The organism is Micromonospora sp. CPCC 206061 (genome assembly GCF_036906915.1).
Lineage (GTDB): Bacteria > Actinomycetota > Actinomycetes > Mycobacteriales > Micromonosporaceae > Phytohabitans.
The window spans coordinates 1-90785 of the sequence record NZ_JBAKHX010000027.1 but is presented as its reverse complement, the minus strand read 5'-3'; the positions used below and the strand labels follow the sequence as shown (position 1 = coordinate 90785).

Genomic DNA, 90785 nt, shown 5'->3' with positions numbered 1-90785 from the left:
GCGGCGTGGGCTGGTGACGGTTCGCACCGTCCGCCGATGATGCAGCGGGCCAACCAGATCCCGCCGTTCGACTCGGTTCGGGTCAACGTCCGATAACGACAGTGGCAGTGGCAAGACGTACGTACAGGGAGCACGGGCCGGTCAGCCCGTGCTCCCTGGCGTGGCTAGAACACCCCAAAAGGAGCTCTCCATGGTGGTTCGCAACCGGCGCCTCGCGGTAGTCGCGCTCGGCGCCGCCATATTCGGCGCGCTCGCGTTTGCGTCGCCCGCCGCGGCCGACATCACCACCACACCGTCCGAAGTGGTACGCGGTGGTGGCGTCAAGGTGTCGTTCCAGATCCCTGAGGACCGCCCCGGTGCGCACACCACCAAGGTGGAACTGGTGACACCGCGAGACACCGTGATCGGCGAGGTGTACCCGATGTCGAGCAACGACTGGGCGCCCCAGATCACCACCCGGCGGCTCGACGCCCCGGTGGCGGGACTCCACGGTGGACCCATGAGCGACGTAACCGACCGGATCACCTGGATCCGCGTCGCCGGCACCCCGGTGGCCGAACAGCCATCTACGCTGGTGGTCTCGATGGGCCCGATGCCGGTCCAGGGCGACCAGGTCGTGTTCCAAGTGGTGCAGACGTACTCGGACGGCACGGTCGTCGACCACCCCGGCACCGTCATCAAGCTGACCGGCCAGGCGGTGGAGGGCGGCGGACACCACGGCGGCGCCGCTCCCGCCAAGGAGGAAACTGCGGCGGCGGTGCCTGCGGCGTCCACTCAGGACACCGGCGGCTCGTACGGCATCCTGATCGCCGGCCTGCTCGCCGGTCTGGGCCTGGGAGCGGCGGGCTGCTGGCTCGCCTTCCGCCGCCGCGGCGTCTCGTCGCTCGCGACTCCACCCGCCGTGGAGGCCGACAAGCCCAAGGCCGCGGCCACCCACTAACGCCGCCGCCAGGGCCTAGGAGGGGCGGGTGGCGGCCAGGGTCAAGGCGCGGTGTAGCAGGCGGGCATCGCCCAACAGGCCGCGGAGTCGGCGTTCCAGGCCCGCGATCGGTATCAGGTTTTGCGGCGCGCGCGGATCCTTGTACGCCGTCGAGGCGAACCGGGGCAGTGTCACCACGGACAGGTGCGCCAGCTCGACCGCCTGCGGCACCGTCAGATCCGGGGAGCACTCGACGCGCACGATGCCGGCCCACGGGGCACCACCGGCGCCCGGCAGGCGCAGGTACCAGGAGTAGCCGCCCCACGCGGTGCCGAGGCGGAACACCGGCGACCGCTGCCCGGGGCGCAGCGCGGTCACGATGCCGGCGAGCGCGGGCGGCAGGTACTGGCTGTGCTGCGTCTTGATGTATCCGATGGTGCGCGGCAGTTGGCGCCGGTTGCGCAGTGGCCCGTCGACGACCAGCAGGTCGCCATCGGTGCGGGCGCCGCCGGACACCTCCACCTCCAGTGCGGTCAGCGGGCCCTGTACCGCCGCGGGCAGCTTGCTCAGCTCACCCGAGCCGCTCACCTTGCGCAGCTCGTACCTGATCTGCCCGGCCACCATGTCGCCGGCCGACGGGCTGGCCGTGAACAGCCCGCGGGCGACGCGTGAGCCGGCCAGTTCGGCGGCGCCTCGGCGCAGGTCGCACCGGACGACGCCGGCGGCGTACGAGGCGGCGAGGCCGGGGTACGAGGAGCCGTCGGGCTCTTCGGTCCACAAGCCGGCGTCGATGCGGCGTACCCCGTCGACGAGGAGCACCACATCGGGCGCGGCCAGGCCGGGCGGTGGGGTCAACGGGCGCCACTCGGCGGCGTCCAGCTCGACGGAAGGGTCGACCTGCGCGCTGCTGGGCGAAGCGGGACCACCATCGTCTGCCGCGAAGGACGCACCATACGACGGATCCCACATGTCGACAAAGACCCGTGTCACAGCACCCCTTCTGGCTCGCTCGGTCACAGTGCCTTCTGGTCGCTCGGTCGCGCGGCGCTGAAGCCGACGCCTTCCCTCGTCGCTTCGCTTCTCAGTCCAGGCGCCGGCGCGCCAGCTCGCTCGCTCATAGGCCCACTCGTTCTACGCGGGCGGAGCGGGCGTCTTTTCGGACCTCGAAGCGGACCGGCACGCGCTCGGCGAGCGCGCTGACGTGGGTGACCACGCCGACCATGCGGTCGCCGCGGGCGGCCAGGTTTTCCAGGGTGGCCGCGACCGTGTCGAGGGTGGCGGCGTCGAGCGTGCCGAACCCCTCGTCCAGCACGATCGACTCCAGGCTGGCCGCGGTGGTGGACATGCCGGCGAGCTGCTCGGAAAGGGCGAGCGCGAGGGCCAGCGACGCCTGGAACGTCTCGCCGCCCGACAGGGTGCGCACGCCTCTGCGCAGTCCCGCGTCGTGGTGGTCGACGACGTAGAAGTCGCCCTTGTCGTGCACCAGCTCGTACTGCCCGCTGGACAGCTCGCGCAGGATGCCGGAGGCGCCGTCGACGAGCAGGTCGAGCGCCTCTTCGAGCAGCCAGCGTTCGAAGTTGTTGGCGCGCAGGTGCCCGGCCAGGGTCTTGGCGACCTGGGAGGTGCGCTCGTGCCCGGCGCGTTGCTCTCGCAGCTCCGAAGCCTGCGCGTGCCGCTCGGCGAGCCGCTGGTGTGCCCCCTCGGCCCGCTCGACGGCCACGGCGGCGGCCCGCAGAAAGTCGGCGCTGCCGGTGCCGGGCACGGTCAGGCCAGCATCCACGAAAAGACCCGCGATCCGCGCCGCCAGCGCGCCGACGGTATCCTGCGCCTCCTGTGCCCCAGCCAGCGCGCCGTCGCGACGCTGGCGCTGCTCCGAGGCCAGCTCGGAGGCCCACGCCGCCAGAGTGGCCCACGCGGCCACCACGTCGTCGCGGTCGGCGGCCGGCGGGGCGAGGGCGGCGACCTGGTCACGCGCCCGGTCGAACTCGCGCCACGCGGCCCGTACCCGCTCGTCGGCCGCGTCGGCGCCGGCCTGCGCCCGTCGCTGCGCCTCGCGGGCGGCGCGCACCGCGGTGCCCGCCTCGTCGAGCCGCGCCTGCATGGCGGCCAGCGCCTTGAGCTCGCGGCGCAGCGCGTCTGGGCCGGGCGACTCGGTGAGCCGCGCGGCCAGCTCGGCGAGACGGCCGGTGAGCTGGTCGTGCTGCGCGCGGGCCCGCTCGAGCGTGCGGTCGAGCTCGCGCAGCGCCTTGTCACGGCTCGCGACCTGCCGCTGCGCGGCCTCGGCCGCGGCGCGGGCGGCCTTGCCCGCGGCCTCGGCGGCGGTCACCGCCGAACCGGCCGGCATCGGCGGAACGACCGGCACCGGCTGGGCGCACACCGGGCACTCGTCGCCGGCTTCCAGGTGGGCGCGCAGGGCGGCGGCGCGGTCGGCGGTCTGCGCGTCCTGGTATGCCCGGCGAGCCTGCTCCAGGTGCTCGATGGCGTGCGCCTCGACCTCGCGCGCCTGCTCCAGTGCCCGGAGCGCGGCGGCGTGCTCCCGCCCCGCACCGGACACCGCATCGGCCAACGCGGACGCCTGCCCGCTCAGCTTGTCGTGCTCGGCGTGCGCCTCCAGCAGGAGGCGCAGCGCGGCGGCGTCGGACGCGCCGGCCAGCTCGCCGCGCACCTTTTCCTCGCGCTCCTCGGCCTCGGCCACGGCGGCCACCGCGCCGGCAAGCGCCGTGCGTGCGGTCGCCACCGCGCCGGCGACGCCGGCGAGGTCGCCGGGCGGCGCCAGCCCGGCGAGGCGCTTCAGGTCGGTGTCGATGTCGGCGAGGGACGCACGCGCGGCGTCCGCGTCGCGCTGGGCTTCGAGCAGCTCGGGTACTGCCGCGTCGACCGCCTTCGCCAGATCGCGGGCCGCCTCGAGGCGCTCGGCCGCCGCGCTGACCGCCTCGTCGTCGGCGTCGGCGAGCCCCTTGAGCACCTGGTCGACCGTGCCCAGCCTGGCCTCGGCCTGCGTCGCCCGCGTGGAGGCCTGCTTCTGGATCGTCTCGTAGACATCGAGCCCGAGCAGGTTGACCAGGATCTGCTGCCGGGTGGCCGGCTTGGCGTGCAGGAAGTCGGCGAACTGCCCCTGCGGCAGCACCACGCAGCTCGTGAACTGCTCGTACGGCAGCCCGACCGCCTCCAGTACCGCCTGGTCCATCTCGGCGGGCGTGCCTGCCAGCACCTCGCCGAGGTCGTCGGGGGTCATGCCGGTGTCGAGCTTGGTGGGGTCGAACCCGGCCGGCATCAGCTGGAGCCCGGCCCCGCTCGTGGACACCCGGCCCTTCCCGTCGCGCCGCACCACCCGGGTGGCCACGTATCGCGCCCCGGCCGACTCGAACACCAGCCGCACCCGCGCCTCGGACGCCGACGGCGCGAGCGCGTTGGCGATGCCGCGGCTGGTGCCCCAGCGCGGCACCTGGCCGTACAGCGCGAAGCAGATCGCGTCGAGCACGGTGGACTTGCCGGAGCCGGTCGGCCCGATCAGGGCGAAGAAGTCGGTGTCGGTGAAGTCGATCGTGGTTTCGTCGCGGAAGACGGTGAAGCCCGCCATGTCGAGCCGGACCGGCCTCATGAGGACACCTCCTCGTAGAGCTCGTCGAACAGCTCCTTGACGCCTTCGTCGGCGTGACCCCGGCTCTCCAGGTAGTCGGCGAACAGCTCGCGCGGTGACCGACCGGCCCGCTGCGCGGCGCGCGCGCCGGGGTTTTCGGCCAGCTCGCGCAGCAGGTCGGGATCGATGCGCACTTCGAGCGCCCGGGGCAGCAACGCCTGTACCTCTTCGCGCAGCCCCGCCCGCGGCGCCTCCCGGACGAACACGCGCAACCACCCGTCGCCAGGGTCCACTTCGGACAGCTCGGCGAGGGTGCCACGCACCGTGCGCAGCGGTGTGGCCGCGGTGACCGGCACTTCCCGTACCCGGGGAGCGGTGTCGGCGGTGACCTCGACGATCGTGACCGAGGGCGTGTTGTCTTCCTCGCCGAAGTCGATGGCGAGCGGGCTGCCGCTGTATCGCACGTGGCTGGAGGCCACCACCTGCTGTGCGCGGTGCAGGTGGCCCAGCGCCACGTAGTGCGCGGTGCTGGGGAACACGGTGGACGGCACCGCGTATCCGAGCACGGTGTGCGCCTCGCGCTCGCCGCCGCCCATCGCGGCGCCGACCACGGTCAGGTGTGCGGTGACGAGGTTGACGGTGCCCGAGCCGAAGCCGGCGCAGAGCGCGGACAGCAACCGTCCGATGTGGTCGGCGTAGGTCTGCGAAGCCTCGGCCGCGGTCAGCTCGTACATCTCGGCGGCGCGTATGGCGTACCGCTGCGAGAGGAACGGCAGCGCGACCAGCCGCCAGCGCTCTCCGCCGGTGGTTTCGCCCTCGATGTGGTGCTCGGCGGCCGAGTCGCGGACGGTGCCCCGTAGCGACACCCCGGCGGCCTCGGCCCACGGGCGCAGCGCGTCGAGCGTGGGCCCGTTGTCGTGGTTGCCGCCGATGGCGACGACCTGGGCGCCGGTGCCGCGCAGCGCGGAGAGCGCCCGCGTGACCAGCTTGGTGGCGTCCGGTGACGGCGCCGCGGTGTCGTACAGGTCGCCCGCCACGATGACCAGGTCGGGCCGCTCGTCGCGGGCGATCTCGACCACCTGGGCCAGCACCGCGATGTGCTCGTCGACTCTGGACTGTCCTTTGAGGACCTTGCCGACGTGCCAGTCGGACGTGTGCAGGATCTTCACGCTGACCCCCCGAGAATCAGAACGGGATCTCGTCGTCGGACCGTCCACCCACGACGGCGAACGGGTCGGCGGACTGGACGATCGAGCGGAGCGTGGCCGACGGCGCCTGGCCCGCCTCGGAGACGCGGGTCGCCCACGCGGGGAAGGGGAACTCCAGGCACAGCGGCACGGGGATGTCGGGCTGGTTGACGAACATGGTGCCCGGCTTGGCGAGCAGCGCCCGCTGGCGCTGGGCGGGTGGTAGGAAGCCGTATTCGGGCCGGGACGCCTCGGCGGGATCGAGCCGCCCGACGACCCGGATCGCCGAGTTGGTGACGATGCGCCGCTCGACCTCGCTGGCGGTCTGCTGCGCGCCGATCAGGATCACGCCAAGCGACCGGCCGCGCTCGGCGATGTCGAGCAGCACCTCCTTGATCGGCGACGAGCCCTCTCGCGGCGCGTACTTGTTGAGCTCGTCGAGCACGACGAAGAGCAGCGGTTTCGCGGTGCCCGCCTTTTCCTTGCGCTCGAACTCGGTCTTGAGCGTCACGCCGACCACGAAGCGCTGCGCCCGGTCGGGCAGGTTATGCAGGTCGACGACCGTGACCTGGGCGCTCTCGGCGGTGTTGACCGCATGCGGGCGGCGGGTCGCGAGGTCGCCGCGGATGAGCCGGGCCAGGTCTTTCTTGCTGGCGATCAGCCGCCGGGCGAACGCGTTGACGGTGCCGATGTTGATGGCGCTGCCGGCCCACGTGTTGCGCGTCTCGTCGTCGGTGAGCTGCTCGACGATGTGGTCGACGAGGTCGGGGTACGAGTGCAGGCTGGTGCCCTCGACGACCACGCCGCCGTCGGTGGACTGGGCGGCGCGCGCGAGGTGGGCGGTCACCGAGTGCACGACCATCGTGTACTGCTGGCGCTCGTCGTCGGCGTCGGCGAAGACGTACGGCAGCAGGCGCTTCTCGCAGAACTCGCCGAGCGTCCAGTAGAAGCTGTCGACGCCGGCGAGGCGGCTGCTCACGTCGGGCGCGCCGGACGAGTCGCCGGCCCGTGGCGGCGCGTAGACCCGCACGTCGGGGAAGGCGGTGGCGGGCAGGCCGAGCTTGGCGTACGCGGCGGTGGTGGCATCGTCGAGCCGCGAGTTGGGGTGGTCGAGGAACAGCAGGTCTTCGCCTTTGACGTTGAAGATGAGCGCCTTGGCGTTGACCGCGTCGCCGCCGAGGACGCCGGAGCGGAAGACCGAGTACAGCAGGAACGTCGCGAAGCTCGTCTTGGTGGCCACGCCGGAGATGCCGGAGATCGACACGTGCGCGCCTCGGCTGCCGTCGAGGAAGTCGGCGTTGAGGTAGACCGGGATGCCGTCGCGCCCAGTGCCCATCGGGATGCGCTTTTCCATGCGGTCGAAGTGCAGCGCGGCCGCGCGCGCGTCGCCCTGCGCCCGGTGTACGACGGCTCCGGGGGAGGGCGGCACGTACAGCTCCGGGTCGACCCGCGTGGTGGTGATCTCGGCGGCCTCCTGCACCAGCGCGGGCAGGGTGCCGTCGGCGATCGCGAACACGTCGGAGTCGAACTGCGCACCCTCGTGCCGCGCCCGCACCTGCGTCACCACGCCGGCGATCGTGACCGGCTCGCGGTCGGGCAGCTCACGCTTGGTTACCACCACGTCGTCGAGTTGCAGGTAGCGCCCCGGCGTGACCGCCGTCCAGAACTGCAGGGGAGTGGCGTCGGCCGTGCCGAGCACCCGGCCGACCGGCTCACCGGGCGCTTGTGTCTCGCTGTCTGCCACGGATCTCATCGTGCCTCACGGGTACGACGCCGTCCCGTGCGACTCACCTGTACCGGTGTGCCACCTTCACCGATCGAGGCCGTACCGCGCCAGCAGTGCGCCGTCCGCTGTCAACAGGTGACGGAGGGTGAAGTTTTTCGGTGGCGTGGGGGCGCCGGCCACGATGCGTCCCGCGCCGGGTCCGGTCACGAGCGGCGAGATCGTCAGGCACACGTCGTCGACGAGGTCTTCGGCCAGCAGGGCGCCGAACAGGTGCGGGCCGCCTTCCGAGAGCAGGTGCGCGAGCCCGCGTTCGCGCAGCCTGGTGAGGGCGGCCGCGAGGTCGACGCGGTCGTCACCGGCCGCGAGCACGTCGGCGACGGGTTCGAGCGCCGCGCGCCGGTCGGCCGGCGCGCGGCCGTGCGTGACCACGATCGGGCGTACCGGCGCGTCGGCGAACGCCGCCTGTGCCGGATTGAGTTCCAAGGCGCCCGAGACGACCACGAGCGTCGGGTACTCGGACAGCCCGCGGGCGGTTCGCCAGGCGCGCCGCTTCTCGTCCAGCCGGAGCGCCCGGTACCCCTCGTGGCGCAGCGTGCCCGCGCCGACCACGAGCGCGTCGCAGAGCATCCGCAGCAGGCCGAAGACACGCTTGTCAGGGCTGTTCGAGCCGCCCGACAGCCCTTCGGAGAAGCCCTCCAGCTCGACCGCGCCGTCCACGCTGGTGACGAAGTTGACGCGCAGGTCGGGCTGGGCGCGGTGGGCGTACAGCTCGGTGAGCGTCGCGTCGTCGAGCGGCGACGTGTCGGGGTCCGGCCAGAGCCGGGCGATCAAGCTCATTCGCCGGCCGGACCAGTGACCGGTGGGGTCGGTCGCGGGGTACGGTGCTGGCAGTCACACCAGCTCCGCCCCCGGCACTCCTCGTGGCGCTTGGCCCGGCAGGCCCGGCAGATCATGGGGAAACCCTACGGAACGGGAGACCACGAAGGCCATGCCGCGCCAGATCTACCAGCTGAAGGTGACGCTCGCCGACGTCCGGCCGGCGGTGTGGCGGCGGGTCCTCGTTCCCGGCGGCTACACGCTCGACCGTCTGCACCGGGTGATCCAGTACGCGATGGGCTGGCAGGACTACCACCTGCACTCGTTCGATGTCGACGGTGTCCAGTACGGCGAGCCGGACCCGGATGGCGAGCTGGCGGTGCTCGACGAGCTCGACGTCCGGCTCGACGCGGTCGCGTCGAAGGGGACGCGGGTCGGCTACACCTACGACTTCGGCGACTGGTGGGAGCACGAGGTCGTGGTCGAGGACGTGTTCGGCGCGGAGCCCGACGAGCGGTACCCGGCCTGTGTGGGCGGCGCGCGGGCGTGCCCGCCGGAAGATGTCGGCGGCGCGTTCGGGTACGCGGAGTTCCTGGCGGCGGTCCGCGACCCCGCACATCCCGAACACGAATCGATGCGTCTCTGGATCGGCCGTGCCTTCGAGCCGGCGTACTTCGACGCCGAGCGGGCCAGCACGCTGCTGCGCCGCTTGGCGTAAGCGACTTTTCGTGTTAATAGATCGTTTTCGCGCGGGTATTTGACCCGCTTCATGGGCAATTTTTAGGCCCACTTCACCCCTTCTGTACCCTAATTCCGACTTCGCCCATACGGCGAGTAACGAAATGGGAACGCTCCCACTTGGGTCTTGACACCCCAGAAACGTGCCGGCAATCTCATGGGAGCGCTCCCGGCGGTGGTGTGGTCAGAACCACACCGGGCACCGCGTGGCGCCAGGCACGCCGTCCTTCGCGGCTGCGTGCCGCACTTTTCGTGCGGCCGCGACGTGGCGGCGGGCACCGGGCACGGCACACCCCCACCACAAACATGACGACCTGAGAGGGGTCAGGGATGAGCGTTACGACGCGCCGGCAGTTTGCGGCGGTCGCGCTCGCTTCGGTCGCGGTTCTCGCCGTGACCACCGCGTGCGGCGATGACGGCGATGAGGGCGGTTCCAACGGCGGGCAGATTACTCTGACCGTCGATGTCTTTGGTGAGCAGGGCTTCGGTTACGAGAAGCTCTACGAGCAGTACATGAAGGACCACCCGAACATCAAGATCGAAGAGCGTGGCAAGGGCATGGGGCTCGGTGACTACAACACCCGCCTCACGCAGTGGATGGCTTCCAGTGCCGGCGCCGGCGACATCGTGGCGCTCGAAGAGGGCACGATCGTCCAGTTCAAGGCCCAGAAGCAGAACTTCGTGAACCTCGCCGACCACGGCGCCGCGTCGCTGGAGAGCAACTTCCTGGCTTGGAAGTGGAACGACGGCAAGGCCGGCGACCAGATCCTGGGCCTCGGCACCGACGTCGGCAGCATGGCGATCTGCTACCGCAAGGACCTCTTCGAGAAGGCGGGCCTGCCCACCGAGCGCGAAGCGGTGGCGGCGCAGTGGCCGACCTGGGACGCGTTCATCGAGACCGGCAAGAAGTTCCAGGCGAAGAGCGGCAAGGTCAAGTTCGTCGACGCCGCCACGAACACGTTCAACTCGATCCTGATGCAGACCGCCGGCAACGGCACCGGATACACGTACTACGACAAGTCCGACAAGTTCGTGCTCAGCTCGAACCCGGACGTCAAGTCCGCGTGGGACCTGACCGTCAAGGCGATCGAGGCCAAGCTCTCCGCCGGCCTCCAGACCTTCTCGGACCCATGGGCCACCGGCTTCAAGCAGGACCAGTTCGCCATCGTCACCTGCCCCGCCTGGATGACCGGTGTCATCAAGGGCAACGCGGGCGACGCGGCCGCCGGTAAGTGGGACATCGCCAAGGCGCCCGGCAACGGCGGCAACTGGGGCGGTTCCTTCCTAGCGGTGCCCAAGCAGAGCAAGCACCCCAAGGAGGCCGCTGAGCTGGCCAAGTTCCTGACCACCCCCGAGGCGCAGCTTGAGGCGTTCAAGGCGCTGGGCAACCTGCCCTCGTCGCCGAAGGCCCTCGAGGACCCGACGCTGCTGGCCAGCAAGAACGACTACTTCAGCAACGCGCCTACCGGCGAGATCTTCGGCGCCGGCGCCAAGGACTTCAAGCCGGTTTACCTCGGCCCGAAGAACCAGGCGGTGCGTGACGCGGTGGAGAACGCTCTGCGCAGCATCGAGCAGGGGCAGCGCACGCCGGCCCAGGCATGGGACGACGCGCTCAAGGCCGGTGAAGCAGCCTCCAAGTAAACGGAGGTCGTGGACTCGCGACCGGCCGTGGTCATAGCGAGAAAGCAGCGAGGGTGGCGCCGGAACTCACCGGCGCCACCCCGCCGCGCGACCCGACCGGCCCGGATCGGAAGGAAGCCCCGATGACACCCAACACCGCGGACCGTACGCGCCGTGGCCGGCCCGCGCACCGCCACGCACAACCCCCACCACCTCGCAAGGCCCGCGGTACCTTCGGCACCCGGCTCGACCTCAAGACGTCGCCGTACCTGTACGTCGCGCCGTTCTTCGTGATCTTCCTGATCTTCCAGCTCTACCCGCTCGTCTACACGTTCTGGGTATCGCTGCACAACCAGCCGCTCGGCGGCGAGGGCGAGTTCGTCGGCGCGGACAACTTCACCGCCCTGATGAAGGACGAGCAGTTCTGGAACTCGGTCTACAACACGCTCGGCATCTTCGTCGTCTCGACGGTCCCGCAGCTGCTCCTCGGCCTGTACCTGGCCAACGCGCTCAACCGCAAGCTGCGCGGGCGCGGGTTCTTCCGGATGACCATGGCGGTGCCGATCATCACCTCCACCGCCGCTGTAGCGATCATTTTCGGCCAGATCTACAACCGCGACTTCGGCCTCGCCAACTGGGTGCTCGGCTGGTTCGGCGTGGAGAACATCGACTGGCGAGCTACCAAGTGGGCCTCCTGGATCGCGATCTCCACCATGGTCGACTGGCGCTGGACCGGATACAACACGCTCATCTACCTGGCCTCCATGCAGTCGATCCCCAAGGACCTGTACGAGTCGGCAGCGCTCGACGGCGCCTCGGCCCGCCGCCAGTTCTGGCAGATCACGGTGCCGATGCTGCGCCCGACGATCATCTTCACGGTGATCATCTCGACGATCGGTGGCTTGCAGCTCTTCGCCGAGCCGTTGATGTTCTCGTCCGGCTCCGGCAACTACACCGGCGGCACGCTGCGGCAGTACCAGACGGTGACGATGTACCTCTTCGAGAACATGTTCACCCGGTTCAACCTCGGGTACGCCGCGACCGTCGCCTGGGCGCTCTTCCTGCTGATCGTGATCGTCGCGTTCATCAACTACCTGCTGACCCGTCGCATCGGCTCGGCGAAGTGAAGGGAGGCCGGTGATGCCACGCAACAACGCGGACACCGCCGTGATCACCCCGGTGGCCCCGGGCGCCATCTCGGGCCGGCCCCGCAAGCCGAAGGCCGAGGGTGCGGCGTCGCGACTCTGGAAGGCCAGCCCGCTGACCTTCGTGACGCTGATCGCGGCCGCGATCGTGTCGTTCTTCCCGTTCTACTGGATGGTGGTCATCGCGTCCCGCACCAACGACGCGATCGGGAGCGTGCCGCCGCCGCTCACCCCGGGCGGCAACCTCATCGACAACGCCAAGCGGGTCCTCGACAACGAGAACGCCGCGTTCCTCACCGGCCTGACGAACTCGCTGATCATCTCGACCGTGGTCACGGTCGCCGTCGTGTTCTTCTCGTCGCTGGCCGGGTTCGCGTTCGCCAAGTTGCGCTTCCGCGGCCAGAACGCGATGCTGTTGATCATCTTGGCGACCATGATGGTGCCGGTGCAGCTCGGCCTCATCCCGCTATACCAGATGATGGTCAAGTTCGGCTGGCAGAACCAGCTCCAGGCGGTCATCGTGCCGTCGCTGGTCAGCGCGTGGGGCGTGTTCATGATGCGCCAGTACGTGAGCCAGACCGTGCCCGACGAGCTGATCGAGGCGTCCCGGGTCGACGGCGCATCCACCTGGCGGATCTACTGGAGCATCGTCATGCCGGCGCTCCGGCCGGCCGCCGCGGTGCTGGGGCTGTTCATCTTCATGCAGACCTGGAACGACTTCCTGTGGCCGCTGACCGTGCTCCAGGACCCCGCCAACCCCACCGTGCAGATCTCGTTGCGTAGCCTGAACCAGGCCTACTACACGGACTACTCGCAGGTCTTCGCTGGTACGGCGCTCGCGACGGTGCCACTGGCTATCGTGTTCATCCTGTTCGGCCGTCAGATCATCAGCGGCATCATGGAAGGTGCGGTCAAAGCGTGACGAACGACCAGTCCGAGCTCACAGATCCGACTTTCCCGGCGGACTTCCTCTGGGGCGCGGCCACCGCCGCGTACCAGATCGAGGGGTCCGCCGCGGAAGACGGACGCACACCGTCGATCTGGGACACGTTCAGCCGCACTCCGGGCAAGGTCCGGAACGGCGACACCGGCGATGTGGCATGCGACCACTACCGCCGGGCCCCGGAAGACGTGAAGCTCATGGCGGAGCTCGGGCTGCGCTCGTACCGGTTCTCGCTGTCCTGGCCGCGCATCCAGCCCGGCGGTTCCGGACCGGCCAACGAGGCTGGCCTGGACTTCTACCGCCGGCTGGTCGACGACCTGCTCGGGCACGGCATCGAGCCGTGGGTCACGCTCTACCACTGGGACCTGCCGCAGGCCCTGGAAGACGCCGGCGGCTGGCCGGCGCGCGACACCGCCGCCAGGTTCGCCGAGTACGCCGAGCTGGCCGTCGCCGCGCTCGGCGACCGGGTGAGGTACTGGACCACCCTCAACGAGCCGTGGTGCTCGGCGTTCCTCGGCTACGGCTCCGGCGTGCACGCCCCGGGCCGCAGCGACGGCGCCGACGCGGTGCGGGCGGGGCACCACCTGATGCTCGGCCACGGGCTCGCGGCGCAGGCCATGCGGGCCAGCCGGGCCGACGCCGAGGTCGGTGTCACGCTCAACCTGTACGCGATCTCACCACTGACCGGCTCGCCCGCCGATGCGGACGCCGCACGCCGCATCGACGGGCTGGCCAACCGCTTCTTCCTCGACCCGATCCTGCGCGGCGAGTACCCCGCCGACGTGGTCGCCGACCTGCGCGAGGTCACCGACTTCGGGCACGTCCGCGACGAGGACCTCGCGGTGATCTCCACACCGCTGTCCGTGCTGGGTGTCAACTACTACAGCCGGTACGTCGTGGGCGCGCCGCCCGAGGGGGAGGAGCCCGGCCCGCACTGGCGAAAGCCGTCGACCTGGCCGGGCAGCGAGCACGTCATGTTCGGCGACCGGGGCCTGCCGGTCACTGACATGAACTGGGAGATCGACGCCCCCGGAATGGTCGAGGTGTTGACCCGGCTGCACCGCGAGTACCCGGAGCTTCCGCTCTACGTCACGGAAAACGGTTCGGCGTTCATCGACGAGGTGGTCGACGGCGAGGTGCACGACGCCGATCGGCTGGCGTACTTCGATGCCCACCTGCGGGCCTGCCATGAGGCGATAGCGGCTGGCGTGCCGCTACGCGGCTATTTCGCATGGTCACTCATGGACAACTTTGAATGGGCTTGGGGATATTCGAAGCGCTTCGGCATGGTCTATGTCGACTACGAGACTCAGGCCCGAATCCCGAAGTCGAGCGCCAAATGGTACGCCGCGGTGATCCGAAACAACGGTTTGGCCGCACAATAGTTGTGGTCAGCCACTATGGAGGGGCCGGGGCAACGGACCCTACCTGGTTCCGGCACCGGCCCGCCCGCCGTCCGAGGAGCACACGATGACTACGCAGCGCACGCGGTCGCTCGGCCGTCCCACCCTTGATGCGGTGGCTGCCCGCGCCGGGGTTGGTCGGGGGACCGTGTCCCGCGTCGTCAACGGCTCGCCGCAGGTCAGCCCGGAGGCGCGGGCGGCGGTGCAGCAGGCGATCGACGAACTGGGGTACGTGCCGAACAGGGCGGCGCGCGCCCTCGTCACGCAGCGAACCGACTCGGTGGCCCTGGTCATCTCCGAGTCGGGCGAGAGGCTGTTCGGTGAGCCGTTCTTCGCCGGCATCGTCCGGGGCATCCACGCGGGACTGCTCGACACGCCGATGCAGCTGTGGCTCGCGCTGGCCCAGTCCCCGGCCGAGCGGGAGAAGGTCGAGCACCACCTGACCAGCCAGCACGTCGACGGCGTACTGCTGCTCTCGCTGCACGACGCCGACCCGCTGCCGACGCTGCTGCAGCAGCGCGGCCTGCCCACCGTGCTCGGCGGCCGCCCGGCGAGGATGCTCGCGCCGGACGCCCAGCACGCCAACTTCGTCGACGTCGACAACGCCGGTGGCGCCCGGCAGGCGGTCGAGTTCCTGATCAACAAGGGGCACCGCCGGGTCGCCACGATCACCGGTTCGCAAGACATGGGCGTGGGCATCAACCGGCTCGCCGGATACAAGGAGGCGATCCGGGCGCACGGCGGCTCGGTGACCGAAAACCTCATCGCGTACGGCGATTTCAGCGAGGCCAGCGGCACGGCGGCGATGCGCCGGCTGCTGGACGTGAGCCCCGACCTCGACGCGGTGTTCGTGGCGTCCGACCTCATGGCGTTGGGCGCGCTCCGGGCGCTCCGAGAGGCGGGCCGCCGGGTGCCGGACGACGTCGCGGTCGTCGGGTTCGAAGACAACGAGTTCGCCCGGCAGTCCGACCCGCCGCTCACCACCGTGTTCCAGCCGGTGGAGGAGATGGGACGGCAGATGGCGCACCTCCTGCTGTCGCTCATCCGGCGCGATGAGCTCGACCTGCCGTACGTGCTCCTGGACACGCACATGGTGGAGCGGGCCTCTGCCTGATATACAGGTATCGATCCCGCTCGTCGTTTGTCGCGGCCGAGTCACCGCGCCGCAACAGGGACGAAATGGTCATCGGGCATCCTGACTGGTAACCGGCGCGGGAGCGTCGGCGTGCCGACGGGAGGCTTGTCATGTTGCTGCGGGTTCGGGTGACTTTGCCTGACCGGCCCGGTGCGCTGGGGCAGGTCGCCCGCACGCTCGGCGTCGCCGGTGCCGACATCGTCCAGGTGGTGGTGCTGGAGCGGCTCGGTGGCCGGGCCGTCGACGACTTCACGGTCGTGTGGCCGGGCGCCTCGCGCGTCGAGCGGCTGCTCGCCGGCCTCGCGGCGATCCCAGGAGTCCACGTCGACGGCATCTGGCGGGCGATCGGTGCGCCCGTCTCCGGCGGTCACGACGCCGAACTGCTCGCCCAGGTCGCTGGCAACCCGGTCGACGGCCTGTCCACCCTCGTCGACGCGGTGCCCGGCCTGCTGGCCGCGGACTGGGCCGCCGCGGCCGTCGTGCCGGCAGACTGGGCCGCGCGCAGTGGCGCGCGCACGCCCGACTCGCCGGTGCCCACCGGAGGCGAGCCCGCGGTGGCGTACGCGAGCTGGCGCGCGCCCGCCCCGCTGCGACTGCCCGAGGTGACCCCGCTGCGGGCCCGCCCGCTGACCGGTCCCGACGGCGCCCGGTACGCGGTCGCGCCGCTCGGCCGCGCCGGCCTCGTGCTGATGGTGGCCCGGGTCGACACAGACGACCTGCCCGCGGCCGCGTTCCACGTGACCGAGGTCGACCGCATCGCGCAGCTCGTCCGCGCGGCCGCCGTGATCCTCGGCGACCGGCTCGATCTGGTCACCGCACCACCGCTGGCCGCTCGACCATAAGAGGGGCTTCGAAGTCATGGCGCTGTGGCGAATCAGAGCGACGGTGGACGACCGGCCGGGATACCTGTCGGTGCTTACCGCCAGCCTGGCACTCAAGTCGGTCAACATCCTCGCGGTACAGGTACACACCACCGAGGCGGGAGCCGTCGACGACTTCCTCGTCGACGCGCCGGACGCGCTCACCGAGGCCGAACTGGTGGCCGCCGTCGAGAGGGGCCGGGGCCGCGACGCCTGGGTCAGCCGTACCGAGGCACGTGACCTCGCCGACCAGCCCACCCGGGCGCTCGGCCTCGCAAGCCGGCTGGTGCGCGACCCCGACTCGCTTGGCGACGCGCTGTCCGCGCTGCTCGGTGCCGACGCGGTGATCTGGCGCCCCGCGCCGGGCCACAACCGGTACGGCGCGGACCGGGGCGCGATGCGGCTCGTCGACCCCACCGGCGGCGCGTACGAGATCAGCCGGCCGGCGCCGGCGTTCACCCCGGCGGAGTACGCCCGCGCGCAGGCGCTCGTCGACCTCGCCGCGACCGTGGTGCGGCAGGCCGCCGACCAGGTCACGCTGGTGCTACCCGACGCCACCGAGGTGCGGGTGCGCCCAGCCGTTGGGGAGGACCTGGCCGCCGTCCGCGCCATGCACGATCGTTGCTCACCAGGCAGCCGCTACCGCCGCTACCTGGCCGTCACTCCGGGTCCCTCGCAGGCGCAGCTCGCCCGGCTCATCGACCCGGCGCGGGGGGTGACGCTGGTGGCGCTCGCCGACGACGGGCGGCTGGTCGCCATGGCCAACCTGATCGCCGAGGGCGACCTCGGCGAGGTAGCGGTCCTGGTCGAAGACGCCTGGCAGCGGCGCGGCCTCGGCACCGCGCTGCTGCGCAGGCTGGTCGCGCACGGCACGCGGGCGGGGTACGCCGCGCTGGTGGCGCACACGCACGTCGACAACCGGCCGATGTTGACGGCGTTGCGGCGGGTGGGCCGGTCCGGCCCGCTCGATCGCGACGGCTCCCTCCTGACGGTGACGCTGCCACTGGCGGCAGCCGCCGACCACGCGGCTGCCGCCACCGGTTAGGTAGCCGGGATACAGGGTGTCCTAGGGGAAGTCGCCGTGCTTCACAAAAGAGAAACAGTGTGGGAACATTGTTGCTCATATATGGGAGCGCTCCCATTTTGACTCGGACCCGACCCCGTGCGCCCGGACGTGACGAGAGGCGGATGCGCCCACATCCGCCCCTCGATGTCCCCTCCACTACGCGTGGTCGCGCGCGGCTCCACGGACAGGAGCGATTCTAGTGGCAAATAGGACCAGGTGGTATCGACGAACAGTAGCGGCCGCGGCGGCCGCGATACTCGCCGCGGGAGCCGCGATCTGGGCCGCGCCCCAGTCGGGCGCCGCCGCGGGCCCGTACAACTACGGTGAGGTACTCCAGAAATCCATCCTCTTCTACGAGGCCCAGGTATCCGGCCGGAAACCGGCGTGGAACAGGGTCTCCTGGCGGGCCGACTCGGCACTGACCGACGGCGCGGATGTTGGGCTCGACCTGACAGGTGGCTGGTACGACGCCGGCGACCACGTGAAGTTCGGCTTCCCGATGGCGTTCACCACGACGATGCTGGCGTGGGGCGCGGTGGAGTACCGCGACGCCTACGACGCGTCGGGACAGCTCACGCACCTGCTCAACAACCTGCGGGTGCCCAACGACTACTTCATCAAGGCGCACCCCTCCGCCAACGTCCTCTATGGACAGGTGGGCAAGGGCGACGACGACCACAAGTGGTGGGGGCCGGCAGAGGTGATGCCGATGGCGCGGCCCGCGTACAAGATAGACGCGAGCTGTGGCGGCGCGGACCTGGCGGCCGAGACGGCGGCCGCGATGGCAGCCTCCTCCATGGTCTTCCGGCCGACGGACGCCGCCTACGCCAACACCCTGCTCAGCCACGCGCGGCAGCTCTACACGTTCGCCGAGACGGTCAAGCGGATGTACCACGAGTGCATCACCGACGTGACGAGCTTCTACCGGTCCTGGAGCGGTTACGCGGACGAGCTCGTCTGGGGCGCCATCTGGCTCTACCGCGCCACCGGCGAAGCGACCTACCTCGCCAAGGCCGAGGCCGGCTACGACGCGCAGGGCAACGAAAACCAGACCAGCACCAAGATGTACAAATGGACGATCTCGTGGGACAACAAGCAGTACGGCAACTACGTGCTGCTGGCCAACCTCACGGGCAAGCAGAAGTACATCGACGACGCCAACCGGTGGCTCGACTGGTTCACCGTCGGGGTCAACGGGGAGAAGGTGCGCACCTCGCCCGGCGGCATGGTCGTCGTGGACAGCTGGGGCGCGCTGCGATACGCGGCCAACACCGCCTTCGTCGCGCTTGTCTACAGTGACAAGACGTCCGACGCCGCGCGCAAGACGCGATACCACGACTTCGCGGTGCGCCAGATCAACTACGCGCTCGGTGACAATCCCCGCAGCTCAAGCTACGTCATCGGGTTCGGCGCCAACCATCCGAAGAACCCCCACCACCGCACCGCGCACGGCTCGTGGTGGGACAACATGACGGTGCCCACCAACACGCGGCACGTCCTCTATGGAGCGTTGGTCGGTGGCCCGTCGTCGCCGGACGACGCGTACAAGGACGAGCGCAACGACTACGTCATGAACGAGGTCGCCACCGACTACAACGCCGGCTTCACGTCGGCGGTGGCCCGGCTCTACAAGGAGTACGGCGGCACCCCGCTCGCCAGCTTCCCGCAGCCGGAAACGCCGGACATCGACGAGTTCACCGTGGAGACCACGGTGATGCAGAACGAGCCGCGCGCCACCGGCCTCAAGGCCATCATCTACAACAAGTCCGCGTTTCCGGCCAAGGCGCTGACCAAGTCGGTGTTCCGGTACTACTTCACCCGTGAGGGCACGGCCGCGCCGGTGGTGACCCCCGGGTACACGCAGGGCTGCCCGTCGCCGACCGCAGCGCAGCAGTACTCCGGTGACATCTGGTACGTCGAGGTGAACTGCACCGGATACACGATCGCGCCCGCCGGGCAGTCGCAGCACCGGATGGAGGTGCAGTTCAAGATCGGCGTACCCGAGGGCGGCACCTGGAATTCGGCCAACGACCCGTCTTACCAGGCGGCGACCGGGCCGAACCGCACCGTGCCGCTCTGGGAGAACGGCGTGAAGCTCTGGGGTGACGTGCCCGGCAGCGTGACCCCTGGGCCCACGACGCCCGGGCCGACCACCCCGGGCCCGACCACCCCGGCTCCGACGACGCCCGCGCCTACCACCCCGGCTCCGACAACCCCCGCGCCTGGTGGGCCTTGCTCTGTCACATACAGCACCAATGACTGGTCGACCGGGTTCACGGGCAGCGTCACCATCCGGAACACGAGCGCGACGGCGTGGCAGTCGTGGACGCTCGCCTTCACCTTCCCGAGCGGCCAGCGGATCGGCCAGGGCTGGAGTGCGCGCTGGACGCAGACCGGCGCGGCGGTCACGGCCGTGAACGAGTCGTACAACGGTGCGGTGGCGGCAGGCGGGACGGTGAGCGCGGGCTTCAACGGCACGCACACCGGGACAAACCAGCGACCAACCTCGTTCACGATCAACGGCGCGACCTGCACGGTCGCATAGCAAGGGCCGGACACACCCCGCCTCCACTGCGGGTCGCCTGTCGGCGACACCGCGTTGCGGGTACGGTATTCGGCGTCACATTCGTCGAGACCGGACCGTGGGGCGGAGGTGGGGTGTGCCGGTCACAGGGCAGCGCGTCGTCAGGCGGACGCTAGGTCGGCGCTTGACCCGGCTGCGCACCGGCGCCGGGATGAGCCGCCGCGAGGTGGCCGAGGCGCGGTTGGGCATCTCCGAGCCGACGCTGCATCGGATCGAGACCGGCAAGGTCCCGGTCACGGCGGCCAACGTGCGCGCGCTCTGCTGGCTGTACGGCGCCGACCAGAGCGTCACCGACGCCCTGGCCGAGCTGGCGCTCGGCACCTCGCAGGCGGAGTGGTGGGACGCCAGCCCGGTCATCCCGGAGTGGTTCAAGCTGTACGTCGGGCTGGAGGCGTCGGCTTCGCGGATGTTCAGCTACGACGGCGAGGTCGTGCCGGGCGAGTTGCAGACCACGGAGTACGCCCGTGCCGTCTTCGGTGCCGAGCAGCCGCACGAGTCCGAGCCGGCCGAGCGCCACATCAAGCTGCGCATACAGCGACAGAAGACGCTCTTCGGCCGTACGCCGCCGCCCCGACTGGTCACTGTGCTCGGTGAGGGCGTGCTGGTCCGCCCGGTGGGCGGCGAAGAGGTGCTCAAGGCCCAGATCGAGCACCTGCGCCGGCTGTGCCAAGAAGACAATGTAGACATCCGGGTGCTGCCGTTCGCGGTGGGGGCGCATGCGGCGATGGCTGGGGCGTTCCGCATACTGGAGTTCGACGACCCCGACGATCCGGATGTGGTCTACCTGGAGTCCCATGTGGGCGCCCTGTACCTGGAAGAGCAGGCCGAGGTAGACGAGTACCGCCGGATCTTCGACTTGATCAGCAAAGACGCTGTGCCGGTGGAGGAGTACCGATGACCGGGATACCGGGCGCCAACCAGAAGCCCGCGACCGCTGCGCGCATCTACGACTACTTCCTGGGCGGCATCCACAACTTCACCGCTGACCAGGAGGCGGCGAAGGCGATCATGGGCAGGGCGCCGTCGATTCAGGCCATCGCGCGTACCAACAGGGCCTTCCTCGCCCGTGCGGTGCGATACCTGACCAGCGTTGGCGTGAAGCAGTTCCTCGACGTCGGCTCGGGGATTCCCACCGTGGGCAACGTTCACGAGGTGGCCCAGGCCGAGATTCCCGACGCCCGAGTGGTCTATGTGGACATCGACCCGGTTGCCGTGGCCGAGAGCCTGGAACTGCTTGAGGGCAACCAGTGGGCCACCGCCGTCCGCGGTGACCTGCGCGACGCGCGTGCCCTGCTCGACGCGCCTCAGATCCGCAAGCTGCTCGACTTCGACCAGCCGATCGGCCTGCTGCTGGTTGGCGTGCTCTATTTCGTGCCCGACAACGCCGAGGCGTACGCCGCGGTCGCCGACCTGCTCGCCCCGCTCGCGTCCGGCAGCCACCTCGTGCTGTCACACGGCACGCTTGAGGGCAAGGCGTTCAGCGAGGGCGATCTCAAGTCCACTCAGGACGTGTATCGGCGGCAGACCGCGACGCCGCTGGAGATGCGTACGCGCGAGGAGATCGCGCGGTTCTTCGACGGTCTCGACCTGGTCGAGCCCGGGCTCGTGTGGCAGCCGGAGTGGCGGCCCGACCCCGCTGAGCAGGGAGATTTCGACGCCGAGCCGGAGCGTTCCCGGATGCTGGCGGGCGTCGGGCGCCTCCCGTAAGGGCGGCGCTCTCAGTCCGCTAGCAGGCCGTCGAACTCGCCGCGCTTGGCGCCGTAGAGGAACGAGTCCCACTCCTCGGTCGTGAACCGCACGGTGCCGGCCTCCGGCGCCTTGCTGTTGCGGACTTCGACGTGTCCCTCGTGCCGGCGCGCTTCGACGCAACTGCCGCCGTTGCCGGTTGACCGGCTAGACATGATCCAGCTCGACTTGCTGTTCATCGAGGTACTCCCTTGTACGTCTGGCTACCTTGCTGTCTGTAGTCGGGCTGGCCTGAGCCATTGCCAGGCGCATGATCCCGTTGCACCGTGGGAGGCAAACACGTCTGCCGTCACCCTCAGCGTTTCTTTCACCGCGAAAGTTTGACGCACCTAGCGTAGCCGAAACCGACCGGCATGCACGATCTCGTTTTGACAGTTGTCGCCGTGAAATCTTGCACGCCCCCTGGCGTTGCTGTCATGATTCAGATGTGCTGAGGGGCAACCCTCGGCACCGGCTACCACCCGGTTCGCCGTAGTCACGAGGGGATGGCTGATGGAAGTCCTCCACCCCACCGCCGCGGCAGACGCCGCACGTCTACAGGCACGGGTGGACCAGCTCGAGGCGCACGTGGCCCGGCTGGAAAGTGAGCGAGCCGCCCTACGGTGGATGGCCGGGCACGACGCGCTCACAGGTCTCGCCAATCGGCGGCTCTTTCACGCACTCGCGCCGACCCTGCTGAGCGGCAACCGCCACGCCACCGTGCTCATCCTCGACCTCGACGGCTTCAAGCCGATCAACGACACCTACGGCCACGAGATCGGCGACATGGTGCTCTGCGTCATCGGCGGGCGGCTCGCCTCCTGCCTCGGCGCCGACAGCCTCGTCGCCCGGTTCGGCGGCGACGAGTTCGCGGCGCTGCTCACCGGCCGGGCCGCCGACTGCGAGGCGGCCGCCGTCACGCTGTGTGCCGCCATCGCGCCACCGATGACCGTGGCCGGACACACCCTCAGCGTGAGTGCCTCGATCGGTTTGGTCCCGGCCGGCCGCTCCACCGACGTCGCCGACCTACTACGCCGTGCCGACCAAGCCATGTACCAGGCCAAGCGGCGTACCAGGAGCACGGGCCGCCCCGGCACCGCGTGGAAGGTTGCGGTCGACGGGGGCTCGTCGGCGCCGGGCGGCCCGTACCGGCGTGGCGACGCGGTGTGGGTCAACCGCAGCGGCGTACGGCGCGCCGGCATCGTCGAGAGCGCCTCCGACTGGGCCGCTCTCGTGCGGTTCCGCTGCTCGGACGCGTCCGGCACGGTCGTCGACACGATCCCGGTCGGCTGGCTGGGCGTACGCGACGAGGCCGACCCGCACTTGGACCGCGCCCCCGCGGCCTGAATCGCCCCACCCCTCGGCCGCGCGCGGCACCCCCCGGCCGCGCGCGGCCACCCCTCACGCTTGGCCGCGGAGGGTGCCGTGCTCCACACAGGCGGCGGACCAGCCCGCGGGCAGCACCTGGACCTTCATACGGCGGCGGCACACCGGGCAGAAGCGGGGCGGCTCCAGGCGCCGGGCGGCCTCGCACGCGGCGTGGTCACCCTCGGACAGCGGGCCGCCGCAGCGGTCGCACCAGGTGTTCATAGCGTCGAAGACAGCGCCTTGACCGGCATCTTCAGGTCGTCGAGCAGTGCCAGATCCTCCTCGGCCGGCCGTCCCAACGTCGTCAGGTAGTTGCCGACGATCACGGCGTTGATGCCGCCGAGCAGCCCGTCCCGGGTACCCAGGTCACCAAGGGTGATCTCGCGCCCGCCCGCGTACCGGAGAATCGTGCGCGGCATGGCGAGCCTGAACGCGGCGATGGCCCGCAGCGCGTCGCGGCCATCCACGACCGGACGGTCGCCGAGCGGCGTGCCTGGCCGGGGGTTGAGGAAGTTGAGCGGCACCTCGTGCGGGTCGAGCGCGGCGAGCTGCGCGGCGAACTCCGCGCGCTGCTCGACCGTCTCGCCGAGCCCCAGGATGCCGCCGCAGCACACCTCCATGCCGGAGTCGCGCACCATGCGCAGGGTGTCCCAGCGCTCCTCCCACGTGTGGGTGGTGACCACGTTCGGGAAGTAGGAGCGGCAGGTCTCCAGATTGTGGTTGTACCGGTGCACGCCCATCTCGACCAGCTCGTCGACCTGCGCCTGGCTCAGCATGCCAAGCGACGCGGCGACCTGGATGTCGACCGCGGCCTTGATTGCGGCGACGCCCTCCCGCATCTGCTTCATGAGGCGGTCGTCAGGGCCCCGCACGGCGGCCACGATGCAGAACTCGGTGGCCCCGGTGGCAGCCGTCTGCTTCGCCGCCTCGACGAGCGAGGGGATGTCGAGCCACACCGAACGCACCGGCGAGGTGAACAGGCCGGACTGGGAGCAGAAGTGGCAGTCTTCCGGGCAGCCGCCGGTCTTGAGCGACACGATGCCCTCGACCTCGACCTCCGGCCCGCACCAGCGCATCCGGACCTCGTGGGCGAGCTGGAGCGCGTCGGAGATGTGCTCGTCAGGCAGCCGTAGCACGGCGAGCACGCCGGCTTCGTCGAGGCCGACGCCCCGCTCCAGTACCTGGTTCCGGGCGAGGTCGAGGATCTCTGGCATGGTCGTACCCTACAAGGCGCAAAACCTATAGCACGCGCGGCGACAGCGAGTGAGCATCGCAGGGCCGGCCACGGCCCGAGGAGCGGAACGAGCGCGGAGCCGCGCCCAGAAAGCAGAGTGTGAGATGGATGGCTGGCTGGCGGCGTTGAAGCGCCGCGCCGAGCTGCGCGCGAAGGCCGGCCTGGCGCGCGAGCTGCGCCCGCGCGGCCCGGCGGGCGGCGTGGTCGACCTCGCGGGCAACGACTACCTGGGCCTGTCCGTTCACCCGGAAGTGATCGCGGCGGCGCAAAGGGCACTGACCGAGTACGGGTTGGGTGCGACCGGATCGCGGCTGGTGCGCGGTTCGACCGACGCGCACCACGAGCTGGAGAAGGAGCTCGCCGCCTGGATGGGTGCCGAGGCCGCGCTGGTGTACTCGTCCGGGTACCTCGCCAACCTCGGCGCGGTGCGGGCGCTGGTCCAGCCGCGCACGGTGTTGATCTCCGATGCGCACAACCACGCCTCGCTCATCGACGGCTGTCGCATATCCGGCGCCGAGACGGTGGTGACGCCGCACGGCGACGTCTCCGCGGTGGCTGACGCACTGGCCGCGGCCGGCGGACGCCAAGCGGTCGTCGTCACCGAGTCGATCTTCTCGGTAGATGGTGACCTGGCGCCGCTCCCCGCCCTGCACGCGGTCGCCCGCCAGTACGGTGCGCTGCTGCTGGTCGACGACGCGCACGCGCTCGGCGTGCTCGGTCCCGACGGCGCGGGCGGGGTCGCGGCCGCCGGCCTCACGGGCGAGCCCGACGTGGTCGTCACGGCCACCCTGTCCAAGTCGCTTGGCGCGGCCGGCGGGGTGGTGGCCGGCCCAGCGGCGCTCGCCCGGCACCTCGTCGACACCGGGCGGACGTTCATCTTCGACACCGCGCCACCGCCGGCCGTCGTCGCCGGCGCGCTGTCCGCACTGCGGCTGGCACGCGCCGCCGACCCGCTGCGGTCCGAGCTGCGCCAGCGCGCGGACGATGCGGTACGCCGGTTGCGCGCCACCGGGTTCGAGGTGTCCACCCCGGATGGCGCCGTCATCTCCGTGACCGCCCCCGGCCCCGAGGAGGCCGTCGCGTGGGCAGCGGCGTGCCGGGAACGCGGCGTGGCCGTAGGCTGCTTCCGTCCGCCATCCACTCCGGACAGTCGGGCCCGGTTGCGCCTCACCCTCAACGCTGGCGTGCCGCGGGTCGACTTCGACCGGGCCCTCGACGTGATCGTGGAGTGCGCACCATGAGTTCGGAATGGCGCGGTCCCGTGCTGGTGACCGGCACCGACACCGACGTGGGCAAGACGGTCGTCACGGCCGCCATCGCCGCGTCGGCACAGGCCGCCGGGCTGCGGGTCGCCGTCATCAAACCAGGACAAGCGGGTGCCGGTCCGGGCGGGCTCTCCGACATCGACGTCGTCAACCGGCTGGCCGCCCCGGCGACCGCGCGCACCCTGGCCGCGTACCCCGACCCGCTGGCACCGCTCGCCGCCGCCCGGGTGGCCGAGCTGCCGCCGTTGGAGCTGTACGCGGTGGTCGACGAGGTGCGCGCCGAGGTCGAAAAGCACGACCTGGTGCTGGTCGAGGGCGCCGGTGGCCTGCTCGTGCCCATGGGGTTGCGGCCCTCCGGCTCACCGTGGACAGTGGCCGACCTGGCCGTGTCGCTCGACGCCCAGGCCGTGGTGGTGGCGCGCGCAGGCCTGGGCACGCTCAACCACACCGCGCTGACGCTGGAGGCGCTCGACCGGCGCAGCGTGTCGGCGGGCGTGGTACTGGGCGCGTGGCCACCGGAGCCAGAGCTGGTCCACTGGGAAAACCTGAGCGAACTGCTCCCCACGATGGTCGGCGCCCTGCCCGACGGGGCCGGCTCGATGGATCCGGGCGTCTTTCAGCGCTCCGCCCCCGGCTGGCTGACCCCACCCCTGTACGGCGTCCTGGACGACTGGCGCACCTGGGCCGAAGAGGTCTCCTAACCTGCTGCCCTCGCCCCTCGGCCGCCCCTGTGCGGCCGGGCGCTCTGTGCGGGCGGCGCGGAGGTGTGGTGGCGAAGTGTCAGGGTGTCGGGCATGCGGAAGGAGAGGTTGTCGGGGGTCCAAGGGGCGCGGACTACCTCTGCCGATCGCAGAAGAAGGGCCGTTTCGGTTACGACCACCTCGGACTCCATGCGGGCCAGGTGGGCGCCGACGCAGCGGTGGGCGCCGGCACCGAACGCCAGCTGGCGGCGGGAGCCGCGCTGGCCGGGGCGGAAAGCGTCGGGGTCGGGCACGATCGACGGGTCGCGGCCGGCTCTCGCGAGCCAAAGGACGATGCTCTGGCCGCGCATCACCGGCGTGCCGCCCAGCACAGTGTCGCGGGCGGCCACCCGGCGCCAGGTCACGATCGGGGGTTCCAGGCGCAGGCCCTCTTCGACGACGTCGGCGGGGGCGATGGTGCCGGCGGTCAGGCCGTCCAGCACTTCCGGCTCGCTGGCCAGGCGGTGCAGGAGCAGGGTCAGGAACTGCGACGTGGTCTCCTGACCGGCCACCAGGAGGAAGAACAGCGCGCCGACGGTCACGTCCAGGTCGCCGGAGTGCTCGCGCAGCCGCGCCGGCAGTCCCGGGGCGCCGGAAGCGAACTCGCGCAGTACACCGTGGAAGCGGCCGACCGTCTCGGCGAGCGCGAGTTGGCGGTCGAGGTCGACGGGTGCCCAGAAGAGTTCCAGTGCCGCCCGCGCGAACTCCTTCACCACGTCGACCTTAGCGTCGGGCAGCTCGACGAGCCGGGCCAGGACGAGCAGCGGTAGGTCGGCCGCCAGGTCGGCGTACACGTCGATGGTCTCGCCCCTGTGGAGCGCGGCGGCGAGCCAGCCGACCCGCTCGCGCACGACGGCGGTCAGCCATGGGCGCTGCGCTTCGACGCGGTGCGGGTGCAGCGCGTCCGCGACGATCGCGCGGATGGCGGGGTGGCTGGGGCCGCCGTTGTTGGCGAGGGTGGGCGGCAGCCGGAAGCCGTACCGGGTGAGCACGCGCAGCGCCGCGACCGGGATGGGCGTGACGGCGTCGAGCGCGTTGTCGGGCGGGTAGGTGTGCGGGTCGGCGAGCACCTCGCGGACCAGCGCGTGCCGGGTCACGACGAGGTGCTCGGCGCCGGTGTGGTCGGCGACGGTGAGGACGTCGGGTCGGTCGCCGGTGTCCAGCCAGGTCCGGAAGAGCACGCTGGTCAGGCTACCGGTGCCGCCTCCGCCACCGGCCCTAACCTGACCTCCCACACCGTCGTGCGTTTCACAGCGGCGTCCTCCAGCGTCGCGACGACCGGTACCTCGTAGACGGCGACCTCTCGCAGGTCGGCCTTGGGCAGGTAGGCGCGACCGGGGTCACCGGCCAGCGTGCGGGCGCCGCCCTCGGCGGCCCGGCGCAGATACGCGAGCATGCGGCCAGCCATCTCGCGGCTGTAGAAGACGTCGCCCGCGAGGATGACGTCGTCGGTGGGGGCGGTGTCGAGCACATCGGCGAGGGACGCGGTGATGATGACGCCGTTGGCCGCGGCGTTGACGGCGATGGCGGCGATCGCGAGCGGGTCGATCTCCACGGCGGTGACGCGCGCGGCACCGGCCCGGGCGGCCGCTATCGCGACCAGCCCGGATCCGGCGGCCAGGTCGAGTACGCGCCGGCCCGCCACGAGGTCCGGGTTGTCCAGCACGTACCGGGCGACAGCCTGCCCGCCGGCCCAGGCGAACGCCCAGAACGGCGGCGGCTGCGTGCCTGCCGCCTCGCCCTCGGTCTCCTCCCACAGGGCGATGGGTTCCTCGGCCTGGTAGAGGTGGATTTCGGGGACGAAGGGCGCCGGTGCGAGCCGGGTGTGTTTCCGGATGAACGATTCCGGGTCGGTCACGCGTGGAATCTTATTATTGACCGTTTTGCTGACCACTGTCCGACTCAATCGGCCAGCCGCTACCGGCACGATCGAACCATCCTGGGGAACGCTCTGCTTGACTGAGTCATCAGTCAGTAAAGAGGCGACATGTCTTTTCTGGAAGTCATCTGGACCGACGACGTCAGCGGCCGCCGCGGCTACCTGGTGATCGACCGGCTGGTACGCGGAGCGGCGAGCGGCGGTGTGCGGATGCGTGACGGCTGCACGCTCGACGAGGTACGCGATCTGGCGCGCGGGATGACGCTGAAAGAGGCGGTGGTCTACTCGCCGCACGACGCGTACGTGCCGTTCGGGGGCGGCAAGGGCGGCATCGACTGCCCGCCCAACGACCCGGACGCGCGGGGCGTTCTCGCCCGGTACGTGGCCGCGATGAAGCCGCTGCTCAAGGAGTACTGGTCGGCGGGGGAGGACCTCGGCGTGCGGCAGAGCGTGCTGGAGGAGGTGGCTGCCGAGGCGGGGCTCAGCTCGACGATCGAGGCGGCCCTGCGCCTGGTACCCGAGCCGCGTGCCGCGCTGGGCAGGGTGCGCGCGGGCTTCGCCGTACAGGTCGACGGGATCAGCCTGGCCGATCTGGTGGGCGGGTACGGGGTGGCGGAGACCGCGCTCGCCGCCGCGCAGCACGTCGGGTTGTCGCTTCACGGTGTACGGGCGATGGTGCAGGGCTTCGGGTCGATGGGCGGTGCCACGGCACGGTTCCTGGCGCGGGCGGGCGTGACGGTGGTCGGGATCGCCGACGCCGACGGCGTGGTGTGGCATCCGGACGGGCTCGACGTGGAGGCGCTGCTGCGCGCGCGTGACGAGTACGGGCGGGTGGACCGGTCGGCGCTGCGCCCCGGTGACCGGCAACTGCCGCGCCACGAGTGGCTTTCCGTCGACGCCGAGATCCTGGTGCCGGCCGCACTGTCCTACGTCCTCAACGAGTCCAATGTGGATCAGGTGCGCGCGAGCCTCGTCGTGGAGGCGGCGAACGCCCCGACGACGGCCGCCGCCGAGGCGGCGCTCACCGCCCGGGGCGTACCCGTGATCCCGGACTTCGTGGCCAACGTGGCCACGAACGCCTGGTGGTGGTGGACGCTGTTCGGCGACATCCCGCCGACGGCGGACGCGGCGTTCCGAAAGATCTCCACGACGCTGCGCGGCCTGGTCGTGGAGATGCTGGAGCGTGCGGCGCCAGCGGCCGGTGCTCCGCGCGCCGCCGCCCTCGCCATGGCACAGGAGCGTGCTGTCGCGGCGCGCTCTTGACACCCTTCGCAAGGTGCCGCAGCGGGGCGACGCCTCGTCGTGGGGTGACCGGCTGGGCGTGGCGTGGCAGAACTCCGGGTACAACCAGCCGCCGCACACCTCGTACCACCTCGGTGGCGGCATGGCCGCGCCGCCCGCGCCCGATGCCCGGACCGGGCCGGCGCAGGCGGCCTCGGCGACGCTGCTGGGTGAGTCGCTCGCGGTGGTCGAGCTGCCGGTCGGCGCGGCGCAGGTGGCGGTGGCGGTGGAGACCGTGCGCCTCTTCGCGGACGGGGAGCTGATCGCGGCCCGGCCCGGCCTGTCGGCGGCGGTCGGCGACCGCCTGTGGCTGGTCTTCGACCGCGACGCGGTGGAGGCGGCGCTGGACGGCTACCGAGGCCGGGTCGAGCTGACCCTGACCGGCCACCTGCTCGATGGCCGCTCCTTCCAAGCCCGCATCGAGATCAAGACGTGAGGTGGGGCGCTGCGCCTACCGCACGAAGGCGCAGCGCCCCGGGTCTCCGCGAGCACCCCGAGCCGCGAAGACCCCGTCAGCGTAACCGGCGTTCGGCCGCGCGCCACGCCGCCTCCGCCCCCGGCGTTGCCTGGAAGACATCGATTTTCTGGGTGCGGCGCAGCAGCGCGCGCATCTCGCCGAGCCCTCCGCTGACCACGCCGAGGGCTCTGGCCTGCACAAGTGCGTTGCCGAGGGCGGTTGCCTCGACGGGGCCCGCGACCACGGGGAGGCCGCAGGCATCGGCGGTGAGCTGGCACAGCAGCGTGTTTTGGGCGCCTCCGCCGACGATGTGCACCGCGTCGACTGAGTGACCACTCAGCTCCTGGGCCTGGCGCACGGCGCGGCGGTGGGCGAGCGCCAGGCTGTCCAGGATGCAGCGGGTGAACGCGGCGGGCGACTCGGGGACCGGCTGGCCGGTGGCGGCGCAAGCGGCGGCGATCCGGGCGGGCATGTCGCCGGGCGGGAGGAAGGCCGGGTCGTCGACGTCGACGATCACGCGGAGCGGCGGCAACTCGGCCGCCTCCCCGAGGAGGGTGGGCAGGTCGGCACCCGGCCAGGCGCGCAGGCACTCCGCCAGCGGCCACAACCCCATCACGTTCCGCAGGTACCGCACGGTGCCGTCGACGCCGGCCTCGTTGGTGAAGTTGGCCTCGCGGCTGGCCGGGGTGAGCACGGGCTCGGGCAGCTCCACGCCGACGAGCGACCACGTGCCGCAGGAGATGTACGCGAACCGGTCGCCGTCGGCCGGCACCGCCACGACGGCCGACGCGGTGTCGTGGGAGCCGACCACGGTCACCGGCACCGGGCGGTCGAGCACCTCGGGGACCACTGTGCCAGCAGGGTCGCCGGGCCGCCGAAGGTCGCCGAAGACCCGCGCGGGCAGGCCCGCGCGGGCGATCAGATCAAGAGACCATTCCCGGGTACGCACGTCGAGCAGCTGGGTCGTGGAGGCGTTGGTGACCTCGGTACCCGCGACGCCGGTCAGCCAGTACGACATCAGATCGGGAATCAGCAGCATGCGTTCGGCTGCCGCCAGTGCGGCTGTGTCGGCAGCCGCGACGAGCTGGAAGAGCGTGTTGAACGGCAGCAGCTGCAGTCCGGTCGTGTCGTACAGCGACTCGGCGCCGAGCTTGCCGACCACTGTGGACATCACGCCGTCGGTGCGGGAGTCGCGGTAGTGCACCGGGTTGCCGAGCAGCGCGCCGTCGCGGTCGAGCAGGCCGTAGTCCACCGCCCACGAGTCGATGCCGACGCTGGCCAGGTCGGGCCGCCGGGCGGCGGCGGCGCGCAGCCCGGCCACGATCTCGCCGTACAGTCGCAGCGCGTCCCAGTGCAGCGTGCCGAGCAGGCTGACGGGGCCGTTGTCGAACCGGTGCACCTCGTCGAGGGTCACCGCGTCGGGCGAGACACTGGCGAGCATCACCCGCCCGCTCGACGCACCGAGGTCGACCGCCGCGACCGGTGTGCTGTGGGAGGCTTTCATCGCAGGAAGGCCGCCGCCACGCCGGCGTCGACCGGCACGTGCAGCCCGGTCGTGTGTGACAGCTCGCCTGCCGTCAGCGCGAACACCGCGTTCGCCACGTGCTCGGGCAGGACCTCCCGCTTCAGCAGCGTGCGCTTGGCGTAGTAGGCGCCGAGCTCCTCCTCCGGTACGCCGTAGACCGCCGCCCGCTTCGCGCCCCAGCCGCCGGCGAAGATGCCCGAGCCCCGCACCACGCCGTCGGGGTTGACGCCGTTGACCCGGATGCCATGCTCGCCGAGCTCGGCGGCGAGCAGGCGTACCTGATGGGCCTGATCCGCTTTGGCGGCGCCGTAGGCGACGTTGTTGGGGCCGGCGAAAACCGAGTTCTTGCTGGAGATGTAGACGATGTCGCCGCCCATGCCCTGCGCCACCATCGCCCGCGCGGCCGCCTTGGCCACCAGGAACGAACCCTTCGCCATCACGTCGTGCTGCAGGTCCCAGTCGGCCTCGGTGGTCTCCAGCAGCGGCTTGGAGATGGACAGGCCGGCGTTGTTGACGACCAGGTCGACGCCGCCGAAGGCGAGCGCGGTCGCGTCGACCGCCGCTTGGACGGCCGCCTCGTCAGTCACGTCCACAGTGCACGGCACGGCCACGTCGGTGCCGCCGATCTCGGTCGCCACGGTCGCCGCCGACGAGGCGTCGCGGTCGGCGACCACGACGCAGGCGCCCTCGGCGGCCAGCCGGAGCGCGATGGCCCGCCCGATGCCCGAGCCCGCCCCGGTGACCAGCGCGACCCGGGTGGCGAGCGGCTTCGGCTTGGGCATGCGGCGCAGCTTGGCCTCTTCGAGCTCCCAGTACTCGATGCGGAACTTCTCCGACTCGTCGATCGGCGCGTAGCTGGAGATGGCCTCTGCGCCGCGCATCACGTTGATGGCGTTGACGTAGAACTCGCCAGCCACCCGGGCGGTCTGCTTGTTGGCGCCGAACGAGAACATGCCGACGCCCGGCACGAGCACGATCGCCGGGTCGGCGCCGCGCATGGGCGGCGAATCGGGGCTGGCGAACCGCTCGTAGTAGGCGCGGTAGTCGTCGCGGTAGGCGGCGTGCAGGTCCTTCAGCCGGGCCACCGCCTCGTCGAGAGGCGCGGTGGGTGGCAGGTCGAGCACCAGCGGGCGGACCTTGGTGCGCAGGAAGTGGTCGGGGCACGAGGTGCCGAGCGCGGCCAGCCGGGTGTGCTCCGCACGGGACACGAAGTCGAGCACCGGGTCGCTGTCGGTGAAGTGGCCGACCTGCGGCCGGTCGGTGGAGGCCAGGCCGCGGATCACCGGTGCCAGCGCCGCCGCGCGCGCTCGCCGCTCGTCGGCCGGCAGCGGGGCGTACCCGTCGACGACCCGCCCGAACGGCTCGGAGCGGCCGCGCTCGTCGATGAACGCCTGCGCGGTGCGGATGATCTCCAGCGAGTTGGCCTCGCACTCCTCGCTCGTGGCACCCCACGCTGTGATGCCGTGCCCGCCGAGGATCACGCCGATCGCGCGCGGGTTGGCGGCCTTGACGGCGGCGATGTCGAGCCCGAGCTGAAAGCCGGGGCGGCGCCACGGCACCCATACGACCCGGTCGCCGAAGCACTCCTTCGTCAGCGCCTCGCCGTCGGCGGCGGTCGCGAACGCGATGCCCGCGTCGGGGTGCAGGTGGTCGACGTGCGGGGCGTCGACCAGGCCGTGCATGGCGGTGTCGATCGACGGCGCTGCCCCGCCCCGCCCGTGCAGGCAGTAGTCGAAAAGAGGAACCATGAGGTCTTCGCGCGCCGGATCCGCCCTGTCGGCAGAGCCGACGATACCGGGGTACACCTCGGTCAGCGCGCGGAGCCGGTCGAGGCGCAGCACGGCCAGCCCGGCGGCAGTGAGCGTGCCGAGGTCGCCGCCGGAACCCTTGACCCACACCAGATCGACCGGCTGGCCGGTCACCGGGTCCACATCGGACCCCTTGGCGGAGGTGTTGCCACCGGCGTAGTTGGTGTTGCGGGGATCGGCGCCCAGCCGGTTGGAGCGGGCGATCAGCTCTTCGACCGTGGACATCAGGCACCCCACCCGGCTTGCTGGCCGCCGACCCGCTCGGCCACGATCTTCTCCGCGTACCCGGACCGGGCGTACGCCGCCATCGGGTCCGGGGAAAGGCCCATCTCCGCGCGCACCTCGGCGAGCAGCGGCCGGACGTCCGTGTTGTACGCGTCCATCAGCACCGCGTTCGCGCCCAGCACGTCGCCGGCCTGCTGCGCGGCGCCGAGTGCCGCCGCGTCGACGATCAACGCCTTGGCGGTGGCCTCCTGCACGTTCATCACCGAGCGGATCTGGCCGGGGATCTTCGGCTCGATGTTGTGGCACTGGTCGAGCATGAAGTTGATCCCCGAGTCAGCGCGCAACGCGTCCGCCTGGACGATCTCGTGCATGATCCGGAACAGCTGGAACGGGTCCGCCGCGCCCACCATCAGGTCGTCGTCGGCGTAGAAGCGGGAGTTGAAGTCGAAGGCGCCCAGCTTTCCCTCGCGGAGCAGGAACGCGACGATGAACTCGATGTTCGTGCCCGGCGCGTGGTGACCGGTGTCGATGACCACCTGCGCCTTCGGGCCCAGCCGGATGCAGTGCGCGTAAGCGGTGCCCCAGTCGGGCACGTCCATGGTGTAGAAGGCCGGCTCGAACAGCTTGTACTCCAGCAGCATGCGCTGGTGGTCGCCCAGCCGCTCGTACACCGCGCTCAGCGCCTCGGCGAGGCGGTCCTGGCGGGCCCGGATCGAGTCTTGCCCGGGATAGTTGGTGCCGTCGGAGAACCACAGCTTCACATCGCGCGACCCGGTGGCGTCCATGATGTCGACGCACTCCAGCAGGTGGTCGAGCGCCTTGCGCCGCACCCGCGGGTCCGGGTTCGTCACGCTGCCGAGCATGTAGTCGTCGTCCTGGAAGACGTTGGCGTTGATGCCGCCGATCCGCACCCCGAGATCGCCCGCGTACTTGGCCAGCGCTTCGTAGTCGTCGACCTTGTCCCAGGGGATGTGCAGCGACACGATGGGGGAGACGCCGGTGTACTTGTGCACCTGCGCGGCGTCCGCGATCTTCTCCTGCGGGTTGCGCGGGACGCCCTTCTGGGCGAACACCTTGAACCGGGTGCCCGAGTTCCCGTACGCCCACGAGGGCACCTCGATCTGCTGGGCCCGCAGCGCCGCCCGTACGTGGTCAGTCATTGAGGGCCTCCGTGTGAGGGGGTTGGGGGGCGGAGAGTGATGAGGCAAGCTGGTCGTCAAGGTTGAAGATCTCTTCCAGGACGACGAAGCCCTCGTCGGGCCGCCGTCCGTCAAGGTTTTCGAAGAAGGGCGCCATCTCCGCCTGCCAGCGCGCGTTGACGTCGGTGCGCTCCATCCCGGCGAGCGAGGCGGCCAGGTCCTCGGTCAGGAAGTACCCCACGAGGAGGCCGTCGTCGTGCAGGAAGAGGGAGTAGTCGTGCCACCCGGTGTCGCGCAGGGCGGCCAGCATCTCGGGCCAGACGGCAGCGTGCCGCTCCCGGTACTCCGCCAGCCGGTCCGGCTTGACCCGCAATATGAAGCAGACGCGCCGCATGCCGCCTCCGAAACGTGCCGCTATCAGTAACGAACCCTGATCAGTAATGAACCGTTTCAACGATTACAACATACGAGCGTTACTCGGAGCGTGTCAAGAAAGAGTCAGCCGGCGCTACGGACGAACTGGCTGGATTCGCGCACGACCAGCTCCGGCTCGAAGATCACCTGCTGGTGCCGGTGGGTTTCAGGGCTGTTGGCCTCTTCGAGTAGCAGGGTCGCGGCGGTCTGCCCGAGGCGCTGCCGCGGCTGGCGTACCGACGACAGCGGCACCGCCGCGGCGGCCGCGAAGTCGATGTCGTCGTATCCGACTAGCGCGATGTCGTCCGGCACCCGCACCTTCTGTCGGGTCAGGCCCTGGAGCACGCCGAGCGCCAGCAGGTCGTTGGCGCAGAACACCGCCGTGGCGCGCGCCGAGCGCGGCATGCCGAGAATGCGGGCGGCGGCGTCGCGGCCGGCGGCGACCGTGGTGCCCGGGGTGTCGAACCGGCGCAGGACTTCCGCGTCGAGGTCGGCCGCGGCGAGCGCCTGCATCGCGCCCTCGTACCGGTCGCGCACCTGCTCCAGCCGGTGCGGGCCGCCGACGAACGCGACGCGCCGGTGCCCGTTTTCGATCAGGTGGCGCATCGCCAGCTCGCCGCCCAGCCGGTCGTCGACCGACACCGAGCACAGGTCAGGGCGCGGCGAGCGGCGGTCGAGAAGCACCACCAGCACGCCCCGGTCGCGCAGCCGGACCAGCCGGGTGTTGGCGTCGTCGATCGGCGTGATGAGCACTCCCTGGACCCGCTGCTCCTCCAGCAGGTCGAGATAGGCGCTTTCCTTGTTGGGGTCGCCGTCGCTGTTGCAGAAGATGACGGCCATGCCGGCCGCGCCGGTGGTGTCTTCGACACCCTTGGCCACGTCGGTGAAGAACGGGTTGGCGACATCGAGCACGACCAGACCGAGCGTGCGGCCCCGGCCGCGGCGCAGCTGCCGGGCGGCGTCGTTGGGCACGAAACCCAGCTCGCTGATCGCCGCGAGCACGCGGGATCGGGTGGTGGGCGCGACGATGTCGGGCCGGTTGAGCACATTGGACACCGTGCCCACGGACACGCCCGCGTGATGCGCCACGTCGCGGATGCTCACCGCTGGTCCCGGCACTGCCACCACCTTCCGAAAGCAGCAGCGTACCTGAGCCGAAGTACGCTGTCCGGATGACTGAGCTGGTGGTGGCCGGACAGACGGTGGCCAAGTACGTGTTGGAGCCCGACATCGACCCCACGCTGTCGCCCCGGCCGTACCTGCACCCCGTCCGGACGCTCGGCGGCGTGACCGTCACCGACGTGTTTCCCGAAGACCACCGCTGGCATCTCGGCGTCAGCCTCGCCGTGCAGGACGTGTCGGGCACCAACATCTGGGGCGGCCGCACCTATGTGCGGGACGCCGGATACACGTGGCTCGAGGACCACGGGCGCATCACGCACGACGCGTGGATCGAGCGCACCGACTCGAAGCTGGCACACCGGCTGCGGTGGGTCGACCCGGCCGGGGAGACGCTGCTGACCGAGGAACGCGTCATCGAGGCGCTTCCGGACCCGCAGGGCTGGACGCTGGATTTTGGGTTCACGCTCACCGCCCCGGAAGGGCGCGACATCGAGCTCGGCAGCCCAGCCACCAACGGTCGCCCCGGAAACGCGGGCTATGGCGGTTTCTTCTGGCGGCTTCCGTCGGGTACACCTGAGGTCTTCACAGCCACAGTGGACGGTGAGGAGAAGGCGCACGGCAGCGTCGAGCCATGGGTGGCGGTGCGCGGTTCCGAGTACACGCTGGTCTTTTCTGGAATCGCGGACGACGACCACTGGTTCGTCCGGGTAGGCGGCTACCCGGGCGTCTGCGCGGCGCTCGCGTGGGAGCAGCCGCTGGCCGTCCCGGCAGGAACGGCCCTGCGGCGCCGCTACCGGGTGCTGGTCGCCGACGGCACTTTGGAGCCTGAAACCATTCAATGACCCGTCGTGGGTGAACAATCCGCTTATGGAGCTGCTGGCGATCTACCGGCGCAGCCTCGCGGAGTTCACGGGCCGGGTGTCGCAGGTCCGCGACGACCAGTGGAAGGCGCCGACCCCGTGTGAGGATTGGGACGTGCGCACGCTCGTCAACCACGTCGTGTACGAGGACCGGTGGGCGCTGCCGCTCTTCCAGGGCGCGACCATCGCCGAGGTCGGCGACCGCTTCGAGGGCGACGTGCTCGGCGCCGACCCCGCCGGCAACGCGCGCGAGGCGGCGGACGAGGCGGTACGCGAGCTGGCCACACCCGGCGCGCTGGACCGGACCGTGCACCTGTCGTTCGGCGACGCGCCGATCTCGGAGTACGTCAACCAGCTCGTCGCCGAGCACATCGTGCACGGCTGGGACCTGGCGACCGCGATCGGCGCCGACACCCGCACGGACGCCGACGTGGTGCGGGCGTGCGCGCAGTGGTTCGCGAGCCAGGAGGAGGCGTACCGCGAATCCGGCATGATCGCCCCACGCGTCGACCTGGGGAGCGGCGCCGGGGAACTTGAGCGTTTGGTGGCCGCTTTCGGCCGCGACCCCGCCTGGCACCCGCCGTCGTAACCGGGGGCGCGGGGGACCTAAGCTTTGGGCATGCGCCAGGAGTGGCATCAGGTACGTAACCCGGGGCTTGAGATCGGACGGCCCACCGACGACTCCGCCGAGGTCAGGGCCCTTGGGCTGGACCATTGGCGTGACCTGCCGCGCGCCCAGACGCCGCCGTGGCCGGACCCGTCGGTCGTCGGTGAGGTGTGCGCCGTCCTCGACAGCGTGCCTCCCGTCGTAGCGCCCTACGAGGTCGAACGGCTGCGGGAGCGGCTGGCGCTCGTGTGCGCGGGCGAGGCTTTCCTACTACAGGGCGGCGACTGCGCCGAGACGTTCGCCGACAACACCGACAGCCACCTCTCCGCGAACGCGCGCACCCTCCTGCAAATGGCGGTCGTGCTTACCTACGGCGCGTCGCTGCCGGTGGTCAAGGTCGCCCGGGTAGCCGGGCAGTACACGAAGCCGCGCTCGGCGCCGACTGACGCGCTGGGGCTGCCGGCCTACCGCGGCGACATGATCAACTCGCTCGACGCGACGCCCGAGGCGCGGGTGGCCGACCCGCAGCGCATGATCCGGGCGTACGCGAACTCGGCGGCCGCGATGAACATGCTCCGGGCGTACCTCGGCGGAGGCCTCGCCGACCTGCACGCCGTCCACGACTGGAACAAGGACTTCGTCCGGCGGTCGGCGGCCGGCGAGCGGTACGAGGCGATCGCCCGCGAGATCGACCGGGCCCTCGCGTTCATCCAGGCCTGCGGCATGCAGGACGAAGAGGCCCTGCGCACGGTCACGCTGTACTGCTCACACGAGGCGCTGGCGCTGGAGTACGACCGGGCGCTGACCCGGGTGGCGAGCGGCAAGGCGTACGGGCTGTCGGGCCACTTCCTGTGGGTGGGCGAACGCACCCGGCAGATCGACGGGGCGCACATCGACTTCGTGTCGCGGATCGCCAACCCGATCGGCGTCAAGCTCGGCCCGACCACCACGCCGGAGCAGGCCATCGAGCTGTGCGAGAAGCTCAACCCGGACAACGTGCCGGGCCGGCTCACGCTGGTGGCGCGGATGGGCAACCACAAGGTGCGCGACTCGCTGCCGCCGATCGTGGAGAAGGTGCACGCCAGCGGCGCCAAGGTGGTCTGGCAGTGCGACCCCATGCACGGCAACACGATCGAGTCGTCGAACGGGTACAAGACGCGGCACTTCGACCGGATCGTCGACGAGGTGCTCGGGTACTTCGAAGTGCATCGCAACCTGGGCACGCACCCCGGTGGCATGCACATCGAGCTGACCGGTGAAGACGTCACCGAGTGCCTGGGCGGTGCGCAGGCGATCGAAGACGTGCACCTGCCCGACCGGTACGAGACGGCGTGCGACCCGCGGCTCAACACCCAGCAGTCACTGGAGCTGGCGTTCCTGGTCGCGGAGATGCTCCGGGGATGATCGATCTCCGGTCCGACACGGTCACCAGGCCGACGGCTGGCATGCGGCAGGCCATCGCCGAGGCCGAGGTCGGCGACGACGTGTACGGCGAGGACCCGACCGTCAACGCGCTCGAAGCCGAGGTGGCGGAGCTCTTCGGCCACGAGGCGGCGCTGTTCACGCCCACGGGCTCGATGGCCAACCAGATCGCCCTCCAGCTGGTCGCCCCGCGCGGCACCGAGCTGCTGTGCGACGCCGACGCGCACGTGGTGACCTACGAGACCGGAGCCGCCGCGGCGCTGGGCGGGATCTCGACGCGCACCTGGCCGGCGGTCGGCGCCGCGATCGACGCCGACCAGGTGGCCGCGATGGTGCGACCCGACGGATACCACGCGGTGCCCACCACGGCGATCGCGGTCGAGCAGACACACAACCGGGGCGGCGGCGGGGTGATCCCGCTGGCCACGCTGCGCGAGCTGCGCCGGATCGCCGACGGTGCCGGCCTGCGGCTGCACTGCGACGGTGCCCGGATCTGGCACGCGCACGCGGCAGACGGGGTGCCGCTCAAGGAGTACGGCGCGCTCTTCGACACGCTGTCGGTGTGCCTGTCCAAGGGGCTGGGCGCGCCGGTGGGGTCGCTGGTGATCGGCTCGGCGGAGCGGATCGCCGCCGGGCGCGTGATCCGCAAGCGGCTCGGCGGCGGGATGCGGCAGGCCGGGGTGCTGGCGGCGGCCGGCCGGTACGCGCTGAAGCATCACCTGGGGCGGCTCGCCGACGACCACGCTCGGGCAGCGCGGCTGGCCGAGGAGCTGGCACCGTTCGGGGTGGTCGCCGGGGCGGTGCGCACCAACATCGTGCCGCTCGACCTCACGAAGGCGCCTTACGACGCGCCCACCATCGCGGCCGCGGCCCGGAAGGACGGCGTACTCGTATCCGTGCTGGGTCCTCGGACCGCACGCCTGGTCACGCACCTGGACCTCGACGACTCCGCTGTCGACCGCGCGATCGAGGTCCTTACGCGGGTAGCGCGCGGCGCATGACGACGCGCCGCCCGGTTTTCGGGCGGCGGTGCTGCTTGAAGCCCGCCCGGGTGAAGAGCGGGATCGTGCCGGTATAGAGGTCCGCCGGCGGCGGCATCTTCGAGGCCGTGTCGACGGGGTAGCCCTCCAGAGCGGTGGCGCCCTGGGCGCGGGCGTGCGCGACGGCCGCCGCGAGCAGCGCGCCGGCGACGCCGGCGCGGCGCCGGTCGCGGCGGATGAAGAAGCACGGCACGGACCAGACCGCGTGGTCGGCCGGATCGTCCGGCTTCAGCGCGGGGGAGCGCAGGATTCTCGGGTACGCCGTCCGCGGCGCCACGGCGGCGGAGTACGCGCCGGATGGACCGAAGAGTTCGACCAGGTCAGCCCACCGGCCGGCGTCGACCGGGTGCACCTCGACGCCACCCATGCCGCGAATCTACAGCGGCTACCCCGCCTCGGGGTGCTCCGTGACGTTCTGGAGGTACAGGGCCTCGCCGAGCTTTTCGATCAGGCCGAGCTGGGTCTCCAGGTAGTCGACGTGGTGCTCCTCGTCGGCGAGGATGTCTTCGAAGATCCGGGCCGACGTCACGTCGCCGATCGAGCGCATGTACTCGATGCCGCGGCGGAGGCGGTCGACCGCCTCCACTTCGATCTTCATGTCGCACTCGAACTGCTCTTTGACGGTCTCGCCGATGCGCAGAGCGAACAGCTTCTGGTAATTCGGCAGGCCTTCGAGGAAGAGGATTCGGTCGGTCAGGACCTCGGCGTGGCGCATCTCGTCGATCGACTCGTGCTTGGTGTGCTTCGCGAGCTTGGTGTAGCCCCAGTTTTCCTGCATCTTGGCGTGCAGGAAGTACTGGTTGATCGCGGTCAGCTCAGCCGTGAGCTGCTCGTTCAGAAATTCGATGACGCGAGCGTCGCCTTGCATGCCGAAGACCCCCACATGAGTTCGTGTGGGGGTGAGCCTACGCCCTGAGCTAGTCAGGCAGCCATTGGCAGCAGCGTGTCGGCGGTGCTCTCCTCGTCGATCAGGTCACAGATGCGGTCCAGGCAGGTGCCACAGCCGGTGCCGGCGCCGCACGCGTCTCCGACGGACTCCTCGTTACGCGCGCCGCAGCGGATCGCGGCGCGAACTTCGCCCTCGCGAACCCGGGCGCAGATGCAGACGTACATGAGGAAACCCTTACTGTGGTTAGCCTGGCCTGAGTAAGGGTGCCCTAAAGAGTCGGGTCAGCGCAAGCGCTTCAGGAGTGTGATGTCGGCATCGTGCCCGACAAAACCCTCGGTGGGCGTTTCCACCACGACCGGCACGCCATCAGTGGCCGGATGCGTCATGAGCTCGGCAAACGCGGCCTCGCCGATCATGCCCTTGCCGATCGTCTCGTGCCGGTCGCGGGTCGAGCCGCAGGCGTCACGGGAGTCGTTGGCGTGTACGAGCCCGAGCCGGTCCGGGCCGACGGCGGTCACCAGCGCCTCCAGCGTCGCCGACATCCCGCCCGGTGTGGCGAGGTCGTGGCCGGCGGCCCAGGCGTGGCAGGTGTCCAGGCACACGCCGATCCACGGGTGCCAGTCGACCGCTTCCAGGTACGGCGTCAGGTGCTCGACCCGTGCGGCGAGCGAGCGGCCGCCGCCCGCGCTGGGTTCCACGAGCAGCTTCGGGCCGCTGCTGGCGGCCGCCTTGTCCAGCAGCGGCAGCAGCGCCTCGCGCACCTGGCGCAGCGCGGCCGCCGCGTGCCCCTCGTTCACCGCGCTGCCGGCGTGGAACACGACTCCCGCCGCGCCCAGCACCGCGCCCCGGTCCAGGGCGTGCGCCAGCGTCGCCGCCGACCTCTCGACCGTCGCCGGGGTCGGCGAGCCGAGGTTGACCAGCAGCGACGCGTGGATGTAGACGGGCACGTCACGCTCGGCGCAGCCGGCGATGAACGCCTCGTCCTGCGCCGGGTCGCCGGGAGACAGCGCCCAGCCGCGCGGGTTCGACACGTAGATCTGCGCGACCTCCGAGCCGGCGCCGTCGACGTACGGCAGTGCCGCCCTTGCCAGACCGCCAGCCGTTGGAGTGTGCGAGCCGACGCGTCTCAGAAACATCCCAGTACGACTTCGGTGCCGGGCGCGACCTGGTTGTTTTCACCCGGGTTCTGGAACCGGACGATGCCGTTCGGGTTGCCTTCCACCCGCGACGCGAGCTGCTGCTGCTGGAGCACCTGCTGGGCCTGCGCGCACGGCAGGTCGACCACGCGCGGCACGATGATCGCGGGCGGGCCCTTGCTGACCTCGAGCTTGATCTCGGCGTTGCGCTCGACGCCCGCACCGTCGCTCGGGCTCTGCCCGATCACCTCGTCTTTGGCGCGCTCCGAGTCCTTGTACTGCTCGACCACCGTGAGGCCGAGCTGCTGGAGCATGGTGCGGGCCTCGTTGATGTTCTTACCGATCACGTTCGGCACGGTGATCGGCGCCTTGCCCTTGCTCACCGTCACCGTGACCGTGGCGCCCGGCTTGACATCGGTGCCAGGTTTCGGGTCGACCGCGATCACGATGCCCTCGGGCAGCGTGTCGTTGAACTTCTTCGGGCCCTCTTTGACGACCAGCTTCGCCTGCTCCAGGTCGACCTTCGCCTGGTTGATGTCGGTGCCCACCACGTCGGGCACCTTGTAGCGCTCCGGGCCGAGCGAGAGCACCAACGTGATCGTGCCGCCCTTGACGATCCGGGCGGCGGCCGGCGGGTCCTGCGAGATCACCATGTCCTTGGCGACCTGCTCGTCGTACCGGCCGTCGGCGTATTTGATCGTGAAGCCACCCTTGACCGCCTGAGCGTCCGCCTCGGCCTTCGCCATGCCGGTGAGCTGCGGCGCCACCGTGTATCGGCCCATGCCGAACCACCAGCCGCCCAGCACGGCCAGCAGGCCGAGCACGACGATGGCGGCCGTGACCGCCGTGCGGCCGCGGCGCTGCGCCATGAGCTGGTCGCGAAGCGCCCGCGCCTTCGCGCCGAAGCCCTGCGGCGTCTCCGCGCGGCGCCGTCCGGGCTTCTGCTCCGGAAGGCGCGTCCACGGCGGGCGCTCCGCGACCACCGACGAGATCACCTGGGTGGGTGCGGACACCTGGCGCAGGATCGCGGTGCTTGCGTTCGACGAGGTGCCGAGGTCGTCGCGCACCTGCTGCACCTCGGCGAGCAGGGCACCGGCGTCGGTCGGGCGGGCGCCCGGATCGCGGCGGGTGGCCCGGGCCACCAGGTCGTCGAGCACGACCGGCAGGCCGGGGACCAGCGCGGACGGCGGTGGCACGTCGCGGTCGACATGCTGCCAGGCCACCTGCACCGGCTGGTCGCCGTCGTACGGCACGCGCCCGGTCAGCATCTCGAAGAGCACGATCCCGGCCGAGTACACGTCGGTGCGCGCGTCGGCGTGACCGTTGGTGACCAGCTCCGGTGCCACGTACGCCACGGTGGCCATCAGGTGGCCGGTTTCGTCGTCGGCGCTCGCCTCGACCGCCCTGGCCAGGCCGAAGTCGGCGACCTTGACCACGCTGTCGATCAGGTTGCTGGCGCCGCCGCTCGGCGCCTCGGCGACCAGCACGTTTTCCGGCTTGACGTCGCGGTGCACCAGGCCCGCCCGGTGGGCCGCCGCGATCGCCGAGAGCATCTGCTCCATGATCGCGAGCGCCTCGCCCGGGTTGAGCCGGCCGCGCTCGGCGAGCACGTCGCGCAGCGTGCGGCCGCGCACGTACTCCATCACCAGATAAGGCAGGCCGCCGTGGGTGCCCTGGTCGTAGACCGCCACCACGTTCGGGTGAGTGAGGCGGGCGATGGTCTTGGCCTCGTCGGTGAAGCGCTCGACGAACCGGGCCTCACGCACCTGGGCCGGGTTTATGATCTTGAGGGCGACGGTGCGCTCCAGGCGCTCGTCGACACCCATGTACACGGTCGCCATGCCGCCCCGGGCCACGCGACCGCGGATGCGGTAGCGCCCGTCGACTAGTGTGCCCAAGAGGGTGTCGGCGACCTGTATCTCCATCGGCAGGCAGTCTATGTGTCCGCCGGCCGTTTGTGTCAGCCGGCTGCGTCCAGTGGCAGGTTGTGTCAACCAGCCGGGGGTGGGTCGGCTGGTGCCGTCGTGGGGTCGGGGCTAGGTGCCGGCGACTCCGGGGCCGCCGTCGTGGGAGCCGGTTCCGGTGTGTTCACGACCGGCGGCGGCGACGTCGGCCGTGGGACCGGCGGGGTCACACAGGCGCACGTTGGGCTGGGTGCCGGCGGTGCCACACCGCCCGGTCCGGGCCTCACCGGCCGAGGGCTCGGCTTGCGCGGGCTGGTCGTCGTGCCGCCCTGCGCGGTCGGTGCGGTCGGCGACGGCGTGTTGCCCGCCGCCGGCTGCTGCGGCGTGGCCCCGGGTATCGACGGCGCGACTGCCGGAAGAGCGTTCGGCTGGCCGGCCGGCTCCTCGGCGGGCAGCGCCCCGAGCCCGGTCACGACCGCGAAGTAGGTGCCCGCGGCGCCGGCCAGTGACAGCACCCCGAACGTCGTCGCGGCAAGCAGCTTGCGCCGTGGGCGCTCGCTCGCCTCGTACTCGGGATAGAGCACGTCGGTCGTCACGTCCTCGGGCGTCGGCTCCGGCCGCCGCGCCATGTCGTACTGCAGCGAACGCCACGCGCCCGCCACCTCGCGGCCAACTCTCCTCACGGTCTCTCCTGTCGTAACGGCGCACCCGGTGAGGGGTGCTGGTGCCGGCCTCACCCGGCGTGGCAGGGTGAGCGGGTGAGCGAACCCTTGCCGCCATCGGACTGGCTGACCCTGCCCGAGGTCGCCGAGCGCCTCGACCTGACGATCAGCAAGGTCAACCAGATGGTCCGGGATCACGCGATGCTCGCGATACGTCGCGACGGCGTGCTGCGAGTGCCCGCTGAGCTGGTGGCCAACCACACCGTGCTCAAGCACCTCCCCGGCGTCCTCACGTTGCTGCGCGACGCTGGGTACAACGACGAAGAGGCGCTGCGGTGGCTGTATGAAGCCGATGACACGCTTCCGGGCGTACCGGCCGAGGCGCTCGGTACCGGTCGCGCCACAGAGGTGAAACGGCGCGCGCAGGCGCTCGGATTCTGACGTGCGCCACCTGACGTACCTGGCTGTCCTCGCCGGCTGCCTGGGCGCCGCGCTGTGGTTGGAGCCGGTGCTGCGGGTGGGAGTACTGCGCCAGTGGCGCCGCCTGCTGCTGACGCTGCTGCCGGTGGTCGTGATCTTCGTGGCGTGGGACCTGGCCGCGATCGCCGCCGGCCACTGGACCTTCGACCCGGCGCAAACCACCGGGGTGGTCCTGCCCGGCGGACTACCCGTCGACGAGCTGCTGTTCTTCGTCGTGGTGCCGGTATGCGCGGTCCTCGGGTTCGAGGCGGTGCGGAAGGTGCTGCGCGAGGAGTGACATACACGGTGGCGGCGCTGCTCGGGGTCGCCGGTGCGCTGGTCGTCGACCTGTTCGTGCTGCGTACCCGGCTCGTGCGGCGGCTGGTCTTCTGGGCGACCTACCCGATCGTGCTGGTCTTCCAGCTCCTGTCGAACGGGATCCTGACCGGGCGGGGCGTGGTGCGCTACGACCCGGACGCGATCATCGGGCTGCGGATCGCGTACGCGCCGGTCGAGGACCTGCTGTTCGGGTTCGCGCTGGTGCTGCTGACCCTGTCGATCTGGACCCGCCTCCGCCCCTAGACCGTGCGGGCTGTGGCCGCGGCCGCCAGGGCGAGCAGGGCTTCGTGGGCTTCGGGGGTCACAGGGGTCGACGACAAAGCTTCGAGGGCCTCGGCGGTCAGCTCGGCGATGCGGCGCTCGGTGCGGTCGAGCGCCCCGCACCCCGTGATGATCTCGCGCAGCTCGGCCACGCCGGCGGTGTCGAGCGTGGGATCACCGAGCCGCGTGGCCAGCACCGTCCGTTCGTGCGGGCCGGCGGTGTCGAAGGCCGCCGCGATCAAGTACGTGCGCTTGCCCTCGCGCAGGTCGTCGCCGGCTGGCTTGCCGGTGACCGCCGGGTCGCCGAACACGCCCAGCAGGTCGTCGCGGAGCTGGAACGCCTCGCCGATCGCCAGCCCGTACGCCGAATAGCCGGCCAGGATCGGTGATGGCGCGTCGGCGATGGCGGCGCCGAGCAGCAGCGGCCGCTCGACCGTGTACTTGGCCGCCTTCAGCCGCGCCACCTTGCTCGCCCGCTCGAACGACGTGTCTCCGGTCGCCTGGGTCAGCACGTCGAGGTACTGCCCGACGGTGACCTCCGTGCGCATCTCGTCGAAGACCGGCCGGGCCCGCGCGAGCGTCTCCGGGGGCAGCCCACCGGTCTGGAGCAGCTCGTCGGACCACACCAGGCACAGGTCGCCGAGCAGGATGGCGGCCGAGTCGCCGAAGCTGTCGGGGTCGCCCCGCCAGCCCGCTTCCCGGTGCCGCGCGGCGAACCGCCGATGTGCCGCCGGCTCACCGCGCCGGGTGTCGGACCGGTCCATCAGGTCGTCGTGGATCAGGGCACTGGCTTGGACGAGCTCCAGGGCGGCCACGGTGGCGACGACCTGGTCGGAGTCGATGCCCCCGGCCCCGCGATACCCCCAGTACGCGAAGGCCGGGCGCAGGCGCTTGCCGCCGCCCAGCACGAAATCGTCGAGGGCGTCGGCGACGGGCAGCAGCGCGTCGTCGACGGCGACCATCCACTCCCGTCGCCGCGTAAGGAACACCGCGAGTGCCTTGTCAACGCGGGACCGCACGCCGGCCAGGTCGGCGGCCGTCGCTGAGTTTTGGTTTCCCCGCACACGATGACGCTAGACGTTCACCTCCTTACCCGCGAGCGTGGTGCCGATCACGGCCCTAGCCAGATACGGGCGGCACGCGGCCACCAACTCGGTGTATTCGCGCGCCTCGGGAACGTGGCGGTGCGCGGCCAGCGGCACCCGTATCCGATCGATCTCTGCCGTGGCCCGCGCCGAGCCGGACCGTACGGCGTCGAGGAGCGCCCCGCCCGCTACCTCGCACGCGCGCTCGACCTCGCCGAGGTCGAGACAGGCCCGCGCCAGCCAGGCGCCGTAGACGGCGGCCGACCGCGGACCGGTGGCGTTGGTGAGCGCGGTCGTGAGCAGCGGCTCGGCCCGCAGCGGACGGCCAAGTGCCGCCAGGCAACGGCCCGCCAGCGCGGACAGCTCGGCGTCGCCGAGCCAGTACAGCCAGGGCGGGTCGTGGCGGGGATCACGCCGCAAGGCGGCGGTCTCGGCCGCCGCGAGCGCGGCGTGCGCCAGGCGTCGCTCGCCACAGCCGGCGGCGGCGATGGCCAACCGGTGCAGCAGGAGCGCCCGCAGCGTCGCGGACGCGCCGCGCCGGGCACCGGCCAGCGCCGTGCGCGCCAGGAGCAGCGCGTCACCGGACTCACCCTCCGCCGCGAGCAGGTGGCTCGCGGAGCCGAGCACGTGCGCCGCGAGCGGGCGGTCACCCGCCGCACCGGCGGCGACGAGCGCGATCCGGTATGCCGACAGGGCACCAGCGGCGTCGCCCGCGTCGGCGGCGACCCAGCCGGTGAGCTGTGCCGCCTCGGCGACCAGCGCGAGCAGCCCACGCCGGGCCGCCGGAGCGGTGCCCGGCTCGACCGTGGCGGCGAGCGCGCCGTCGAGCCGGCGGCCGGCCGGGCCGGCGAGGTCGGCGCCCCCGACGAGGTCGTCGAGGCGGCGCAGCTCGGCCACGGCGGCGCCTAGGTCGTCGGCCGTGCCGCACCGTGAGGGCGCTCCGACGCCGGGTTCGGTGCTGGTGGCCGTTTCGGTCGGTGCTTCGATCGGCGTTTCCGCGGGCCCTCTGGCGGGCGCTCCGGTAGCCGCGAGCCCGCGGGCCAGACCTGCGGCCACGGCGGCGAGGCGTGCGGCGGGCCCGTGCGGGTCGGTGGCCGGCCACCGGTCGGCGGGCCCGGGCCACCGGGCCGGGTCGACCAGCCAGGCGCGGGCCAGCCGCAGTAGCTCGGCCTGCCCGCTGGCGCTGGAGCCGCGGGTGGCACGCCGCGCCGGCCCGCGGCGTGCCAGCGCCGCGGCCGCGACCAGCTCGGGATGTGGCGTGTCGAGCACCACGGCGAGCCAGCCCAGCCAGAACTCACCCGGCACCCGCTCACCGCGCTCCCAGCGCGAGATCTCGTGTCGGCTGACAGTGGGCACGCCAGCCGCCGCGCAGAGCTGCTCGGCGAGGCGCAGTTGTGACCAGCCGCGCCCCATGCGCAGGGCGGCCAGCCGGGCGCCGAAAAGCTCCGGCGCCGTCGATCGTGTGCCGTCAGGGTCGTGAACATGTTGTCGATCGGACACGTGCATCTCCAGCAGCCTCGATGTGCTCGACGGTGCTGACCCCACGACCGTCCGGCGGCGCCTCGATCGAAGCGCCGCCGGACGCCCCCGTATTGCCGCACAGGTCGACCCGACCTCGCGCCCGGCCCTCGCGTGGACCGGACGGGACTCCCCGTGCTGGCGAGAGTTCTACGCCGGGGGTACGACGTTTTCGGGGGCGGCGCGCCACGAGTTGAGATGCGGGCGGGTCGCGATTGCGGGAGCCGATACAGTCGCACCGTGGCACTCGGACTCCCTTCCACCCTCCCCGGGTCGCAGCCGTCGATCGGCGAGCTGATCCGTGACGGCGGGCCGACCTTCTCGTTCGAGTTCTTCCCGCCCAAGACGGCAGAGGGTGAGCGCCTGCTCTGGCAGGCGATCCGCGAGCTCGAGTCGCTGCGCCCGTCGTTCGTCTCGATCACCTACGGCGCTGGCGGCACGACCCGCGACACCACCGTGGCCGTGACCGAGCGGGTCGCCACCGAGACCACGCTGCTGCCGATGGCCCACCTGACCGCGGTCAACCACTCGGTGGCCGAGCTGCGGCACGTGATCGGCCGGCTAGCCGGCGTCGGCGTGCGCAACGTCCTCGCTGTCCGGGGTGACCCGCCTGGCAACCCGATGGGCGAGTGGGTGCGGCACCCCGAGGGCGTGCTGTACGCCGACGACCTGGTCCGCCTGGTGAAGGAGTCAGGCGACTTCTGCGTCGGCGTGGCCGCCTTCCCGTACAAGCACCCGCGCTCGCCGGACATCGCGTCGGATACCCAGCATTTCGTGGCGAAGTGCCGCGCGGGGGCCGACTTCGCGATCACGCAGATGTTCTTCGACGCCGACGACTACCTGCGGTTGCGCGACCGGGTCGCCGCGGTCGGCTGCGATACCCCGATCCTGCCCGGCGTGATGCCCGTGACCAGGATGGCCACAATCGAGCGCTCCGAGCAGCTCTCCGGTGCGCCGTTCCCCCCGGCCCTGCTGGCGCGCTTCGAGCGGGTGGCCGACGACCCAGACGCGGTGCGCCAGCTGGGCATCGAGCAGTGCAGCGAGATGTGCGCTCGGCTGCTCGCCGAGGGCGTGCCGGGCATCCACTTCATCACCCTCAACAGGTCGACCGCGACCCGCGAGGTCTGGCAGCACCTCCAGGTCGGCGCGCGCGCCTAAGCCCCACCGCGTCTTCCGGCTCAGTTCATCGGTTGATCGATGGTGGGTAACTGGGACGGCTACGCCGTCGAGTGGGCACGGCTGCACGGCGGCTTCGACCCGCGTCGCGCCGGTCCGGCGGTGCGCCGGTGGCTGCACTCGGCGTACACGATGGGCTCGGTGCTGGCGCGCGTCGGGATACCGCCGGCGGCGGTCACCGGCGCCGGCGTGGCGCTCTCCGCGTCGGCACCGGTGCTGGCCGGGCAGTCGACCGGCCGGCTCGTGCTGGCGGCGGTGTTCGTGCTGCTGTCCGCGGTCGCCGACAGCGTCGACGGCGCGGTGGCGGTGATCTCCGGCCGCACCTCGCGCCTCGGGTACCTGTACGACTCGCTCGCCGACCGGATCAGCGAGGCGTGCTGGCTGGTGGCGTTCTGGGTGGTCGGCGCGTCCGCGCCGCTGGTCGTACTGGTGGGAGCGGTGTGCTGGCTGCACGAGTACGTGCGAGCGCGGGCGGCGGCCGCCGGCATGCGGGAGATCGGGGTCGTGACCATCGGGGAGCGGCCCACCCGCGTCGTCCTGGCCGTCACCGGGCTACTGCTGGCCGGAGCGTCCGGCCTGGTCCAGTCCGACCTCCCGGCCGGCGTCATCACCGTGATGAGCGCGATCTGGCTGACGCTGGCGTTGTTCGGGCTGGCACAGCTGCTCGCCGCGGTCAGGCACGCGCTTCGCTGACCACCATGCGGGCGACGATCTCGGCCGAGAGCAGCACCATCGGCAGGCCGCCGCCCGGGTGGGTGGAGCCGCCGACCAGGTACAGGCCGCGCACCGGGCCGCGGTTCGGCGTACGCGTCAGGCTGCCGGCGGTGCCGTAGATCGCGCCGCCGGGGGCGTGCGCGCCGTCGGCGAGGTCAGCCGGTGTGCGGATCTCGCGGAAGACCAGGCGGTCGCGCACGTCTGCGCCGCGCTCGGCCAGCACGTCCAGGATCCGGTCGGCGTACGCCTCGGCCAGCCCCGGCCGGCGCCAGTTCACCGCACTCGCCGCGGTGCCGTGCCGTGCCGCGTTCACCAGGACGAACCACGCCTCGTGCCCCGGCGGCCGCACCGCCGGATCGTCGGCCACCGTGACATAGACCGCGGGATCGGGTACTGGTCGCGCGCGCCGCCCCGGCCCGCCGAACACCGCGTCGAACTCGGCGTCGTAGTCCCGCGGGAAGTAGACAGTGTGGTGCGCCATGCCGGAGTCGCCGCGCACCCCGAGCAGCAGCACGAACCCGGCCAGGCTGCGGTCGGCGAGCCGGGCCAGGCGACTCGGCGTGTGCAGCAGCTCCCGATACGTGGTCAGCGCGTCCACATTGGACACCACGGCGTCGGCGGCCACCAGGTCGCCGGCCACCCGCACGCCGCGTACCCGGCCACCGGCCGCCTCGATCGCCGTCACCCGCGCGCCGGTCTGCACCACCACGCCCAGGTCGAGGCAGCGGGTCAGCAGCGCGTCGGCCAGCCCAGCGAGCCCACCACGCAGGTACCATCCGCCGAAGGCCATCTCGGCGTACGGCACCGCGAGCAGTGCGGCCGGGGCACGGCGGGGGTCGGCGCCCGCATAGGTGGCGTACCGGTCGACCAGCATCCGCAGCCGCGGATCGGCCACCCCGAGCCCGCGCAGCGTCTGCCCCGGCCGCACAGCCCACAGGTCCCGCAGCCGCCAGGCGAGCGGCGCCAGAGCCAGCGGCGAGCCGACATCGGCGCGCAGGATGTCTCGCCACGCGGCGCGCCACACCCGCTCCGCCCGCCGCCACAGCCCCGCCCACTCCCGTGCGGCGCCCGCTCCGAGCGCGGCGGCGATCCGCTCACCGAAGGCGGCCGGATCGCGGCAGGAATCCAGCACCGTACCGTCCGGAAACGCGTGCCGCACGATCGGGTCCAACGGCACCAGATCGAGCGGCCCGAGCAGGTCGGTGTACACCTGCGGCAGCGTCAGCAGGCCGGGCCCGGTATCGAAGACGAACCCGTCTCGCGCGAGCCGCCCAAGCTTTCCCCCAACCTGGCTGGAGCGCTCGAACACGGTGACGTCATGCCCGGCAAGCGCCACCCGGGCCGCGGCAGCCAACCCCCCGACCCCACCCCCGACGACAACAACCCGCACCGTCCGCACCCTACGGGGCGCTGGCGCGGGACAGGCGGGCTTTGATCTGTTCGGCGTCGGGGTGGGACAGGTCGACGAGGATGTGCAGGGCTCGGCGCCACGTCGATGAGGCGCCGTCCTGGTCGCCGGCCGCTGACTGGGTGTCGCCGAGGCGGGCCAGTAGGTCGGCCTCCTGGTAAAGGTGGCCGAGCTCGCGCCACAGGGCGTGTGCGTGTTCGTACGAGATGGCGGCTTCTCGATACCAGCCGAGCTCGTGTTGGGCGTGGCCGAGGCTGTCCCAGGCGTCGGCGGCGCCGAACCGGTCGTCGATCTGCTGGAGCAGGTCGAGCGCGCGCAGGCAGTACCCGACGGCCTCGATGTGGTGGCCGAGCCAGCTCAGCGACCAGCCGATGTTGTTGAGCGCGCGCCCCTGCCCGGACCGGTTTCCGGCCTTGATGAAAAGGTCGAGCGCGATTCGGCTGTGCCGAAGCGCGTCGCGGTGCCGGTCCTGCCGGACCGCCACCCAGCTCAGGTCGAACTCGATGCGGGCCTGACCGGCGTGGTCGCCGGTCGCGCGGTACGCGGCCTGTGCGGCGGTGAAATGCCGGATGGCGTCGTCTTCCCGCCCGAGGTGTACGTACGCCCGGCCGAGGCTGCGGTGCGCCGGTGCCGCCTCGGCGGGGTCGTCGAGGCGCCCGGCGGCCGCGATGGCCATGGTCTGGACCGTGGTCCAGCGGTGCCAATGACCGCGGCGTTCGAGGAAGTGGGCGAGGACGCGACTGAGCCGCGACAGGTGCAGGTCCAACCCTTCGGCGACCGCCGAGGAGGCGGCCGCGAACAGTACCGGCAGCTCGGCGTCGCACCAGGCGAGGGCGGCACCGTGGTCGGGGATCTCCTCGGGGGTGACGCCCGGCTGGGCCGGCGGGAGCGGGATGGGGTCGCGGTGCGGGTCGAGCCGGCGGTCGGCGGCGTGCCCGGTGTGCAGGTAGTGGTCGACGGCTCTGCGCGTGGCGGCGCGCCGCTCGTCGCCGGAGTCGACGGACCGGGTCAGTTCGGCGGCGTACGCGCGGAGCAGGTCGTGGCACACATAGCGGCCCGGTGCGGGCTCGTCGACCAGGTTGGCATGGGTCAGCTCGGCGAGCAGAGGGCCGGTGTCGGCGGCGGGGAGGGCGGCCAGGCTCGCCACGGCGGGTGCGCCCGCGCTGGGGCCCGGGTGCAGCGCCAGCAGCCGGAAGACCCGGGCGGCGGCCGGACTGAGCGCCTGGTACGACCAGGAGAAGACGGCGCGGGCGTCGGATGCCGGGTCGGCGCCGGCGAACGCGGTCAGTCCACCGCGCGCGGCCCGCAACTCGGCGGCCAGCGCCGTGAGCGTGAACTCGGGATGCAGCGCGGCGCGAGCGGCCACGATCGCGAGGGCGAGGGGCAGCCGCGTGCAGGCGGCGATGATGTCGTCGACGGCGGCTGGTTCGGCGGCGAGGCGGTCGGGGCCGAGGCGGGCGGCGAGGAGCTGGCGGGCCTCGGCGACGGTGAGCAGGTCGAGCCGGATCGGCCGGGCGCCGTCGGTGCTGATGAGGCCGGCGAGCTGGTTGCGGCTGGTCACGAGCACCCGGCACGCGGGCCCGCCGGGCAGCAGCGGGCGCACCTGGTCGGCGTCGCGGGCGTTGTCGAGCACGACCAGTACACGCCGGTCGGCAAGCATGCCGCGATAGAGCGCGGCCTGCGCGTCGAGGGACGCCGGGATCCGGTGTACGCCCAGCGCGTCGAGCATCGTCCGGATGGCCTCCGCGGGTGTGACGGGAGCGCCGACGGGGTCGAACCCGCGCAGGTTCAGGTAGTACTGCCCGTCGTAGAACCGGTCGGCGACCCGGTGCGCCCAGTGCAGCGCGAGCGCGGTCTTGCCCACTCCGGCGGTGCCGGAGACGGCCGTGATCAGCGCCATCGGGCTAGCCGGCTCGGGGTCGAGCAGGCCGTCGAGTGCGGCGAGCTGCGCGGCCCGCCCCGCGAACCCGGGCACCGGCGGCGGCAGCTGCCGCGACGTCGGGGCCGCCCGAGGCGCGCGAACCGGTGCGGGCGCCCGCCGGCCCTCCTCGACCCGGTCGCGGGCGGTCGCCAGCCAGCCCTGCTCGGTGGCGGTGGCGCCGAGCAGCCGGATCAGCACGTCGAACCGGTCGGTCGGCGGCAGCACCCGCCCCGCGAAGTACTCCCCGAGGATGCCCCGCGACCAGCCCGTCTTGGCGGCCAGCTCGCGGTAGGTGAGCGGGGTGGCGCCCTCATGCCGGGCCTCCCGGCGGCGGAGCTGGCGCAGCAGCGCGGCCAGTTCGGCCAGGGTCGTAATTCTCGATACGGCTTGCGGTGACAGTGGTTCGAGCCGGTCCGTCACGCCGACAGCATATAGTCATGTGTCGATCACCCGACCGCGCCACGCGAGCCGCCCGCGTCGCCGCAGGTAGACCGAGCGGAGCGCCAGCCATCCGAAGAGGACGACCGAGATCGGGTGGGCGAGCGCGTCCGGCCAGACTCGCCCGCCGGTCGCCCGCGCGGCGATGACCCGGCCCGTGACCCCGAAGACGTAGCCGGCCAGCCCGGCCATGGGTGCCATCGGTGCCAGGGCCGGTGGTAAGGCGTACAGGATGAGCAGCAGAAGCACGACGGCGGGTGAGATCGTCCAGAGCGACTTGGTGTAGCCCGCGTCGAGCTCACGCCACGAGCGATACATGCGGCAGGTCGCGACGCGTGAGCCGTCGGCGAGCGCGATGCGGCCGCCCGCGCGCTTGACGGCGCGCGCCAGCGCGACGTCCTCCACGACCTGGTCGCGTACGGCCGCGTGGCCGCCGGCCCGCGCGTAGGCCGCGCGGTCCGCGACCAGGAACTGGCCGCCCGCGGCGGCCAACGAGGGCCGCGGCGAGCGTTCCATCGCGCGTAACGGCAGGAACGTCAGCCACGACCACTGCAACAGCGGCTGCACGAGCCGCTCACCCGCCGTCCCCGCCACCATCATCGGGTACACGGACAGCATGCCGAACCCACCCGTGCGCAGCTGCGACACCGCGCCCGCCACGGCGTCCGGCGCGAGGACCACGTCGGCGTCGACGAAAGCGAGCGCGGTGGCGTCCGGTGCGAGGTCGGCCAGCTGCTGGCAGGCGTGCGGCTTGCCCAGCCAGCCCGCCGGCAGGGGCTCGCCGATGACGACCTCCACCCCGACGCTCCGGGCGATCTCGGCGGTGCCGTCGGTGGAGCCGTCGTCGAGCACGATGACGCGCAGGTCGGGTACGCCGCGCTGGGCGAGCAGGGCGCGCAGGCAGGGCTCGATCCGCTCGGCCTCGTCGCGTGCCGGGAGCAGTACGGCGACCTTCTCGGTCACGCTCGCACCACGGGGTGGCCGCCGCAGGAGGAGGGCGTTGACGGCGGTGTGCACGGTCAGCGCGGCCACCAGCCAGGCTATCAACGTCGCCATAGCTTCACGGCCAGTGGAATCGCCAGTGCGCCCATGCCGGCGGCGCCCCACGCCGCTGATGCGGGCAGGTCGAGGAAGACCGCGTGTGCGAGCACGCTCGACGCGTATGTCCAGAGATAGAGGACATGGGCGGGGGCGTCGTTCGCTTTCTCGGGTGCCGCGGCTCGGAGGGCGACCATCATCAGCAGAGCCACGGCGAGCCAGCCGAGGTAGTTGCCGATCGGCACGCCGGAAACGCCGGGCAAGGCCGGGTGGGGATCCGACCAGGTCCAGTAGCCCTCGGCGACCATCTGCGGGTCGAGAAAGAGGTCCCACGCGGCGAGCCCGACCGCGCCCAGCGCGACCCGCGACACCGTCCGGCGGGCCACCCGCAGCGCCGAGAGCCATGCCGGCCACGCCATCCAGGTCCAGGCGAGCGGGATGACCAGGGGCACGCCGGCGAGCTTCGGGCCGAGGTCGCCCGAGTAGGCGTACGCGCCGAAGGGGAAACCCGTCGCCACGCCCAGCGCCTCGACCGCGAACCCGCCACCGGCGGTCGCCGCGACCAGCCAGGCGGCGGTGCGGGGGCCGCGAGTTGCCCAGGCATGCGCGACCGACAAGACGAAGCCCAGCACGACCACCGCCACAGTGAGCCTGGCGCGGGCGTCACCGCTGGTCAGCGGGTACCCGATCTGCGCCAGGACCAGCGCGGCCAGCAGCCCGATCAAACAGGCCCTAGCGGCAGGGTCCTGCCCAGCACCGCGAACGCCCGCTCGTCGCCGGGGAAGCGGAAGTCGCGCAGCACGTCGACGAACTCGAAGCGCCGGTACAGCCGCCAGGCCCGGGAGGTGCGCTCGTCGGCCTCGGGGGTCGACAGCAGGGCGGTGCGGCCGGTGGCCATCGACAGCAGCGAGCGCAACTGCCGGGCGCCCACGCCGTGACCCTGGGCCGGCGGCCGGACGTGCAGCTCGACCACCTCGAAGCAGTCGGTCAGCCAGGTCTTGCGGCTCTCGTCGTCGAGCGCGCCACGCACCTGGTCGTGCCACCACTGCCCGCCCGCCGACGTGTAGCCGTACCCGAAACCGATCAGGTGGCCGTCGCGGGTCAGCGTGGCGACGGCCCGGAACCCGGGTCGCCGGACGTGTGTGGCTATGTAGCCGCGCCGGGCCTCCAGCAGCTCGGCCCGATACCCCATCGCCTCGCCGTACACGGCCACCACGTCGTCCAGCCGTCTGGCAAGGTCGTCCGGCTTCCACGGCACCAACCTCATGCGCGCCCGTGCCCTCCCTCTGACCAGCCCAACACACTACGGTCGCCCACCACGTCGAGCACCGCGAACCGGGCGAACAGGTCTTCCGCGTACCACCCTTCGGTGGAGGTGCGGATGATCGCCGCCCGGTGCTCCGGGTGACGGTACGCGAACCGGGCGAGGTATGCCGCGTTGCGCCACACGCTCACCGTGCCCTGCCATCCGATGGGCGCCTCACCCACACCGAAGTGCGCGAGCAGGCCGGGCGCTTCGTCGACGGCGGCGGCGACCGGCGGCACGGCCCGCCAGAACGTCACCGCCTTGCGCGGTCGCAGCCGGGCACGGGTGAGGGCGAGCACCATCTTCTCTTCGTCGGGGCCCGGGTCGCCGAAAGGCTCGCGGCCCGACCAGCGCCCGTGCGCTTTCACCAGGCGCAGGTCGAGGCGCGCGGACGCCGTGGCGATCCGGGCCCAGCCGCGGGCGGCCGCCGTCGAGTCGAAGCCCGCCGCCGCGTCCGGGCCGTCCCAGACCACCAGTGCCGCGTACCGGGTGAGGTCGGCGTCGCGGACCGCGAAGCCGGTGCCCGTGCCGAGCATCTTGGCGAAGCGCACCCCCGGGGTGGCGCGCAACCGTCGCGGGTCGCGCGCCATCCGGCCGAACGCCAGCGGTACCGCGCGCCGCGGCACCCGCCACACGTGCAGTGTTGCCAGGAACTTCACGCCACCTCGGCGGGTGTGCCGGCGGTGACGCGGAGCAGTTCGGCATACGTGGTGGGGAACACGGCGCGCGGGACCCCGCCGGCGGCCCAGATCTCCGGGTACCCGGCCAGCGCGGTGTCGACCAGCGTGCGCACCGGCTTGGGGTGCCCGAGCGGTGCCACGCCGCCGATCGCCTGGCCGGTGTGCGTGCGGACGAACTCAGGGGTGGCCCGCTTCAGCGCTCCCAGCCCGAGGTCGGCGGCGACCTTGGCGGTGTCGACCCGGTGGCCGCCGGAGGTGAGCACCAGCAGCGGCTCGCCGTCCGCGTCGAAGATCAGCGAGTTGGCGATCTGGCCCACCTCGACGCCGAGCGCCGCGGCGGCCGCGGCAGCGGTGTGTACCGCGTCGGGCAGCATCCGCACCTGGCATGGCTGTCCTGCGGCATCGGTGGCGTCGGCGCTCTCCAGCGCGTCCTGTACGGCCTGGACGTTGGGATGAGTTGGCATGGTGACCATCTTGCGCCGCGTGGGGGGTGTTCGGCGTTGCGTTTTTGTCGTAGGGGAGGTGTACTGTCATTGGTGGTTCGAACGGCTGTTCGAATCGCTCGGGAGGGGTGGCACGGTGATGTCGTGCCGCACCGCCGCTTCCGAGGGCGGTTTGCGGAAACCGCACGCGGGTCCGGACATTCGCGGGTCCTGGACCCACAGGCAGGGCCGTCACCCGCTGCCCCCCGACCCCCGGGCAGCGGGCGACGGACCAGCCGGCTCAGCCGGTCGGGTGTGAGGTGGGGAAGCGTTCACGCCCGGCCGGCGAGCGGTCCGAGTCGCCACGCGCAGCCCGCGAGTCGGACTGCGAGTACGCCGTCGAACTGAAGATCGCCCGAGGAGAAAATCCCATGCCGACCAGTACGGCTCAGGCACCCACCGTTCCGGCCCACGTGCTCCCGCACCGCACCCCGGCCGAGCTGCTCGTTCTCGCCCGGCGCGGCCTCGACGAGGCGGCGCAGACGCGCGCCGACGGCCTGCGCTACGCGGCCGCGCACCTCGCCGCCCTGCGCGCCGCCGCGGCGGTGCTCGCCGCTCGCGCGCAGCCCACGCCCAGCCGTCGCAACAGGGTGACCAGCGTCTGGACCTTGCTGATCATGGTGGCTCCCGAGTTGCGCGAATGGGCCACCTATTTCGCCGCCGGGGCGAGCAAGCGCGCCGCCGCCCAGGCGGGCATCCCGCGAGTGGTGACCGCCCGCGAGGCCGACGACCTGCTCCGTGCGGCCGAGCAGTTCGTGGCGGTGGTCGAGGTCGCGCTCGGCGTGGCACACCAGCCCGCTCTCGACGGCATTGCCAGCGAGCTAGCGGCCTGACGGCCCGGGGCCGGCGCCGCCTGGACTGAGCGACGCGCCGACGAAGTCGGTGCGCGGCGTGAGGGAAGGCGGCGCCATAGAGGCCCCGGGCCGTCAGGCCGCCAGTAGCACTGCCTGATCCGCCAAACGATGTACCGCGGTTTCGTCATCCGAGCCGACGGATGGGCGAATTCCCGCAACTAGCGTTTTCCATGTGAGTTCCACACTGCTGCTTTCGCTGGCCGGCCTGGCCCTGCTCGACAGCACGAGCATCGGCACGCTCTTCATCCCGATCTGGCTGATGCTGGCGCCAGGGCGGGTCCGGGCCGGTCGCATCCTGGTCTACCTGGGCACCATCGCGGTGTTCTACTTCGCGGTGGGCGTGCTGATCCTGCTCGGCGCCGACTCGATCGCAGGGTGGGCCGACGGTGCGCTCGACAGCCCGGTCGCCCTGTGGATCCAGCTGGGCATCGGTGTGGGCCTCTTCGCGCTGAGCTTCCGGTTCGACTCCAAACGGCGCAAGCCGGGCGGCGGCGTGACCCGGTGGCGTGAGCGGGTCACGGCGGGCACGGGATCGACGGGGTGGCTGGCAGGGCTGGCGCTGCTGGCGGCGCTCGCCGAGGTGGCGACCATGCTGCCGTACCTGGGCGCGATCGGGATGATGACCACCTCCGACGTCGGCGGGGCAACGGTGGTGGGGCTGCTGGCCGCCTACTGCGTGGTCATGGTGCTGCCGGCCGTGGTCCTGCTGGTGGGGCGGCTCGCCGCCCGGTCGCTGATCGAGCCGCTGCTGCAACGGCTCAACAAGTGGATCACCGACAAGGCGGGTAACGCCACGGGCTGGATCCTCGGCATCGCCGGTTTCCTGGTGGCCCGCGACGCCATCGCCCGACTGTTCACTTGAGTCGAACGTATGTTCTAGACTCGGCAGGTGCGTACGCTGCTGGTCTGGTGCCCCGACTGGCCCGTTCTCGCCGTCGAGATCGTCGAGGGCATCCCGGCGACCGACCCGGTGGCCATCCTCCACGCCAACCGGGTGATCGCCTGTTCCGAGGCCGCCCGCGCCGCTGGCGTACGCCGTGGGCTGCGCAAGCGCGAGGCGCAGAGCCGCTGTCCCCGGCTGACCGTGGTCGAGCACGACCCCGACCGCGACGCGCGGGCGTTCGAGCCGGTGGTCGCCGCGGTCGAGCAGGTGGTGGCCGGCGTCGAGGTGGTACGCCCCGGTGCGTGCGCGCTGGCCGCTCGCGGGCCGGCCCGGTACTTCGGCGGTGAGGAGCGGGCCGCCGAGCGGATCGTCGAGCAGGTCGCGCAGGCGTGCGGGGTGGAGTGCCAGGTCGGCATCGCCGACGGCGTGTTCGCGGCCGGGCTGGCCGCGCGCGACGGGCAGCTGGTGCCGGCGGGTGAGACCGCGCGGTTCCTCGCCGGACTGCCCGTCGAGGCGCTCGACAGGCCGGAGCTGACCGGGCTGCTGCGCCGACTCGGTGTGCGTACCCTCGGAGACTTCGCCGCCCTGCCAGCCGGCGACGTGCTCGCCCGGTTCGGGTTCGACGGCGCGCTGGCCCACCACCAGGCCGCGGGGCGCGACCACCGCCCGCTGGCCGTCCGCCGGCCGCCACCCGACCTCGACGTCACCGAGACGTACGACGAGCCGCTCGACCGGGTCGACACGGCCGCTTTCGTCGCCCGGGCGCTGGGCGAGCGGCTGCACGCCACCCTCGCCGGATACGGGCTGGCGTGCACCCGGCTCGCGATCGAGGCGGTGACCGCGAACAGCGAGGAACTGCACCGGGTGTGGCGGCACGACGGCCTGCTCACCGCGGCGACCATCGCCGACCGGGTGCGCTGGCAGCTGGGTGGCTGGCTGACCGGGCGCGACCGGCCCAGCGCGGGCATCCTCCGGCTGCGGCTGATCCCCGACGGGGTGCTCGCCCACGCCGGGCTGCAGCCAGGGCTCTGGGGCGAAACGGGTGAAGAGCGCGAGCGGGCGCAGCGGGCGATGAGCCGGGTGCAGGGCATCCTCGGGCCCGCGGCGGTGGTCACCCCCGTGCCCGGTGGCGGGCGTGGCACCGCCGACCAGGTGCGCATGGTGCCCTGGGGCGACGAGCGCACGCCCGCCCGGCCAGCGGATCCGCCGTGGCCGGGCCGGATCCCGCCGCCGCAGCCGGTGACGGTGTACTCGCAGTTCGACGCGCGGGCTGCGCGTGGCGACTCGGACCGCTCGCCGTCTGGCTCGCCGCCGGTCGCGGTCCACGACGAGGCCGGCGAGCCGGTGATGGTGACCGCCCGGCTGGCGGTCAGCGCGCCGCCGGCCCGGGTCGCGATCGGCGCTCGCGGTGGAGCTCTCGGCGGCACTGAGGTCACCGGCTGGGCCGGCCCCTGGCCGGTCGACGAGCGGTGGTGGGCGCCCGCCGAGGGTGGCCGCCGCGCCCGTCTCCAGGTGGGCCTGTCCGACGGCCGAGCCCTGCTCCTGTCTTTGGCGAGCGGCGTGTGGACGGTGGAGGCCATCTATGACTGAGCGGGGGCGGTGACGCCGGATGGGGTGGCACAATCCGCCAGTACCGTGGGGAGAGCTGGAACGGACGCTCTCAGGGCGACCACCCGTGGTCGACCCGCTGGCGGCGGGCGGCGACGGCGGCGACTCCGCGGCCTTCAGCCGCAAGCGCCCGGCCTACGAGGCACCGGCGCTGGTCCGCACGCGCGGCACCGTGCCGTACGCGGAGCTGCACTGCCACACCAACTTCAGCTTCCTCGACGGCGCCAGCCACCCCGAGGAACTGGCCGAAGAGGCGGTCCGTCGCGGGCTCAGCGCGCTCGCGGTGACCGACCACGACGGGTTCTACGGCGTGGTGCGGTTCGCCGAGGCGGCCCGCGGGCTGGAGCTGCCCACCGTCTTCGGCGCCGAGCTGTCGCTGGAGCTGCCCGGCCCGCAGCCGGGGTCCCCGCGAAAACGCGGAGCGTTTTCGGGGGGTGGCAACGGCGAGCCAGACCCGGCCGGGCGGCACCTGCTCGTGCTGGCGCGCGGCCCCGACGGGTACGCGGCGATCGCCCGCACCACCAGCCGCGCGCACCTGCGCGGCGGCGAGAAGGGGCGGCCGGTCTACGGCTCGCTGGAAGACGTGAGCCGCGCCCTGAACGGGCAGGTGCTGGTGCTCACCGGCTGCCGCAAGGGGCACGTGCCGGCGGCGTTGCGGATCGGAGGCCCGGCCGCCGCTGCCCGCGAGCTCGACCGGCTGGTCGAGGTGTTCGGGCGCGACAACGTCGCGGTCGAGCTGACCGACCACGGCGACCCGCACGACGGCGACCGCAACGAGGCGCTCGCCGCGCTCGCCGCCGCGGCGGGGCTGCCCGCGGTCGCCACCAACAACGTCCACTACGCCACGCCCGGGCGGCGCAAGCTGGCGACCGCTCTGGCGGCGGTACGCGCGCGGCGCAGCCTCGACGAGATCGACGGCTGGCTGCCGGCGGCGGCCACCGCCCACCTGCGCGACGGCGACGAGATGGCGGCCCGGTTCGCTGGCTACCCCGGCGCGGTCGAGCGGGCCGCCGAGTTCGGCGCCGAGCTGGCCTTCGACCTCAAGCTCGTCGCTCCCAACCTGCCCGACTACCCGGTGCCGCCGGAGCACGACGAGATGAGCTGGCTGCGGCACCTCACGATGAAAGGGGCGCTGGTCCGGTACGGTCCGCCGGCCGCCAACCCCGACGCGTACCGGCAGATCGAGCACGAGCTCGACCTGATCGAGCGGCTCGGCTTTCCGGGCTACTTCCTGATCGTGTACGACATCGTGACGTTCTGCCACGACGAGGGGATCTTCTGCCAGGGGCGCGGATCGGCCGCCAACTCGGCGGTCTGCTACGCGCTGCGCATCACCAACGTCGACGCGGTGCAGCACGGGCTGCTCTTCGAGCGCTTCCTGGCGCCCGAGCGCGACGGGCCGCCCGACATCGACGTCGACATCGAGTCCGACCGGCGGGAAGAGGTCATCCAGCACGTCTACAAAAGGTACGGCCGGGAGCACACCGCGCAGGTCGCCAACGTGATCTCGTACCGGCCGCGGTCGGCGGTGCGCGACATCGCGAAGGCGTTCGGCTTCTCGCCCGGCCAGCAGGACGCGTGGAGCAAACAGATCGACCGCTGGGGGTCGAATGTGCCAAGTCGCGGTGCTGGCGTCGCTGGGCGGCCGCAAGTTTGGTCGCACCTCGACCTGAGCGACTCGGCACATTCGCAGGTCGCGGCCGTCGACGTCGACGGCATCCCAGGGCGGGTCATCGAGTACGCCAACGAACTCCAGACGTTCCCTCGGCACCTGGGGATCCACTCCGGCGGCATGGTGATCTGCGACCGGCCGGTGATCGACGTGTGCCCCGTCGAGCACGCGCGGATGCCAGGGCGCACGGTCCTCCAGTGGGACAAAGACGACTGCGCGATGGCCGGGCTGGTCAAGTTCGACCTGCTGGGGCTGGGGATGCTCTCCGCGCTGCGATACGCCTGCGAGATGATCGACTCCGACCTGGACCTGAGCACGATGGCGCTCGACGATCCCGAGATCTACGACATGCTCTGCCGAGCCGACTCCGTGGGTGTGTTTCAGGTGGAGAGCCGCGCGCAGATGGCCACCCTGCCCCGGCTCAAGCCCCGCGAGTTCTACGACCTGGTCGTCGAGGTGGCGCTGATCCGGCCCGGCCCGATCCAGGGCGGCTCGGTGCACCCGTACATCCGGCGCAAGAACAAGCAAGAGAAATGGGACTACCCGCACCGGCTCATGCGCAACGCGCTGTCCAAAACCCTTGGCGTGCCACTCTTCCAAGAGCAGCTCATGCAGCTCGCCATCGACGTGGCGGGGTTCAACGCGTCCGAGGCCGACCAGCTGCGCCGGGCCATGGGCTCGAAACGCTCCAACGAGCGGATGGCGGCGATCCGCGACCGGCTGTACGCGGGCATGGCCGAGCGCGGCATCACCGGCGAACTGGCCGACGACATCTACCTGAAGCTCTCGTCGTTTGCCAGCTTCGGCTTTCCGGAGAGCCACGCCATCAGCTTCGCCTACCTGGTGTACGCCAGCTCCTGGCTCAAGCGGTACCACCCAGGGCCGTTCCTCGCCGCCTTGCTCAACGCCCAGCCGATGGGCTTCTACTCACCACAGACCCTGGTCGACGACGCCCGGCGGCACGGCGTCGAAGTACGCCGCCCCGACATCAACGCCAGCGCCGCCAAAGCCACCCTGGAGTCCACACCCGACACCCGGTGGCGTGGCGCACCCGGCGAGCCGCCTCACCAGTGGGGGCTGGGCGGTCCCACTGTCCGCCTCGGACTGTCCACAGTGCGCACACTCGGCGACGGCGTTGCCGACCGGATCGAGGCGGAGCGGGCCGCCGGTGGGCCGTACCGCGACATGGTCGACCTGGCCCGCCGCGTCGGTCTCACCGCCGGGCAGCTCGAAGCGCTGGCCACCGCCGACGCCTTCGCGTGCTTCGGCCTCGACCGGCGCGAGGCGCTGTGGGCGTCCGGCGCCGCCGCCCAGGAACGCCCCGACCGCCTGCCCGGCACCACCACCGGCGCCAACCCGCCCCCGCTGCCCGGCATGGACGCCGTCGACCGGCTCGTCGCCGACGTGTGGGCCACCGGCCTGTCGCCGGAGAGCCACCCGGTACGGTTCATCCGGCCGAGGCTCGACGAGGCCGGCGCAGTGCCGATCGCGCGGCTCGGCCTGATCGAAAGCGGGCGGCAGGTGCGGGTCGGCGGCATCGTGACGCACCGGCAGCGGCCGGCGACGGCGGGCGGCATCACGTTCATGAACCTGGAAGACGAGACCGGCATGCTCAACGTGACATGCACGCCGGGGCTGTGGCTGCGCTACCGGAAGGTGGCCCGCACCAGCAACGCCTTGCTGGTGAGAGGCCGCCTGCAAAAGCACGAGGGCGTCATCAACCTGACGGCGGACCGCTTGGACCCGGTCCCCGCCCCGGTCATCCCGCGCTCCCGCGACTTCCGCTAACGCGCCTGTCCCTGTGGGCGCTGTGGCGCGCTCCGCGCGCTGGTGGCGCGCTGTGGCGCCCCTCCTCCCGTCGATCAAGGGCAAATGCACGTGGTTGGATCTCTTTTCCGCGTGCGTTTGGCCTTGATCGACGGAAATGGCCTTGATCGGCGGGCCGGCGTCGCGGAGAGGGCGCGGTTGCGCGCCGCGTCGTCTCAGCGGGCCGTGCCCGCTGTGCGCGGTGCCTGCGTTGTGCGGTGCCTGCGCTGTGCCGCACAGCGCGCCGCGCCGCGCCGATCAAGGGGAACCGCATCGATCAAGGGCAAATGCACGTGGTTGGATCTCTTTCCGCGTGCGTTTGGCCTTGATCGACGGAAATGGCCTTGATCGGCGGGCCGGCGTCGCGGAGAGGGCGCGGTTGCGCGCCGCGACGTCTCAGCGGACCGTGCCCGCTGTGCGCGGTGCCTGCGCTGTGCCGTGCCGGCGCCGCGCCGTGCCGATCAAGGGGAACCGCATCGATCAAGGGCAAATGCACGTGGAAAAGAGATCCAACCACGTGCATTTGCCCTTGATCGACGGAAAGGGGGCGGCCGCCGCCGGGCGGGCGGCGGGGCCGGGCGGCGGGGCCGGGCGGGCGGCGGCTAGTCGGAGCGGGCGGTTGCCAGGCTTGACTCGGCCGGCTCCGGGGCCTGGTCGGGGACCTGGGTCAGCTTGCTGGGCCACCACATGTGGCGGCCGATGTCCAGGTTCAGGGCGGTCACCAGCACCGCCCGCACCACGATCGTGTCGAGCAGTACGCCGAACGCCACCGCGAACCCGATCTCCGCGAACGCCGTCAGCGGTAGCGTGAACAGCACCAGGAACGTGCCGGCCAGTACCAGTCCTGCTGACGTGATCACGCCACCGGTGGCGGCGAGCCCGACCAGTGCCGCCCGTCGAGTGCCGTGCCGGCTGGCCTCCTCTCGCACCCGGGTCATGAGGAAGATGTTGTAGTCGATGCCGAGCGCGACCAGGAACACGAAGACGAACAGCGGGAACGAGCTGTCTGCCCCGCCGAAGCCGAAAATGTACTTGAACGCGAGCGCGCTCACGCCCATCGCCGCCGCGAACGACAGCACCACGGTCGCCATCAGCACCAGCGGGGCGATGACGGCCCGCAGCAGGATCGCCAGGATCACGAACACCACGGCCAGCACGATCGGGATGATCAGGTTGCGGTCGTGGCGGGCCGCACGCTGGAGGTCCAGGTTGATCGCGGTGGTGCCGCCGACCTGGGCGTCCGCGTCCGGTATCGCGTGGACGGCGTCCCGGACCCGGTCGATGGTCTCGTACGCCTCCTCGCTGTCGAACGGCGACGAGAGCGTGGCCTCCATGAAGCCGTCGCCGCCGCGTACGACGGGGTCGGTGACCGATGTGATGCCAGATGTGCCGGCGACGGCCGCGCGTACCTGCGCCACCTGTGACGCGCTGGCCACGACGACGACAGGGCTGCCGGCGCCGCCGCCGAAGTGCCTGGCGACGACGTCTTCGCCGACGACGGAGTCGGGCGTGCCGCGGAACGACTCCTTGTTGGTCAGGCCGGTGGCGTCGAGCTGGATCACGCCGATCGACATGATCGCCAGCACGATCGCGGTGACGATCCAGGTGAACCGGGGGCGGCGGCCGATGCGATCGCCGGCCTTGGCCCACATGCCGGTGGTGGTGGGCTCGGGGGTGCCGTACTTCGGGCGCGTCGGCCAGAAGATCCAGCGCCCGACGGTGACGAGAAGCGCCGGGAGCAGGGTGAGCATGGCGGCGAGCCCGACGGCGATGCCAATGGCGGCGACCGGTCCGAGTCCGCGCGTGGAGTTCGTCTCGGCGAAGAGCAGGCAGAGCATGCCCATCGCGACGGTGGCCGCGCTCGCGATGATCGCCGGACCGGCGCGGTGCAGCGCGAACGCCATCGCCTCATGTCGATCTTCGTGGCGGCGTAACTCTTCCCGATATCGGGCGACGAGCAGCAGCGCGTAGTCGGTGCCGGCGCCGAAGACCAGCACGGTGAGGATGCCGGCGCTCTGCGCGTTGACGGTGAGGCCGGCGTGCTTGGCGAGCAGGTAGATGACGGCCTGGGAGGCGCTCAGCGCGACGCCCGCCGAGATCACCGGCAGCAGCCACAGGACGGGGCTGCGGTAGGTGAACAGCAGGATCACGATGACCACGCCCGCGGCCGCGTACAGCAGTGTGCTGTCGATTCCCTCGAACGCCTCCGCGGAGTCGGCGGCCTGCCCAGCGGGGCCGGTGATGTGCACGCTCATCCCGTTGGCGCCGTCGGTGGCCGTGGCGCGCATCTGGTCGACGATCGTGCCGGCCTTCTCCCAGCCTTCCTCGCCGAGGTTGAGCGGCACGAGGAGCTGGGCGGCCTGCCCGTCCTGCGCCGGGATGGGGCCGGTGACCTGCCCGTCCAGCTCGGGGATCCGGCCGTACTCCTGCGCGTCCGCCGCGATCGCGGCCTGGTCGGCTGGGGTGAGGCCCGAGGTGCGCTCATAGACGATGACCGCGGGGATGGTGTCGGGCGAGGTGAACGCGGTCTGCCGGTCGAGCACCTCGGTCGACTCGGCGCCGCCCGGCAGCCACGATTTGGCTTCGTTGCTCTGCACCTCGGTGAGCTTCCCGGCGAGCGGGCCGGCTACGGCGACGACCACGAGCCAGAAGGCGATGACGAGGTATTTGGTCCAGCGGCCGGTGATGAGGCCAGCGACAGATCTGGTCATGGCAAACCCCCGAGCCCGGATACTACAACACGTCGTAGATTAACAGGTGCTTTTGACGTGCTCTAGGCTGCGTTGGGTGGAGCTAACTCACCCCCGGCTCAGCGGTCCGCGCACCGCTGTCGTCTGGGCGGCGCTGCGGCGCGAGCTCGATCGGCATCGCGGCCTTGCCGCTGACCAAGACACAGCCAAGGCTCCGCTGACGGTCCTTGATGTGGGCGGCGGCACGGGCGGATTCGCGGTGCCGCTCGCCGAGGCCGGGCACCGCGTCACGGTGGTCGACGCGAGTCCGGACGCGCTCGCCGCGCTCACCCGCCGGGCCGCCGAGGCAGGCGTCGCCGATCGGGTACGCGCGCTGCAGGGCGACGCGGACGCGTTGGCCGGATACGTCGAGCCGGCCAGCGTCGACCTGGTGCTGTGCCACTCGGTACTCGATGTGGTGGACGACCCCGCCGGAGTGGTAGGCGCGGTGGCCGCCGCGCTGCGACCGGGTGGCGCCGCGAGCGTCCTGGTCGCGGGCAAGGCCGCCGCCGTGCTGCACCGCGCGATCACCGGCCAGCTCGCCGCCGCGGCCGAGCTGCTCGCCGACGCCGAGGGCCGGGTCGCCGGGCGCGACACCGTGCGGCGCCGCTACGACGCCGACAGCGCCGCCGCCCTGTTGCGCGCCGCCGGGCTCGATGTGATCGAGATCCATGGGGTACGCGTCATCGCGGACCTCCTGCCGGCTGCCGTCGCCGATGCCGATCCGCACGCCGTCGTCGAGCTCGAACTGGCGGCGGCCGCCCATCCGCCGTATCGGGACATCGCGGCCCAGCTGCACGTCTTCGCGCGGCGCGCGTGAACCCGCTCGAGATCGTACGTCCGGCGTACGGGCGGGCCAGTCTCGCCGAGGTCATGCCCAGCGTGCTGTCCGTACTGGGCGTGCCGGGCACCTCTGACGTGCTCGGGTTGGGCGAACGCCTCGACGGGGTGCGCCGGGTCGCCATCCTGCTGGTCGACGGACTCGGCGCGTACCAGATCCCGCTGGCGACCCCCCACGCGCCCGCGCTGGCCGACCTGGCTCGCGATGGTCGCGAGCTGACCTGTGGTTTTCCCTCCACGACCCCGGCGGGCCTTGCCAGTCTCGGCGCCGGCACGCCACCCGGCGCCCATGGCCTGCTGGCCTTCACGCTGAACGTGCCCGGCACCGACCGGGTGCTCAACCACGGTCAGTGGCGCGACGATCCCGACCCGGCGGTGTGGCAGCCGGTGCCCACGCTGCTGGAGGTGGCGCGCGCCGCGGGCGTGGCGGTCACCGCGGTGAGCCGGCCGGAGTACGCGGGCAGCGGGCTGTCGATCGCGGCCTGGCGCGGCGGCACGTACCAGAGCGCGGCCGGCGCCGACGAGCTGGCCACCGGGATGCTCGACGCGCTGCTGGCCGGTGACGGTCCGGCGCTGGTGGCCGGCTACTACCCGTCGGTCGACACGGCGGGGCACGTGTACGGGCTCGACTCGACGCAGTGGCGCGCCGCCGTGGCCGAGATCGACGGGGTGCTGGCGCGCGTGGTCGACGGCCTGCCCAGCGATGCCGCGCTGGTGGTCACCGCCGACCACGGGCAGCTCGACGTGCCAGCGGATGGGCGCTTCGACATCGACTCCGACCCGCGGCTGTCCGCCGGGGTGCGCGTGGTGGCGGGCGAGCCGCGCGTGCGGTACGTGCACACGCTGCCCGGTGCGCGCGACGACGTGCTGGCCGCGTGGCGTTCGGTGCTCGGCGACGCCGCGTGGGTGGTGCCGCGCGAAGAGGCGGTGGCGGCGGGCTGGTTCGGGCCGGTGCCGGAGGCGCACCTGGCGCGGGTGGGTGACGTCGTCGCTGTCTGCCACGACCGCGCGGTCGTGCTGGCGACGGCGCGCGAGCCGGAGAGCGTGGCGAAGATGATCGCGTTTCACGGCTCGTACACGGCCGTCGAGATGACGGTGCCGCTTCTTGTCGTACGGGGCGCGTAGCTTCTGCTTCGTGGGTTTCCGTGGGCTCGTCGTGGGTTTCCGTGGGTAGGAGTCAGGCCGTTCCGCGGGGGAGCGGCGGGTTCGGCGCGGGCGGCGACGACACCGGCTGCTCGATCCTGCACGTCGACATGGACGCGTTCTTCGCCTCCGTGGAGATCCGGCGTGACCCGTCGCTGCGCGGCCGCCCGGTCGTCGTTGGTGGCATCGGCCCGCGCGGGGTGGTCAGCTCCGCCAGTTACGAGGCCCGGCGGTACGGCGTCCGCAGCGCCATGCCCACCGGCCGGGCCCGGGCCCTGTGCCCGCACGCGGTCTTCATCCAGCCCGACGGGGCGGCCTACGCGGCGGCCTCCCGCACGGTCATGGGCATCTTCCGCGACATGACCCCGCTGGTCGAGCCGCTGTCGCTCGACGAGGCGTTCCTCGACGTCGCCGGCGCGCGGCGCCTGCTCGGCCGGCCCACCAAGATCGCGGCGCTGGTCCGGCAGCGGGTCAGCGACGAGCTCGGCCTCACGTGTTCGGTCGGGGTGGCGCCCACCAAGTTCGTGGCGAAGCTCGGGTCCACCCGCGCCAAACCCGACGGCCTTCTGGTCGTGCCCACCGGCCAGGTGCTCGACTTCCTGCACCCGCTGCCGGTCGCCGCGCTGTGGGGCGTGGGGGAGAAGGCGGCCGAGTCCCTGAGCCGGCTCGGCCTGCGCACGGTTGGCGACGTGGCGCGCGCCCCGGTCGGCATGCTCCGCGCGGCGCTCGGCGAGGCGGCCGCCGTCCAGCTGCACGAGCTGTCCTGGGGGCGCGACCCCCGCCGCGTCTCCCCGGAGCAGGTCGACAAGTCGATTGGGGCAGAGGTGACGTTCGACACAGACGTGTCGGAAGAGGTCGTCATCCGGCGGGCGTTGCTGGCTCTTTCCGACAAGGTGGGGGTCCGGCTCCGCCGGTCCGATCAGGTCGGCCGCACGGTCTCGATCAAGGTCCGGCTGGCCGACTTTCGCACTGTCAACCGGTCACGCACGCTCGCCGTGCCCACCGACGTGGCCCGCGAGGTGTTCGAGACGGCATGGGCCCTGTTCGAGGCGCTCCAGCCGGGTGACCGCATCCGCCTCGTCGGGGTTCGCGTGGAAGGGCTGACCCTGGCGAGCAGCACGCCGCGCCAGGCCACCCTCGGCGAGCCCGAGCATGGCTGGCGCGACGCCGAGGCCGCCGCCGACGCCGCGGCGGCCCGATTCGGGCGCGGCGCGATCCGTCCGGCGAGCCTCCTGCCGGCGTCGCCAGACGGCCCTTCAGGGCGCGCCGGCGCGGTTTCTTGACCTGGCTGACCTGCGGCTCGCCGAAAATCACCAAGAGCCGTGGGTCGTCCCGCTTTCCGACCCGCGTAGCCCCTCGTAGACTTGCGGTTAAGCAGCCGCTTGGCTGTTACGGTCTGTCGGTCCGACGGGGCCGACCAACGTGACCGGGGAGGAGTGCCGTGCCGCTCTCGGAGCACGAGCAGCGGCTGTTCGAGCAGATCGAGCGGTCGCTTGCCGAGGACCCGAAATTCGCCTCGGCTGTGCGCGCCAGCGACCCGCGTTTCCACGCGCGGCGTCGACTGCTCGTCGCTGCCGGCGTGATCATCGCCGGCCTTGGGTTGGTTGTCTACGGCACGGTGAGCCAGATAACGCTGCTGGGCGTGGCGGGATTCGTCGTCATGCTGGGCGCGGCCGCGTTCGCGATGCAGTCGCACCGCAAGGCGCAGTCGCCCGACCTGCGCGCCGTCGGGGGCACCGCCAGCCGGCGCACCCGCGGTCGGCGGATGTCTTTCATCGACCGGCTCGAGGAAAGGTGGCGGCAGCGGCCCGAAGGCCACCGCTGACCTCCTGCCGAGACGCCCGCCAGCGACGAAATGCGCTGCGTGGGTGAACCACGCCCTCATTCCGCCCCGGTCCCCGTCACGCGTCGCCGCGCCCTCCGCGCCCACCCTGCTTGGTCTTCCGCGCGCCCCTCGGCCCGCGTCGATCTGTGCGCGGCCCCTCTAGCCCCGTCGATCAAGGGCGATCGCCGCGATCAAGGGCAAACGCACGTGGTTTTGAGATCGAACCGCGTGCGTTTGTCCTTGATCGACGGGAATCTCCTTGATCGACGGAAGGGGGACGGTGCGCCGGGCGCGACGGGTGGGCCGCGCTAGCGGCGGTTGGGGAGCAAGCGGCGAGGGCTCCAACGGGCGAATAGCTCGCGGATGCTGCCGGCCACGGACACCGTGCGGATCGAGGCCTCGACGATCGCGAGCCGCCACCGCAGCAGCACCGACGGCGGGAGGATCGCCGCCGTCAGGCGGGTGCGGCGGCCGGCCTGGGACGCGATGGCTCGGCGTACCGCGCGCAGGCTGTCGCTCAGCCGCCCGCCCTGTAGCGGTTGGCGGGCGTACCGGGCGCGCTCCTCGGCCTGCCCCAGGAGGCGGGCACTGTCGGTGGCCGGGCCGCTGACCAGTCCCGCTGTCACGAGGCGGTCGGCGGTGGCTCGGGGCGTCTCGGTCGGGTCGATCGGCACCCGGAAGTCGACCATCGTGTCGAGCAGTTCGGCCCACGCCGCGTGGGCGTCTTCGCGGGCGCGGCCGGCACTGGCCACGTCGACCTCGACGGTCACGCCGCCGCTGGCGGCGGCTACCGCCGGGGCCGCGGGTGCCGATGCGGCCCGGAAGCGGCTGCGGCGTAGCAGGCGACGGCGCAGGGCCGGTACCGCAAGCAGGAGCAGAACGACGAGGATCGACGCGATCGTGTACAAGGGCCAGGTCGTCGCCGTGGGCGTGGTGTCGCCGACGCCGGCCCCGAGGTCGGCCTGGTCGTTGCCTTCGTCCTGCGGGGTGTTCGGGTTGGTCGTCGGGTCGGCGCCGGGGGCGGTGGTGGCGCCCGGGGTGGCTTCTACCTCGTCGGTGGCGTCGGGGTCGGGCGCCCACGCCGAGCGGGTGGCGCCGAGCACGCTGGCCGCCGGGGTGGCGTCGAAGGGCACCCAGCCGAAGTCTTCGCCGAAGTAGACCTCGGTCCAGGCGTGCAGGTTCTTGTTGGTCAGCGTCCACGTGTCGTCGCCGGACTGGCTGCCGCGGGTGAAACCGAACGCCACCCGGGCCGGGTAGCCGGCGGACCGGACCATCCACGCCATGGCGGCGGCGTACTGCTGGCAGAACCCGGTCTTGTTTTCCAGGAAGTCGAGGATCGCGCTGCCGCTGGTGCCGGTCTCGGTGACAAGGCTGTACCTGAAGCCGTTGACCTCGGAGAAGTACTGGTGGATGGCGAGCACCTTGTCGTACTGGGTGGACTTGCCCCGGGTCACCTGGGCCACGAGCGTGTCGACCTGCTCGACCTTCGGCGTGTCGACGAACTGGGCGGGTCCGGCGTTGTCTTCGATCTCGGCCCGGCGCAGCGCGGCTGGGCTGAAGTCGGCACGGACGAACGAGAAGCCGTACTTCTTGTTCTTGGAGCGGGCGTTGTTGGCCGTCGACCACACCATCTGCCGGGACGTGTCGTAGTTCCACCTACCCTCGACGTCGTCGGTGCTGATGGGCGTCGAATACACCGGCAGCATCGGCATGTCGAAGTGCTCGGTGACCTCGACGCGGGCCTCGTACTGGCGGTACCGGACGCCGTCGGGCTGGTTTCGCCGGGGGTCTTCCAGCCCTTCGCTCACCGACCTGCCGCGCGCGGCCAAGCTGCGAAAGCCCTGGTCGGTGATCTGCTCGGCCACACCGAACCGCAGGTAGAACGGGTTGGGGTCGTTGGTGGTGATCTTGAGCAGGTCGGTGGTCGACGACTGGTTGAGGTCGCCGCTGAGCTTGGCGAACAGGTCGACCCGGCCGCCGGCGCGCCCGCTGCCGCCGGGCCCGGAGCCGCCCTGGCCGACGTTGGCGAGCAGGCCGCTGGTCATGCCGGGGACCGCGAGCGGCACGAGGACCGCGAGGGCGACTCCGACGACGGCGAGGCGGCGGCCGGCGGCGGCGAGCGGCGAGGGCTCCCACACGTCGACGTCGCGGCCGTCGCCGGTGAACCGGCGGCCGAAGCGGCGTACCCGGTCGACGTTGTCGGCGGCGAGCAGCCAGAGGAACCCGACGGCGCCGATGACGAACGGCAGCGGCGGCACGCTGGTGGTGTAGACGGCGACCGGTACCGAGTAGATGGCCAGCATGGGCAGGCCAGCGAGGGCCGGCCTGCGCATGCTGACGGTGAGCAGGTCGACCAGGATGGCCACCGCGCCGACCCCGAGCACGGTGATGAACTGGAGTCCGGGCCGGTCGGGCACCGGCACCCCGTACGAGCGCATGTCTTCGAGCGCGAACCCGGTCATCGCGCTGAAGTGGCTGAACGTGTCTGGGGTGGGGATGAGGAGGAGAAGCTCGTCGCCGCTGGGGAACATGACGGTCAGGGTCAGCAGCAGCGTCGCCGCCATGCCGAGCAGCTGCGCCCACAGGGGCGCCCGCAGCGAGCGGGCGAGTGTGGCGGTGCCGGCGATCAGCGCTACGGCGACGGCGCACTGGATCAGCCAGGTCCACCGCTCGTAGATCGCGGATAGTGGCGCGGCGGCGAGCAGGGTGGCCGCCGCGGCCACGAACCCCAGATGGCGGTTCCGCATGAGTTACCTCATCCCTCCGGCTACCGTCTCGGCGAGCGTCGCCCGCCACGCGAACCCTTGCGAGCCGCGGGCGGCCTGCGGCCACAGTCCGGGCAGCTTGTTGCCGTGTGCGACCCCGACGACCCGCCAGCCGGTGCGCATGAGCCCCAGCGCCGACGCGCCATGCGCGCGGCTGGCCTCGGCGCGCGACTCCGGCGGCAGGGTCAGCCAGGTCGAGCTGTCGATCAGGAACGCCACACAGGTGGTGCTGTTGGTGCGCAGGCCGGCGAGCAGCTCGGCCTCCGCGCTGGTCAGGGCGCCGAGCAGGGCGATGACCAGGCCGCCGTCGGAGCGGCGCCGAACGGCTTCGACCAGCTGCGTGATGTCGCCGCGCTTGTTCAGCTTGACGTCGGCCAGGTGGTCGAGGGCCAGGCCTTCGCCGCCGTCGGTCGCGTCGGCGTCGATGCCGGAGTCGGTGACCAGCCGCATCTTGTATCCGGCCTCCCGCAGGTGGACGGCGATGCTGGCCGCCGCGGACACCGCCCACTCGAAGCTGGCCGTCGGCCCTTCGCCCCGATGGGCGAAGGCGCGGGTGTCGAGGACGACCGTGGCGCGGCTCTCCCACGGCTGTTCCTCGCGCCGCACCATCAGCTCGCCGAGGCGCGCGGTGGACTTCCAGTGCACCCGGCGCAGGTCGTCGCCGCGCCGGTACTCGCGGGTGGCCGCATCGTCCTCGCCGTGCACCGCGACCGACCGGGCCCGGCTGTCGCCGGCGCCGGTGTACTCGCCGGCGAGGCGGACGTTGGGCAGCGCCACGACCTGCGGGATCACGGTGAGCCGGTCGATGCTGGGGAACGACCGGGTGAGCTCGCACAGTCCGAACGGGTCGGTGAGCCGCACGACCAGCGGGCCCACCTCGTACCGCCCGCGCACGTCGGCGCGGACGGTGTAGGCGACCGAGCTGGCCTGGCGCGCGCCGAGCCGCTCCAGCACCACTCGCGGCCGGCTGCCGAGCGCGTATGGGAGCCGGTCTTCGAGCAGCAGGGTGCCGGTGGGTAGGCGGGACATGTTTTGCAGGCGGAGCACCACGCGGGCGCTGGCGCCGACGGGTGCCCGGTGGGGCTGGAGCGACCGGCTGCAAGCCAACCGGTACCGGCTGCGGCCCACGTAGAGGGCCGCGAGCATCGGCAGGATCGCGAGCAGCACGGCGACCCGCAACAGATCCTTCTCGCCGAGGATCACCGCGGACAGCGCCGCCGCTGCCGCGGCGGCGAGAAATGACCGGCCGCGCGTGGTCAGTCCGCGCAGTGCCTCACGCACGGCCGCGTTCCTTACGGAAAAGCGGACCGCAGAGCTGCGCCAACGGGGAGCGCACGTCAGTTCCTCCGCTGGTCGTACTGGGCCCGCCCGTCACCGGTGGGCCGGTTGTCGTACGGCGACCGCTGGCGTTCGTGCGGCAGCGGCAGCCGGTGCACCAGATCCGCGATGATCGCGTCGGTGGTGCGCCGGGCGAGCTGCGCGTCGGCGGTCGGGATGACGCGGTGGGCGAGCACCGGCACCGCGAGGTTCTGCAGGTCGTCGGGGAGCACGTAGTCGCGACCATCGAGAGCGGCGACCGCCCGGGCGGTGCGCAGCATCTGGAGCGTCGACCGCGGTGACGCGCCGAGCCGCAGCTCGGGGGCCTCGCGGGTGGCGGTGACCAGGTTGACCGCGTACTGCTTGACGGGGTCGGCGACGTGCACCGCGCGCACGGTCGAGATCAGCCGCCGCACCGTGTTGGCGTCGGAGACCGGCTTGAGCGCGAAGAGCGGATCGCGGGCGCCGTGCACGTCGAGCATCGCCAGTTCGGCGTTGCTGTCGGGGTATCCCATGGCGATCCGGGCGGTGAACCGGTCGCGCTGCGCCTCGGGAAGGGGGTAGGTGCCCTCCATCTCGATGGGGTTCTGCGTCGCGATGACCATGAACGGCGTCTGCAGCTCGTACGTCACGCCGTCGACGGTGACCTGGTGCTCTTCCATGCTCTCCAGCAGCGCCGACTGGGTCTTCGGCGACGCCCGGTTGATCTCGTCGCCGACCACCAGGTTGGCGAACACCGCACCCGGCTTGAACTCGAAGTCGTGGGTTTCCTGGTTGTAGACGCTGACGCCGGTCACGTCGCTGGGCAATAGGTCGGGGGTGAACTGGATCCGCCGTACCGAACAGTCGATGGACCGGGCGAGCGCCTTGGCGAGCTTGGTCTTGCCGACGCCGGGAACGTCTTCGATCAGTAGGTGGCCTTCAGCGAGCAGCACCGCGAGCGCGAGCCGGACCGAGGCGGTCTTACCCTCGATCACCTGCTCGATGTTGGCGACGATCGCGTCGCTCGCAGCGCGGAACTCGGCGCTTGACAGGGCGCCGCCAAGCTCGTCCCAGGATTGCTGTGTCACGGGCCTCCTCCTCGTGGTGCCACGGCTTCCCTAATAGATACGTAAGGCGGGCCGTAAGGTTCGCGGGAGTGCAGGCCGGGTTGTGTGACGGTCCACCCGCATGCCCACAGGTTAGTCCGCAGGGTGGAATTCGCCGAGTCGCTCTCGGTATCCCCGGTGTACACTCCGTGGCATGGCCAGGACCTTCCTGCTCCTTAGAAAGCCGCACTGACGAGCATCGACAGTGCGGCAGCCCCTCCTGCGTGAGGGGCTTTTTCGTGTCCAGGTGAGAATGGTCCCGGAGGTCGAAAGATGAGCGAAACAGGCGCTGTCCCACCGCACCGGTACACCGCGGCGCTGGCGAACGAGATAGAGATCCGCTGGCAGGACTACTGGGAACGGAACGGGACGTTCGACGCGCCCAACCCGTCGGGTGAGCTGGCCGACCCGGGCCACCCTCGCGCGGGCGCGCCCAAGCTGTACGTGCACGACATGTTCCCGTACCCGTCGGGTGCCGGTCTGCATGTCGGCCACCCGCTGGGCTACATCGGCACCGACTCCTACACCCGGTACAAGCGGATGGCCGGATACAACGTGCTGCACCCGATGGGCTTCGACGCGTTCGGGCTGCCGGCGGAGCAGTACGCCGTGCAGACCGGCACGCACCCGCGGGTCACCACCGAGGCCAACGTCGAGCGGTACCGGGCGCAGCTGCGCCGGCTGGGTCTGGCGTATGACAACCGCCGCAGCCTGGCGACCACCGACGTCGAGTACTACCGGTGGACTCAGTGGATCTTCCTGCAGATCTTCAACTCCTGGTACGACACGGAGCTGAATCGCGCGCGGCCGATCGCCGACCTGATCGTGGCGTTCGAGCGCGGTGAGCGGCAGACGCCGGACGGTCGCGAGTGGGCCGCCCTGTCCGCGATCGAGCAGCGCCGGATCGTCGACGACCACCGCCTGGCCTACATGTCCGAGGCGCCGGTGAACTGGTGCCCGGGCCTGGGCACCGTGCTGGCCAACGAGGAGGTCACGCCCGACGGGCGCAGCGAGCGCGGCAACTTCCCGGTCTTCAAGCGCAGCCTGAAGCAGTGGATGATGCGGATCACCGCGTACGCCGACCGCCTGGTCGACGACCTGGACACGCTGGAGTGGCCGGAGCCGGTCAAGCTGATGCAGCGCAACTGGATCGGCCGCTCCACGGGCGCCCACATCGACTTCCCCACGGCGGCGAGCCCGATCCGGGTCTTCACGACTCGTCCCGACACCGTGTTCGGCGCGACCTACATGGTGCTGGCGCCGGAGCACGAGCTGGTCGACCCGATCGTGCCGGATGAGTGGCCAGCGGGTACGAAGCAGGCGTGGACCGGTGGCCACGCAACGCCCGCCGAAGCCGTCGCCGCGTACCGCGCGTCCATCGCGGGCGAGACGGAAGAGGAGCGCACTGCGGAAACTCGCAAAAAGACCGGCGTCTTCGTTGGCGCGTACGCCACGAATCCGGTCAATGGCGAGCAAATCCCGGTTTTCATCGCCGACTATGTGCTGGCCGGCTACGGCACCGGCGCGATCATGGCGGTGCCCGGCCAGGACGAGCGCGACTGGGAGTTCGCCGAGGTTTTCGACCTGCCGATCATCCGCACCGTGCGGCCGCCCTCGGATTTCGCGGGCAAGGCTTTCGTCGGTGAGGGGCCCGCTATCAACTCCGGATTCCTGGACGGACTGGGCATCGCGGACGCCAAGGCGAAGATCATCGAGTGGCTGGAGACCAACGGGCACGGCACCGGCGCGGTGACCTACCGGCTGCGCGACTGGCTGTTCAGCCGCCAGCGGTACTGGGGCGAGCCGTTCCCCATCGTCTACGACGAGACCGGCCTGCCGATCGCGCTGCCCGAGTCGATGCTGCCCGTCGAGCTGCCCGAGGTCGACGACTTCTCCCCGCGCACCTTCGACCCCGACGACGCCGACAGCGAGCCGGAGACGCCGCTGTCGCGCGCCAAGGAGTGGGTCGAGGTCGAGCTGGACCTGGGCGAGGGCCCGAAGCGGTACACGCGTGAGACCAACACGATGCCGCAGTGGGCCGGCTCGTGCTGGTACGAGCTGCGCTACCTGGACCCGCACAACGACAAGGCGCTGGTCGACCCGGAGAACGAGCGGTACTGGATGGGCCCGCAGTCGGAGGTCGACTGTGGGGGTGTCGACCTGTACGTCGGCGGTGTCGAGCACGCCGTGCTGCACCTGCTGTACGCCCGTTTCTGGCACAAGGTGCTGTACGACCTGGGCCAGATCTCGTCGTTCGAGCCGTTCCGCAAGCTGTTCAACCAGGGCTACATCCAGGCGTACGCGTTCCGCGACGCGCGCGGCGTGATCGTGCCGGCCGAAGAGGTCGAGGAGCGTGACGGCACGTACTTCTACGAGGGCCAGGAGGTCTTCCGGGAGTACGGCAAGATGGGCAAGTCGCTGAAGAACGTCGTCACGCCCGACGAGATGTGCGAACGCTACGGCGCCGACACCTTCCGGGTGTACGAGATGGCGATGGGCCCGCTGGACGTCTCCCGCCCGTGGGACACCCGTGCCGTGGTGGGCTCGCAGCGGTTCCTGCAACGGGCGTGGCGGCTGATCGTCGACGAGGAGACCGGTGCGTCCCGCGTCGTCGATGAGCCGGCTGGCGAGCAGCTGCGGCGGCTGCTGCACCGCACGATCGACGGTGCCCGCGCCGACATGGACGAACTGCGGTTCAACACCGCGATCGCCAAGCTGATCGAGCTGACGAACGCGGCCACGCCGCTGCCGGCGACGCCCCGCGAGGTGGCCGAGCCGCTGGTGCTGATGCTGTCGCCGTTCGCTCCGCACGTCGCCGAGGAGCTGTGGGCCAAGCTGGGGCACGAGGGCACTCTGACGTACGCGGAGTTCCCGGTCGCCGACCCCGCGCTGCTGGTGGCCGACTCGGTCACGTACCCGGTGCAGGTGAACGGCAAGGTCCGCGGCCGGGTCGAGGTCTCGGCCGACGCGGCCGAGGCCGCGGTCCGGGAGGCCGCGCTGGCCGCGGTGGCCGACCACCTGGCGGGCCGCGACCCCCGCAAGGTGATCGTGGTACCAGGCCGAATGGTCAGCGTCGTCGTGTAGTCACGCGCGTCGTGCGTCCCGGGCGAAGCAGTCCTTCACGGTCTGCTCGCCCGGACGCGCGATGAAGTCCATCGGGGTCTTCGCCGTCGGCTTCTTCTTCGGGTCGGCGTCCAGGTTGATCATCCAGAAGTAGATGCCGGCGAGGTTCCGCTCGTGCATGACGTTGCACGCGGTCTCGAACCAGCGCTCCTGGATCTGTGGCTTGATCGCGCCCTTGGGGTGCGGTGACCACGGCTCCTTGTACGCCCCGCTGCGCGCGCCGATCGCCACCTCGGCGAGCACCAGGTCGGGCAGCTCGCCCTTGCCGCGGTTCTTGGTCAGCCAAGCGTTCCAGCCGCTTTCGAGCTGCGAAACGGTGGCACTGTCGCCGACCTTGAGCGACGGGTACGCGTCGACGGAGCGCGTGATGCCCTTTGCCGGCCCGGCCTTGCGCAGCCGGTCGTGGTTGGCGCTGTAGTCCAGCTCGCCGTCGTAGACCGCGCGCAGGTTCTCGGCGACGACCTCCCAGCCGTCGGTGTAGGACTCCAGCGAGTTCAGCTCGGTGCCCACCACGAAGGTCGCCACCTTGGCCTCCGCGGCCACCTTCCCGTACGAGACCAGCAGGTCCCGGTAGGAGGCGAACCACTTCTGCTTGCTCGCCGGGCGGATCGAACCGCGCCACATGTTCGGGTCGTCCTCGACGAGGTTGCGCTCGTTGAGCATCGGCCGCACCGCTGTGCGCAGCGCCCGCTTGTTCGCCTCGTCGAGCACGATCGACAGCCGCCGGGGCGACGGGGTGATGTCGTGGTCGGTGAGCACGCCGCTGGCCGTCGCCGACTCCATGACGAACGAGAACGAGATGGAGACGGAGTTGGCCCCCATCGACACGACGTGGTCGAGGATCTTCTGCGCCTTGGCGCGCACGATCTGGTCGGTGTCGTTCGGGTTGTTCTCCCAGTAGACCGCGACGCCGTGCTGGAACATCCCGTCGGTCCATGGCTGGCTGACCTTGACGACGGGCTCCTCGGTCGCGGCGGGGGAGCCCGGAGGCTGGGCGGTGGAGATTCGCGAGGTGGGGTCTTCGCTCTGCGCGGAGCACCCCGCGAGCACGGCCACCGCGGCGACGACCGCCAGCCAACAGGCTCTCATACCGGCTTCGCGATCACTACGAACGCCTGCTGGCCGCCGCGCAGGTACCGGTACAGGCCGCGGACCGCGCCGATGCCCTCCATGAGCGCGAACACCGGAATCAGCAGGATCACCGTGACCCCCTCCCACCACTTGTACCTGGCACGGCGCGAGACGCTTACGTTGATCCGCAGGCCCTCCGAGTACAGCCAGACCGCGTACGCCATGTTGAGCGCCCAGATCGGCAGCACCGCGAGGGTGATCGGCACCGTGTCGTACGAGCCGAGCAGCGCGCCCAGCAGCATCACGAAACCGAGGTGCTGCAACGGACTCGTCACCCACGTGAGGATCGAGTATCCAATGTAGAGCCGGTCGCGCAGCGGGATCTGGTCGTTGAGGGCCAGGCCGACCAGGCCCCACGCCCACCGTTCGCGCTGCCGGAAGAAGTCCCGCACGGTGGCCGGCGAGGCGCCGTAGCAGCGGCCGGCGAACCAGGCGCTCCGGCCCGGGTACCGCCGGCTGAAGATCAGCGCGAACTGGGCGTCTTCGACGATCGCGTCCGGCCCGAAGTCCCAGCCGATCTCGGCCTCGACCGACGCCCGCACCAGCAGCAACTCGCCGTGCACGCCGGCGAGCGGGGTGCCGCCGCCGGTGAACGCCGAGTACACCGTGACGTCGGCGATCGGCCGCAGCGCGTCGGCGAGCCACGAGAGCCCGCTGCGGGCGTGCTCCCTGGGGTACGTGAGGATGCCCTGGGCGAGGTGCTTGGCATCGTCGCCGAGGGTCCGCTGCTGCTCGATCAGGCGCGCCAGCGCGATCGCGGTGTCGAGGCCGACGCCGGTGTCGTCGTCCATGTGCAGCACCCAGACGTCGTCACGGTCCTCGTGCTGTGCCATCCGCAGCTCGTGAGCGTAGTGGTTGGCGCGTGCCTTGAACCTGGTGCCGTTCTCGGTGCGGTACCCCTTCGGCACGGTGACCACCCGGATGTACCGGCTCACCGCGGCCAGCTCCCGAATCTTGCCGCCGGCCTCGCAGCCCTCCTCAATCACCACATCCACACGCAGCTTCGAGAAGCACTCCGGCAGGTACGTGATGTAGGAGCGCACGACGCGGTCCAGCGCCGGGTAGGTGTCGTGCCGACCGATGGTCGGCACGACCACGACCAGCCGGTCGTTGCACTTGATGATCTGGTCGTCGGCCGCTGTCAGCCGGTCACGGCGCAGCCGCCGCCGGGTGATGACCGCGCCGGCCAGGCCGATCACCGTGCCGATGACCGGGTACGTCCAGATGATGGTGACCACCGGACCGAGCGGACCGGTCGACTTCACGCTGAGCAGCCAGGTGACGCCGAGCACCACCGTGAACGCCAGCGCGAGCGGCCACATCCGGGGCAGCCAGCTCGCGTGCCGCTGCGCCATGGTGGTGCCGCGCGCCGTGAGGGGCATCCGCACGGCGGGCAGCACATGCGTCTCGGTGGGCGGCGGTAGCGATATGACCTGGGTGCGGTCGGGCTCGTCGCGGATCGGGGCGTCCACGTGCGTGGTCAATCGGTGGCCTTCCGGATCAGCAGCGCGACCGTGTAACCGGTGGTCCGCCAGGTTTCCTGGACGTCGTACCGTTCGCTCAGCACCTGCGACTTGCTGCCGTCGAGCCCGTCGAGCGGGTCGCCGTAGTCGCCGAGGCGCAGTACCCAGATGCGTGAGGTCTCGCCGAGCCGCGCGGCCACGTCCTGGTACTCGCTCGCCACCATCCAGCCGTCTGTCCGCATTGGACGGTCGATGAGAAGGTCGGTGGGGCGCATGTCGGCCGGGATGTAGTGAGCGATGATGTCGCGGTTCAGCACGCCGGGCCCGCGGTCCTGCAGGCCGTACACGATGCCGTCACCGGGCCGGTAGCTCGACGTCAGCAACGCGACGACGGCGGCCGTGTCCTGGTACCGGAAGTCCGGTTTGCGGACCGAAACCTGACCAGGGAGCGAGAGCACCGCGAGCGTCGTCACGGCCGCGGCAGCGGCCACGACGCCCCGCTTGGCCAGGAGCAGGCCCGCGAGCAGCGCCCAGCCGACGACCGTGAAAAGCACGTACCGCTGCTGCCACAGGTGACTCGCCGTGCCAGCGGTGAAGAGCACCGCGGCGGGCGTGACGGCCATGCAGGCGGCGACCACCGCGCCGCGCTCGCGGGAGAGGGCGGCCGCGCCCAGTACCAGCAGCGCGCCGCCGACGAGGGCGCTGCCGAACATCTCGTTCGCGTACGCCTCGAGTTGGTGCAGGTCGGCGAGCGGGATCCAGCCGATCTGGTTGCCCTGCTGGCGTCGTCCAATAAGGACAAGCGGGACAAGCGGGACCAACCCGGCCACCGCCGTCGGCGTCCAGCGCCAGAGCAGCTTGCGCTTGTGCACGAGTACTGCCAACCCGTGGCCCGCCACCAGGCTCAGCGCGACGAGGTGCAGGGCGCCCAGCACCGTCAGCGACAGCGCGTATGCAAGCCCGACACCGAGCGTGTACACCTCCAGCATCCGGATCAGTAGCAGCGTGGCCACCGCGGCGGCGAACGTCGCGAGCGCGTACGGCCGGGCCTCCTGCCCGAAACGGGCGGTGATGGGCAGTACCGCGAACACCAGCCCCGCGATCAGGCCGGCGCGCGGCGCGCCGAGTCGCCGTCCGATAAAGCCGATCACCGCGGCGGTGGCGACCATCGCGAACGTCGACGGCAGGCGCAGCGCCAGGTCGGAATCGCCGAAAACGGTGGTCCAGAGCCGGATGAAAACGTAGTACGGCCCGATCGAGGCGTCGGTGCCGTCGAGTTGCTTCCACAACTCGGTCCACGACACCGTCGTGATGCCCCATGTGGCAAGCTCGTCGGCCCACAGCGCGGGGCCCGTGATGCCGACCAGGCACGAGACCAAGGTCACTATCGCGGGAGCGGCCCAGCAGGCCTGGCGCAGCCACACCTCCGTACGCCGGGGGGTCGCGGAAACCGGCTCTACGCGAGCCGCTTCCATCACGATCGTGGCGTCTTCGTCTACCCCGCGCGCCCGGCGGGGCAAGGGGATATGGACCTCCCCGTTTGGCCCCACGACGGGAAGTGCAGAGCGACTCATGATTGCCGGAGTTTAGGGCAAGTACGCAGTTACCCAAAGCCGACGATTGGCTTTTGTCCGTCTTCGAAACCGGACGGCCGTATCCCTCGCGGGCAGGCGCCGCTATGCTGCCGAACGGCCCATGACGTCGAACGACTGAGGAGACGTGGTGCCCCCCGCCCCCATGTGGAGTCCAGAGCTCCGCCGTGGACTCGCTCGCCTGCTTACCTTCGCTCTGCTGTGTGCGGTCGGCCTCGTGGTCGGCGCGCCCGCCCAGGCAGCTGCCAACCTGGTCCGCAATCCGAGCATGGAGGCGTCCGCGAAGGGCTTTCCGCAGTGCTGGAAACGGACTGGGCAGGGCAAGCAGAACTTTTCGTACGGCGTCACGTCGACCGCCCGGACGGGCAAGGCTGCGTTGAGAATCACCATCGGCGCCTTCACGTCGGGTAGCCGTGGTGCCGTAATGGACTGTGCACCCACGGTCACCAAGGGGCGCCAGTACGACCTGTCCGTCTGGTACACGTCGACCAGCGCCGCCACCGCGATGACGCTGTATCGCCACGACGCCAAGGCCGGCTGGCAGTACTGGACCGACCTCGCCACGCTCCCGGCGACGAAGCAGTTCAAGCAGAAGACCGTGCGCACGCCGCCGGTGCCCGCCGGCACCGACCGGATCACGTTCGGCGTCAACCTGTACGGCGCCGGCACGCTCGTCACCGACGACTACCGGATGGTCGACGCCACCGCCGCCGCGCCCAGGTCGACCTGCAAGATCGGTGAGCGCTGCTTCAAGGGCCACTGGCAGGTCATGCCGTACCAGTCGTCGGTGCGCGCCATCCACGCCGCTGTGCTGCGTAACGGCAAGGTGCTGCTCGTCGCCGGCTCCGGAAACGACCCAAACGCCTTCAAGGCCGGCACGTTCAAGAGCGCCGTGTACGACCCGAACAACGGCACGTTCACCAACGTGCCCACGCCGGTCGACCTCTTCTGCGCCGGACACGTCGCGCTGGCCGACGGCAAGGTCCTGGTGATGGGCGGCACCAAGGACTACGCCGCCGCTGACGGCTCAGTCGGATACAAGGGCCTCGCCAACTCGTACCTGTTCGACCCGACCACCAACACGTACACCCGCACCAACGACATGGCCGCCAGCCACTGGTACCCGTCGGCGACCGTGCTCGGCAACGGCGACGTAATCTCCCTCGGCGGCCTCGGCGCCGACTCCAGCGGCACCACCACCACCGAGTACTTCGACGCGTCCGCGGGCAGATGGCTGCCGCAGAACGATGTGGTCCAGACCTGGGAATGGTGGGGCCTGTACCCAGCCATGGTGCTGATGCAGGACGGCCGGCTCTTCTACACCGGCAGCCACACCTTCGGCATCGGCCTGCCCGGCAGCGGAGCGCGCCTCTACGACTATCCCAACGGCAAGTGGACAGATGTGCCCGGCCTACAGGACAAAGACTTCCGCGACCAGTCGATGAGCGTCCTGCTGCCGCCCGCGCAGGACCAGCGCGTGTTCACCGTCGGCGGCGGCAACGGCGACGTCGGCGCCACCGCGGGCCGGCTCACGGACATCATCGACCTCAAGGCCGCCAACCCTCGATACACAGCCGGGCCGCTGATCCCACGCGGCGCGCTTGCCAACGGCCAGACCCAGGCCGCCGACACCGGCAAAATGTACGTCTCGCTGGTGCTGCTGCCCGACGGCACCGTCTTCGAGACCGGCGGTGCCCTGCACAACCGCGCCGACCCGGTCTTCGAAGCGTCCATGTACGACCCGGCCACCAACACGTTCACCCCGATGGCCGCCGACCCGGTGCCCCGCACGTACCACTCGTCGGCGTTCCTGCTGCCCGACGGCCGGGTGATGGCGGTCGGTGACAACCCCGGCAACGGCTCGTTCGACATGCGCATCTCCGTCTACACGCCGCCGTACCTGCTGCGCGGCACCCGGCCGGCCATCACGACGCTGGCGTCGACGCAGTGGGGGTACGGCAGCACCCAGCGGATCACCGTCGACCGGGCCGTGACCCGGGCATCCCTGATCCGCCCGGCTGCCGTGACCCACTCGTCCGACCCGAACCAGCGCTTCGTCGAACTGCCGATGACCGTCAACGGCAACACCATCGACCTGAACGTGACCAACAACCCGAACATCGCGCCGCCCGGCTGGTACATGCTCTTCGTCCACGGCGCCAACGGCGTCCCATCGGTCGCCAAGTGGGTCAAGGTCGGATGACGGCTCGCCTCGCGGCCTGGAGCCGGTCGGTCGTGTCCCTCGCGGTCCGCGCGTGGGGCGGATGGCGCGGCGCGAGCTGGCCCATCCGCACGGCGATCGCGGGCGGCGTGGTACTGCTCGCCCTCGGCGTCGGCCTGGCCGGCACCTGGGCGGCCGGCTCCGACGCCGACTCCCGCTGGTCGGCGGGGTCCCCGGGCACCGACTACGGCCCGGGCCCAGGCCCTGAACACGAAGGCCCCAACCCGGGCCGCGCCGACGACCCCAGCCAGGGCACGCAGGCCGGATCCGCGGTGACGCCGCCGGCGTTCGTACAAGACTTCGCCCAGCAGCCCGGCACAGGCCGCCAAGGCCCCGCCCCGTCACCCACCGCGGGCGTCGAGATCGCCGAAGGCACCGACGGGTGCGACCACGCGTACGGCGGCCGCGACGTGTGCGTGCCCTGGGAGTTCCCAGCCGGCGTGACGGACAAATGCGGATGGCTCGCGCAGCGAGGCTTCAAGCCCTTGAAGATCGAAGGCGGCCGCGACCGCCACGCCCTGGACCGCAACACCGACGGCACCGCCTGCGGCCCCGGCGACTAACCCCGCCACCCCACGCCCTGCGCCCGCCCCTTCGCGTACCGTCGCGGGTTGCGCGGGTTGCGCGGGTTGCGCGGGTTGCACGGGTTGCACGGGTTGCGCGGCGCCCGCGGGTTGCGCGGCGCCCGCGGGTTGCGCGGGCCCCGTTCCGTCGATCAAGGGCAAACGCACGTGGTTGGATCTCTTTTTCGCGTGCATTTGCCCTTGATCGACGAGGTCTTCCTTGATCGCGGCCCGGCTGGGCCGTGGTCTGCTCTCGCGCGGGCGCGGTGCGCGCCGATCGCAGCGCGGGGGCAGCGCGCTCCGCGACAGGTGAGGAGCCCGGACGGCTGCGCGGCGGTTGCCACGCCCTGCGCTGGCGGGGACGCCGCGTCCGCCGATCAGGGACGCGCGCGACGGCGGGCGCCGGGCCGCGGCCCGGCAGAGAGCACGAACGCGGACGCGGCGCGTCCTCCGGCGCGGCCCTTCGGCCCGCTGCATCTCCTCGCCGATCAAGGGCGATTGCATCGATCAAGGGCAAATGCACGTGGAAATGAGATCGAACCACGTGCGATTGCCCTTGATCGCGGCATGGGCCGCGATCTGCGGCCGGCATGGAGGGCGAGTTGGCCGCGCGCCCGCAGCAGCGCACGCGGTTCGGGTCTCGCGCTCGGGTGAGGCGCGACGAAGAGCGCCCGGCCGCCGCAGCGGCGCCTCATGGGCCGCTTTGTCCGTCGATCAAGGAGATTTCCATCGATCGAGGGCAAATGCACGTGGAAATGAGATCCAACCACGTGCGTTTGCCCTTGATCGACGAGTAGAGGGGTGCGGGTGCGTCGGGGGCTCCGCGGCGGCGGTGTTAGGGGGTGGCGAGGGTGCGGTTGGAGGCGCGGCGCCAGCGGGTGACGATTATCGTGGTGGCGATCAGGCCCAGGCCGGCCGGGGCGATCGCGAACCAGTTGATGTCGCCGGGCGAGGCTACGGCGGCGCCCACGGCCGCGTACCCGAAAGCTGACGGCACCGACGCGAGCACGCTGCCGATCAGGTATGGGCGCAGGCGGGCGCCTGTGGTCCCGTACCCGTAGCTGATCAGGCCGAAGCCACCGACAGGCAGCAAGCGGACGGTCACGACGCCGAACACGCTCTGCCGCCCGAACCAGCCGTCGAGCCTGGCCAGCCGCCCGCGGACCCGGTCGGCGACGAAGTCGCGGCCGAGCAGGCGGCCGACGGCGAAGCCGAGGGCGGCGGCGAGCAGCGCGGCGGCGAGCGCGTAGCTCGCGCCGCCAACCGTGCCGAACAGCGCTCCCCACGCTACCGAGACGAGCGTGCGGGGGATGAGCACGATCATCATGAGGGCGCCGAGCAGCACCGCGGCGGGGGGCGCGAGGAGGCCGAGCCGGTCGACGATGCGAGGGGCGGCGGCGAGGTCGGGCTGCGGCAGGAGGAGTACGGCGAGGCCGCATACGCAGAGCAGGACGAGGAGCAGGGCGAAGCGGGCAACCTTCGGGTCACGGAGGCCGTCACGGAGGCCCGCTCCGAGGCGCGCGATCATGAGGCCGCCGTGGCGGCCGTGCGCTCGGCGCGCAGCCGGTCGGACCAGGTGTCGTCGAGAGGGGCCAGCACGTCCATGCCGGTGGCCCAGCGCAGCAGCAAGTCGGCGATGGCCGGGTTTCGGGCGAGGGCGGGGCCGTGGGAGTACGTACCGAGGAGCTTGCCGCGCCAGGCGCCCTCGGTGCTGCCGTCGTTGCCGATGCCGGTGGTGACCCGGGCGAGCGGCGCGACGCTCGGGCCGAGGTGGGTGCGGCCGCCGTGGTTTTCGAACCCGGTCAGCGGGGGCAGGCCGAGCCGCGGGTCGATGACGCCGCCCAACTCACCGACGGCCCGGCTGGGGCCTCGGTCGGAGTGCAGGTCGAGCAGGTTGAGGCCGCCGCACTTGGCACCCTTGGCGAAGAACGAGCCGCCGAGCAGCTGGTACCCGGCGCACACCGCGAACACCACCGAGCCCTGCGCCACCGCGCGGTGCAGGCCGCCGTCGGCGAGCAGTCGCTGCGCGGCGAGCGCCTGCGGGCCGTCTTCGCCGCCGCCCAGCAGGTAGATGTCGGCGCTGTTGGGCAACGGCTGATCGGATCGGACCTCGATGGTCTGCACGGGAAACCCGCGCAGCGCGGCCCGGCGGGCGAGGATCAGCATGTTGCCGCGGTCGCCGTAGGTGGACAGCAGGTCCGGGTAGATCCAGACGATGCTGATAGCGCTGTCAGTTGACACGGTCCAACTCCGCTCGGATGTCCTGGAACGCCGTGTAGTTGGCGATGACTTCCAGTCGGCCGGGCGGCACCGAGGTGACCGCCTCGTCGAAGGACAGTACGTGGCGGAACGGCACACCGTTCACTTCCAACCGTACCGCCAGGTCGTACGCCCGATCACCGGTGATCAACACCTGCCGGCCCCGCAGCGGCGCGAAGTCGACGTCGAAGAGCCACGATGTGTCGAGGCCGTCGGGGTCGCGCGCGTTGATGGACAGCAGCGTCGGTGCGTGATCCACCATGTCGAACGCCTCCAGCCAGCTCGCCGGGTTCTTTGCGAGCAGCAGCCGGATGTTTCGCCCGTCTCGCATCACCTGCGCGTAGCGGCCCGCCACAGAAGTCACAGTGGACAGTCGACCGACCGCGTCGGTTGGGCGTACTCCAAACTGTGATGCCACCGCCAGCGCGGTGGCCGCGTTGCCGACGTTGACTTTTCCTGGAATCTGCAGGTTGACCTTATGCCACGCGCCACGCGGGTCGATGACGCCGTCGTCTTCCACCGTCCACTGTGGTGTAGGCCGGCGCAGCGGGCAATTGACGCACCACCACTGGTCGGCCTGGCGTTCGATCGGCGCACCACACTGTGGACAGACCCACGAGTCGTCGTGCCAGCGCTGCCCCGCGCTGAACCACGTCACCTGCGGCGAGGCGACCGCCGCGTAAACCACCATCGGGTCGTCGGCGTTGGCGACCACCAGGATGTCGGGGTGGTCGGCCAGCGCGGTGCGCCAGAGGTCGGCCATCATGGCGACCTCCTTCGCCCGGTCCAGCTGGTCACGCGAGAGGTTGAGAAGCGCGACCACGCGGGGCGTGGTCGCCGCGATCACTTGCGCTAGGTAATGCTCGTCCACTTCAAGTACCGCGTACGGCGTGTGCCCAGCCTTGGCCAGTGCCGAAGTGTGCCCAGTGGGCATGTTCGCACCGTAGGAGTTGGTGGCCACCGGACCCAGTACGCCGACCGCCGCGGCCGTGAGCCGGGTCGTGGTGGTCTTGCCGTTGGTGCCGGAGACTAGGGCGATGGCACGTCCGTTGGCGAGGTGGGCGAGCAGGTCAGGGTCGATCTTGAGGCCGATCCAGCCGCCGATCACCGAGCCGTCGCCGCGCCCGGCTGCCCGCGAGAGTGCCGCCGCCGTACGCGACACCGAGCTGGCGACCTTGGCCCGCAGGGGCATCTTGGCCGTGTTCCCGTCCGTCACGCGAGCGAGGGTACCGGAGGAGGTTTGATCTCCGGACACGGCAAAGTTGTGTGGCCTTATTCACCGTTCATGGTCAACATCCCGTCATGACCGCGTTGACGCTCCGTAGTGACATTTCGGACAGCGCCCTCCGCGCCCGGGCATTCGCTGGTGTGCCAAATTCGGTCCGCAAGATTTCGATTACTCCGCGTCGATCCCGGCATCGGCTACAAACGTTGAGCCGGCCTTCATCGTGGCCCGGCCGCACCGCGGGACAACGCCGAGCCCTGCCCATCCCGAGCGGTGCAACCGACATCCGACAACTCAACGGCGGATCGGGCAGGGACGGGGGAACCAGGTTAGTGATCTGTTCCCGGATCTTGGGGTGAAGCCGCGCGGGGAGCGCGGCCGGGCAGCCTCTGCGCCCGAACCCGACAGCTAACCCCGCAGGCGTGCCGGAGGGATCTCATTCCGTGCACGAACACAGTTCGAGCCGGCGGCGGCCTGTCCGCGCCGGCAAGCTAGCGCTCGCTTTGGGGATCTGCCTCTGCGCCGGCCAGCTCGTGGCCGGCGCCGCCGTGGCCGCTCCAGCATCCGCGGCCGCTCCCGTGACCACCGCCGCCTCCCAGCAGGCCGCCGCACCGGTAAACGTGGCGATCAAGCTGACATCTAGCACCAGCAAGGTGGCGTGGGGCTCGGCGGTCACGCTGACCGCGCGCGTCAACGACCCGAACACCGGCGCGGCCGTGACGGGCGGAAACGTGCAGTTCCAGGCGTGGCGCAACGGCGGGTGGCAGACCTGGCAGACCAAGGCGGTCACGAACGGCACGGCGACCTACCGCACGACCCCGTACGTCACCGGCAGCTTCCGGCTGAAGTACACCAGCCTGCCGGGCAAGTACCGTTGGACGGCCAGCGCGTCCATCCGGGTCAACGTGGTGGCCAGCCGGGCCAAGGTGCTCTCCGAAGCGCGCAAGCACGTCGGCAAGTCATACCGGTACGGCGCGAGCGGGCCAGGGTCGTTCGACTGCTCCGGCTACACCATGTACGTGTACCGCAAGGCCGCCGGCATCAAGCTGCCGCACAAGGCCAACTCGCAGCAGCGGTACGGGCGGGCGGTCGCCAAGTCGTCGGCCCAGCCCGGTGACCTGATCGTCATCCGGAGCGGCACGTACGGGTACCACGTCGGCGTCTACGCGGGCGGCGGCTACATGTACGACTCACCGAAGCCCGGTGTGAAGGTCGGCAAGCACAAGATCTGGACGTCGAGCTACGTGGTTCGGCGCCTGGTCGGCTAGTTCCCTACACCCATCCCCCCGCGTCCGCGATCAAGGGCTGAGGCGTACCCCCCGGCGCCTCGCCCTTGATCGCGGGCCATTTCACGCCCGGTCTCATCCCTCGCTCGCCCCGGCCCGCCGCGCCCCGGCCCGCCGCGCCCCGGCCCGCCGCGCCCCGGCCC

The 90785-nt window shown here is 71.5% G+C and carries 77 protein-coding genes, 1 pseudogene and 1 riboswitch; of the genes and pseudogenes, 38 read left to right on the top strand and 40 right to left on the bottom strand.

The genetic code is table 11. The annotated features are described in order from the left end of the window. Positions 1-190: 190 nt before the first annotated feature. Positions 191-940 carry a DUF1775 domain-containing protein gene (locus V6V89_RS19825; RefSeq protein ID WP_334620656.1) on the top strand — a complete coding sequence of 250 codons (750 nt, stop codon included), beginning with the start codon at positions 191-193 and terminating at the stop codon, positions 938-940. A 15-nt stretch (positions 941-955) separates the two neighbouring features. On the opposite strand, the gene V6V89_RS19820 is transcribed toward V6V89_RS19825, so the two are convergent. From V6V89_RS19820 to V6V89_RS19800, 5 genes are all read right to left on the bottom strand, one after another. Continuing rightward, positions 956-1909 (bottom strand): hypothetical protein, encoded by a 954-nt coding sequence (locus V6V89_RS19820; protein ID WP_334620655.1) that lies wholly within the window; start codon positions 1907-1909, stop codon positions 956-958. A 124-nt stretch (positions 1910-2033) separates the two neighbouring features. Further along, positions 2034-4520 (bottom strand): SMC family ATPase, encoded by a 2487-nt coding sequence (locus V6V89_RS19815; protein WP_334620654.1) that lies wholly within the window; start codon positions 4518-4520, stop codon positions 2034-2036. Then, a complete protein-coding gene (locus V6V89_RS19810) occupies positions 4517-5668 on the bottom strand; it encodes an exonuclease SbcCD subunit D (protein ID WP_334620653.1) in 1152 nt (383 codons plus the stop codon). Before V6V89_RS19810 ends, V6V89_RS19815 begins: the two co-directional genes overlap by 4 nt. Positions 5669-5684: 16 nt before the next feature. Beyond that, entirely contained in the window at positions 5685-7430 is a 1746-nt protein-coding gene (locus tag V6V89_RS19805; RefSeq protein WP_334620652.1) for an ATP-binding protein, read from the bottom strand. 66 nt (positions 7431-7496) lie between these two features. After that, positions 7497-8249, bottom strand: a complete 753-nt coding sequence (locus tag V6V89_RS19800) for a pyrimidine reductase family protein (RefSeq protein WP_334620651.1) — start codon at positions 8247-8249, stop codon at positions 7497-7499. A gap of 151 nt (positions 8250-8400) precedes the next feature. Between V6V89_RS19800 and V6V89_RS19795 the strand changes: the two genes are divergently transcribed. The 11 genes from V6V89_RS19795 to V6V89_RS19745 all read left to right on the top strand — a co-directional run bounded on the left by V6V89_RS19795 (position 8401) and on the right by V6V89_RS19745 (position 21429). Next, positions 8401-8946 carry a plasmid pRiA4b ORF-3 family protein gene (locus V6V89_RS19795; RefSeq protein ID WP_334620650.1) on the top strand — a complete coding sequence of 182 codons (546 nt, stop codon included), beginning with the start codon at positions 8401-8403 and terminating at the stop codon, positions 8944-8946. Between the two features lie 350 nt (positions 8947-9296). Beyond that, positions 9297-10607 carry an ABC transporter substrate-binding protein gene (locus V6V89_RS19790; RefSeq protein ID WP_334620649.1) on the top strand — a complete coding sequence of 437 codons (1311 nt, stop codon included), beginning with the start codon at positions 9297-9299 and terminating at the stop codon, positions 10605-10607. Positions 10608-10729: 122 nt separating this feature from the next. Further along, entirely contained in the window at positions 10730-11713 is a 984-nt protein-coding gene (locus tag V6V89_RS19785; RefSeq protein WP_442935180.1) for a carbohydrate ABC transporter permease, read from the top strand. Positions 11714-11726: 13 nt separating this feature from the next. After that, positions 11727-12653 carry a carbohydrate ABC transporter permease gene (locus V6V89_RS19780; RefSeq protein WP_334620647.1) on the top strand — a complete coding sequence of 309 codons (927 nt, stop codon included), beginning with the start codon at positions 11727-11729 and terminating at the stop codon, positions 12651-12653. Then, entirely contained in the window at positions 12650-14059 is a 1410-nt protein-coding gene (locus V6V89_RS19775) for a GH1 family beta-glucosidase (protein ID WP_334620646.1), read from the top strand. The genes V6V89_RS19780 and V6V89_RS19775 overlap by 4 nt, the downstream gene beginning before the upstream one ends. 85 nt (positions 14060-14144) lie before the next feature. Further along, complete coding sequence (locus tag V6V89_RS19770; RefSeq protein WP_334620645.1) at positions 14145-15191, top strand: LacI family DNA-binding transcriptional regulator; 1047 nt, start codon at positions 14145-14147, stop codon at positions 15189-15191. A gap of 131 nt (positions 15192-15322) precedes the next feature. Next, complete coding sequence (locus V6V89_RS19765; RefSeq protein ID WP_334620644.1) at positions 15323-16054, top strand: amino acid-binding protein; 732 nt, start codon at positions 15323-15325, stop codon at positions 16052-16054. 16 nt (positions 16055-16070) lie between these two features. After that, positions 16071-17117 (top strand): GNAT family N-acetyltransferase, encoded by a 1047-nt coding sequence (locus tag V6V89_RS19760; protein ID WP_334620643.1) that lies wholly within the window; start codon positions 16071-16073, stop codon positions 17115-17117. Positions 17118-17337: 220 nt separating this feature from the next. Then, the gene (locus V6V89_RS19755) at positions 17338-19683 is read left to right on the top strand and encodes a glycoside hydrolase family 9 protein (RefSeq protein WP_334620642.1); all 2346 of its coding nucleotides are present in this window, start codon (positions 17338-17340) and stop codon (positions 19681-19683) included. Positions 19684-19846: 163 nt separating this feature from the next. Continuing rightward, the gene (locus V6V89_RS19750; protein WP_334620641.1) at positions 19847-20620 is read left to right on the top strand and encodes a helix-turn-helix domain-containing protein; all 774 of its coding nucleotides are present in this window, start codon (positions 19847-19849) and stop codon (positions 20618-20620) included. Next, positions 20617-21429: an SAM-dependent methyltransferase gene (locus V6V89_RS19745; protein WP_334620640.1), complete on the top strand. Its 813-nt coding sequence runs from the start codon at positions 20617-20619 to the stop codon at positions 21427-21429. The genes V6V89_RS19750 and V6V89_RS19745 overlap by 4 nt, the downstream gene beginning before the upstream one ends. Before the next feature lie 11 nt (positions 21430-21440). On the opposite strand, the gene V6V89_RS19740 is transcribed toward V6V89_RS19745, so the two are convergent. Then, positions 21441-21647 (bottom strand): DUF397 domain-containing protein, encoded by a 207-nt coding sequence (locus V6V89_RS19740; protein ID WP_334620639.1) that lies wholly within the window; start codon positions 21645-21647, stop codon positions 21441-21443. Between the two features lie 313 nt (positions 21648-21960). Between V6V89_RS19740 and V6V89_RS19735 the strand changes: the two genes are divergently transcribed. After that, the gene (locus V6V89_RS19735) at positions 21961-22794 is read left to right on the top strand and encodes a GGDEF domain-containing protein (protein ID WP_334620638.1); all 834 of its coding nucleotides are present in this window, start codon (positions 21961-21963) and stop codon (positions 22792-22794) included. 54 nt (positions 22795-22848) lie between these two features. On the opposite strand, the pseudogene bsaP reads toward V6V89_RS19735, so the two are convergent. Together bsaP and bioB are read right to left on the bottom strand one after the other, a co-directional pair. Continuing rightward, positions 22849-23106, bottom strand: a pseudogene (gene bsaP / locus V6V89_RS19730) (biotin synthase auxiliary protein BsaP); the annotation flags it as partial. Beyond that, positions 23034-24029, bottom strand: a complete 996-nt coding sequence (gene bioB, locus V6V89_RS19725; protein WP_334620637.1) for a biotin synthase BioB — start codon at positions 24027-24029, stop codon at positions 23034-23036. The pseudogene bsaP and the gene bioB, both read right to left, overlap by 73 nt. Positions 24030-24153: 124 nt before the next feature. On the opposite strand from bioB, the gene V6V89_RS19720 reads away from it, so the two are divergent. Further along, positions 24154-25290: an 8-amino-7-oxononanoate synthase gene (locus V6V89_RS19720; RefSeq protein ID WP_334620636.1), complete on the top strand. Its 1137-nt coding sequence runs from the start codon at positions 24154-24156 to the stop codon at positions 25288-25290. Further along, positions 25287-26015, top strand: coding sequence for a dethiobiotin synthase (bioD, locus tag V6V89_RS19715; protein WP_442935179.1), 729 nt, complete (start codon positions 25287-25289; stop codon positions 26013-26015). Before V6V89_RS19720 ends, bioD begins: the two co-directional genes overlap by 4 nt. Here bioD and V6V89_RS19710 read toward each other — a convergent pair. Both V6V89_RS19710 and V6V89_RS19705 read right to left on the bottom strand, forming a co-directional pair. Further along, positions 26012-27244: a cytochrome P450 gene (locus V6V89_RS19710; protein WP_334620659.1), complete on the bottom strand. Its 1233-nt coding sequence runs from the start codon at positions 27242-27244 to the stop codon at positions 26012-26014. The two genes, bioD and V6V89_RS19710, sit on opposite strands and share 4 nt — an antisense overlap. Beyond that, entirely contained in the window at positions 27241-27912 is a 672-nt protein-coding gene (locus tag V6V89_RS19705) for a class I SAM-dependent methyltransferase (protein WP_334620634.1), read from the bottom strand. The genes V6V89_RS19710 and V6V89_RS19705 overlap by 4 nt, the downstream gene beginning before the upstream one ends. A gap of 129 nt (positions 27913-28041) precedes the next feature. Between V6V89_RS19705 and V6V89_RS19700 the strand changes: the two genes are divergently transcribed. Together V6V89_RS19700 and V6V89_RS19695 are read left to right on the top strand one after the other, a co-directional pair. After that, positions 28042-29196, top strand: coding sequence for a Glu/Leu/Phe/Val dehydrogenase dimerization domain-containing protein (locus tag V6V89_RS19700; RefSeq protein WP_334620633.1), 1155 nt, complete (start codon positions 28042-28044; stop codon positions 29194-29196). 13 nt (positions 29197-29209) lie between these two features. Continuing rightward, complete coding sequence (locus tag V6V89_RS19695) at positions 29210-29650, top strand: rhamnogalacturonan lyase family protein (RefSeq protein ID WP_334620632.1); 441 nt, start codon at positions 29210-29212, stop codon at positions 29648-29650. 76 nt (positions 29651-29726) lie between these two features. On the opposite strand, the gene V6V89_RS19690 is transcribed toward V6V89_RS19695, so the two are convergent. The 5 genes from V6V89_RS19690 to V6V89_RS19670 form a co-directional block, all read right to left on the bottom strand. Continuing rightward, entirely contained in the window at positions 29727-31175 is a 1449-nt protein-coding gene (locus V6V89_RS19690) for a rhamnulokinase (RefSeq protein ID WP_334620631.1), read from the bottom strand. After that, positions 31172-33229 (bottom strand): bifunctional aldolase/short-chain dehydrogenase, encoded by a 2058-nt coding sequence (locus V6V89_RS19685; protein WP_334620630.1) that lies wholly within the window; start codon positions 33227-33229, stop codon positions 31172-31174. Before V6V89_RS19685 ends, V6V89_RS19690 begins: the two co-directional genes overlap by 4 nt. Next, positions 33229-34389 (bottom strand): L-rhamnose isomerase, encoded by a 1161-nt coding sequence (gene rhaI, locus V6V89_RS19680; RefSeq protein WP_334620629.1) that lies wholly within the window; start codon positions 34387-34389, stop codon positions 33229-33231. Before rhaI ends, V6V89_RS19685 begins: the two co-directional genes overlap by 1 nt. Next, positions 34382-34762 carry an L-rhamnose mutarotase gene (locus V6V89_RS19675; protein WP_334620628.1) on the bottom strand — a complete coding sequence of 127 codons (381 nt, stop codon included), beginning with the start codon at positions 34760-34762 and terminating at the stop codon, positions 34382-34384. Before V6V89_RS19675 ends, rhaI begins: the two co-directional genes overlap by 8 nt. Positions 34763-34866: 104 nt before the next feature. After that, positions 34867-35901, bottom strand: coding sequence for a LacI family DNA-binding transcriptional regulator (locus V6V89_RS19670; RefSeq protein ID WP_334620627.1), 1035 nt, complete (start codon positions 35899-35901; stop codon positions 34867-34869). A 53-nt stretch (positions 35902-35954) separates the two neighbouring features. Here V6V89_RS19670 and V6V89_RS19665 point away from each other — a divergent pair, with 53 nt between their 5' ends. From V6V89_RS19665 to V6V89_RS19650, 4 genes are read left to right on the top strand one after another with little or no spacing between them, the layout of a single operon-like run. Then, positions 35955-36746, top strand: coding sequence for a PmoA family protein (locus V6V89_RS19665; RefSeq protein ID WP_334620626.1), 792 nt, complete (start codon positions 35955-35957; stop codon positions 36744-36746). 10 nt (positions 36747-36756) lie between these two features. Further along, a complete protein-coding gene (locus V6V89_RS19660; RefSeq protein WP_334620625.1) occupies positions 36757-37353 on the top strand; it encodes a TIGR03086 family metal-binding protein in 597 nt (198 codons plus the stop codon). 30 nt (positions 37354-37383) lie between these two features. After that, positions 37384-38775, top strand: coding sequence for a class II 3-deoxy-7-phosphoheptulonate synthase (locus V6V89_RS19655; protein ID WP_334620624.1), 1392 nt, complete (start codon positions 37384-37386; stop codon positions 38773-38775). After that, entirely contained in the window at positions 38772-39794 is a 1023-nt protein-coding gene (locus V6V89_RS19650) for a threonine aldolase family protein (protein WP_334620623.1), read from the top strand. The genes V6V89_RS19655 and V6V89_RS19650 overlap by 4 nt, the downstream gene beginning before the upstream one ends. Here the strand turns inward: V6V89_RS19650 and V6V89_RS19645 are convergent. From V6V89_RS19645 to V6V89_RS19620, 6 genes are all read right to left on the bottom strand, one after another. Next, positions 39769-40200, bottom strand: coding sequence for a hypothetical protein (locus tag V6V89_RS19645; RefSeq protein WP_334620622.1), 432 nt, complete (start codon positions 40198-40200; stop codon positions 39769-39771). The genes V6V89_RS19650 and V6V89_RS19645 overlap by 26 nt on opposite strands. Positions 40201-40218: 18 nt before the next feature. Further along, positions 40219-40701, bottom strand: coding sequence for a bacterioferritin (gene bfr / locus V6V89_RS19640; RefSeq protein ID WP_334620621.1), 483 nt, complete (start codon positions 40699-40701; stop codon positions 40219-40221). A gap of 53 nt (positions 40702-40754) precedes the next feature. After that, positions 40755-40946: a (2Fe-2S)-binding protein gene (locus V6V89_RS19635; protein ID WP_334620620.1), complete on the bottom strand. Its 192-nt coding sequence runs from the start codon at positions 40944-40946 to the stop codon at positions 40755-40757. Between the two features lie 57 nt (positions 40947-41003). Next, positions 41004-41858: a deoxyribonuclease IV gene (locus V6V89_RS19630; RefSeq protein ID WP_334620619.1), complete on the bottom strand. Its 855-nt coding sequence runs from the start codon at positions 41856-41858 to the stop codon at positions 41004-41006. Further along, a complete protein-coding gene (pknB, locus tag V6V89_RS19625; protein ID WP_334620618.1) occupies positions 41849-43783 on the bottom strand; it encodes a Stk1 family PASTA domain-containing Ser/Thr kinase in 1935 nt (644 codons plus the stop codon). The genes V6V89_RS19630 and pknB overlap by 10 nt, the downstream gene beginning before the upstream one ends. Before the next feature lie 65 nt (positions 43784-43848). Further along, a complete protein-coding gene (locus V6V89_RS19620; protein WP_334620617.1) occupies positions 43849-44445 on the bottom strand; it encodes a hypothetical protein in 597 nt (198 codons plus the stop codon). Between the two features lie 75 nt (positions 44446-44520). Here V6V89_RS19620 and V6V89_RS19615 point away from each other — a divergent pair, with 75 nt between their 5' ends. The 3 genes from V6V89_RS19615 to V6V89_RS19605 are packed head-to-tail and all read left to right on the top strand — an operon-like array spanning position 44521 to position 45465. Continuing rightward, on the top strand, positions 44521-44865 hold the full coding sequence (locus V6V89_RS19615) for an Rv2175c family DNA-binding protein (RefSeq protein ID WP_334620616.1): 345 nt from the start codon (positions 44521-44523) through the stop codon (positions 44863-44865). A gap of 1 nt (position 44866) precedes the next feature. Beyond that, positions 44867-45181, top strand: coding sequence for a lycopene cyclase domain-containing protein (locus tag V6V89_RS19610; protein WP_334620615.1), 315 nt, complete (start codon positions 44867-44869; stop codon positions 45179-45181). Beyond that, positions 45178-45465 carry a lycopene cyclase domain-containing protein gene (locus V6V89_RS19605; RefSeq protein ID WP_334620614.1) on the top strand — a complete coding sequence of 96 codons (288 nt, stop codon included), beginning with the start codon at positions 45178-45180 and terminating at the stop codon, positions 45463-45465. Before V6V89_RS19610 ends, V6V89_RS19605 begins: the two co-directional genes overlap by 4 nt. Here the strand turns inward: V6V89_RS19605 and V6V89_RS19600 are convergent. Both V6V89_RS19600 and V6V89_RS19595 read right to left on the bottom strand, forming a co-directional pair. Beyond that, the gene (locus V6V89_RS19600) at positions 45462-46445 is read right to left on the bottom strand and encodes a polyprenyl synthetase family protein (protein ID WP_334620658.1); all 984 of its coding nucleotides are present in this window, start codon (positions 46443-46445) and stop codon (positions 45462-45464) included. The two genes, V6V89_RS19605 and V6V89_RS19600, sit on opposite strands and share 4 nt — an antisense overlap. A 111-nt stretch (positions 46446-46556) precedes the next feature. After that, positions 46557-48068 (bottom strand): helix-turn-helix domain-containing protein, encoded by a 1512-nt coding sequence (locus V6V89_RS19595; protein WP_334620613.1) that lies wholly within the window; start codon positions 48066-48068, stop codon positions 46557-46559. A gap of 258 nt (positions 48069-48326) precedes the next feature. Between V6V89_RS19595 and metF the strand changes: the two genes are divergently transcribed. Beyond that, a complete protein-coding gene (metF, locus tag V6V89_RS19590) occupies positions 48327-49244 on the top strand; it encodes a methylenetetrahydrofolate reductase [NAD(P)H] (RefSeq protein WP_334620612.1) in 918 nt (305 codons plus the stop codon). A gap of 39 nt (positions 49245-49283) precedes the next feature. Then, positions 49284-49955, top strand: a complete 672-nt coding sequence (locus tag V6V89_RS19585; protein WP_334620611.1) for a CDP-alcohol phosphatidyltransferase family protein — start codon at positions 49284-49286, stop codon at positions 49953-49955. Here the strand turns inward: V6V89_RS19585 and V6V89_RS19580 are convergent. Genes V6V89_RS19580 through V6V89_RS19550 form a run of 7 tightly spaced genes read right to left on the bottom strand, consistent with a single transcriptional unit; the run spans position 49936 to position 57231 of the window. Further along, the gene (locus V6V89_RS19580; protein ID WP_442935178.1) at positions 49936-51375 is read right to left on the bottom strand and encodes a phytoene desaturase family protein; all 1440 of its coding nucleotides are present in this window, start codon (positions 51373-51375) and stop codon (positions 49936-49938) included. The two genes, V6V89_RS19585 and V6V89_RS19580, sit on opposite strands and share 20 nt — an antisense overlap. Before the next feature lies 1 nt (position 51376). Beyond that, the gene (locus V6V89_RS19575; RefSeq protein WP_334620609.1) at positions 51377-53725 is read right to left on the bottom strand and encodes an ATP-binding protein; all 2349 of its coding nucleotides are present in this window, start codon (positions 53723-53725) and stop codon (positions 51377-51379) included. A gap of 15 nt (positions 53726-53740) precedes the next feature. Continuing rightward, a complete protein-coding gene (locus V6V89_RS19570; RefSeq protein ID WP_334620608.1) occupies positions 53741-54799 on the bottom strand; it encodes a glycosyltransferase in 1059 nt (352 codons plus the stop codon). Continuing rightward, positions 54787-55506: a carotenoid biosynthesis protein gene (locus V6V89_RS19565; protein ID WP_334620607.1), complete on the bottom strand. Its 720-nt coding sequence runs from the start codon at positions 55504-55506 to the stop codon at positions 54787-54789. The genes V6V89_RS19570 and V6V89_RS19565 overlap by 13 nt, the downstream gene beginning before the upstream one ends. Next, on the bottom strand, positions 55503-56048 hold the full coding sequence (locus V6V89_RS19560; protein WP_334620606.1) for a GNAT family N-acetyltransferase: 546 nt from the start codon (positions 56046-56048) through the stop codon (positions 55503-55505). Before V6V89_RS19560 ends, V6V89_RS19565 begins: the two co-directional genes overlap by 4 nt. Further along, on the bottom strand, positions 56045-56746 hold the full coding sequence (locus tag V6V89_RS19555; RefSeq protein ID WP_334620605.1) for a monooxygenase: 702 nt from the start codon (positions 56744-56746) through the stop codon (positions 56045-56047). Before V6V89_RS19555 ends, V6V89_RS19560 begins: the two co-directional genes overlap by 4 nt. Continuing rightward, positions 56743-57231, bottom strand: a complete 489-nt coding sequence (locus tag V6V89_RS19550) for a YbaK/EbsC family protein (RefSeq protein WP_334620604.1) — start codon at positions 57229-57231, stop codon at positions 56743-56745. The genes V6V89_RS19555 and V6V89_RS19550 overlap by 4 nt, the downstream gene beginning before the upstream one ends. A gap of 389 nt (positions 57232-57620) precedes the next feature. Here V6V89_RS19550 and V6V89_RS19545 point away from each other — a divergent pair, with 389 nt between their 5' ends. From V6V89_RS19545 to V6V89_RS19530, 4 genes are all read left to right on the top strand, one after another. After that, positions 57621-58082, top strand: coding sequence for an SAV_6107 family HEPN domain-containing protein (locus V6V89_RS19545; protein WP_334620603.1), 462 nt, complete (start codon positions 57621-57623; stop codon positions 58080-58082). Positions 58083-58275: 193 nt separating this feature from the next. Next, positions 58276-58965: a GAP family protein gene (locus V6V89_RS19540; protein ID WP_334620602.1), complete on the top strand. Its 690-nt coding sequence runs from the start codon at positions 58276-58278 to the stop codon at positions 58963-58965. A 27-nt stretch (positions 58966-58992) separates the two neighbouring features. Beyond that, positions 58993-60576: a DNA polymerase Y family protein gene (locus tag V6V89_RS19535; RefSeq protein WP_334620601.1), complete on the top strand. Its 1584-nt coding sequence runs from the start codon at positions 58993-58995 to the stop codon at positions 60574-60576. Between the two features lie 19 nt (positions 60577-60595). After that, positions 60596-64054 (top strand): error-prone DNA polymerase, encoded by a 3459-nt coding sequence (locus tag V6V89_RS19530; RefSeq protein ID WP_334620600.1) that lies wholly within the window; start codon positions 60596-60598, stop codon positions 64052-64054. A gap of 620 nt (positions 64055-64674) precedes the next feature. On the opposite strand, the gene V6V89_RS19525 is transcribed toward V6V89_RS19530, so the two are convergent. Then, the gene (locus V6V89_RS19525) at positions 64675-66783 is read right to left on the bottom strand and encodes an MMPL family transporter (RefSeq protein ID WP_334620599.1); all 2109 of its coding nucleotides are present in this window, start codon (positions 66781-66783) and stop codon (positions 64675-64677) included. Between the two features lie 52 nt (positions 66784-66835). Here V6V89_RS19525 and V6V89_RS19520 point away from each other — a divergent pair, with 52 nt between their 5' ends. The 4 genes from V6V89_RS19520 to V6V89_RS19505 all read left to right on the top strand — a co-directional run bounded on the left by V6V89_RS19520 (position 66836) and on the right by V6V89_RS19505 (position 70609). Then, on the top strand, positions 66836-67621 hold the full coding sequence (locus V6V89_RS19520; protein ID WP_334620598.1) for a methyltransferase domain-containing protein: 786 nt from the start codon (positions 66836-66838) through the stop codon (positions 67619-67621). Beyond that, positions 67618-68766, top strand: a complete 1149-nt coding sequence (locus tag V6V89_RS19515; RefSeq protein WP_334620596.1) for an alkaline phosphatase family protein — start codon at positions 67618-67620, stop codon at positions 68764-68766. Before V6V89_RS19520 ends, V6V89_RS19515 begins: the two co-directional genes overlap by 4 nt. Before the next feature lie 41 nt (positions 68767-68807). Beyond that, positions 68808-70067, top strand: coding sequence for a DNA polymerase IV (locus V6V89_RS19510; protein ID WP_334620595.1), 1260 nt, complete (start codon positions 68808-68810; stop codon positions 70065-70067). Between the two features lie 158 nt (positions 70068-70225). Then, the gene (locus V6V89_RS19505; RefSeq protein ID WP_334620594.1) at positions 70226-70609 is read left to right on the top strand and encodes a DUF3040 domain-containing protein; all 384 of its coding nucleotides are present in this window, start codon (positions 70226-70228) and stop codon (positions 70607-70609) included. A 308-nt stretch (positions 70610-70917) separates the two neighbouring features. Here V6V89_RS19505 and V6V89_RS19500 read toward each other — a convergent pair whose 3' ends face one another. From V6V89_RS19500 to V6V89_RS19490, 3 genes are read right to left on the bottom strand one after another with little or no spacing between them, the layout of a single operon-like run. Continuing rightward, on the bottom strand, positions 70918-73356 hold the full coding sequence (locus V6V89_RS19500; protein ID WP_334620593.1) for a transglutaminase TgpA family protein: 2439 nt from the start codon (positions 73354-73356) through the stop codon (positions 70918-70920). A gap of 3 nt (positions 73357-73359) precedes the next feature. Continuing rightward, a complete protein-coding gene (locus V6V89_RS19495; protein WP_334620592.1) occupies positions 73360-74655 on the bottom strand; it encodes a DUF58 domain-containing protein in 1296 nt (431 codons plus the stop codon). A 56-nt stretch (positions 74656-74711) separates the two neighbouring features. After that, positions 74712-75761 carry an AAA family ATPase gene (locus V6V89_RS19490; protein ID WP_334620591.1) on the bottom strand — a complete coding sequence of 350 codons (1050 nt, stop codon included), beginning with the start codon at positions 75759-75761 and terminating at the stop codon, positions 74712-74714. 291 nt (positions 75762-76052) lie between these two features. On the opposite strand from V6V89_RS19490, the gene leuS reads away from it, so the two are divergent. Next, positions 76053-78863: a leucine--tRNA ligase gene (gene leuS, locus V6V89_RS19485; protein WP_334620590.1), complete on the top strand. Its 2811-nt coding sequence runs from the start codon at positions 76053-76055 to the stop codon at positions 78861-78863. Here the strand turns inward: leuS and V6V89_RS19480 are convergent, their stop codons facing one another. From V6V89_RS19480 to V6V89_RS19470, 3 genes are read right to left on the bottom strand one after another with little or no spacing between them, the layout of a single operon-like run. Then, positions 78864-79991 (bottom strand): glycoside hydrolase family 113, encoded by a 1128-nt coding sequence (locus tag V6V89_RS19480; protein WP_334620589.1) that lies wholly within the window; start codon positions 79989-79991, stop codon positions 78864-78866. Beyond that, a complete protein-coding gene (locus V6V89_RS19475) occupies positions 79988-81517 on the bottom strand; it encodes a glycosyltransferase family 2 protein (RefSeq protein ID WP_334620587.1) in 1530 nt (509 codons plus the stop codon). Before V6V89_RS19475 ends, V6V89_RS19480 begins: the two co-directional genes overlap by 4 nt. Continuing rightward, on the bottom strand, positions 81514-83046 hold the full coding sequence (locus V6V89_RS19470) for a glycosyltransferase family 39 protein (protein ID WP_334620586.1): 1533 nt from the start codon (positions 83044-83046) through the stop codon (positions 81514-81516). The genes V6V89_RS19475 and V6V89_RS19470 overlap by 4 nt, the downstream gene beginning before the upstream one ends. 172 nt (positions 83047-83218) lie before the next feature. Here V6V89_RS19470 and V6V89_RS19465 point away from each other — a divergent pair, with 172 nt between their 5' ends. Both V6V89_RS19465 and V6V89_RS19460 read left to right on the top strand, forming a co-directional pair. Further along, on the top strand, positions 83219-85291 hold the full coding sequence (locus V6V89_RS19465) for a galactose oxidase-like domain-containing protein (RefSeq protein ID WP_334620585.1): 2073 nt from the start codon (positions 83219-83221) through the stop codon (positions 85289-85291). Beyond that, the gene (locus tag V6V89_RS19460; protein ID WP_334620584.1) at positions 85288-85872 is read left to right on the top strand and encodes a hypothetical protein; all 585 of its coding nucleotides are present in this window, start codon (positions 85288-85290) and stop codon (positions 85870-85872) included. The genes V6V89_RS19465 and V6V89_RS19460 overlap by 4 nt, the downstream gene beginning before the upstream one ends. An 835-nt stretch (positions 85873-86707) precedes the next feature. On the opposite strand, the gene V6V89_RS19455 is transcribed toward V6V89_RS19460, so the two are convergent. The 3 genes from V6V89_RS19455 to V6V89_RS19445 are packed head-to-tail and all read right to left on the bottom strand — an operon-like array spanning position 86708 to position 89323. Continuing rightward, complete coding sequence (locus V6V89_RS19455) at positions 86708-87400, bottom strand: TVP38/TMEM64 family protein (protein ID WP_334620583.1); 693 nt, start codon at positions 87398-87400, stop codon at positions 86708-86710. Then, positions 87397-88113, bottom strand: a complete 717-nt coding sequence (locus V6V89_RS19450) for a type 1 glutamine amidotransferase (RefSeq protein ID WP_334620582.1) — start codon at positions 88111-88113, stop codon at positions 87397-87399. Before V6V89_RS19450 ends, V6V89_RS19455 begins: the two co-directional genes overlap by 4 nt. Next, positions 88103-89323 (bottom strand): Mur ligase family protein, encoded by a 1221-nt coding sequence (locus V6V89_RS19445; RefSeq protein WP_334620657.1) that lies wholly within the window; start codon positions 89321-89323, stop codon positions 88103-88105. The genes V6V89_RS19450 and V6V89_RS19445 overlap by 11 nt, the downstream gene beginning before the upstream one ends. 321 nt (positions 89324-89644) lie before the next feature. Then, positions 89645-89794: riboswitch (cyclic di-AMP (ydaO/yuaA leader) on the top strand. 5 nt (positions 89795-89799) lie between these two features. Here V6V89_RS19445 and V6V89_RS19440 point away from each other — a divergent pair. After that, positions 89800-90624: a C40 family peptidase gene (locus tag V6V89_RS19440; protein WP_334620581.1), complete on the top strand. Its 825-nt coding sequence runs from the start codon at positions 89800-89802 to the stop codon at positions 90622-90624. Positions 90625-90785: the final 161 nt, after the last annotated feature.

What these genes read in the sequence shown, in the direction of transcription:
- V6V89_RS19760 (WP_334620643.1), top strand. Translation starts at nt 16,071, where the DNA reads ATGGCGCTGTGGCGAATCAGAGCGACGGTGGACGACCGGCCGGGATAC.
- V6V89_RS19530 (WP_334620600.1), top strand. Translation starts at nt 60,596, where the DNA reads ATGGGGTGGCACAATCCGCCAGTACCGTGGGGAGAGCTGGAACGGACG.
- V6V89_RS19815 (WP_334620654.1), bottom strand. Translation starts at nt 4,520, where the DNA reads ATGAGGCCGGTCCGGCTCGACATGGCGGGCTTCACCGTCTTCCGCGAC.
- V6V89_RS19500 (WP_334620593.1), bottom strand. Translation starts at nt 73,356, where the DNA reads ATGCGGAACCGCCATCTGGGGTTCGTGGCCGCGGCGGCCACCCTGCTC.
- rhaI (WP_334620629.1), bottom strand. Translation starts at nt 34,389, where the DNA reads ATGACTGACCACGTACGGGCGGCGCTGCGGGCCCAGCAGATCGAGGTG.
- V6V89_RS19600 (WP_334620658.1), bottom strand. Translation starts at nt 46,445, where the DNA reads ATGGTCGCCGTCGACGACGCGCTGCTGCCCGTCGCCGACGCCCTCGAC.
- V6V89_RS19800 (WP_334620651.1), bottom strand. Translation starts at nt 8,249, where the DNA reads ATGAGCTTGATCGCCCGGCTCTGGCCGGACCCCGACACGTCGCCGCTC.
- bioB (WP_334620637.1), bottom strand. Translation starts at nt 24,029, where the DNA reads ATGCCAGAGATCCTCGACCTCGCCCGGAACCAGGTACTGGAGCGGGGC.
- V6V89_RS19825 (WP_334620656.1), top strand. Translation starts at nt 191, where the DNA reads ATGGTGGTTCGCAACCGGCGCCTCGCGGTAGTCGCGCTCGGCGCCGCC.
- V6V89_RS19745 (WP_334620640.1), top strand. Translation starts at nt 20,617, where the DNA reads ATGACCGGGATACCGGGCGCCAACCAGAAGCCCGCGACCGCTGCGCGC.
- V6V89_RS19665 (WP_334620626.1), top strand. Translation starts at nt 35,955, where the DNA reads ATGACTGAGCTGGTGGTGGCCGGACAGACGGTGGCCAAGTACGTGTTG.
- V6V89_RS19645 (WP_334620622.1), bottom strand. Translation starts at nt 40,200, where the DNA reads ATGGGTGGCGTCGAGGTGCACCCGGTCGACGCCGGCCGGTGGGCTGAC.
- V6V89_RS19790 (WP_334620649.1), top strand. Translation starts at nt 9,297, where the DNA reads ATGAGCGTTACGACGCGCCGGCAGTTTGCGGCGGTCGCGCTCGCTTCG.
- V6V89_RS19700 (WP_334620633.1), top strand. Translation starts at nt 28,042, where the DNA reads ATGTCTTTTCTGGAAGTCATCTGGACCGACGACGTCAGCGGCCGCCGC.
- V6V89_RS19765 (WP_334620644.1), top strand. Translation starts at nt 15,323, where the DNA reads ATGTTGCTGCGGGTTCGGGTGACTTTGCCTGACCGGCCCGGTGCGCTG.
- V6V89_RS19480 (WP_334620589.1), bottom strand. Translation starts at nt 79,991, where the DNA reads ATGAGAGCCTGTTGGCTGGCGGTCGTCGCCGCGGTGGCCGTGCTCGCG.
- V6V89_RS19650 (WP_334620623.1), top strand. Translation starts at nt 38,772, where the DNA reads ATGATCGATCTCCGGTCCGACACGGTCACCAGGCCGACGGCTGGCATG.
- V6V89_RS19740 (WP_334620639.1), bottom strand. Translation starts at nt 21,647, where the DNA reads ATGAACAGCAAGTCGAGCTGGATCATGTCTAGCCGGTCAACCGGCAAC.
- V6V89_RS19780 (WP_334620647.1), top strand. Translation starts at nt 11,727, where the DNA reads ATGCCACGCAACAACGCGGACACCGCCGTGATCACCCCGGTGGCCCCG.
- pknB (WP_334620618.1), bottom strand. Translation starts at nt 43,783, where the DNA reads ATGGAGATACAGGTCGCCGACACCCTCTTGGGCACACTAGTCGACGGG.
- V6V89_RS19655 (WP_334620624.1), top strand. Translation starts at nt 37,384, where the DNA reads ATGCGCCAGGAGTGGCATCAGGTACGTAACCCGGGGCTTGAGATCGGA.
- V6V89_RS19525 (WP_334620599.1), bottom strand. Translation starts at nt 66,783, where the DNA reads ATGACCAGATCTGTCGCTGGCCTCATCACCGGCCGCTGGACCAAATAC.
- V6V89_RS19785 (WP_442935180.1), top strand. Translation starts at nt 10,730, where the DNA reads ATGACACCCAACACCGCGGACCGTACGCGCCGTGGCCGGCCCGCGCAC.
- V6V89_RS19445 (WP_334620657.1), bottom strand. Translation starts at nt 89,323, where the DNA reads ATGCCCCTGCGGGCCAAGGTCGCCAGCTCGGTGTCGCGTACGGCGGCG.
- V6V89_RS19455 (WP_334620583.1), bottom strand. Translation starts at nt 87,400, where the DNA reads ATGATCGCGCGCCTCGGAGCGGGCCTCCGTGACGGCCTCCGTGACCCG.
- V6V89_RS19545 (WP_334620603.1), top strand. Translation starts at nt 57,621, where the DNA reads ATGCCGACCAGTACGGCTCAGGCACCCACCGTTCCGGCCCACGTGCTC.
- V6V89_RS19735 (WP_334620638.1), top strand. Translation starts at nt 21,961, where the DNA reads ATGGAAGTCCTCCACCCCACCGCCGCGGCAGACGCCGCACGTCTACAG.
- bioD (WP_442935179.1), top strand. Translation starts at nt 25,287, where the DNA reads ATGAGTTCGGAATGGCGCGGTCCCGTGCTGGTGACCGGCACCGACACC.
- V6V89_RS19770 (WP_334620645.1), top strand. Translation starts at nt 14,145, where the DNA reads ATGACTACGCAGCGCACGCGGTCGCTCGGCCGTCCCACCCTTGATGCG.
- V6V89_RS19675 (WP_334620628.1), bottom strand. Translation starts at nt 34,762, where the DNA reads ATGCGGCGCGTCTGCTTCATATTGCGGGTCAAGCCGGACCGGCTGGCG.
- V6V89_RS19685 (WP_334620630.1), bottom strand. Translation starts at nt 33,229, where the DNA reads ATGTCCACGGTCGAAGAGCTGATCGCCCGCTCCAACCGGCTGGGCGCC.
- V6V89_RS19795 (WP_334620650.1), top strand. Translation starts at nt 8,401, where the DNA reads ATGCCGCGCCAGATCTACCAGCTGAAGGTGACGCTCGCCGACGTCCGG.
- V6V89_RS19550 (WP_334620604.1), bottom strand. Translation starts at nt 57,231, where the DNA reads ATGCCAACTCATCCCAACGTCCAGGCCGTACAGGACGCGCTGGAGAGC.
- leuS (WP_334620590.1), top strand. Translation starts at nt 76,053, where the DNA reads ATGAGCGAAACAGGCGCTGTCCCACCGCACCGGTACACCGCGGCGCTG.
- V6V89_RS19720 (WP_334620636.1), top strand. Translation starts at nt 24,154, where the DNA reads ATGGATGGCTGGCTGGCGGCGTTGAAGCGCCGCGCCGAGCTGCGCGCG.
- bfr (WP_334620621.1), bottom strand. Translation starts at nt 40,701, where the DNA reads ATGCAAGGCGACGCTCGCGTCATCGAATTTCTGAACGAGCAGCTCACG.
- V6V89_RS19560 (WP_334620606.1), bottom strand. Translation starts at nt 56,048, where the DNA reads ATGAGGTTGGTGCCGTGGAAGCCGGACGACCTTGCCAGACGGCTGGAC.
- V6V89_RS19690 (WP_334620631.1), bottom strand. Translation starts at nt 31,175, where the DNA reads ATGAAAGCCTCCCACAGCACACCGGTCGCGGCGGTCGACCTCGGTGCG.
- V6V89_RS19630 (WP_334620619.1), bottom strand. Translation starts at nt 41,858, where the DNA reads ATGTTTCTGAGACGCGTCGGCTCGCACACTCCAACGGCTGGCGGTCTG.
- V6V89_RS19460 (WP_334620584.1), top strand. Translation starts at nt 85,288, where the DNA reads ATGACGGCTCGCCTCGCGGCCTGGAGCCGGTCGGTCGTGTCCCTCGCG.
- V6V89_RS19585 (WP_334620611.1), top strand. Translation starts at nt 49,284, where the DNA reads ATGGTGGGTAACTGGGACGGCTACGCCGTCGAGTGGGCACGGCTGCAC.
- V6V89_RS19570 (WP_334620608.1), bottom strand. Translation starts at nt 54,799, where the DNA reads ATGGCGACGTTGATAGCCTGGCTGGTGGCCGCGCTGACCGTGCACACC.
- V6V89_RS19635 (WP_334620620.1), bottom strand. Translation starts at nt 40,946, where the DNA reads ATGTACGTCTGCATCTGCGCCCGGGTTCGCGAGGGCGAAGTTCGCGCC.